This is a genomic window from Mycobacterium sp. KBS0706 (assembly GCF_005938675.2).
Classification (GTDB): domain Bacteria; phylum Pseudomonadota; class Alphaproteobacteria; order DSM-16000; family Inquilinaceae; genus Inquilinus.
On record NZ_VCCH02000011.1, the window covers coordinates 1 to 110,448 of the forward strand.

116 protein-coding genes, 1 tRNA gene and 1 riboswitch (1 of these 118 only partly in view) are annotated in these 110,448 nt (G+C 69.3%); of the genes, 50 read left to right on the plus strand and 67 right to left on the minus strand.

What is annotated here, in order from left to right; genetic code table 11:
* The first annotated feature begins 202 nt into the window (after nt 1-202).
* The 6 genes from FFK22_RS07900 to FFK22_RS07925 all read left to right on the plus strand — a co-directional run bounded on the left by FFK22_RS07900 (nt 203) and on the right by FFK22_RS07925 (nt 5,313).
* Nucleotides 203-691: a hypothetical protein gene (locus tag FFK22_RS07900; RefSeq protein ID WP_138887339.1), complete on the plus strand. Its 489-nt coding sequence runs from the start codon at nt 203-205 to the stop codon at nt 689-691.
* Nucleotides 692-804: 113 nt separating this feature from the next.
* Nucleotides 805-2,850 carry a DUF4139 domain-containing protein gene (locus FFK22_RS07905; RefSeq protein ID WP_138887338.1) on the plus strand — a complete coding sequence of 682 codons (2,046 nt, stop codon included), beginning with the start codon at nt 805-807 and terminating at the stop codon, nt 2,848-2,850.
* Between the two features lie 242 nt (nt 2,851-3,092).
* On the plus strand, nt 3,093-3,401 hold the full coding sequence (locus tag FFK22_RS07910) for a hypothetical protein (protein WP_138887337.1): 309 nt from the start codon (nt 3,093-3,095) through the stop codon (nt 3,399-3,401).
* Nucleotides 3,402-3,436: 35 nt separating this feature from the next.
* Nucleotides 3,437-4,153, plus strand: a complete 717-nt coding sequence (locus tag FFK22_RS07915; protein WP_138887336.1) for a YafY family protein — start codon at nt 3,437-3,439, stop codon at nt 4,151-4,153.
* A gap of 300 nt (nt 4,154-4,453) precedes the next feature.
* Nucleotides 4,454-5,029 carry a manganese efflux pump MntP family protein gene (locus FFK22_RS07920; protein ID WP_221938468.1) on the plus strand — a complete coding sequence of 192 codons (576 nt, stop codon included), beginning with the start codon at nt 4,454-4,456 and terminating at the stop codon, nt 5,027-5,029.
* Nucleotides 5,030-5,097: 68 nt separating this feature from the next.
* Nucleotides 5,098-5,313 (plus strand): hypothetical protein, encoded by a 216-nt coding sequence (locus FFK22_RS07925; protein WP_138887335.1) that lies wholly within the window; start codon nt 5,098-5,100, stop codon nt 5,311-5,313.
* A 53-nt stretch (nt 5,314-5,366) separates the two neighbouring features.
* Here FFK22_RS07925 and FFK22_RS07930 read toward each other — a convergent pair whose 3' ends face one another.
* The gene (locus FFK22_RS07930) at nt 5,367-5,597 is read right to left on the minus strand and encodes a hypothetical protein (protein ID WP_138887334.1); all 231 of its coding nucleotides are present in this window, start codon (nt 5,595-5,597) and stop codon (nt 5,367-5,369) included.
* 661 nt (nt 5,598-6,258) lie between these two features.
* Here FFK22_RS07930 and FFK22_RS07935 point away from each other — a divergent pair.
* Together FFK22_RS07935 and FFK22_RS07940 are read left to right on the plus strand one after the other, a co-directional pair.
* Nucleotides 6,259-7,557 (plus strand): AAA family ATPase, encoded by a 1,299-nt coding sequence (locus FFK22_RS07935; protein WP_138887333.1) that lies wholly within the window; start codon nt 6,259-6,261, stop codon nt 7,555-7,557.
* 20 nt (nt 7,558-7,577) lie between these two features.
* The gene (locus FFK22_RS07940; protein ID WP_221938469.1) at nt 7,578-8,321 is read left to right on the plus strand and encodes an HNH endonuclease; all 744 of its coding nucleotides are present in this window, start codon (nt 7,578-7,580) and stop codon (nt 8,319-8,321) included.
* 226 nt (nt 8,322-8,547) lie between these two features.
* Here FFK22_RS07940 and FFK22_RS07945 read toward each other — a convergent pair whose 3' ends face one another.
* Nucleotides 8,548-12,042: an indolepyruvate ferredoxin oxidoreductase family protein gene (locus FFK22_RS07945; RefSeq protein WP_138887331.1), complete on the minus strand. Its 3,495-nt coding sequence runs from the start codon at nt 12,040-12,042 to the stop codon at nt 8,548-8,550.
* A 279-nt stretch (nt 12,043-12,321) separates the two neighbouring features.
* On the opposite strand from FFK22_RS07945, the gene FFK22_RS07950 reads away from it, so the two are divergent.
* The 3 genes from FFK22_RS07950 to FFK22_RS07960 all read left to right on the plus strand — a co-directional run bounded on the left by FFK22_RS07950 (nt 12,322) and on the right by FFK22_RS07960 (nt 16,452).
* Complete coding sequence (locus FFK22_RS07950; RefSeq protein ID WP_138887330.1) at nt 12,322-13,674, plus strand: AarF/ABC1/UbiB kinase family protein; 1,353 nt, start codon at nt 12,322-12,324, stop codon at nt 13,672-13,674.
* Between the two features lie 103 nt (nt 13,675-13,777).
* Nucleotides 13,778-14,605, plus strand: a complete 828-nt coding sequence (locus tag FFK22_RS07955; RefSeq protein WP_186002365.1) for a universal stress protein — start codon at nt 13,778-13,780, stop codon at nt 14,603-14,605.
* 335 nt (nt 14,606-14,940) lie between these two features.
* Nucleotides 14,941-16,452, plus strand: a complete 1,512-nt coding sequence (locus tag FFK22_RS07960) for an aminoacyl--tRNA ligase-related protein (protein ID WP_138887328.1) — start codon at nt 14,941-14,943, stop codon at nt 16,450-16,452.
* Here the strand turns inward: FFK22_RS07960 and FFK22_RS07965 are convergent.
* Together FFK22_RS07965 and FFK22_RS07970 are read right to left on the minus strand one after the other, a co-directional pair.
* Nucleotides 16,446-17,663 carry an MFS transporter gene (locus tag FFK22_RS07965; protein ID WP_138887327.1) on the minus strand — a complete coding sequence of 406 codons (1,218 nt, stop codon included), beginning with the start codon at nt 17,661-17,663 and terminating at the stop codon, nt 16,446-16,448. The two genes, FFK22_RS07960 and FFK22_RS07965, sit on opposite strands and share 7 nt — an antisense overlap.
* Before the next feature lie 32 nt (nt 17,664-17,695).
* Complete coding sequence (locus FFK22_RS07970) at nt 17,696-18,649, minus strand: arginase family protein (protein WP_138887326.1); 954 nt, start codon at nt 18,647-18,649, stop codon at nt 17,696-17,698.
* A gap of 123 nt (nt 18,650-18,772) precedes the next feature.
* Between FFK22_RS07970 and FFK22_RS07975 the strand changes: the two genes are divergently transcribed.
* The 3 genes from FFK22_RS07975 (at nt 18,773) to FFK22_RS07985 (ending at nt 21,151) form a co-directional block, all read left to right on the plus strand.
* Nucleotides 18,773-19,357, plus strand: a complete 585-nt coding sequence (locus tag FFK22_RS07975; RefSeq protein WP_138887325.1) for a TetR/AcrR family transcriptional regulator — start codon at nt 18,773-18,775, stop codon at nt 19,355-19,357.
* Between the two features lie 106 nt (nt 19,358-19,463).
* Complete coding sequence (locus FFK22_RS07980) at nt 19,464-20,066, plus strand: DUF308 domain-containing protein (protein WP_138887324.1); 603 nt, start codon at nt 19,464-19,466, stop codon at nt 20,064-20,066.
* Nucleotides 20,067-20,161: 95 nt separating this feature from the next.
* Nucleotides 20,162-21,151: an aldo/keto reductase gene (locus FFK22_RS07985; RefSeq protein WP_138887323.1), complete on the plus strand. Its 990-nt coding sequence runs from the start codon at nt 20,162-20,164 to the stop codon at nt 21,149-21,151.
* Here FFK22_RS07985 and FFK22_RS07990 read toward each other — a convergent pair whose 3' ends face one another.
* Nucleotides 21,152-22,414 carry an NAD(P)/FAD-dependent oxidoreductase gene (locus FFK22_RS07990; RefSeq protein ID WP_138887322.1) on the minus strand — a complete coding sequence of 421 codons (1,263 nt, stop codon included), beginning with the start codon at nt 22,412-22,414 and terminating at the stop codon, nt 21,152-21,154.
* A 279-nt stretch (nt 22,415-22,693) separates the two neighbouring features.
* Here FFK22_RS07990 and FFK22_RS07995 point away from each other — a divergent pair, with 279 nt between their 5' ends.
* The gene (locus FFK22_RS07995; RefSeq protein WP_138887321.1) at nt 22,694-23,656 is read left to right on the plus strand and encodes a hypothetical protein; all 963 of its coding nucleotides are present in this window, start codon (nt 22,694-22,696) and stop codon (nt 23,654-23,656) included.
* 12 nt (nt 23,657-23,668) lie between these two features.
* Here FFK22_RS07995 and FFK22_RS08000 read toward each other — a convergent pair whose 3' ends face one another.
* A complete protein-coding gene (locus FFK22_RS08000) occupies nt 23,669-24,295 on the minus strand; it encodes an FMN-binding negative transcriptional regulator (RefSeq protein WP_138887320.1) in 627 nt (208 codons plus the stop codon).
* A gap of 336 nt (nt 24,296-24,631) precedes the next feature.
* On the opposite strand from FFK22_RS08000, the gene purB reads away from it, so the two are divergent.
* The 4 genes from purB (at nt 24,632) to FFK22_RS08020 (ending at nt 28,059) form a co-directional block, all read left to right on the plus strand.
* Entirely contained in the window at nt 24,632-25,921 is a 1,290-nt protein-coding gene (gene purB, locus FFK22_RS08005) for an adenylosuccinate lyase (RefSeq protein ID WP_138887319.1), read from the plus strand.
* Between the two features lie 142 nt (nt 25,922-26,063).
* Entirely contained in the window at nt 26,064-27,215 is a 1,152-nt protein-coding gene (locus tag FFK22_RS08010) for a PLP-dependent aspartate aminotransferase family protein (protein ID WP_138887318.1), read from the plus strand.
* Nucleotides 27,216-27,326: 111 nt separating this feature from the next.
* Entirely contained in the window at nt 27,327-27,608 is a 282-nt protein-coding gene (locus tag FFK22_RS08015; RefSeq protein ID WP_138887317.1) for a hypothetical protein, read from the plus strand.
* Nucleotides 27,609-27,717: 109 nt separating this feature from the next.
* Nucleotides 27,718-28,059 carry a hypothetical protein gene (locus tag FFK22_RS08020; protein WP_138887316.1) on the plus strand — a complete coding sequence of 114 codons (342 nt, stop codon included), beginning with the start codon at nt 27,718-27,720 and terminating at the stop codon, nt 28,057-28,059.
* Between the two features lie 6 nt (nt 28,060-28,065).
* Here FFK22_RS08020 and FFK22_RS08025 read toward each other — a convergent pair whose 3' ends face one another.
* The 4 genes from FFK22_RS08025 to FFK22_RS08040 form a co-directional block, all read right to left on the minus strand.
* Nucleotides 28,066-28,938, minus strand: a complete 873-nt coding sequence (locus FFK22_RS08025; protein WP_138887315.1) for a phosphotransferase family protein — start codon at nt 28,936-28,938, stop codon at nt 28,066-28,068.
* A 19-nt stretch (nt 28,939-28,957) separates the two neighbouring features.
* Nucleotides 28,958-29,926, minus strand: a complete 969-nt coding sequence (locus FFK22_RS08030; protein WP_138887314.1) for a DUF1186 domain-containing protein — start codon at nt 29,924-29,926, stop codon at nt 28,958-28,960.
* Nucleotides 29,923-30,987, minus strand: coding sequence for a dipeptidase (locus FFK22_RS08035; RefSeq protein WP_138887313.1), 1,065 nt, complete (start codon nt 30,985-30,987; stop codon nt 29,923-29,925). The genes FFK22_RS08030 and FFK22_RS08035 overlap by 4 nt, the downstream gene beginning before the upstream one ends.
* 81 nt (nt 30,988-31,068) lie before the next feature.
* A complete protein-coding gene (locus FFK22_RS08040) occupies nt 31,069-31,983 on the minus strand; it encodes a LysR family transcriptional regulator (protein ID WP_138887312.1) in 915 nt (304 codons plus the stop codon).
* 118 nt (nt 31,984-32,101) lie between these two features.
* On the opposite strand from FFK22_RS08040, the gene FFK22_RS08045 reads away from it, so the two are divergent.
* Both FFK22_RS08045 and FFK22_RS08050 read left to right on the plus strand, forming a co-directional pair.
* The gene (locus FFK22_RS08045) at nt 32,102-32,815 is read left to right on the plus strand and encodes an SDR family oxidoreductase (protein ID WP_221938470.1); all 714 of its coding nucleotides are present in this window, start codon (nt 32,102-32,104) and stop codon (nt 32,813-32,815) included.
* 40 nt (nt 32,816-32,855) lie between these two features.
* Complete coding sequence (locus FFK22_RS08050; RefSeq protein ID WP_138887310.1) at nt 32,856-33,650, plus strand: SDR family NAD(P)-dependent oxidoreductase; 795 nt, start codon at nt 32,856-32,858, stop codon at nt 33,648-33,650.
* Here the strand turns inward: FFK22_RS08050 and FFK22_RS08055 are convergent.
* Nucleotides 33,569-34,519 (minus strand): helix-turn-helix domain-containing protein, encoded by a 951-nt coding sequence (locus tag FFK22_RS08055; protein WP_138887309.1) that lies wholly within the window; start codon nt 34,517-34,519, stop codon nt 33,569-33,571. The genes FFK22_RS08050 and FFK22_RS08055 overlap by 82 nt on opposite strands.
* Nucleotides 34,520-34,621: 102 nt before the next feature.
* Between FFK22_RS08055 and pobA the strand changes: the two genes are divergently transcribed.
* Nucleotides 34,622-35,788 (plus strand): 4-hydroxybenzoate 3-monooxygenase, encoded by a 1,167-nt coding sequence (gene pobA, locus FFK22_RS08060; protein ID WP_138887308.1) that lies wholly within the window; start codon nt 34,622-34,624, stop codon nt 35,786-35,788.
* 660 nt (nt 35,789-36,448) lie between these two features.
* Here pobA and FFK22_RS08065 read toward each other — a convergent pair.
* A complete protein-coding gene (locus tag FFK22_RS08065; RefSeq protein ID WP_138887307.1) occupies nt 36,449-38,062 on the minus strand; it encodes a GMC family oxidoreductase in 1,614 nt (537 codons plus the stop codon).
* A gap of 11 nt (nt 38,063-38,073) precedes the next feature.
* The gene (locus tag FFK22_RS08070; RefSeq protein WP_138887306.1) at nt 38,074-39,291 is read right to left on the minus strand and encodes a mandelate racemase/muconate lactonizing enzyme family protein; all 1,218 of its coding nucleotides are present in this window, start codon (nt 39,289-39,291) and stop codon (nt 38,074-38,076) included.
* A 221-nt stretch (nt 39,292-39,512) separates the two neighbouring features.
* On the opposite strand from FFK22_RS08070, the gene FFK22_RS08075 reads away from it, so the two are divergent.
* From FFK22_RS08075 to FFK22_RS08100, 6 genes are read left to right on the plus strand one after another with little or no spacing between them, the layout of a single operon-like run.
* Nucleotides 39,513-40,670, plus strand: coding sequence for an extracellular solute-binding protein (locus tag FFK22_RS08075; RefSeq protein ID WP_138887305.1), 1,158 nt, complete (start codon nt 39,513-39,515; stop codon nt 40,668-40,670).
* On the plus strand, nt 40,667-41,548 hold the full coding sequence (locus tag FFK22_RS43790; protein WP_138887304.1) for an ABC transporter permease: 882 nt from the start codon (nt 40,667-40,669) through the stop codon (nt 41,546-41,548). Before FFK22_RS08075 ends, FFK22_RS43790 begins: the two co-directional genes overlap by 4 nt.
* Nucleotides 41,545-42,363, plus strand: a complete 819-nt coding sequence (locus FFK22_RS43795; protein WP_138887303.1) for an ABC transporter permease — start codon at nt 41,545-41,547, stop codon at nt 42,361-42,363. The genes FFK22_RS43790 and FFK22_RS43795 overlap by 4 nt, the downstream gene beginning before the upstream one ends.
* A 1-nt stretch (nt 42,364) precedes the next feature.
* Complete coding sequence (locus FFK22_RS08090) at nt 42,365-43,444, plus strand: ABC transporter ATP-binding protein (protein WP_138887302.1); 1,080 nt, start codon at nt 42,365-42,367, stop codon at nt 43,442-43,444.
* Nucleotides 43,437-44,276 carry a glycerophosphodiester phosphodiesterase family protein gene (locus FFK22_RS08095; protein ID WP_138887301.1) on the plus strand — a complete coding sequence of 280 codons (840 nt, stop codon included), beginning with the start codon at nt 43,437-43,439 and terminating at the stop codon, nt 44,274-44,276. Before FFK22_RS08090 ends, FFK22_RS08095 begins: the two co-directional genes overlap by 8 nt.
* Nucleotides 44,277-44,326: 50 nt before the next feature.
* Entirely contained in the window at nt 44,327-45,457 is a 1,131-nt protein-coding gene (locus FFK22_RS08100; protein ID WP_221938471.1) for a mechanosensitive ion channel family protein, read from the plus strand.
* Here the strand turns inward: FFK22_RS08100 and FFK22_RS08105 are convergent.
* Nucleotides 45,454-46,293, minus strand: coding sequence for an inositol monophosphatase family protein (locus FFK22_RS08105; RefSeq protein ID WP_138887300.1), 840 nt, complete (start codon nt 46,291-46,293; stop codon nt 45,454-45,456). The genes FFK22_RS08100 and FFK22_RS08105 overlap by 4 nt on opposite strands.
* A gap of 128 nt (nt 46,294-46,421) precedes the next feature.
* Here FFK22_RS08105 and nth point away from each other — a divergent pair, with 128 nt between their 5' ends.
* Complete coding sequence (gene nth / locus FFK22_RS08110) at nt 46,422-47,111, plus strand: endonuclease III (protein WP_138887299.1); 690 nt, start codon at nt 46,422-46,424, stop codon at nt 47,109-47,111.
* 4 nt (nt 47,112-47,115) lie between these two features.
* Here the strand turns inward: nth and msrA are convergent, their stop codons facing one another.
* The 3 genes from msrA to FFK22_RS08125 form a co-directional block, all read right to left on the minus strand.
* Complete coding sequence (gene msrA / locus FFK22_RS08115; RefSeq protein ID WP_138887298.1) at nt 47,116-47,727, minus strand: peptide-methionine (S)-S-oxide reductase MsrA; 612 nt, start codon at nt 47,725-47,727, stop codon at nt 47,116-47,118.
* An 83-nt stretch (nt 47,728-47,810) separates the two neighbouring features.
* A complete protein-coding gene (locus FFK22_RS08120) occupies nt 47,811-48,380 on the minus strand; it encodes a histidine phosphatase family protein (protein ID WP_138887297.1) in 570 nt (189 codons plus the stop codon).
* Between the two features lie 19 nt (nt 48,381-48,399).
* The gene (locus FFK22_RS08125; protein ID WP_138887296.1) at nt 48,400-49,269 is read right to left on the minus strand and encodes a M3 family oligoendopeptidase; all 870 of its coding nucleotides are present in this window, start codon (nt 49,267-49,269) and stop codon (nt 48,400-48,402) included.
* Between the two features lie 131 nt (nt 49,270-49,400).
* Nucleotides 49,401-49,546, plus strand: a riboswitch (cobalamin riboswitch).
* 31 nt (nt 49,547-49,577) lie between these two features.
* On the opposite strand from FFK22_RS08125, the gene FFK22_RS08130 reads away from it, so the two are divergent.
* Together FFK22_RS08130 and FFK22_RS08135 are read left to right on the plus strand one after the other, a co-directional pair.
* Nucleotides 49,578-49,796 (plus strand): CbtB-domain containing protein, encoded by a 219-nt coding sequence (locus FFK22_RS08130; protein WP_138887295.1) that lies wholly within the window; start codon nt 49,578-49,580, stop codon nt 49,794-49,796.
* An 11-nt stretch (nt 49,797-49,807) separates the two neighbouring features.
* Nucleotides 49,808-50,587 carry a CbtA family protein gene (locus FFK22_RS08135; RefSeq protein WP_138887294.1) on the plus strand — a complete coding sequence of 260 codons (780 nt, stop codon included), beginning with the start codon at nt 49,808-49,810 and terminating at the stop codon, nt 50,585-50,587.
* A 4-nt stretch (nt 50,588-50,591) separates the two neighbouring features.
* Here FFK22_RS08135 and gph read toward each other — a convergent pair whose 3' ends face one another.
* The 3 genes from gph to FFK22_RS08150 form a co-directional block, all read right to left on the minus strand.
* A complete protein-coding gene (gph, locus tag FFK22_RS08140; RefSeq protein ID WP_138887293.1) occupies nt 50,592-51,224 on the minus strand; it encodes a phosphoglycolate phosphatase in 633 nt (210 codons plus the stop codon).
* A gap of 33 nt (nt 51,225-51,257) precedes the next feature.
* Complete coding sequence (locus FFK22_RS08145; RefSeq protein ID WP_138887292.1) at nt 51,258-51,851, minus strand: DUF1287 domain-containing protein; 594 nt, start codon at nt 51,849-51,851, stop codon at nt 51,258-51,260.
* A gap of 69 nt (nt 51,852-51,920) precedes the next feature.
* On the minus strand, nt 51,921-52,133 hold the full coding sequence (locus FFK22_RS08150; protein WP_138887291.1) for a KTSC domain-containing protein: 213 nt from the start codon (nt 52,131-52,133) through the stop codon (nt 51,921-51,923).
* 162 nt (nt 52,134-52,295) lie between these two features.
* Between FFK22_RS08150 and FFK22_RS08155 the strand changes: the two genes are divergently transcribed.
* The gene (locus FFK22_RS08155; protein ID WP_138887290.1) at nt 52,296-54,098 is read left to right on the plus strand and encodes an IlvD/Edd family dehydratase; all 1,803 of its coding nucleotides are present in this window, start codon (nt 52,296-52,298) and stop codon (nt 54,096-54,098) included.
* A 132-nt stretch (nt 54,099-54,230) separates the two neighbouring features.
* Here the strand turns inward: FFK22_RS08155 and FFK22_RS08160 are convergent, their stop codons facing one another.
* From FFK22_RS08160 to FFK22_RS08180, 5 genes are all read right to left on the minus strand, one after another.
* Entirely contained in the window at nt 54,231-55,043 is an 813-nt protein-coding gene (locus FFK22_RS08160) for a purine-nucleoside phosphorylase (RefSeq protein ID WP_138887289.1), read from the minus strand.
* Between the two features lie 23 nt (nt 55,044-55,066).
* Entirely contained in the window at nt 55,067-55,975 is a 909-nt protein-coding gene (locus FFK22_RS08165; RefSeq protein WP_186002366.1) for an ABC transporter permease, read from the minus strand.
* A gap of 5 nt (nt 55,976-55,980) precedes the next feature.
* The gene (locus tag FFK22_RS08170) at nt 55,981-57,021 is read right to left on the minus strand and encodes an ABC transporter permease (protein WP_138887288.1); all 1,041 of its coding nucleotides are present in this window, start codon (nt 57,019-57,021) and stop codon (nt 55,981-55,983) included.
* Nucleotides 57,022-57,217: 196 nt separating this feature from the next.
* The gene (locus tag FFK22_RS08175; protein ID WP_306770083.1) at nt 57,218-58,729 is read right to left on the minus strand and encodes an ABC transporter ATP-binding protein; all 1,512 of its coding nucleotides are present in this window, start codon (nt 58,727-58,729) and stop codon (nt 57,218-57,220) included.
* Nucleotides 58,730-58,747: 18 nt separating this feature from the next.
* Complete coding sequence (locus FFK22_RS08180; protein WP_221938472.1) at nt 58,748-59,797, minus strand: BMP family ABC transporter substrate-binding protein; 1,050 nt, start codon at nt 59,795-59,797, stop codon at nt 58,748-58,750.
* A 357-nt stretch (nt 59,798-60,154) separates the two neighbouring features.
* Here FFK22_RS08180 and FFK22_RS08185 point away from each other — a divergent pair, with 357 nt between their 5' ends.
* Together FFK22_RS08185 and FFK22_RS08190 are read left to right on the plus strand one after the other, a co-directional pair.
* Entirely contained in the window at nt 60,155-61,918 is a 1,764-nt protein-coding gene (locus tag FFK22_RS08185) for a bifunctional diguanylate cyclase/phosphodiesterase (RefSeq protein WP_138887286.1), read from the plus strand.
* Nucleotides 61,919-62,077: 159 nt separating this feature from the next.
* A complete protein-coding gene (locus tag FFK22_RS08190; RefSeq protein ID WP_138887285.1) occupies nt 62,078-62,554 on the plus strand; it encodes a response regulator in 477 nt (158 codons plus the stop codon).
* Between the two features lie 21 nt (nt 62,555-62,575).
* Here FFK22_RS08190 and FFK22_RS08195 read toward each other — a convergent pair whose 3' ends face one another.
* From FFK22_RS08195 to FFK22_RS08220, 7 genes are all read right to left on the minus strand, one after another.
* The gene (locus FFK22_RS08195; RefSeq protein WP_138887284.1) at nt 62,576-63,052 is read right to left on the minus strand and encodes an SRPBCC family protein; all 477 of its coding nucleotides are present in this window, start codon (nt 63,050-63,052) and stop codon (nt 62,576-62,578) included.
* Nucleotides 63,049-63,396, minus strand: coding sequence for a helix-turn-helix transcriptional regulator (locus tag FFK22_RS42790; protein ID WP_186002367.1), 348 nt, complete (start codon nt 63,394-63,396; stop codon nt 63,049-63,051). The genes FFK22_RS08195 and FFK22_RS42790 overlap by 4 nt, the downstream gene beginning before the upstream one ends.
* Entirely contained in the window at nt 63,393-63,854 is a 462-nt protein-coding gene (locus tag FFK22_RS42795; protein ID WP_306770084.1) for a VOC family protein, read from the minus strand. Before FFK22_RS42795 ends, FFK22_RS42790 begins: the two co-directional genes overlap by 4 nt.
* A gap of 119 nt (nt 63,855-63,973) precedes the next feature.
* Nucleotides 63,974-64,471: a hypothetical protein gene (locus tag FFK22_RS08205; RefSeq protein ID WP_138887282.1), complete on the minus strand. Its 498-nt coding sequence runs from the start codon at nt 64,469-64,471 to the stop codon at nt 63,974-63,976.
* Between the two features lie 23 nt (nt 64,472-64,494).
* A complete protein-coding gene (locus FFK22_RS08210) occupies nt 64,495-65,508 on the minus strand; it encodes an ABC transporter substrate-binding protein (protein WP_138887281.1) in 1,014 nt (337 codons plus the stop codon).
* A gap of 10 nt (nt 65,509-65,518) precedes the next feature.
* Nucleotides 65,519-66,328, minus strand: a complete 810-nt coding sequence (locus FFK22_RS08215; protein ID WP_138887280.1) for an ABC transporter permease — start codon at nt 66,326-66,328, stop codon at nt 65,519-65,521.
* Complete coding sequence (locus tag FFK22_RS08220; protein ID WP_138887279.1) at nt 66,312-67,142, minus strand: ABC transporter ATP-binding protein; 831 nt, start codon at nt 67,140-67,142, stop codon at nt 66,312-66,314. Before FFK22_RS08220 ends, FFK22_RS08215 begins: the two co-directional genes overlap by 17 nt.
* 159 nt (nt 67,143-67,301) lie before the next feature.
* On the opposite strand from FFK22_RS08220, the gene FFK22_RS08225 reads away from it, so the two are divergent.
* Nucleotides 67,302-68,312, plus strand: coding sequence for a zinc-binding alcohol dehydrogenase family protein (locus FFK22_RS08225; protein ID WP_138887278.1), 1,011 nt, complete (start codon nt 67,302-67,304; stop codon nt 68,310-68,312).
* Here the strand turns inward: FFK22_RS08225 and FFK22_RS08230 are convergent.
* Both FFK22_RS08230 and FFK22_RS08235 read right to left on the minus strand, forming a co-directional pair.
* A complete protein-coding gene (locus FFK22_RS08230; RefSeq protein ID WP_138887277.1) occupies nt 68,309-68,611 on the minus strand; it encodes a hypothetical protein in 303 nt (100 codons plus the stop codon). The genes FFK22_RS08225 and FFK22_RS08230 overlap by 4 nt on opposite strands.
* Before the next feature lie 102 nt (nt 68,612-68,713).
* Complete coding sequence (locus FFK22_RS08235) at nt 68,714-69,091, minus strand: hypothetical protein (protein ID WP_138887276.1); 378 nt, start codon at nt 69,089-69,091, stop codon at nt 68,714-68,716.
* Between the two features lie 264 nt (nt 69,092-69,355).
* Here FFK22_RS08235 and FFK22_RS08240 point away from each other — a divergent pair, with 264 nt between their 5' ends.
* Nucleotides 69,356-70,372 carry a sugar-binding transcriptional regulator gene (locus FFK22_RS08240; RefSeq protein ID WP_186002369.1) on the plus strand — a complete coding sequence of 339 codons (1,017 nt, stop codon included), beginning with the start codon at nt 69,356-69,358 and terminating at the stop codon, nt 70,370-70,372.
* Between the two features lie 62 nt (nt 70,373-70,434).
* Nucleotides 70,435-71,487 (plus strand): aspartate carbamoyltransferase, encoded by a 1,053-nt coding sequence (gene pyrB, locus FFK22_RS08245; protein WP_138887274.1) that lies wholly within the window; start codon nt 70,435-70,437, stop codon nt 71,485-71,487.
* A 114-nt stretch (nt 71,488-71,601) separates the two neighbouring features.
* On the opposite strand, the gene FFK22_RS08250 is transcribed toward pyrB, so the two are convergent.
* The 6 genes from FFK22_RS08250 to FFK22_RS08275 all read right to left on the minus strand — a co-directional run bounded on the left by FFK22_RS08250 (nt 71,602) and on the right by FFK22_RS08275 (nt 77,119).
* The gene (locus tag FFK22_RS08250; protein WP_138887273.1) at nt 71,602-72,465 is read right to left on the minus strand and encodes a carbohydrate ABC transporter permease; all 864 of its coding nucleotides are present in this window, start codon (nt 72,463-72,465) and stop codon (nt 71,602-71,604) included.
* Nucleotides 72,466-72,482: 17 nt separating this feature from the next.
* Nucleotides 72,483-73,370 (minus strand): carbohydrate ABC transporter permease, encoded by an 888-nt coding sequence (locus FFK22_RS08255; protein ID WP_138887272.1) that lies wholly within the window; start codon nt 73,368-73,370, stop codon nt 72,483-72,485.
* A 5-nt stretch (nt 73,371-73,375) separates the two neighbouring features.
* Entirely contained in the window at nt 73,376-73,942 is a 567-nt protein-coding gene (locus tag FFK22_RS08260) for an SIS domain-containing protein (protein ID WP_138887271.1), read from the minus strand.
* 184 nt (nt 73,943-74,126) lie between these two features.
* Nucleotides 74,127-75,455, minus strand: a complete 1,329-nt coding sequence (locus tag FFK22_RS08265; protein ID WP_138887270.1) for an ABC transporter substrate-binding protein — start codon at nt 75,453-75,455, stop codon at nt 74,127-74,129.
* Nucleotides 75,456-75,650: 195 nt separating this feature from the next.
* Entirely contained in the window at nt 75,651-76,289 is a 639-nt protein-coding gene (bluB, locus tag FFK22_RS08270; RefSeq protein ID WP_138887269.1) for a 5,6-dimethylbenzimidazole synthase, read from the minus strand.
* Nucleotides 76,290-76,330: 41 nt separating this feature from the next.
* Nucleotides 76,331-77,119 (minus strand): YdcF family protein, encoded by a 789-nt coding sequence (locus FFK22_RS08275; protein ID WP_138887268.1) that lies wholly within the window; start codon nt 77,117-77,119, stop codon nt 76,331-76,333.
* A gap of 149 nt (nt 77,120-77,268) precedes the next feature.
* Here FFK22_RS08275 and FFK22_RS08280 point away from each other — a divergent pair, with 149 nt between their 5' ends.
* Entirely contained in the window at nt 77,269-78,642 is a 1,374-nt protein-coding gene (locus FFK22_RS08280) for a YcjX family protein (protein ID WP_138887267.1), read from the plus strand.
* Complete coding sequence (locus tag FFK22_RS08285; RefSeq protein ID WP_138887266.1) at nt 78,639-79,664, plus strand: TIGR01620 family protein; 1,026 nt, start codon at nt 78,639-78,641, stop codon at nt 79,662-79,664. Before FFK22_RS08280 ends, FFK22_RS08285 begins: the two co-directional genes overlap by 4 nt.
* A 28-nt stretch (nt 79,665-79,692) precedes the next feature.
* Here the strand turns inward: FFK22_RS08285 and FFK22_RS08290 are convergent, their stop codons facing one another.
* From FFK22_RS08290 to FFK22_RS08325, 9 genes are all read right to left on the minus strand, one after another.
* Nucleotides 79,693-80,136: a UPF0158 family protein gene (locus FFK22_RS08290; protein WP_138887265.1), complete on the minus strand. Its 444-nt coding sequence runs from the start codon at nt 80,134-80,136 to the stop codon at nt 79,693-79,695.
* Between the two features lie 133 nt (nt 80,137-80,269).
* Nucleotides 80,270-81,163: a metal ABC transporter solute-binding protein, Zn/Mn family gene (locus FFK22_RS08295; protein WP_138887264.1), complete on the minus strand. Its 894-nt coding sequence runs from the start codon at nt 81,161-81,163 to the stop codon at nt 80,270-80,272.
* Nucleotides 81,164-81,186: 23 nt separating this feature from the next.
* Nucleotides 81,187-82,062 carry a metal ABC transporter permease gene (locus tag FFK22_RS08300; protein ID WP_221938473.1) on the minus strand — a complete coding sequence of 292 codons (876 nt, stop codon included), beginning with the start codon at nt 82,060-82,062 and terminating at the stop codon, nt 81,187-81,189.
* Nucleotides 82,059-82,805, minus strand: coding sequence for a metal ABC transporter ATP-binding protein (locus FFK22_RS08305; protein ID WP_138887263.1), 747 nt, complete (start codon nt 82,803-82,805; stop codon nt 82,059-82,061). The genes FFK22_RS08300 and FFK22_RS08305 overlap by 4 nt, the downstream gene beginning before the upstream one ends.
* Entirely contained in the window at nt 82,802-82,966 is a 165-nt protein-coding gene (locus FFK22_RS42800) for a hypothetical protein (protein WP_186002370.1), read from the minus strand. The genes FFK22_RS08305 and FFK22_RS42800 overlap by 4 nt, the downstream gene beginning before the upstream one ends.
* Nucleotides 82,967-83,098: 132 nt before the next feature.
* Entirely contained in the window at nt 83,099-83,506 is a 408-nt protein-coding gene (locus FFK22_RS08310; protein WP_221938474.1) for a GFA family protein, read from the minus strand.
* Between the two features lie 35 nt (nt 83,507-83,541).
* The gene (locus FFK22_RS08315; RefSeq protein WP_138887262.1) at nt 83,542-83,838 is read right to left on the minus strand and encodes a hypothetical protein; all 297 of its coding nucleotides are present in this window, start codon (nt 83,836-83,838) and stop codon (nt 83,542-83,544) included.
* Nucleotides 83,835-84,863, minus strand: coding sequence for a WD40 repeat domain-containing protein (locus FFK22_RS08320; protein ID WP_138887261.1), 1,029 nt, complete (start codon nt 84,861-84,863; stop codon nt 83,835-83,837). Before FFK22_RS08320 ends, FFK22_RS08315 begins: the two co-directional genes overlap by 4 nt.
* Entirely contained in the window at nt 84,860-85,825 is a 966-nt protein-coding gene (locus FFK22_RS08325) for a GTP-binding protein (RefSeq protein ID WP_138887260.1), read from the minus strand. Before FFK22_RS08325 ends, FFK22_RS08320 begins: the two co-directional genes overlap by 4 nt.
* A 201-nt stretch (nt 85,826-86,026) precedes the next feature.
* Here FFK22_RS08325 and FFK22_RS08330 point away from each other — a divergent pair, with 201 nt between their 5' ends.
* Complete coding sequence (locus tag FFK22_RS08330) at nt 86,027-86,806, plus strand: MBL fold metallo-hydrolase (RefSeq protein WP_186002371.1); 780 nt, start codon at nt 86,027-86,029, stop codon at nt 86,804-86,806.
* Here the strand turns inward: FFK22_RS08330 and FFK22_RS08335 are convergent.
* Nucleotides 86,803-87,303, minus strand: a complete 501-nt coding sequence (locus FFK22_RS08335) for a Fur family transcriptional regulator (protein WP_138887258.1) — start codon at nt 87,301-87,303, stop codon at nt 86,803-86,805. The two genes, FFK22_RS08330 and FFK22_RS08335, sit on opposite strands and share 4 nt — an antisense overlap.
* Nucleotides 87,304-87,488: 185 nt before the next feature.
* Between FFK22_RS08335 and FFK22_RS08340 the strand changes: the two genes are divergently transcribed.
* Both FFK22_RS08340 and FFK22_RS08345 read left to right on the plus strand, forming a co-directional pair.
* Nucleotides 87,489-87,953: an Hsp20 family protein gene (locus FFK22_RS08340; protein ID WP_138887257.1), complete on the plus strand. Its 465-nt coding sequence runs from the start codon at nt 87,489-87,491 to the stop codon at nt 87,951-87,953.
* Nucleotides 87,954-87,975: 22 nt separating this feature from the next.
* Nucleotides 87,976-88,197, plus strand: a complete 222-nt coding sequence (locus FFK22_RS08345; RefSeq protein ID WP_138887345.1) for a DUF1150 family protein — start codon at nt 87,976-87,978, stop codon at nt 88,195-88,197.
* 53 nt (nt 88,198-88,250) lie between these two features.
* Here FFK22_RS08345 and FFK22_RS08350 read toward each other — a convergent pair whose 3' ends face one another.
* The 15 genes from FFK22_RS08350 to FFK22_RS08420 all read right to left on the minus strand — a co-directional run bounded on the left by FFK22_RS08350 (nt 88,251) and on the right by FFK22_RS08420 (nt 101,747).
* Nucleotides 88,251-89,078, minus strand: a complete 828-nt coding sequence (locus tag FFK22_RS08350) for a carbohydrate ABC transporter permease (RefSeq protein ID WP_138887256.1) — start codon at nt 89,076-89,078, stop codon at nt 88,251-88,253.
* A complete protein-coding gene (locus tag FFK22_RS08355; protein ID WP_138887255.1) occupies nt 89,075-89,980 on the minus strand; it encodes a carbohydrate ABC transporter permease in 906 nt (301 codons plus the stop codon). The genes FFK22_RS08350 and FFK22_RS08355 overlap by 4 nt, the downstream gene beginning before the upstream one ends.
* Nucleotides 89,981-90,215: 235 nt before the next feature.
* Nucleotides 90,216-91,499, minus strand: coding sequence for an ABC transporter substrate-binding protein (locus tag FFK22_RS08360; protein ID WP_138887254.1), 1,284 nt, complete (start codon nt 91,497-91,499; stop codon nt 90,216-90,218).
* Between the two features lie 70 nt (nt 91,500-91,569).
* Nucleotides 91,570-92,310 (minus strand): SIS domain-containing protein, encoded by a 741-nt coding sequence (locus FFK22_RS08365; RefSeq protein WP_138887253.1) that lies wholly within the window; start codon nt 92,308-92,310, stop codon nt 91,570-91,572.
* Nucleotides 92,307-93,062, minus strand: coding sequence for a GntR family transcriptional regulator (locus tag FFK22_RS08370; RefSeq protein ID WP_186002372.1), 756 nt, complete (start codon nt 93,060-93,062; stop codon nt 92,307-92,309). Before FFK22_RS08370 ends, FFK22_RS08365 begins: the two co-directional genes overlap by 4 nt.
* A gap of 59 nt (nt 93,063-93,121) precedes the next feature.
* A complete protein-coding gene (locus FFK22_RS08375) occupies nt 93,122-94,633 on the minus strand; it encodes an FGGY-family carbohydrate kinase (RefSeq protein ID WP_138887251.1) in 1,512 nt (503 codons plus the stop codon).
* Between the two features lie 57 nt (nt 94,634-94,690).
* Nucleotides 94,691-95,149, minus strand: coding sequence for a PTS IIA-like nitrogen regulatory protein PtsN (gene ptsN, locus FFK22_RS08380; RefSeq protein WP_034845261.1), 459 nt, complete (start codon nt 95,147-95,149; stop codon nt 94,691-94,693).
* 21 nt (nt 95,150-95,170) lie between these two features.
* Nucleotides 95,171-95,755: a ribosome hibernation-promoting factor, HPF/YfiA family gene (hpf, locus tag FFK22_RS08385; protein WP_138887250.1), complete on the minus strand. Its 585-nt coding sequence runs from the start codon at nt 95,753-95,755 to the stop codon at nt 95,171-95,173.
* Between the two features lie 147 nt (nt 95,756-95,902).
* The gene (rpoN, locus tag FFK22_RS08390; protein WP_138887249.1) at nt 95,903-97,438 is read right to left on the minus strand and encodes an RNA polymerase factor sigma-54; all 1,536 of its coding nucleotides are present in this window, start codon (nt 97,436-97,438) and stop codon (nt 95,903-95,905) included.
* Between the two features lie 14 nt (nt 97,439-97,452).
* Complete coding sequence (gene lptB, locus FFK22_RS08395; RefSeq protein ID WP_138887248.1) at nt 97,453-98,238, minus strand: LPS export ABC transporter ATP-binding protein; 786 nt, start codon at nt 98,236-98,238, stop codon at nt 97,453-97,455.
* A gap of 10 nt (nt 98,239-98,248) precedes the next feature.
* A complete protein-coding gene (locus tag FFK22_RS08400) occupies nt 98,249-99,115 on the minus strand; it encodes an LptA/OstA family protein (RefSeq protein WP_138887247.1) in 867 nt (288 codons plus the stop codon).
* Complete coding sequence (gene lptC / locus FFK22_RS08405) at nt 99,112-99,738, minus strand: LPS export ABC transporter periplasmic protein LptC (protein ID WP_138887246.1); 627 nt, start codon at nt 99,736-99,738, stop codon at nt 99,112-99,114. Before lptC ends, FFK22_RS08400 begins: the two co-directional genes overlap by 4 nt.
* 77 nt (nt 99,739-99,815) lie before the next feature.
* Nucleotides 99,816-100,775: an SIS domain-containing protein gene (locus FFK22_RS08410; RefSeq protein WP_138887245.1), complete on the minus strand. Its 960-nt coding sequence runs from the start codon at nt 100,773-100,775 to the stop codon at nt 99,816-99,818.
* A gap of 135 nt (nt 100,776-100,910) precedes the next feature.
* Entirely contained in the window at nt 100,911-101,525 is a 615-nt protein-coding gene (locus tag FFK22_RS08415) for a ribonuclease D (RefSeq protein ID WP_138887244.1), read from the minus strand.
* A gap of 135 nt (nt 101,526-101,660) precedes the next feature.
* Nucleotides 101,661-101,747 (minus strand) — tRNA-Leu (locus FFK22_RS08420).
* A gap of 198 nt (nt 101,748-101,945) precedes the next feature.
* Between FFK22_RS08420 and FFK22_RS08425 the strand changes: the two genes are divergently transcribed.
* Both FFK22_RS08425 and FFK22_RS08430 read left to right on the plus strand, forming a co-directional pair.
* Entirely contained in the window at nt 101,946-102,245 is a 300-nt protein-coding gene (locus FFK22_RS08425; RefSeq protein WP_138887243.1) for a YggT family protein, read from the plus strand.
* Nucleotides 102,246-102,255: 10 nt separating this feature from the next.
* Entirely contained in the window at nt 102,256-102,588 is a 333-nt protein-coding gene (locus FFK22_RS08430; protein WP_138887242.1) for a DUF167 family protein, read from the plus strand.
* Here the strand turns inward: FFK22_RS08430 and FFK22_RS08435 are convergent.
* A complete protein-coding gene (locus tag FFK22_RS08435; RefSeq protein ID WP_138887241.1) occupies nt 102,508-103,053 on the minus strand; it encodes a hypothetical protein in 546 nt (181 codons plus the stop codon). The two genes, FFK22_RS08430 and FFK22_RS08435, sit on opposite strands and share 81 nt — an antisense overlap.
* A gap of 268 nt (nt 103,054-103,321) precedes the next feature.
* Here FFK22_RS08435 and FFK22_RS08440 point away from each other — a divergent pair, with 268 nt between their 5' ends.
* The 6 genes from FFK22_RS08440 to FFK22_RS08465 all read left to right on the plus strand — a co-directional run bounded on the left by FFK22_RS08440 (nt 103,322) and on the right by FFK22_RS08465 (nt 109,155).
* A complete protein-coding gene (locus tag FFK22_RS08440; protein WP_138887240.1) occupies nt 103,322-104,380 on the plus strand; it encodes a sugar phosphate isomerase/epimerase in 1,059 nt (352 codons plus the stop codon).
* Between the two features lie 23 nt (nt 104,381-104,403).
* Complete coding sequence (locus FFK22_RS08445) at nt 104,404-105,588, plus strand: Gfo/Idh/MocA family protein (protein WP_138887239.1); 1,185 nt, start codon at nt 104,404-104,406, stop codon at nt 105,586-105,588.
* Between the two features lie 120 nt (nt 105,589-105,708).
* A complete protein-coding gene (locus FFK22_RS08450; RefSeq protein ID WP_138887238.1) occupies nt 105,709-105,918 on the plus strand; it encodes a molybdopterin-binding protein in 210 nt (69 codons plus the stop codon).
* A gap of 110 nt (nt 105,919-106,028) precedes the next feature.
* Nucleotides 106,029-107,222, plus strand: a complete 1,194-nt coding sequence (gene pgk / locus FFK22_RS08455) for a phosphoglycerate kinase (RefSeq protein ID WP_138887237.1) — start codon at nt 106,029-106,031, stop codon at nt 107,220-107,222.
* Nucleotides 107,223-107,344: 122 nt separating this feature from the next.
* Nucleotides 107,345-108,052 carry a 2-phosphosulfolactate phosphatase gene (locus FFK22_RS08460; protein ID WP_138887236.1) on the plus strand — a complete coding sequence of 236 codons (708 nt, stop codon included), beginning with the start codon at nt 107,345-107,347 and terminating at the stop codon, nt 108,050-108,052.
* Nucleotides 108,053-108,243: 191 nt separating this feature from the next.
* Nucleotides 108,244-109,155, plus strand: a complete 912-nt coding sequence (locus FFK22_RS08465; protein ID WP_138887235.1) for an MBL fold metallo-hydrolase — start codon at nt 108,244-108,246, stop codon at nt 109,153-109,155.
* A 364-nt stretch (nt 109,156-109,519) separates the two neighbouring features.
* On the opposite strand, the gene FFK22_RS08470 is transcribed toward FFK22_RS08465, so the two are convergent.
* Nucleotides 109,520-110,448 carry the 3' portion of a dienelactone hydrolase family protein gene (locus tag FFK22_RS08470; RefSeq protein WP_221938476.1) on the minus strand. It continues 238 nt past the right edge of the window, so 929 of the gene's 1,167 nt are visible here — the last part of the coding sequence; its start codon lies off the right edge, out of view; its stop codon occupies nt 109,520-109,522.

Genomic DNA, 110,448 nt, shown 5'->3' on the forward strand with positions numbered 1-110,448 from the left:
TCGTTCTCCCTTCGCGTTCCCGGCGATGGATCCGCAAGTTTTTCCCCGCGGCGACGCAACGTCCGACCATGCCTCAGGCCCCCGCCCGATGTCCACGATCCTTCCACCTGAAACAACGGAACCCGGACGGGGGCTCGCGCCTTGATTCCCACATCGCATCGCCGGGCGTCCGGCGCGGCCGACAACCTTCGAGGAACCGCCCTTGTCCAGCTTCCTGCGCACCCTCGCCCTGACCGCCGTCGCCGTCGGCGCCATCGCCTGCGTCCCGCAGGACGGCTCCTACGGCGACGGCCCCTACAATGACGGCTACTACAGCGACGGCGGCTACAACGACGGCGGCTACACCCGGATCGACGACCGCTACCGCCGCAACCGGAACGACAATGACCGCGCCAACAGCTGCCGCCGCGCCTATGACGGCGAGTGCGACGAGGGCCGGTACGGCGGCAGCAACCGCTGCGACGACGGCACCGACACCGCCGATTGCCGCGGCTATGCCAGCCGCGACCGCGACCACGGCCCGAACAGCTGCAGCCGCGCCTATAACGGCCAGTGCGACGAAGGCCGCTACGGCGGCAGCAACCGCTGCACCGACGGCACCGACACCGCCGACTGCACCGGCGGCGGCCGGCGCAGCAATCGCCGCAGCTATAACGACGACGACGACAACAACGGCTGGCCGTTCAACTGACGGTCCGGCCCCGGCGTGGCGGACTTTTTTCCGCCACGCTCGGCCCCACATGGCCGCGGCGTCGCCATGATCGCCCGGCAAGGTCGGGTCCTCGATCCTGAAGGGGGACCCGCATGACACCGATCCGCCTCGCCTTGCCGGTCGCCGCGGCCGTGGCGTTCCTGGCCCTGCCGGCCTTCGCCGCCGAGCCGCTGGCGCTGAAGCGCGTGCTGCTGTCGACCGGCGGCGTCGGCTATTTCGAATACGAGGCCAAGGTCACCGGCAACGAGACCCTGGACCTGGCCGTGCCGCTGGACCAGGTCGACGATGTGATGAAGAGCATCGTCGTCTATGACGACAAGGGCGGCATCGGCGAGATCAGCCTGCCCGGGCGCGAGCCGCTGGCCGCCGCCTTCCGCGAGATGCCGTTCGGGCCGGAGGCGCTGGCCTCCCCCGCCGACCTGCTGAACGCGCTGCGCGGCGCCGAGGTCCGGGTCGAGGGCGCCCGCGGCGTCGCCGGCCGCATCCTGTCGGTGGTGCCCGAGACCTCGAAGGATAAGGATGGCTTGGGGATCACCCGCCACCGGGTCAGCCTGATGACCACGGGCGGGGTGCGCCAGTTCTTGCTGGAGGAAGCGGACGGGCTGCAATTCGCCGACCCGGCGCTGCAGGCCAAGCTGGATGCGGCGCTGGCCGCGCTGGCCCGCGATTCGGCCAAGGACCGGCGCACTTTGGCGATCCGCGCCACCGGCGACGGCGAGCGCACGCTGCGCGTCGGCTATGTCGTCGCGGCGCCCTTGTGGAAGACCAGCTACCGCCTGACCCTGGCCGCCGACCCGAAGGCGGACAAGGCCGCCCTGCAGGGCTGGGCGGTGCTGGAGAATATGAGCGGCGCCGACTGGGACAAGGTCGACCTGACCGTCGTCTCCGGCAACCCGGTCACCTTCCGCCAGGCGTTGTACCAGAGCTACACCGTGGCGCGGCCGGAGGTGCCGGTCGAGGTGGCGGGCCGGGTGCTGCCGCCGGTCGACGAGCGGGCCCGCGATGCCGACGGGGACGCGCTGGGCCGTGCCGCCGCCGCGGGCTCGGTCGCCCCACCGGCACCGATGGCCCGGATGATGGCGGCGCCGGCCGCCGAAGCGGTGGTCGCCGACCAGATGGACGCGGCCCCGCAGCAATTCGCCAAGGTCACCGCGGCGGAATCGGGCGAGACCGCGACCCAGGTCACGTTCCACCTGCCGGAGCCGGTGACCGTCGCCGCCGGCCATTCGCTGCTGGTGCCGATCATCGACCGCGAGATCCCGGCCAGCCGGGTTGACCTGTATCTGCCGGAGACGGAGCCGAAGCACCCGCTGGCCGCGGTCGACCTGAAGAATGACGGCCAGACCGGCCTGCCGCCCGGTGTGCTGACCCTGTATGAGCGCGGCGCCGATGGTGCGGTCGCCTATGTCGGCGACGCCCGGCTGGGGGCGCTGCCGGCCGGCGAGACCCGGCTGGTCAGCTTCGCCGTCGACCAGAAGGTGACGGTCGAGCGCGAGGACAAGCGCGACGACACCCTGGCCCGCGCCCGCATCGTCGACGGCGTGCTGGAGCTGACCACCACCCAGCGCGCCAGCGTGACCTATGCCGTGACCGGCGCCGCCGGCGAGGACCGGACGGTGCTGCTGCAGACGCCGCGCTACGACGGCTGGACCCTGACCGAGCCGGCGGAAGGCAAGGTCGAGATCGTCGCCGGCCAATACCGCATCCGCCAGGTGGTGCCGGCCGGCAAGACCGAGAAAGTGACGGTGACGCAGGAGCAGCCGCTGTCGCAGAGCATCGATCTGGCCGACGACGCCGACGACCAGATCGCCGCCTGGGCCGAGGACCGCACCCTGCCGGCCAAGGTGCGCCAGGCGATGGCGGACCTCGCCGGCCAGCTCGCGGTGATCCGCGACCACGAGGCCGAGGCCGAGCGGCTGGAGCAGCGCCAGGCCGAGATCAGCCGCGAGCAGGCGCGGCTGCGCCAGAACATCGGCGCGGTGCCGAAGGACAGCGACCTGTTCCAGCGCTATCTCGGCAAGCTGAACGACAGCGAGAGCGAGCTGGAGCAGGTCGGCACCGACCTCGCCAAGGCCCGCAAGGCGACCGACGCGGCACGGGCAACATTCCGCCAGTCGGTGCGCAAGCTGAATATCTGACCGCGACGGCCGCCTGGCTTTCGCTTCCAACACCGTCATGGCGAGCCCCGAAGGGGCGTGGCCATCCAGGGGCCGGTGCGAGCCGCCCTGGATGGCCACGGCGCTGCGCGCCTCACCATGACCGTTTGGTGTTTCCGGTTACTGAAGGCCATCACCCCTCCTGACAGAATGCTGTCAGGAGGGGTGGCGTAATCTCCCATCATCGAAGGCCCCTCCCGGGCCTCGCGGATGGAGAGACGGCGATGGCCTTCGTCACCGAGGTGGTGCTGTTCCGGGCCCGGCCGGGCATCGCGGTCGAGACCGCGGTCGAGACCGTGGTCGAGGCGGCGGAGGGCAGCCGCGCGGCGCTGGCCGGGATGGACGGCTATATCGACCGCAGCTTCGGCGTCAGCGCCGACGGGCTGTTCGGCGACATCGTGCGCTGGCGCGACCTGGCCAGCGCCGAGGCGGCGGCCGCGGTGGCGCCGGGCCTGCCCGGCTTCGACCGCTTCATGCAGGTCATCGACGGGCCGAGCGTTCGGCTCTATCACTTCAGGAGCCGTTCCCTCTGACCCTCACGCCTGCCCGTTCGGCGGGCCTGCCGCCGATGCGCCGAGCCGACCGCCTGATCCAGATCCTGCTGTTCATGCGCGGCCGCACCCTGGTCACGGCGCAGCAGCTGTCCGAGGCGCTCGAGGTCTCGGAGCGCACGATCTATCGCGACATGGCGGACCTGCTGGCCAGCGGCACGCCGATCGACGGCGAGGCCGGGGTCGGCTACCGGCTGCGCCGCGGCTTCGAGCCGCCGCCGGTGCAGTTCACCGCCGAGGAGCTGCTGGCGCTGAGCCTGGGCGCCCGCATGGTCGCGGCCTGGACCGATCCGGCCCTGGCCCGCGCCGCCGGCAATGCCGCGCGCAAGATCTCCGGCGTGCTGCCCGAAGCCAGCGCCGCCTCGCTCGACGAGGCGCCGATCCATGCGCCGAGCCGCCGGCCCTATCCGCTGGAGCTGATGGAGCCGATCCGCCTGGCGATCGCCGGGCGGCGCAAGCTGCGGCTGCATTACAGCGCGCCGGAGGCGACCAGCGAGCGGATCGTGCATCCGCTCGGCCTGTTCTTCTGGGGCAACCGCTGGACCGCCACCGCCTGGTGCGAGCTGCGCCAGGATTTCCGCAGCTTCCGCCTCGACCGGATCGACACGCTGGAGACGCTGGAGGAGCGGTTCCAGCCAGTCAGCGGCCGCACCCTCGAGGACTACCTCAACCGCGAGCGCGAGTGGCGCGAGGCGGAGGAACTGAAGGAGGCGCGCCCCCGTTCCGTTCCCTAGAGGCCGCCGCCCGAGACCGGGCGTCGACGGCCGAACGAAACCGGAGGCGTCGCGTGCGCTACATCCTGCTCTGGCTGCTCGGGATTCCGATCCCGCTCCTGATCCTGATCTGGCTGTTCTTCCGCTGACCGGCGGCGCCTTCGGGCGCCTCCGAGCGCCCCCCGGCGACACAGGGTTCAGCCCCGGCTTCATTGTGCAGCGAAGCCGAAATATCCGTTACAGAACAAACACTTGCGCTGTTGACCCATCGTCTCCGCGCAGCTATCCGGGGCCCATCGACCGTCACCCGGATGCTTGCGCGTGCCCCTCGCCACCACCCTCGGCCTCGCCCTCAGCCTGTCCATGGACGCCTTCGCCGCCGCCATCGGCAAGGGCGCGTCCGCGCGCCATATCCCGGCCCGCGCCCAGGCGGTGGAGGCGATGCGCGTCGGCGTCGTGCTGGGCGGGTTCGAGCTGGTCATGCCGCTGCTCGGCTGGGCCCTGGGCATCGCCTTCGCAGAGGCGGTGGCGGCCATCGACCACTGGGTCGCCTTCATCCTGCTCGGGGCCGTCGGCGGCCGAATGGCCTGGCACGGGATGATGCCGGAGCGGGCCTCGGCGCCGGACCGGCGGTCGAGCCTCGGCGCGCTGGTCATGGCCGGCATCGCCACCAGCCTGGACGCCACCGCGGTCGGGGTCAGCCTCGCCTTCGTCCGGATCGACATCTGGACGGCCAGCCTGACCATCGGCGCGGTCACCTTCGCCATGTGCCTGCTGGGCTTCGGGCTCGGCCGCGGCGCCGGGGCGCGGCTCGGCCGGCTGGCCGAGGTGCTGGGCGGGCTCGGCCTGATCCTGGTCGGCGCCCGGATCCTGGTCGAGCATCTGGGTGGGGGTTGAGTCCCGTCACCATTGACGGTCCGGGACATCTTTCTGAATCATGAGGTCATGAAGACCATCACGGTGCCGTGGACGATGAAACTTACCGGCGCGCCTGCGTGAGGGCTGCCGAGCGCGGCAATTCCCTCGCCGCGCTCATCAGACAATTCCTGGACGAGCTCGCCCGGGAAGATGGTGATCGGGTACAGCTTAAGCGAGAAGAGGCCGCGCTGCGGGCGTCCATCCGGTCATTCCGGGCCTCGGACCGTATTTCGCGCGACGAGATCCGCGAGTGGGACACCTGACCTAACTTTCACTCGGCGGCAAGCAGGGCATGGATGTCCTCAGCCGAAAAGTGCTAGCCGACCCGGCGACCGATCTCCTCCGGGCTCATGGGCCCGTGGCCGACCATCGCGCGCACAATCACCCAGCGTGGCGGCGCTAGCACCTGTAGCGCAAGGTCTCGCGAGACGAAGTTGATCGAGCATCCCTGATGAGGCTCGCCTCGGAACGCGGCGGCGAGACGGGCCTTGGCCTCGTCGAGGGGCGCGACGCAGATGGTCACGGTGGTCTGGGCGTGGCTCTCCATGCGGCATGTCATTCGCTCGCATGATAGCGAACGGCAGGGACGTCGTCGCGTCGCTTGCCGGCGGGTGGGCCGGCCGCAGTCTCCTGACGGCCCTGGCGACCAGGTGCGCCTCGTCGGCGCCTCCCGCGATCAGCTTCCCCCGACTGCGCCCATTTCAGTCAGGTCGTGCGGGTCCAACAGATCGCCCGGCTGGAGCACCAGGGCCAGCAACTCGACCGGCAACGGGTCAGGCTGCGGCTTCTTCGACCGGCGCCTATGTGGTGCCCAAATTCCCCTGGCCTGGCGCTGAGATCGGCGCGGGGTCGCTCCGGCGTCAAAGCCAGCCCGGAATCGTTTCGGAATCGTAATGGCCCCCGGTCAAGTTACTGCGGCGACGAAAATGTAAGACCGCGCGCCGCCCCCGGCCGGCGATCGGGCCAAGTTCGAGACGCCCCCCGAGCCGCCGAGCCCTGGTCAGATTTACTCACTGGCACGTTGAAGAGCGTACACCACGCAGTTCAGGGAGGTAGAATGCCACCGTTGAGGAAGGCGAGCGCGATGCAATACGCCTGCGGAGGTTCTTGCCGACACTGCTATAGGCCAGCATACTGCGTCGGGAACTCGCGGTTGAGTCCCACCTTTGAATCTGCGATCTTAGACGCCTTGGCAGTAAGGTCGAAAAATGACCCCAACTTTTTCCAGTATAAAAATCAATAATTGGCGTCAATTCTCAAAAATTGACATCAATTTTCATGAAAAACTGACGATCATAACCGGAGTAAATGGATCTGGTAAGAGCACCATACTTCGCATTTTGTCCCAGCATTTCGGAATTGAGAATGTGGTGCTCGCCACTCCGGGAGGCGAAGGATCTGCGGGGCCTCTATTTCTGTCAGGACTATTTGGAAGGCCAGACGTAAATCAGAACAGTATGAAATGGGAAGAAGAGGAACGGGAGATCGAGGAAGAAAATCAGGAGGATGTGGAAGAAATTGGCAATATACTTTACAGTAATGGCCAGACATCCGCACTTGCCATAAGATTCGACGGTACGTTGTCATATCATGTTGATATCCCGTCCAGACAGAATATTCGTGGGTTATTTATAGGATCTCATTGGCCGCTTAGTCCATATAGAAGAATAAGCCACATTCCAACTGACTTCTCCAACATCGAACAACACAACGGAAAATATAAACAAGTACTTCAAACAAAGTATATTCATGGACAGTCAGATATTAGTACTATCTACGTAATAAAAGAGGCCATCATTGCTATGGCGATATTTGGGTCTGGCAATGAACATGTTCAACCAGATCCTATGATAGAAGCTCATTTCAAGGAATTTAAAGAGATATTGCGCAAGATTCTTCCAACGTCAATCGGATTTCAAGACATTAGCATCAGAATGCCGGACGTTGTGATCGTCACAAAGTCCGGAGACTTCATTGTCGATGCTGCCTCTGGAGGGTTGACGACTCTGATTGAGTTAGCTTGGCAGATGTTTGTCGCTTCTAGAGATGGAACTAACTTCGTAGTGATCGTTGATGAGCCAGAGAATCACCTGCATCCCGCAATGCAGAGAACCATTCTCACTTCGCTTTTAGATATTTTTCCTGAGGCCCAATTCATTGTCGCGACGCATAGTCCATTTATTGTATCGTCGGTAAAGAATTCTTCAGTGTATGTTCTTGACTACGAAGAAAAGATAGTCGACGGCAAACCCGCTCGTTACGTAAATTCTCTGCTTCTTAACAATTTTGCCAAAGGCGGAACTGCAAGCGAGATATTGCGTACAGTACTGGGCGTCCCGGTCACAATGCCATTGTGGGCCGAGAACGAGCTGGAGGTCATCACCCGCAACTTCGATGCGCGGCAGCTTGATGACGCTTTGATTGCCGAACTTCGAAGTCGACTACAGCACGCCGGCTTATCGGAGTTTTACCCAGAAGCCCTCAGCCGAATTGTGACCGCACGATGATAAAGTTATCAAAAGGAAGTATGCCAGAAGTCCTTAAAAAAAACGGCGAAAAGTGGACTCAAATAGTTTTAGACAGAATCGCAAACAACGAGAAACCGACACCTTCAGAAACCGGTCGTTATAAGCACACCGAGATAAAACGGGCTCTTATATCTGAAACCTGTGGTAAATGCGCTTATTGTGAGAGTAAGTTACTCCATATTCATCATGGTGACGTCGAGCATTTTGTTCCGAAGTCGTTAGATCCCGCAAGAACGTTCGATTGGAATAATCTGATTCTCGCTTGTGAAATTTGCAACCAATCTAAATCTGACATTGATCCGCATATTAATTTCATTATTAATCCATATATCACGGACCCGGGTGATCACTTAATATTTTCTGGTCCTCTGATATTTTCTAAGGGCACGCCGCAAGGGAAGTCGACGATCAGAATACTGAAACTTGATCGCGCACAACTGTACGAAGCGAGAAAGGATCGGGCCGAGAAAGTAACGAAGATCATGGAGAACCTTTTCGACAGCCGATTAACGTCGGTCGAACGAAAGGCGATATACAAGGATTTAATCGATGTGGAGGCGTCGAGATCGGAGCAATATTCAGCTATGATTCGTGAAATGATCCGCTCGATAGAGTGGAGGCTGCCGAGCGATATACGCTCTGACGAGAGCACCATCGTACCGCTGTCGCCAACGCAATCTGCGGTCCTGTCAGGTCAGGAAGAGATCAGCGCCAATGTGGTTGAAAAGCCGATTGCGCCGTGAGGAACAGGCTGCGAGCTGGCTGACTGAGCAGATTGCCTCTCCGGCATAGCGAGACCGTTTTAGAAAGTCCCCGGGGTCTTCCCGGAGGCTTGTGACGATATCGGCCGAAAGCAAAATGAGTCCCCCTCCCCTTGCGGGAGGGGGGACTAAAAAGGGAAAGGCGTTGGGTATTCTGAAAAGGTCTCGCTTGCGGAAGAGGCCGCGCGCTCCGTCCGCCTCGCCCGCCCTACTCCGCCGCCAGCTTCGGTGCGGCCGGGGTGCGCAGGGTGGCCAGCAGCGCGGCCTCGCGGGCCTTGGCTTTGTCCCGGTTCTCGTCCTTGATGTGGCCGTAGCCGCGGATCTGCTCCGGCACCCGGGCGATGGCGACGCAGATCGCGTGGGTGTCCGGCCCCAGCCGGGCCAGCAGCTCCTCCACCACCGCCTCGTAATCGGCGATCAGCTGCCGCTCGCCCTTGCGCTCGGCGGTCCGGCCGAACGGATCGAGGGCGGTGCCGCGCAGCCGCTTCATCCGCGCCAAGAGGCCGAAGGCCCGCAGCATCCAGGGGCCGAAGCTGCGCTTCTTGAGATGGCCGGTCTCCGGATCCTTCTCCGAGAAGGACGGCGGCGCCAGGTGGAACTGCAGCGTGTAGCCGCCTTCGAACTGCGCCTCGATCTGCTTCAGGAAGCTGCCGTCGGTGTACAGCCGGGCGACCTCGTACTCGTCCTTGTAGGCCAGAAGCTTGTAGTAGTTCCGGGCCACCGCCTCGGTCAGCTCCTCGCGGCCCAGCTTGGCTTCCGCGGCGCGCACCTTGCCGACCAGCGCGCTGAACCGCACGGCATAGGCGGCGTCCTGATAGGCGGTCAGCTGCTCGACCCGGCGGGCGATCACCTCGTCCAGGGTCCGCGACAGCCGGTGCCCTTCCTCCTGCGGCGGCGTCGCCAGCCGCTCGACCGCGGCGAGGTCGTGGGCGGCGCGGCGGCCCCACAGGAAGGCGGCCTTGTTCATGGCGACCGCGGTGCCGTTCAGCTCGATCGCCTTCTCCAGCGCCTCATGCGACACCGGCACCAGCCCCTTCTGCCAGGCATAGCCGAGCATGAACAGGTTGGTGGCGATGCTGTCGCCGAGCAGCGCCGTGGCCAGGCGGGTGGCGTCGACCGAATCCAGCAGCTTCGGGTCGCCGCCGTTCTTCGCCACCGCCTCCAGCATCGACGCGCCGGGGACGACGAAGTCCGGGTTGCGGGTGAAGGCGCCGGTGATCGTCTCGTGGCTGTTCACCACCTGCCGGGTCAGGCCGGGATGGATCTTCGACTGCGCCTCGCCCGAGGCGGCGACCACCAGGTCGCAGCCCAGCATCAGCCGGGCGCCGCCGGCGGCGATGCGCACGGCGTGGATCTCCTCCGGCGTCCGGGCGATGCGGACATGGCTGACCACGGCGCCGCCCTTCTGGGCAAGCCCGGCCTGGTCGAGCACCGAGACGCCCTTGCCCTCGAGATGCGAGGCCATGCCCAGGAGCGCGCCGATGGTGATGACGCCGGTGCCGCCGATGCCGGTGATCATGATGCCGTAGGGCTGGTCCAGCGACGGCAGCTCAGGCTCCGGCAGAACCGGGAACAGGTCAGCCTGCCCCTCCGCCGCCGGCTTCGGCTTGCGCAGCTTGCCGCCGAGCACCGAGACGAAGGACGGGCAGAAGCCGTTGACGCAGGAATAGTCCTTGTTGCAGCTCGACTGGTCGATCGCGCGCTTGCGGCCGAATTCGGTCTCCACCGGCACCACCGACAGGCAGTTCGAGACCTTCGAGCAGTCGCCGCAGCCTTCGCACACCGCCTCGTTGATGACCACCCGGCGGGCCGGGTCCTCCATCAGGCCGCGCTTGCGGCGGCGGCGCTTCTCGGCGGCGCAGGTCTGGTCGTAGATCATCACCGAGACGCCGGGCGTCTCGCGCAGCCGCCGCTGGACGTGGTCGAGCTCGTCGCGATGCTCGACCGGCACGCCCGCCGGCAGCAGCTTGCTCTGCGTCCCGCGCTCGCCATAGATCTCCGGCCGGTCGGTGACCACGACCAGGGTCTGGACGCCCTCGGCCCGCAGCTGGGCCGCGATCATCGGCACGGTGAGGGTGCCGTCCACCGGCTGGCCGCCGGTCATCGCCACGGCGTCGTTGAACAGGATCTTGTAGGTGGCGTTGACGCCCGCGGCGAGCGCCGCCCGGATGGCCAGGCTGCCGGAGTGGAAATAGGTGCCGTCGCCGAGATTGACGAAGACGTGCTTGGTGTCGGTGAACGGCGCCTGGCCGATCCAGGCCGCGCCCTCGCCGCCCATCTGGCTGAAGGTCTCGGCCTTCCGGTCGGGCATCCAGGTCGCCATGTAGTGGCAGCCGATGCCGGCCATGGCGCGGCTGCCCTCCGGCACCCGGGTCGAGGTGTTGTGCGGGCAGCCGGAGCAGAAAAACGGCACCCGGTCGACCGCGGCCTTGACGATCTTCTTCTGGCCCTCGCGCTCCTCCAGGTAGCGGACGCGCTCGGCCAGGCCGGGATGGTCCAGGTACTTCAGCAGGCGCTTGCCGATGGCGACCGCGATCTGCGCCGGGGTCAGCTCGCCGGTCGAGGGCAGGATCCAGTCGCGCTTCTCGTCGAACTTGCCGACGATCACCGGCCGCTTGTCGGCGTGCCAGTTGTACAGCTGCTCCTTCAGCTGGTTCTCGATCAGGGCGCGCTTCTCCTCGACCACGATCAGCTCGTCGAGGCCTTCGGCGAAGGCGCGCACGCCGGTCGGCTCCAGCGGCCACGGCATGCCGACCTTGTAGATGCAGATGCCGAGCTCCGCCGCCAGCGCCCGGTCGATGCCGAGGTCGTCCAGCGCCTGGCGGACATCGAGATAGGATTTGCCGGTGGTGACGATGCCGAAGCGGTGCCGGCCGCTGTCATAGACCAGGTGGTCGAGCCTGTTGGCGCGGGCGAAGGCGAGCGCGGCGTAGAGCTTGTCGCGCATCAGCCGCTCTTCCTGCACCAGCGGCGGGTCGGGCCAGCGGATGTTGAGGCCGCCGGGCGGCATGGCGAAGTCTTCCGGGAGCACGATCTGGACCCGGTCCGGATCGACATGCACCGAGGCCGAGCTGTCGACATTCTCGGCGATGGTCTTGAAGCCGACCCAGAGGCCGGAATAGCGGCTCATCGCCCAGCCATAGAGGCCGTAGTCCAGGATCTCCTGGACGTTGGTCGGGTTCAAGACCGGCATCATATGGGCGATGAAGGCGTGCTCGGACTGGTGCGGCACGGTCGAGGATTTGCAGGCATGGTCGTCGCCGGCCAGGGCCAGGACGCCGCCGAATTTCGAGGTGCCGGCGAAGTTGGCGTGCTTCAGCACGTCGCCGGTGCGGTCGACGCCGGGGCCCTTGCCGTACCAGATGCCGAACACGCCGTCATGCTTGGCGCCGGGCCACAGCCCGACCTGCTGGCTGCCCCAGACCGCGGTGGCGCCGAGATCCTCGTTCAGCCCGGGCTGGAACTCGATGTTCTGCTTCTGCAGGAACTTGCGCGCCGCCCACAGCGCCTGGTCGTAGCCGCCGAGCGGCGAGCCGCGATAGCCGGAGATGAAGCAGGCGGTGTTCAGCCCGGCGGCTTCGTCGCGCCGGCGCTGCATCAGGGGCAGGCGGACCAGCGCCTGGATGCCGGTGAGATAGATGCGGCCGGAGTCGAGGGTGTATTTGTCCTCGAGGCTCACGGAAGCAAGCGCCGTTGCCGTCATCGATGCCTCCCGAAAGGCCGCCGATCTGTCGCCGCGGCCACCCCTCAATAGGTAATCTTCTTTCGCCCCGGGGACAATCACGCCAGGGCTACGGGAGCAAGAAAGCAACGGGAAACCGACAGTATTGCTGTCCTTGATCCAAGATTTCCAGTTGTCTCGAAATCGCGACGGAAACGAACCTGGTCGGCCGGGCTGCGACACCGCCGGGGGTGACGGATCGACCTTGTGCCCCTAGATAGGTCTGGCGGCCGGGCCCGGCCGCGCGACCCCGGTTGGATCATGGCCGACGAAGAGAACAGTTTCGGCGGACGCCTGCGCCGCTATGCCCGAGTCTCCGGCGCCATGGGCGGCCTGGCCGCCCGGGTGGCGGGCGAGCGCTATCTCGGCCTCAAGGTCGACCGCGAGGCGCATGCCAATGAGCTGCGGGCGGCGCTTGGCGGGCTCAAGGGCCCGCTGATGAAGGTGGCGCAGATGCTGGCCACCATCCCCGAGGCGGTGCCGAAGGAATACGCGCAGGAGCTGCAGCAGCTGCAGGCCGACGCCCCGTCGATGGGCTGGCCGTTCGTCAAGCGCCGCATGGCGAGCGAGCTGGGGCCGGCCTGGCAGGGCAAGTTCCAGAGCTTCGAGCATGAGGCGGCCGCCGCGGCCTCGCTGGGACAGGTGCACCGGGCGGTCGGGCTCGACGGCAGGCGCCTCGCCTGCAAGCTGCAATATCCGGACATGCAATCGGCGGTCGAGGCCGACCTGAAGCAGCTGAAGCTGATCCTCGGCATCTTCGAGCGCTACGACAAGACCGTCTCCACCAAGCAGATCCACGCCGAGATCTCGGAGCGGCTGCGCGAGGAGCTGGACTATTCGCTCGAGGCCCGGCACTCGCAGCTCTATGCCGAGATGCTGGCGCAGGAGCCGAACGTCCATGTGCCGGAGGTGGTGCCGGAGCTGTCGACCAAGCGCCTCCTGACCACCACCTGGCAGGACGGCAAGAAGATCCTGACCTTCGTCGAGGGCAGCGAGGAGCAGCGGGCCCAGCTGGCGCTGAACATGTTCCGGGCCTGGTATGTGCCGCTGTACTTCTACGGCGTGATCCATGGCGACCCGCATCTCGGCAACTATTCGGTGCGGGAGGATGATTCGATCAATCTGATGGATTTCGGCTGCATCCGGCTGTTCCCGCCCAGCTTCGTCGGCGGGGTGATCGAGCTGTACCGGGCGCTGGAGACCAATGACCGCGACCGCGCGGTCGCCGCCTACAAGACCTGGGGCTTCAAGAACATGACCAATGAGCTGGCCGACGTGCTGAACGTTTGGGCCGGCTTCCTGTACGGCCCGATCCTGGAGAACAAGGTCCGGCTTATCGGCGAGGCCAAGAACGGCGTCTATGGCCGCGAGACCGCCGAGCAGGTGCACAAGGAGCTGCGCCGGGTCGGCGGCATCGAGGTGCCGCGCGAGTTCGTATTCATGGACCGGGCGGCGCTCGGCCTCGGCTCGGTCTTCATCCACCTCAAGGCCCGGGTGAACTGGCATACCCTGTTCAACGAGCTGATCGCCGATTTCGACCAGGACATCCTGGCCAAGCGCCAGGCCGCGATCCTGAAGACGCACGGCCTGACGCCGCCGGTGGCGGGCGCCTGACCCGGCGCCCAAGCGGGACGCAGCCATGCGGGGCACCGAAACGCTGGATCGGCGGTTTCCATGGGAGGACAATGCCCATGGATCCGAGAGCCCCGGAGGTTTCATGACCATCCAGCACCTGCTCGTTCCCCTCAGCGGCCATGCCGGCGATCGCGCCGCGCTCGATGCCGCACTGCGGGTCGCCAAGCGCTTCGACGCCTCGGTCGAGGTGCTGTCGCTCCGCCCCGACCCGCAGCGGGTCCTGGCCTATACCGGGGCCGAGATGGCGGTCGCCACCAGCATGCTGCTGGAGGGCGCGGAGAAGGCCTCGAACGAGGTCGCCGCCCGCAACCGCGCCGTGTTCGACGCCGCCGCGGCCGAGGCCGGCATCGGGCCGGAGGTCGAGTTCCGCGAGGAAACCGGCGGCGAGACGGCCGTGATCGGCCATCGCGGCACCGTCGCCGACCTGATCGTCACGCCCGGCCCGGGCCAGGACCCGAACGCCAGCCGGGCCGTGCTGGAGGCCGCTCTGTTCGAGACCGGCCGGGCGGTTCTGATCGTGCCCGGCCCGGTGGCGGAGGATTTCGCCGAGCGCATCCTGGTCGCCTGGGACGGCGGCAAGGAGGCGTCGCGCAGCGTCGCCGCCGGCCTGCCCTTCCTGGAGGCGGCGACGGCGGTCAGCGTCTACACCCGCGACGAGGGCGAGGACCGCTGCACCGCGGCCGAGCTGGTGCGCTATCTCAGCCGCCATGGCGCGCCGGCGAACCGGATCGCCGAGGACGATCCGAAGCAGGGGGTCGATGCCGCCATCCTGGCCGCGGCCCAGCGCAGCAATGCCGGGCTGATCGTGATGGGCGGCTACAGCCACAGCCGGTTCCGCGAGATGATCCTGGGCGGCGTCACCGAGCACATGCTGTTCCACGCCGACCGCCCGGTGCTGATGGCGCATTGATCGGGCCCGGACGCGGGGCTTCCCGCGTCCAGGCGCTTCCGCTAGTCTCGTGCTGCCGTCAGCGATGACGGCAGCCACGGACGAGGATTTCCGGTGACCATCGCCGGCACCCAGCACGACACCCTCACCACCGCCTGCGGCGGCGGATGGGTCGTGCCTGCCCTCGTTTCCACCATCGGGCGACCGTTCCCGGCGCGCTGACCGCGTCCGGACCGTCCAGCCAGGCTTCATCGCCTCACGCAAACGCTCCCGGGCCCGGTCCGCGCCGCGGTTCCGCGCGTCGTTGCGTCCGGACCGTCCGTCCTTGCTTTTCTCCCATGCCAGGAACACCTCCGATGACACAGACGAAGACCACCGCCGTCACCCCCACGCGCGCCGAGGACTATGCCGGCTGGTACCAGGCCGTCGTGCGGGCCGCGGATCTGGCCGAGCCCGCCCCCGTGCGCGGCTGCATGACGATCAAGCCCTGGGGCTACGGCATCTGGGAACGCATCCAGGCGATCCTCGACCGCCGCTTCAAGGAGACCGGCCACCGCAACTGCTACTTCCCGCTATTCATTCCCCTGCAGTACCTGCAGGCGGAGGCCGAGCATGTCGAAGGCTTCGCCGCCGAGGTGGCCATGGTCACGCATCACCGCCTGGCCAATGTCGATGGCCGGCTGCAGGTCGACGCGCCGCTGGAGGAGCCCCTGGTGGTCCGCCCCACCTCGGAGACGATCGTCGGCGAGGCGTTCTCGCGCTGGATCCAGTCGCATCGCGACCTGCCGGTGCTGATCAACCAATGGGCCAATGTGGTGCGCTGGGAGAAGCGGCCCCGCATCTTCCTGCGCACCTCCGAATTCCTCTGGCAGGAGGGGCACACCGCCCATGCCACCGAGGCCGAGGCGCTGGAGGAGACCGAGCGGATGCTCGGCATCTATCGCGAGGTGGCGGAGCAGGCGCTGGCGCTGCCGGTCATCGCCGGCCGCAAGACCAAGCGGGAGAAGTTCCCCGGCGCCGTCACAACCCTGTGCATCGAGGCGATGATGCAGGACGGCCGCGCCCTGCAATCCGGCACCTCGCACTTCCTGGGCCAGAATTTCGCCCGCGCCGCCGGCATCCGCTTCACCGATGCGGACGGCGTCGTCAGGCTGCCCTACACCACCTCCTGGGGCGCCTCGACCCGGCTGATCGGCGCGCTGATCATGACCCATGGCGACGATGACGGGCTGCGCCTGCCGCCCGCGGTGGCGCCCGATCAGGTCGCGATCCTGCCCGTGCTGCGCGGTACGCCGGAGGACACCGCCGTGCTGGCCCGCTGCGACGAGATCGCCGGACGGCTCCGGCGAGAATCCTGGAGGGGCGAGGCTGTGCGGGCCACGATCGACCGGCGCCCCGGCAGCGGCTCCGCCAAGCGCTGGGACTGGGTTCGCAAGGGTGTGCCCGTGATCGTCGAGCTCGGCGTCCGCGACCTCGCCGGCGACCGGGTCACGACCTGGCGCCGCGACCGGCTGCGACATGGCAAGGCCGAGACCGGGCTGGATGAGTTCGTCGCCGCCCTGCCCGGCCGGCTGTCGGAGATCCAGGCCGCCCTGGCCACCGAGGCCCGGGGCTGGCGCGACGCCCGGCTGCGCGACGCGGCGACGCTGGACGAGGCCCGCGCCCTGCTCGGCGACGGCGGCGCCGAGGGCTATCGCAGCGGGGCCGGTTTCGTCCGCCTGCCCTGGAGCGGATCGGAGATGGAGGAGGCCGCTTTGGCCGAGAGCGGCGTGACGATCCGCTGCCTGGTCGAGGCCGACCGCCCCGCCCCCTGCGCCGCGACCGGAGCGGAGACCACCGACCGCGCGATCCTGGCCCGGGCCTACTGAGCGGCGACGGCTGTCCGACGGGGCAGCAGCCACACGGCGCCGGCCAGGCCGATCACGGTCAGGCCGGCGCCGGCCAGGAAGGTGGCGCCGGACCCGATCCAGGTCCACAGCCCGCCGGCCAGGGCGCTGGCCAGCAGCAGAGCCAGTCCGCCGGCCAGGTTGAACAGGCCGAAGCCGGTGCCGCGCCGGTCGGCCGGCACGGTCTCGGCCACCAGCGCCGCCAGCAGCCCCTGGGTCATGCCCATATGCAGCCCCCACAGCGCGGTGCCGGCCAGCACCGCCCACAGCCCGCCATCCAGCGCCAGCACCAGGTCGGCCGCGACCAGCACGGCGAAGCCGAGCACCAGCAGCCGCTTCGGGTCGTGGCGGTCGGACAGCACCCCGACCGGATAGGCGGACAGGGCATAGGCGACGTTCATCACCACCAGCACCAGCGGCACCAGGGCCAGCGCCAGCCCGGCCTCCTGCGCCTTCAGCACCAGGAAGGCCTCGCTGAACCGCGCCAGGGTCAGCACCGCCGCCACCGCGACCACGCGCCAATAGGCGCCGCCCAGCCGCCGCAGCTCGTCGCGCCGGATCGGCGACCGCGCCGCCTTGGCCGGCCTGGCGGCGTCCGGCTCGTGCACGCCGCCCACCAGGATGGCAACGGAGATCGCGGCCGGGATCACCGCCAGCCAGAACACCAGCTGGATGTCGCCGCCGCTGGCCAGCATCAGGCCGATCGCCAGCAGCGGCCCGGCGAAGGCGCCGACGGTGTCGAGCGACTGGCGCAGCCCGAAGGCGGCGCCGCGGATTGCGGGCGGCGTCAGGTCGGCGACCAGCGCGTCGCGCGGCGCGCCGCGGATGCCCTTGCCGATGCGGTCGACGAAGCGCGCCGCCAGCACCAGCCCGGCGCTGCCGGCCAGCGGGAACAGCGGCTTCGACAGCGCGCCGAGGCCGTAGCCGATCACGGCCAGCAGCTTGCGCCGGCCGAACCAGTCGCTGAGCACGCCGGAGAACACCTTGACGATCGAGGCGGTGGCTTCGGCCACGCCCTCGATCAGCCCGATCACCGCGGCGCTGGCGCCGACCGTGGTCAGCAGGAACACCGGCAGCAGGGCGTGGATCATCTCCGACGAGACGTCCATGAACAGGCTGACGAAGCCCAGCATCCACACGCCGCGCGGGATCGCAGCGCGGACGTCCGGGCTGGCAGGAGTTTCGGCGGCCATCGGATGCTCCGTCGCGACAATCGGAGTCGGATCTAGGGCCGGCGGCGTGTCGCCGTCAACGGCGCCAGCCCCGCGGCCAGCATCTCGACGAGGCCACGCGCATAGGTGCCATCCGGGTCCAGGTCCGGGTCGTAGATGGTGACGTTGAGGCCGAGGCAGCGCGGCGAGGCCAGGAAGCCGCGCAGCAACTCCGCCAGCCCGGCGAAGTCCAGCCCGGGGCTGCCGGGGGAATCCACCGCCGGCATCACCGCCTGGTCGAGGATGTCGACGTCGAGATGCAGCCAGAACGGGATCTCTGGCGTCCGGTCCAGCACCGCGAAGCTGCGGCGCAGCGCCGCCCGCAGTCCGGCTTCCAGCAGTTCGAACATGTCGATCCGGGTGATCGCGGTGTCGGCGATGTCCTCCCAGCCCCAATCCGGATCCCGCCCCTCGCGCTCGCCGATCTGGATCGCCCGCTCGGCCCGCACCAGCGGGTCCGGCGCGCCGTCCCAGCGCAGCATCAGCGGGTCGCCCAGGCCGATCGCCAGCGCCAGGTCCATGCCGGCGGCCGAATGCAGCGGGAAATCCTCGTAATTGCCGGGATGGCGGAAATCGCTGTGGCCGTCGAGATGGACCAGCGCCAGATCGCTGTGCCGCCGGGCGCCGGCCAGGGCGCCGATCAGGATCGAGCAGTCGCCGCCGACCACCAGCGGGAACAGCCGCTCGCGCAGCGCCGCGTCGACCACATCGGCGACCTGTTCGTTGAAACGCCGGATCGCCGGGCCGTTGCGCAGCACGGTGCCGGGCTGCGGTTCGGTGCTGTAGCGCGGCCGGTCCAGGTCGACCGTGCGGTCGGGCCGCAGCCGGCTCTCCAGCCCCGCCTCGGTCAACGCCTGCGGCGCCCGCCAGGTACCCGGCTCATGCCCCGGCCGCAGCGGCCGGAGCCCGAGATTCGACGGCGCCCGGATCAGCGCCGTACCGGCGATGCCCGCGATCGGATATGCCATGGTCGTCCCCTCCCCCCAACGGGCCGCAGTATGACCCGGGATGCGAGGCCCGTCTCGGGCCTGTTACCCGCCAGCGACAAAGCATGACTTGACCAACTACCTACTAGAAGGTAGATTATTTATATGAGCAACCCTGCTTCCACCGCCGACGACATCCTGGCCTGCGCCCGATCCCTGATCGTCGCCGGGGGCTATAACGGCTTCAGCTATGCCGACATCGCTACCGTGGTCGGCATCCGCAAGCCGAGCATCCATCATCACTTCCCGAGCAAGGTCGATCTGGTCCGCACGCTGGTCTCCCGCTACCGCGAGGAGGCCGGGGTCGGGCTCACCCAGCTCGAAAGCCATGTCTCCGATCCGGCGGAACAGCTGCGGGCCTATCTGGGATTCTGGGAGAGATGCATCGCGGATGCGAGCCTGTCCTTCTGTGTCTGCGCCCTGCTGGCGAGCGAGCTTCCGATGCTACCGGAGGCGGTGGCGTTTGAGGTCAAGGCGCATTTCCGCTTCCTGTCGGCCTGGCTGACCTCGGTGCTCGGCCGCGGGGCGCAGCAGGGCCGTCTCCACCTCGCCAGCACGCCCCGCGTGGAGGCTGAGGCGTTCATGGCGACCGTCCATGGGGCGATGCTGTCTGCCCGGGCCTATGGCGACCCGACGATGTTTGCCGTCATCACGACCCCCCTGCTCGACCGGCTGTCCACCCGACGCTGATCCCTCCCCCGCGGGCGCCCGGCGGCGCGCCCGATGCCTTCGCTTGCATATCGAGACTACCGACTAGTCGGTAGATGCCTCGTTCACCTGATCGAAAGGACGTTCGATGACCGACCAACTCATGGATCCCGCCGGCGCCCAGGAGCGATGGCTGCGGTTCTACTACTTCGCCCGAGCGGCGTTTTCCGCCCTGTGGGTGGCAGCGGCATTCACGCTTGGACAGCAGATATCGTCGGTCGCAGCGGTCCTGCTGGTCGTCTATCCGGCCTGGGATGCCCTCGCGAACTATGCCGATGGGTCGCGAAGCGGCGGGTTGGGCCGGAACCGCACCCAAGCCATCAACGTCATCGTCAGCCTGGCGGCCGCTGTCACCGTCGTCCTGGCCCTGCAGACGAGCATGAACGCGGTGCTCGGGGTGTTCGGCGTCTGGGCGATACTCTCCGGATTGTTGCAGCTCGGCACCGCGGTTCGTCGGTGGACGGGGTATGGCGCGCAATGGGCGATGACCCTGAGCGGCGGCCAATCGGCGCTCGCAGGCGCATTCTTCATCGTGCAGGCGCGGATGCCGCCGCCGCCGTCGATCACCGCCATTGCCGGCTATGCTGCCGTGGGCGCACTCTACTTCCTGGCATCGGCGATATGGCTGTCGGTGGGCGAATGGCGCCGCAGGGCCGGTGGAACGTCTCGGTCTGCAGCGGGCCGGCTGTGAAGTTTCTTCCAAGGTGATGGGCCGGCGCGCCGGGTACCGCGCCGGCGTGGCCTCGCCATATCCGGCCCATCGCGACGACAGGAAAGGATCTTATCATGCGCCTGCCCCTCGACCACGCGCAGGGCTTCGGCGGCGCGCCGCTGGGCAACATGTTCCGCGCCATCCCCGAGGACGAGGCGATCGCCGCCGTCCGCGACGCCTGGGATGCCGACATCCGCTACTATGACACCGCCCCCTTCTACGGCGCCGGCCTCTCCGAGATCCGCATGGGCAAAGCGCTCAAGGACAAGCCGCGCGGCGATTTTGTGCTCAGCACCAAGGTCGGCCGGCTGATCCTGGACGAGATCGAGACCGGCACGCGCGACCAGGGCGAGAAGGGCGGGCTGTTCGAGGCCGGCCTGCCGAACAAGGTCGTCTACGATTATTCCGCCGACGGCACGCTGCGCTCGATCGAGGACAGCCTGAAGCGGATGGGCACCGACCGCATCGACCTGGTCTGGATCCACGACGTGGCCGAGGATTTCCACGGCGACCGCTGGCGCGAGGTGCTGGACCAGGCGCTGGACGGCGCCGGCCGGGCCCTGACCCGGCTGCGCGAGGAGGGCGTCATCAAGGGCTGGGGCCTGGGCGTCAACAAGGTCGAGCCCTGCGAGGTCGCGCTCGACCGCGCCGACCCCGACGGCTTCCTGCTGGCCGGTCGCTATACTCTGCTGGACCACCGCCAGGCGCTGGCCCGGCTGATGCCGCAGACGGAGAAGCGCGGCGCCGGCATCGTCGTCGGCGGGCCGTACAATTCCGGCATCCTGGCCGGCGGCGCGCATTACGAGTACCAGGCGGCGACGCCGGAGATCCAGGCCCGGGTCGACGGGCTGAAGGCGGTGGCGGCGGAGTTCGGCATCGACCTGCGCGCCGCGGCGCTGCAGTTCCCGCTGGCGCATCCGGCGGTGGCCGCGATCATCCCCGGCGCCAGCCGCCCCGGCCGCAGCGCCGAGAACCTGGGCCTGGCGGCGGCCCCCATCCCGGCTGCCTTCTGGCAGGCGCTGCGCGACCGCGACCTGATCGCACCGGAGGCGCCGACGCCCTGACTACTCCTCCTGGCCCCGGCCGGTGATCAGCCGGGCGCTGCGCTGGCCGGTGGTGTAGATCCACAGCCAGCTCAGCGCCACGGTCAGGCGGTTGCGCAGCCCGATCAGGAAGTAGATGTGGGCGAAGCCCCAGATCCACCACGCCAGCCAGCCGCGCAGCTTGATCCAGCCGAAATCGATTACCGCCGCCCGCTTGCCGATGGTGGCCAGGCTGCCGGCATGCTTGTAGCGGAACGGGCGCGCCTCCGGCTTGCCCTCCAGCCGGGCCCGGATGGTGTCGGCGACATGCTGGCCCTGCTGCTTGGCGGCCGGGGCGATGCCCGGCAGCGGCTGGCCGTTCCAGGCGTCGAGCCGGGCGGTGTCGCCGACCACGAAGATCTCGGGATGGCCCGGCAGGGTCAGGTCGGGCGCCACCATGACCCGGCCGGCGCGGTCCGCCTCGGCCCCCAGCCAGGCGGCGGCGGGCGAGGCCTGGACGCCGGCGGCCCAGATGATGGTCTTCGCCGGGATCCGCTCCGCCGTCAGCGCCACGCCATCGGCATCGCAGGCGGTCACGGCGTGGCCGGTCAGGATCTCCGCCCCCAGCCCCTCCAGCGCCTGCTTGGCGTAGGCGGACAGGTCCTCCGGGAAGGCCGGCAGCACCCGTGGCCCGGCCTCAACCAGCAGGATCCGCGCCTCCTTCGGGTTCAGCGCCCGGAAATCCCTCACCATGGTGTGGTGCGCCAACTCGGCGATGGTGCCGGCGATCTCCACCCCGGTCGGTCCGGCGCCGACGATGACGAAGGTCAGCAGCGCCCGCCGCACCGCCGGGTCGGTCTCGGTCTCCGCCCGCTCGAACGCCGTCAGGATGCGGCGGCGGATCGCTGTGGCGTCGTCGATGTCCTTCAGGCCGGGGGCGAAGGGCTCCCAGTCGTCATGGCCGAAATAGGCGTGCCGGGCGCCGGTCGCCACCAGCAGCGTGTCGTAGGGCACCGGCGCCTCGCCGCGCAGTTGCACCTGCCGGCCGGCCATGTCGACGCCTGTGACCTCGCCGAGGATGGTCCGCACCTCCGGCCGCCGCGCCACCAGATGGCGGATCGGCCAGGCGATCTCCGACGGCGCCAGCGAGGCGGTGGCGACCTGGTACAGGAGCGGCTGGAACAGATGGTGGTTGCGACGGTCGATCAGGGTGATGTCGACCGGCGCGCCCTTGAGGCGGAGCACCGCCTGCAGCCCGCCGAAGCCGGCGCCGATGACGACCACGCGGTGACGCGCTTCGGCCATGATGATCCCCTCGCCGTGAGACTTGCCCCACCGTCCGATATCGCGGTGCAGCATGCAAGGGCGGCGGCGTCGCGCCCGCAGTTGGCGCCGGTCGGCGATCTGGCGCTCCGCATCGACATGACTGCGGGGATCCGTTGACGAATGCCTGCAATCGGCTGCAGCCGTCTCAATTCTCACACGATGCTATTGGCGGAGCCGCCAAGCCAAATGGGTTTCCGATCCTGAGCATCAAAGGTACAATTCTCCGGCTTATCTGCGCAGGCTGGACGGAGATGCAGCATGTCTTTTCGGATCGACACCAGCGCATCTATCCAAGGTGGGCGAACGACGCCGGCTTCATGGGCACAGCGGCAAGCCTTCAACGACGCCATTTCGCAATCTCGGCGCATGGCCGGAGAAGCGGGCGGCACGGGCATGGTCGACGACCCCGGCAATGGCGGGGTCATTGAAAAAGGAAAGAGCTGGACCGACTGGATCGAGCGGTTGGTGCAGGACGCCGTGGCGAGGCTGGAGAAGCTGGAGCGCTACAAGGCCGAAGAGTCGAAGCGGTCTCCGACCGGGGCGAAGATCATCGCCGAAGCGGAGCGGCTGGGCGTGCCGATCCACGTGCTCAGCGATGAGGACTATGAGAGTCGTCATCCCGGCACGGGAGGCGTGACCGTCGACGGCGAGGTCTATATTCCCGAATCGGCGCTGAACACGGGTGGAAATCCGGTCCTCGAGCATGAATTGCTGCATGCCATTCTCGGCCGCAATCGTGAGATCTATGACAACGCGCGGCCACTCGACGAGCGCATCAAGCGAGCGCGCGATCTGTTCCAGGGAATGGGACTTGATGCCGATGACGGAGAGCGCTTTGCGCGCGCGATCGATGGCTGGCCGCCGGAACGGCACGTCGACGCGGATCACGTGCAGGCCTATGTCAGCGGTGTCGATATCGCACGCGAGAAGGCAGGCCTGCCCCCGCTGACGGACCCGCAGCGAGACGAGCTTTATGCGGGTGCGGCGGAGCGGGAGGCAGCGCTCGGCATCCAACGCGGGCCCCTTGCGGACTACGCCAAGACGGAGTCGCCCCTCCTGCGCATGATGGCTCTCGCCCGGGCCGAGGCGCAGTGGGCGGCGACGCCTCAGGGCCGTGCCCACCCACCGTCCGGCAATACGATGGAGGAGCGTGCCGCGAGCCTCACGGCCATTATCGACAAATATGCCAGTGAAGATCGGCTGCTGAAGTTCAAGTCCTAGCCGGCGCGGGCCTCAGCCCCGCTCGACCGGCACCAGCGCCGCGACCTCGCCCCGCCCGTCGGCGCCCAACCCCTCGACCACGCCGGCGCGGTCGGCGGCCGGCCGGTTCTGGCTCATCTTCCACTTGCCCTCCAGCCGCGCGATCGGCAGGGCGAAGCCAACGATGCCCTTCAACTGGCCGCGGACGAAATCGGCGGGTGCGTCGCTGACCGACCAGGGCGCGGCCCGGCCGCCCTCGTGCCGCAGGGTCAGGCGGGTGACGAGGTCGAGCAGCCGGTCGGCGTCGTCGAACATCTCCAGCGGCCCGCTGGCGTGGATGGCGACGTAGTTCCAGGTCGGCACAACCTTGCCGGTCTGGCGCTTGGTCTCGTACCAGGACGGGGTGATGTAGGCGTCCGGCCCCTGGAGGATCGCCAGCGCCTCCACCCCCGGCACGCCGCCGGCGGCATGCGGATTGGCCTTGGCGAGATGGCCATAGAGCGTGCCGTTCGGCCCGGCCTCCGGGTCCAGCAGCATTGGCACATGGCTGGCGACCAGGCCATCGGCGCCGAGGCTGACCAGCGTGGCCAGGCCGGCCTCGCGGATCGCGGCGTGCAGGATCTCGATCCGGTCTTCCCGGAAGGCGGGCGGGACATACATGGCAGGGGACCTGGACAGCAGGTGGATGCCGCACAGATGGCGATGAATCGGACTGGCCGCCAGGGCCAATCGGCCAAATCCAGGCAGTCCAATTCCGGCGAGGACGCACCAGGGGCATGCAGTTTCGGCAAGGCCGTGCGCTTCCGCCGAGCCGCCGCATGCTGCTATACCGCCCAGGAGCATCGGGACAGGTCTTCTTCAACTGTCATGCCCGGGCTTGACCCGGGCATCCAGAGGCTGTCGACATCTTCTGGATTGCCGGGTCAAGCCCGGCAATGACAAGGAAAGGGAGGTCCGTCCCCGACCGCCTTCCCCTGCCCCGCATGGACCACGCCGATGATCCCCCGCTACAGCCGCCCCGAGATGACCCGGATCTGGGAGCCGGAGAACAAGTACCGGATCTGGCTGGACATCGAGGTCGCGGCGCTGGAGGCGATGGCCCAGCTGGGCATCGTGCCGGAGACGGCGGTGAAGGCGGTGCGCGAGCGCGGCAATTTCAACGTCGAGCGCATCGACGAGATCGAGCGCGAGACCCGGCACGACGTCATCGCCTTCCTGACCAACCTGGCCGAGTATGTCGGGCCCGAGGCGCGCTTCGTGCACCAGGGCATGACCTCGTCCGACGTGCTGGACACCACCCTGTCGATCCAGCTGTCCCAGGCGATCGACCTGCTGATCGCCGATGTCGACGGCCTGCTGGGGGCGCTGCAGCGGCGGGCCGAGGAGCACCGGCACACCCTGACCGTCGGCCGCAGCCACGGCATCCATGCGGAGCCGACCACCTTCGGCCTGAAGCTGGCCGGCCACTGGGCCGCCTTCCGCCGCAACCGCGACCGGCTGGTGCAGGCCCGGCGCGAAATCGCCACCTGCGCCATCTCCGGCCCGGTCGGCACCTTCGCCTCGGTCGATCCCTTCGTCGAGCGCTACGTCGCCGACAAGCTGGGGCTGCAGGTCGAGCCGGTGTCGACCCAGGTGATCCCGCGCGACCGCCACGCCATGGTGTTCTCGGTGCTCGGCGTCGTCGCCTCCTCCATCGAGCACCTCGCCATCGAGATCCGGCACCTGCAGCGCACCGAGGTGCGCGAGGCGGAGGAGTTCTTCCACCCGGGCCAGAAGGGCTCGTCGGCGATGCCGCACAAGCGCAACCCGGTGCTGACCGAGAACCTGACCGGCCTGGCCCGGCTGGTGCGCGCCGCCGTCGTGCCGGCGATGGAGAATGTGGCGCTGTGGCATGAGCGCGACATCAGCCATTCCTCGGTCGAGCGGATGCAGGCGCCCGACGCCACCGTCACCCTGGACTTCGCCCTGTCGCGCCTGACCGGCGTGGTCGACAAGCTGCTGATCTATCCGGAGCGGATGAAGGCCAATCTGGAATCGCTCGGCGGCCTGGTGTTCTCGCAGCGCGTGCTGCTGGCCCTGACCCAGGCCGGAATCAGCCGCGAGACCGCCTACACCCTGGTCCAGCGCAACGCCATGAAGGTGTGGCACGAGGGCGGCAGCTTCCTCGACCGCCTCGCCGCCGACCCGGAGGTCACGATCCCGCGCGAGGAGCTGGCGCACGCCTTCAGCTACGATTTCTACACCAAGCACGTCGACGACATCTTCGCCCGCGTCTTCGCGGAATAGTACCAGCGAGTCAAGTCACTCACCGTCATGGCGAGCCCCGCAGGGGCGTGGCCATCCAGGGCCGGTGCGAGCGGCCCTGGATGGCCACGTCGCTTCGCTCCTCGCCATGACGATCGATAGAACAGCTGCCGGAGGCGGAACGATGGACAAGAGCAAGCTTTCGGCCGCCAGCATCGCGGCGCAGGCGCTGGGCTGGGTCGACCCGGTGACCAAGGCAGTCACCCCGGCGATCCACCCCTCCTCCACCTATATCCGCGACCCGGACAACCAGTACCGGTCCGGCCGGATCTACGCCCGGGACAACAACCCGAGCTTCGACCAGGCCGAGGCGGTGCTGGCGGCGCTGGAAGGCGCCGAGGGCGCTGCCGTCTTCGCCTCCGGCATGGCGGCGGCGACCGCGGTGTTCCTGGCGCTGGCGCCGGGCGATCATGTGCTGGCGCCGAAGGTGATGTACTGGTCGCTGCGCAACTGGCTGGTGACCGAGGCCACCCGCTGGGGACTGAAGGTCGAACTGGTCGACACCCACGACATCGACGCGGTCCGCGCCGCCCTGCGCCCGGGCGAGACCAAGCTGGTGTGGCTGGAGACCCCGGCCAACCCGATGTGGACCGTCACCGACATCGCCGCGGTGGCCGAAGCGGCGCATGCCGCAGGCGCCCGGGTGGCGGTCGATTCCACCGTGGCGACGCCGGTGCTGACCCGGCCGCTGGCGCTGGGCGCCGACCTGGTGATGCATTCGGCGACCAAGTACCTGAACGGCCATTCCGACGTCATCGCCGGGGCGCTGGCCACCGCACGCGACGACGAGACCTGGCAGCGGGTCAAGCGCATCCGCGCCCAGCACGGTGCGGTGCTCGGCCCGTTCGAGGCCTGGCTGCTGCTGCGCGGCATGCGCACCCTGGTGCCGCGGGTGCGCCAGGCCTCGGCCACGGCGCTGGCCATCGCCGAGCATTTCCGCGGCCACGAGCTGGTCTCGGCGGTGCTGTATCCCGGGCTGGAGGACGCGCCGGGCCATGCAGTCGCCGTCCGGCAGATGCAGGGCGGCTTCGGCGGCATGCTGTCGATGCGGGTCAAGGCCGGCGCGCAGGCGGCGATCGCCACGGCAGCCAAGGTCGAGCTGTGGAAACGCGCCACCTCGCTGGGCGGGGTCGAGAGCCTGATCGAGCACCGCGCCAGCGTCGAAGGGCCGACCAGCCGGGTGCCCGACGACCTGCTGCGCCTGTCCGCCGGCATCGAAGACCCTGCCGAGCTGATCGCCGATTTGGAGCAGGCGCTGCGGGCCGCGGTGGGCTGAGACGGCAGGGCTCCCTCTGTATTACCTCTCCCGCTGGCCAGGTTGTGACGGAACGCCGGAACAAATCGCTGCCCCATGTCTTTTGTGAAGACCATGCTGACGGCAGAGCGAATGACGAACGACGGCCATAGCCTCGCGCAGACGCTGCACTTCTGGCTCCGTATCCAGGGCCAGAACTGGGAGGACGGATTTCCGCCCAGCCCGGAGGAGACGTGTTGGATCTCGCTGGCAATGGTGGCGGCGCGGCAGGGTAGCCTGGGACGGACCCAGGAATGCATTCTGCACGCGATTCTGCAGGACCGTGCACCTCCCCTGGAGACCGGAGACTACAGTCTTGCCAGCTTCCGGCACGACCTCTCCGCCTTCCAGACGCGATATCTCGACAGCCACTAAAATCCCTGAAAAATCCGTAAGATAAATTAATTCGCACAGGCCCGCTTCGGAGTTGCCAAATATCCCGATCCAAGGGATCGTGGATGATTGATTTCCGGGGAGGCCCAGCATGGATCGGCCGACGCGCATCGTTCCACCGATCCGCTTCACCTCGACCGAGGGCGACGAGGCTTCGATTGCCGCTGCCGCCACGCTGGTCGAGCATCTCGACGCTCTCTACGACACGCTGCTCGACCCCAGGCGCCGGGAGGCGCATGTCGCCGGCACGCTGCGGACCAAGCATCTCGACACGATCGAGCGGCTGCTGTTCCGGGTGACCGACGAGATGGGCCGCGGCGCGCCGCAGCTCAGCGATGCGCTGCGGACCCAGGCGGCGCTGCTGATCGGCCAGTATCGGCCGATGGGCACGCCGGCGCGAGCCGGGCTGGGCGAGGACCGGCCGGCACTCTGACCCGACCTAGAAAGTCTCCGCCGTCGCGGCCCAGTCCGCAAAGCTGCGGACCATCGTCGGCTCATGCTCGGGATCGCCGGCGAGCTCGGCCAGCTCCCACAGGCGGTGCGTGCCGGTGAGGATCGCGATCCGGCGGCGGTCGAGCGTCAGGCCGGTCAGCGCCCCATACGCCGTCACGAGCCGGGCGGTGAGGTCGGGCGAGACGAAGCCGGAATAGACGAACTCCTGGTGCAGCGGCCCGATGCCCGAATCCGCGAAGTCGTAGATGCCGTTGAGCCGCTGCCGGCCATGGTCGAACGCCATGTTCCAGCCATGCCCGTCGAAGAAGCCGTAGATCGTCCCATGCGGATCGGGCGGCAGCCGGCCATAGGCCGCGAGCAGCCGCTCCGCCGTCCCGCGCAGCTCCGGTGTCAGCACCGGCAGCGCCTTGGCGCCGATCTCTTCCGCCGTCCCCCAATCCTCGACCGGCCCGGCGCCGGCAGCCGCCATCCGGCCGGGATCGAGCCGGTGCAGCTCGGCATGGAAGCCCGCCAGATCCTCGGCGAGTTGCCGGATGGCCGCCTCCGGCAACTCGGCATAGTGCGCCGTCAGCAGATGGTCGCCCGGGATCTTGGCGTGCCGGGAGAACAGCGGCGGCCCCTCCTCGAGCACCAGGTCGGGAACCGGCAGCGACACTGCGGGCCGGACCAGGCTCAGCAGCGCGGCCTCCTTGCGCAGCCGCCCTGCCGCCGCCTCATGGCGCGGGAACTTGAAGACCAGCCGGCCGTCGACCTCGACCGCCGTCGAATCCCAGCTCTCCGCCAGCAGCCGGAAGGCCGAGCCGACGAGGTCCGGGACGGCGCCGAGGATGGCGGCGCGATACCGGTCGATCTCCGTCATCAGGGGACGACAGGCCAGATCAAGCCGCATCCTTCCCCAGGCAGCACTTCTTGTACTTCTTGCCGCTACCGCAGGGGCAAGGGTCGTTGCGGCCGACATCCCGCGCCGGATTGATCGCGGGCTCACCGAATGCGATGGACGGCCATCCACGGGGAACTAGCGGATCGTCCAGGTCGCCGATCCCGTCGTCCGACTCCTCCCCTCTCGCCAGCTGCTCCCGGTATTCCTCCGAGAAGCCGTGCCAGGTCGAAAGGGTGCCGATCGCATCGACGAACGGGCCGATGTGGTTGGCGGTGAAGCGCACCATCCGATCGGGGTCGGCGAGCGTCTGGCGGAGATCGTCGCGGAAGTCGCCGACGTCCATGATGTGCAGGAAGAACTCGTCGACCAGCCGCTCCGCCTTGTCGGCGAGGTCCTGAAAGCCCAGGCTCGAGACCGCGTTCACCCAGCCGAGCCAGACCATGTTCTCGCCCGGCTGCGTCTGCTCGTGGAGATGCAGCAGATAGGCCCGCATCTCCTCGTCGGAGATCGCGCCCGCACGGCAGTGCCAGGCCAGGGCCTGGAACGCCGCCTCGCGCACGAACTCGTCGGCCGCGGCGTCCTCGATCACCGCCTTCAGGAGGGCGGCGTTGCCGTCGAAGGTGCTGATCAGGATCTGGGTGAGCGTCTCGGTGATCGCGTCTCCGACGATCAGCTCGACCGCCTCGCTGTCGCGGGACAGGCGGCAGAGAGCCGGAAAGGCGCGCGTCTCCTGCTTCTCCGCCAGCAGGTGGAAGATGAAGAAGAGCGCATCTTCCATGCCCTCGGACCAGACGCTGCCGCCGGCACAGCGCTCCAGCAGCTCGACGAAGCGGGGGCCGGCTTCGTCCCAATGCTGCAGCGCCCAGGTCATGGCGTCCACGGGCAGGACGCCGTCCGGTGCCCCTGCGAGTTCCCGGATCGCCTCGTCGACGGTCGTGATCGTCCGTTCTTCCGACATCGCCGTCATCCGCCCCAGCTCCGCTCCAGCACCCCGAACCAGTTCTCGGTGCCGAGCTTGCGCAGCAGCGCGTCGTCATAGCCATGGGCGCGCAGCGCCTCGAACAGCCGCGGCAGCCCGGCCACGTCCTTGATCGCCGCCGGCACCGTGGCGCCGTCATAGTCGGAGCCCATGCCGACCCCGTCCTCGCCCAGCCGCTCGATCAGGGCATCGACATGCCGCACCATGATCTCGAGATCGGTATCGGCGTTCATCGATCCGTCCGGGCGCAGGAAGGCGGTGGCGAAGTTGAGCCCCACCATGCCGCGGCTCTCGCGGATCGCGTCGAGCTGCCGGTCGGTCAGGTTGCGCGCATGCGGGCAGACCGAGTGGGCGTTGGAATGGGTCGCGACCAGTGGCGCCGTCGACAGCTCCGCCACGTCCCAGAAGCCCTTCTCGTTCAGATGCGACAGGTCGATCAGGATACGGCGCTCGTTGCACTCACGCACCAGCTCGCGCCCGGCATCGGTCAGGCCCGGCCCGGTGTCGGGCGTACTCGGGAAGGTGAAGGGCACGCCATGGCCGAAAGCGTTCGGCCGGCTCCAGACGATGCCGAGCGACCGCAGCCCGGCGGCGTAGAGCAGGTCGAGCATGCGGAAATCGGTATCGATCGCCTCGCAGCCCTCGACATGGAACACCGTGGCCAGCGAGTCGCGGGCGACGGCGGCACGGATCTCGGCGACGCTGCGGCAGACGCTGAGGCCCCCGGCGCGCTCCAGCCGCAGCAGGATCGAGGCCATGGCGATGGTCGAGGCCTGGGCGTCGGCCAGCCCCAGCTCCGCCGGCAGCGGCACGGTGTAGCTGCCGCCCTTCATCCGGTCGATCGGGCTGCCGGAGCCCTGCACCGGCGGCGGGAAGATTGCGAACATGCCGCCGACGAAGCCACCTTTTCGCGCCCGTGGGAGGTCGAGATGGCCGGTCGCGGTGCCCTCGACGAAAGCCGCCTCTGCCGAAGCGGCGTGGGATTTCAGGAGGCGCAGCAGAACGTCATTGTGCCCGTCGAAGACAGGGATCAGCGCAGGCTCGGTCATCAGAAGTCCATCATCTCGGGAGCGCGGCCGGTCGGCCGGATATCCGCGAGTTGAGCAGCCCCGGCGCACCCTGGCAAGGCATCACGGCCGGTCCAGGCGCCGGGCGGCAACGCGCAGCTCGGCACCGAGCACATCCAGGAAGGCTCGGGTCTTCGGAGCGAGATGCCGGGCCGAGGGAAACACCGCCTGGATCGGCGAGGCCGGCGACGCATGGTCGGCCAGCACCCGCACCAGCCGCCCGGCAGCCAGGTCCCCGGCCACGTACCAGATCGATTTCAGCACGATGCCGGCGCCGGCCAGTGCGGCCTCATGCGCCACCTCGCCGTCATTGCTCATGATCGTGCCGGACACGGCGACCTCGACCGGCGGCCCGCCCGGCGCGGCGAAGCTCCAGGCCGTCATCGGCGGGTCGCCATAGACGATGCAGGAGTGGCCGGCCAGATCCGCCGGCGTCTCCGGACGGCCGCGCCGGGCGAGATAGTCCGGTGCGGCGCAGGCCACCCGCCAGTTCGGCGCCAGGTCCCGCACCATCAGGGCGCTGTCGGGCAGCACCGCCTGGCGGATGGCGAGGTCGACGCCGTTCTGCACCAGGTCCAGCACGGCGTCGGTGGCGGTTACCTGCACCCGAACCTCCGGGCAGTCCGCCTGGAATCGGGCCAGGATCGGCGCGATCCAGCGGCGGGCAAAGGCGGCCGTGGTGGTCACCCGCAGCAGGCCGCGCGGCCGGCCGTCGCCGCCCACCGCCTCCTGCGCCGCCTCCAGCTCCGCCAGGATGCGCAGCGCCCGTTCGTGGAAGGCCGCGCCCTCCTCGGTCAGGCTGAGCCGCCGGGTGGTGCGCTGCACCAGCCGGACGCCGAGCGCCGCCTCCAGCCGGGCCAGCCGCTTCGACACCACGGCCAGCGACAGGCCGAGCTCCCGCGCCGCCGCCGACAGGCTGCCGGAGGCGGCGATGCGGGCGAAGACGGCAATGTCGGTCAGGTTCTCGATCGCGCCCATTCTCAACGATCCAGCAAGAGTGGCTTTCCAGCCCCGAGTATTATTTCCGGAGCGCAGAGGGTCCAGATCTTCGCGACAAGCGGCCAGAGGGGCCGGCGGATATCGAAGGAGAAGGATGATGGGTGATCTCGCAGGCCAGCGCGTGCTGGTGGTGGGCGGCAGCTCGGGGCTCGGCCTGGCCACGGCGCAGGCGGCGGCCGACCTGGGCGCGGCGGTGACCGTGGCCTCGCGGTCGCAGGAGAAGATCGACGCCGCCGTCGCCGCGATCGGCGCCGGGGCCGAGGGTCGGGCGCTCGACATCACCTCGGACGCCGCGGTCGAGGCCTTCTTCGCCGACGGGACGGTCTACGATCACGTCGTGGTCACGGCGGCGCAGACCAAGGTGGCGGCGGTGCGCGAGCTCCCGCTGGCCGACGCCTTCGCCTCGATGAACTCGAAGTTCTGGGGCGCCTACCGCATCGCCCGCGCCGCGCCGATCCGCGACGGCGGGTCGCTGACCCTGGTCACCGGCGTGCTGGCGATCCGGCCGCGCAAGGGCGCCGCGATCCAGGGCGCGATCAATGCCGGGATGGAGGCGCTGGCCCAGGGCCTGGCGCTGGAGCTGGCGCCGGTGCGGGTGAACACGGTCTCGCCGGGGCTGGTGGTGACGCCGCTGTACGACCGCATGGCCGCGGAGGCCCGCCAGGCGATGTACGACCGCGCCGCGGCCGCCCTGCCGGCGGGGCTGGTCGGCCAGCCCGAACACGTCGCCATCCAGATCCTCGCCTTCATCACCAACCCTTACGCCACCGGCAGCACTGCCTATATTCATGGCGGCAGCGCCCTCCTCTGACGGGCCCGCAGCCTTCTCCCCCGCACCCCGGAGCCAGCCCATGAAGATCGACCTGTCCGGCAAGACCGCCCTCGTCACCGGCTCCACCGCCGGTATCGGCTCCGCCATCGCCCAGGGGCTGGCCGGCACCGGCGCCGAGGTGATCGTGAACGGCCGCAAGCCCGCCGCGGTGGCCGAGGCGATCGAGCGGATCGGGCAGGCCGTGCCCGGCGCCGCGCTGCGCGCCGCCGTGGCCGACGTCTCGACCGCCGCGGGTTGCGCCGAGCTACTGGCAGCGGTGCCGGAGGTCGACATCCTGGTCAACAATGTCGGCATCTTCGAGATGAAGGAGTTCTTCGACATCCCGGACGAGGACTGGGCTCGGTTCTTCGAAGTCAATGTCATGTCCGGCGTGCGGCTGTCGCGCGCCTATCTGAAGGGCATGCTGGCGCGCGACTGGGGCCGGGTGGTGTTCATCTCCTCCGAATCCGGCCTGAACATCCCGGTCGAGATGGTGCATTACGGCTTCACCAAGACGGCGCAGATCTCGATCGCGCGCGGCCTGGCCAAGCTGACCCGCGGCACCGGCGTGACCGTCAACTCGGTGCTGCCCGGCCCGACCATGACCGAGGGGGTCAAGGAGTTCCTGCGCGAGATGGCCGCGGAGTCCGGCAAGTCGATCGACGAGACGGCGACCGAGTTCGTCCGCACCCACCGCCCGACCTCGATCCTAGGCCGCATGGCCACGACCGAGGAGGTCGCCAACATGGTGGTCTATGCCGTCTCGCCCCAGGCTGCGGCCACCAATGGCGCGGCGCTGCGGGTCGATGGCGGTGTGGTCGACGCGCTGACCTGATCCCGGCGGTCGCCGCCGCGGCGGAAGTCGCGCGGCGACCGGCCGGTCTGCTTGGCGAACAGCCGCGAGAAATAGGCCGGGTCGTTGAAGCCGAGAGCATAGGCCGCCTCGGCCACCGAGACATTGGTGTAGAGCAGCAGGCGCTTGGCCTCGAGCAACAGCCGGTCCTGGATCAGCCGGGCCGGCGGCGCGCCCGCCACCCGGCGGCAGGCGGCCCAGAGCTGCTTCGGGCTGACTGCCAGCGCTCGGGCGTAATCCTCGACCTCGTCATGGGCGCGGTAGTGCTGCTCGATCCGCTCGCGGAACCGGGCCACCAGCAGCGCCTGCGGGCCGGGGGCCGCGGTCTCCCCGCCCCCCGCCTGCGCCAGGCGCAGCACCTCGACCAGGATGCCGACCAGCAGCGCCTCCACCGCCGCGGCCCGGCCTGGTGCCAGCCAGGCCAGCTCGCGCGACAGCCGGCCCAGGCTGGCCAGGATGAAGCCCTGGTCGGCGACCGGGATCACGGCCGGGGCGGCGAAGAGCGGCCGGAACTCCGGCTCGCGCCGCACCAGCTCGCGCAGGGCGGCGTCGGACACGGTCAGGACGGAGCCGACCGTCTCCGGCTCGAAGTCGAAGCCATGCACCACCCCGGCCGGCATCAGCAGCAGACAGGGCGCCTGCAGCCGGATCGACTGGCCCTCGGCCCGGACCACGCCGCCGCCGCGGGTGAAGTGGAAGACATGGTTCAGGTTGGCATGGGCATGGGCCCGGATAGTCCAGCCGCTGGGTCGGCTGCGATCCTCCAATGCCTCCAAATGCAGGAACCGGTCGTCGACCGTCCGCGGCGCCTCGCCATAGAGGAAAAAATTCGGAATCGCGGGTGTTTGCATGGAGTCCTGCCTCCTGACCGCCCGAAGCGCGCGGGAAAAATTGTCCAAGTTTTCCGAAGCCGCGTCCATGGCTTTCCGCGCCGCTGCGCCTAGCCTAGGCCCATGCGCACCCAGATCGCGATCATCGGCGCCGGGCCGGCCGGGATGGTGCTGGCCCATCTGCTCCACCGCGCCGGCATCGAGGCCGTGGTGCTGGAGCGCCGCAGCCGCGACTATGTCGAAGGCCGGGTCCGCGCCGGGGTGCTGGAGCAGGGCACGGTCGACCTGCTGCACCGGCTGGGCCTGGGCGCCCGGCTGCGTCGCGAGGGGCTGCCCCATGCCGGCACCAACCTGGCGGTCGACGGCGAAATGTTCCGCATCGACATGCAGGCCCTGACCGGCTCCTGCATCACCGTCTACGGCCAGCAGGAGGTGATGCGCGACCTGTTCGACGGCGCCGAAGAGCGCGGTCTGTCGATCGTGTTCGACGCCGGGGACGTGGCCCTGCACGAGATCGACACCGATCGCCCTTCCGTCACCTGGCGGCAAAACGGCGTCGAGCAGCGCGTGGATTGCGACTTCATCGCCGGCTGCGACGGCTTCCACGGCGTCAGCCGCGGCTACATCCCGAAGGGTGTGCGGCGCGAGTTCGAGCGGGTCTATCCCTTCGGCTGGCTCGGCGTGCTGGCGGATGTGCCGCCGGCCCATCACGAGCTGATCTACGCCAATCACGAGCGCGGCTTCGCCTTGGCCAGCATGCGGTCGGCCCATCGCAGCCGCTACTACGTGCAATGCCCGCTGGACGACCGGATCGAGGACTGGCCGGACGACCGGTTCTGGGACGAGCTGTGCCTGCGCCTGGGCCCGCAGGCGGCAGTGGTGCGCGGCCCGTCCTTCGAGAAGAGCATCGCGCCGCTGCGCAGCTTCGTGTCCGAGCCGATGCGCCACGGCCGGCTGTTCCTGGCCGGTGACGCCGCCCATATCGTGCCGCCGACCGGGGCCAAGGGGCTGAACCTGGCGGTGTCCGACGTGATCATGCTGGCCGAGGCCTTCGAGGAGCATTACCGCGAGCGCTCGGCCGCCGGCATCGACGGCTATTCGGCCCGCGCGCTGGCCCGGGTGTGGAAGGCGGAGCGCTTCTCCTGGTGGTTCACCGGCCTGACCCACCGCTTCCCCGACACCGGCCCGCTGGAGCGCCGGCTGCAGCGGGCCGAGTTGGACTACATCCGCGGCTCCCGCACCGCCCAGACCGTGCTGGCCGAGAACTATGTCGGGCTGCCGATTGTGTGAAGGCGAGGCCGGCCGGCCCCAGGACCTGCTATGATCGCCTCATCGTGACGGGCAAGCATGATGACCGGGAGCGAGGCGACCACAGGCAACACAATCATGTGTCCCCGCTGCCGAAGCGTCGTGACCTGGCCGTCATCGCTCGGCGACGGCGACAAGGCGTCGATCGCGAAAACAACGCGGTCCAGCGCGCTTGAGGGCGCGAAGCGGCTGCATGACCAACTCGGCCTCGACCTCAGGGAAGCCAAGAGAGTGGCCTTGCACATCACTTCCGTTCTAGGCCACTGCCACCGCTGCAAGGCGCCGGTGTCCGGCGCCGTCTCCGTCTGCCCGAACTGCCGGTCGGCCAATCTGGACTGGTAGCCGCGCGGGGCTATTGCGACTTCGCTGGGTCGATTTGCGTTGCCTCTGCCGCTTACGAGAGCTTTTCGGAAACCCACACACCGTCATTGCGAGTTTAGCACCGGCCGGCGGCCGACCCGCCCTTGATGTAACGAGCCGCCTGAGCGGTCAGTTACTTGTTAGCGTAGCGAAGCAATCCATGGTGCAACTCATGCGGGACGATGGATTGCTTCGTCGGCTGCGCCTCCTCGCAATGACGGCGAGGGATGAGCGTTCTGAAAAGGTCTCGCCAGGCGGGAAAGGCAACAGAGCAGCCGCTCCCTACCCCGCATCCGTCAGGATCATCCCGGCACCCTTCTCGGCCACCATCATGGTCGGGGCGTTGATGTTGCCGGCGGTGATGTTGGGGAAGATCGAGGCGTCGACCACGCGCAGGCCCGGCACCCCGTGCACCCGCAGCCGGGCATCGACCACCGCGGTCGCCCGATCCGGCCCCATCGCGCAGCTGCCGCACAGATGGTAGATCGAGCCGCTATTGGCCCGGAACCAGTCCAGCAGGGCTTCATCGCTCTCGGCCCCGGCGGAGGGAGGCATCTCCTCGACCGTGATCGCGGCCAGGCTCGGCGCCGCCATGATCCGGCGGGCCAGACGGCTGCCCTGCAGCACCTCCGCGATGTCGCGGTCGGTGGACAGGTAGTTCGGCCGGATCTTCGCCGCCGCCGACGGGTCGGGCGAAGCGATGGCGATCTCGCCACGGCTGGTCGGCCGGCAGGAGTTGAAGGCCAGCAGGAATCCCGGATAGGGCTCCGGCTTCAGCCCGGCCTTCGGGCTGTCCGGGATGCGGTAGGACAGCGGGTTGAAATACATCTGGATGTTCGGCCGCGCCTCGCCCGGCGCGCCGCGGAAGAAGCCGCCCGCCTGGTTGACGCTCATGGCGAAGGGGCCCTTGCGGGTCAGCAGGTATTGCAGCCCCAGCCGGGCCTGGCCCCACGGGCTGCCGAAGCTGCCGTTCAGCGTCGGCACGCGCGAGCGGTAGTAGAAGCTGGCGCAGAGATGGTCCTGCAGGTTGCGGCCGACCGCCGGCAGGTGGTGCGCCACCGCCACCCCGGCCGCGGCCAGCTGGGCGCCGTCGCCGATGCCGGAGAGCTGCAGCAGCTTCGGCGTGTCGACCGCGCCGGCGGCCAGGATCACCTCGCGCTTCGCGGTGACGATGCGCGTCTCCGATCCCAGCCGGATCTCGACCCCGGTGGCGCGGCCGGTGGAGTCCAGCACCACCCGCAGGGCCTGGGCGTCGCGCTCGACCGTCAGGTTGCGGCGGCCTAGCGCCGGATGCAGGTATTCGACGCTCGACGACGACCGCCGCCCGTCGCGGGTGTTGACGTCATAGACTCCGGCGCCCTCGATCGACGCGCCGTTGAAGTCGCCGTTGGCCGGCAGCTGCAGTTCGCGGCAGGCGGCGAGATAGGCGTCGGTCACCGCATGGGTGCCATCGCGCATCGGCGTGACATGGATCGGCCCGTCCGCGCCATGCCAGTCCGAGGCGCCGCCGGCATGGCTCTCCAGCCGGCGGAACTGCGGCAGCACGTCGCCGTAGCCCCAGCCGGGGTTGCCGGCCGCCGCCCAGTCGTCGAAATCCGCCGCGGCGCCCCGCACGAACACCATGGCGTTGATCGAGCCGGAGCCGCCCTGCACCTTGCCGCGCGGGCAATAGATGCGCCGGCCGCCCAGCGCCGCCTCCGGCTCCGACCAGTACATCCAGTTGACCCGCGGGTTGTAGTAGCTGCGGGCGTAGCCGACCGGGATGCGGAACCAGAAGGAATCGTCGCGGCCGCCGGCCTCGAGCAGCAGCACGCTGTGCCGGCCGCTCTCGCTCAGCCGCGCCGCCAGGATGCAGCCGGCCGAGCCGGCGCCGACGATGACATAGTCGTGGGTCATGAAGGGCCCGTTCAGCCGCGAGCGGGGGCGAACTGCTTCACGTCGGCCGGCTCGGAGGCCATCTGCAGGTGCAGCCGGTCGCCGGTGTACGGCGAGTGCCTTGCCACCACGTCCAGGTTCAGCTCCACCCCCAGCCCCGGCTCGCGCGACGGGATCAGGTAGCCGTCGTCGAAGGCTAAGGGCTTCTTGAGGATCTCGCCGTGGAAGCCGCCGTAATCCAGGATCGATTCCTGGATCAGGAAGTTCGGCGAGGCGGCGCCGACCTGGATGCCGGCGGCGGCGACGACCGGGCCGCAATAGACATGCGGCGCCAACTGGGCGTAGTAGGCCTCGGCCATGCTGGCGATCTTCTTGGTCTCCAGGATGCCGCCGACCCGGCCGATATCGGGCTGCAGGATCGAGGCGGCGCCGAGCTCCAGCACCCGCTGGAACTCATATTTCGTGCACAGCCGCTCGCCGGTCGAGATCGGGATCGAGGTCGCGCGCGCCACCTCGGCCATCGCCGCCTCCTGCCCTGGCGGCACCGGCTCCTCGAACCACAGCGGATCGTACTTCTCCAGCCGCTTGGCCAGGCGGATGGCCGAGGACGGCACCATCTGGCCATGCGTGCCGAACAAGAGGTCGGCGCTGCTGCCCACCGCCTCGCGCACCTTGCGGCAGAAGGTCTCGCAGCGGTCGAGCACGCCGAGCGAGATCTGGTGCCCGGAATAGGCGGTGTAGGGCCCGGCCGGGTCGAACTTCACCCCGGTGAAGCCCATCGCCACCATCTCGGCCGCGCAATCCGCGGCCAGGTCGGGGTCGTTGAAGTCGAACTCGCCGGCGGCGTTCTTCGGGTAGAGATAGGTGTAGGCGCGCAGCTTCTCGTGAACGAGGCCGCCCAGCAGGTCGTAGACCGGACGGCCGGCCGCCTTGCCGATGATGTCCCAGCAGGCCATCTCCAGCCCCGAGACGATGCCCATCATCGTCGGATCCGGCCGCTGGGTGAAGCCGCTGGAATAGGCCGACCGCCAGAACCGTTCGATCCGGTGCGGATCGTGGCCCAGCAGGTGGCGCTCGAAGACATCCGCGATCAGCGGCACCATCGCCTGGGGGTGAAAGGCCGTCGAGTAGATCTCGCCGACGCCCTCGATGCCGTCATCCGTCTTCAGCTGCACGAAGATCCAGTACATGCCGCCGACATGCGGCGGCGGGACGGCGACGACATGGGTCTCAAGCGATGCGATCTTCATGCGGCAGCCTTTCGTTCGGGCCGGCGCAACGGCGCGCCGCGGCCCGAGCCATGATGGATCGCCGCATCCCGGCCCTCCAGGCCGGCGGCGACGGAAAATCCCGCGCAAACGACGCGGTTCCGGCGGCGAGTCACGAAGCGGTGGTCCGGCTGTCATCACCCTGTCATGCTTCGCCCCTAAAGGCAGCACCCGCACACCACATGCCGTCATCGGGGGGCAGGATGCTCAATCGCCGTCAGATCCTTTCGGCCGGCGTCGCCGCCGGTGCCGTCGCCCTGGTGCCGCAGCGCCAGGCCTATGCCGCGACGCGGATCGATGTCTACACCGCCAGCGATGCCAACATCTCGGACTGGTGGAGCAATGTCCTGAAGCCCGCCTTCGAGGCGGCGCATCCCGACTTCGAGGTCAATGTCGTGATCTCGCGCGGCGCCGGCAGCGGCGGCATCGTGGCGATCTCCGACCGGGCCTTCGCCGCGCTGAAGGCCGGGATCGACCCGCAGGTCGACTTCTTCGAGGAGAACGACCCGCTGCTGCCCAAGGGCGGCATCGACGCCGGGCTGTGGGTCGGCTTCGACGCCAAGTCCGTGCCCGGCAACGCCCGGCTGAATCCGTTGGCGATCGAGTCGCCCTATGGCCTGCCCTATCGCGGCTCCCAGGTCGTGCTGGCCTATGATTCGGAGAAGGTGGCCGAGGCCGAGGTGCCGAAGGACTGGGCAGGGCTGACCGCCTGGATCAAGTCCCATCCCGGCCAGTTCATCTATGGCCGGCCGGACAAGGGCGGGGCGGGCCGCAACTTCGTGGTCCGCGCCATCCACGAGGCCAACAACCGCGACCCGTCGCTGTTCACGGTCGCCAATTATTCGAACGCGGCGGCGGAGGAGCGGCTGCCCAAGGCCTGGGCCATCCTGAACGACCTCGCGCCGTCGCTGTACGAGAAGGGCGCCTATGCCGCCGGCAACACGCCGACGCTGCAGCTCTTGGCCAGCGGCGCGGTGTCGATGATCCCGGCCTGGTCGGACCAGGCGCTGCAGGGCCTGGCGCAGGGCGTGCTGCCGCCCTCGGTCAAGCTGTTCCAGCTACAGGACCTGGCGCTGTCCGGCAGCTTCGCCGACGCCACCGTGCCCAGCAACGGCGCGCACAAGGACGCCGCCCTGGCCCTGGCCGACTTCCTGCTGACCGACGCGATGCAGGTCTCGATCGTCAAAGAGCTCGGCGGCTTCCCCGGCGTCGACTGGGACAAGCTGCCGGCCGAGCTGAAGCAGCAGTTCGCCGCGGTAATCCCGAAGTCGATCCCGACCTATCCGCGCGGCGAATGGGAAGCGGCGATGAATGACGGCTGGTACCGCAACGTCGCCCCCAATATCGACCCGTCGAAGTGACCGATCGGTCCCTGCCGTCCCTGCGAACAATCATCATCCGGCGGCAGGCCCTGGGCCTGCTGCTGGTGGCGGCGCCGGTGCTGCTGGTGGTGGCGCTGGTGCTGGTGCCGGCGCTGTCGGCGGTCCTGGCCACGCTGCGGGTCGAGGTCGACGGCCGCAGCGTGGTCTCGCTGGCCAACTACGCCGACTTCTTCGCCGACCCGCAGAGCCGCCGCAACCTCGGCTTCACCCTGTGGACCACGGCGGTGGCGACGGCGCTGCTGCTGGCCCTGTGCCTGCCGCTGGCGCTGTACCTCCGCTTCGCCACCGGGCGGCTGCCGGCGGTGGTGCAGGGCATCGCCGTTTTCCCGCTGTTCGTGCCCGGCATCATCGTCGCCTATGCGCTGATCCGTTCGATCGGGCCGAACGGCCTGCTGGCCACGATCCTGGCGGCCTTCGGCATCGGCGGCTACGTCTCGCCCTATCTCGGCCCCTGGGGGCCGGTGATCGGGCTGGTGTGGGAGGGCGTGCCGCTGACCCTGCTGGTGCTGCTGTCCGGCCTGGCCCAGGTGCCGCTGCCGGCGATCGAGGCGGCGCGGGACGTCGGCGCCGGGCCGTTCCGCACCCTGGCCAGCATCATCCTGCCGCTGATCCGCAACTCGCTGCTGATCGCCTTCGCGCTGGAGTTCCTCAACATCTTCGGCGCCTTCACCCTGCCCTATCTGCTGGGCCCCGCCTCGCCGGAAATGATGGGCGTCTACATGCAGCGCACCTTCGGCGACGTGCGCGACCCGATCGCCGCCCAGACCCAGGCGGTGGTCACCTTTCTGATCTGCGCCGCGGTCGGCGTGCTGTATGTCCGCGCGATCTCGAAATCGCGCGCCCGGGGGGCACCGTGACCGCCGCCCGGAGCCTGTTCCGCCACCTGCCCGGCCCGCTGCTGGCGACGGTGCTGGGGGTGGCGATCATCGTGCCGATCGCCACCGTGTTCCTGTGGGCCTTCGCCGAGGCCTGGCGCTATCCGGCCCTGCTGCCGACACAATGGGGCCTGCGCTTCTGGGGCATGACCCTGGCCCGGGCCGATGTCTGGTCGGCGCTGCAGACCTCGCTGGCCCTGTCGGTGGTGGTCACCGCGGTGTCGGCCGCGATCTGCCTGCCCGCCGCCTATGCCTTTGCCCGGCTCGACTTCCCCGGCAAGCAACTGCTGCTGCTGTCCTTCCTGGCGACCCAGGCCTTCCCGAAATTCGGCCTCTATGTCGCCATCGCTGCGATCTTCCTGCAGCTCGGCCTGGTCGGCACCTTCGCCGGCGTCGCCATCATCCAGGTGCTGAACACGCTGCTGTTCATGATCTGGATTCCGGTCGCCGCCTTCCAGAATGTCGATCGGCGGCTGGAGGAGGCCGCGCGGGACGTCGGCGCCGGCCCGTTCCGCACCTTCTGGCACGTCACCCTGCCGCAGGCCGGCCCGGCCATCGCCGCCGCCCTGCTGCTGAGCTTCGTCGGCACCTTCTACGAGACCGAGGGCGCGTGGCTGATCGGCGCGCCGACGGTGCGGACCATGCCGATCCTGATGATCTCGCTGATCAACAACCAGCTGGTGATCCAGTACGGCGCGGTGCTGTCCGTGCTGCTCTGGGTGCCGTCCTTCGTCGCGCTGCTGTTCGCGCGCAATATCCTCAGCGCCCGCACCATCGCGCGCGGGCTGGGAGCCTAGCATGGCCACGCTCGCGCTCGACCGCCTGACCAAGCGCTTCGGCGAGACCGCCGCGGTCGACCGCGTGTCGCTGGCCATCGGCGATGGCGAGCTGGTGTGCCTGCTCGGCCCGTCCGGCTGCGGCAAGTCGACCGTGCTGCGCATGATCGGCGGCTTCGAGATGCCGAGCGGCGGCCGGGTCGCGATCGACGGCGCCGATATCGGCGCGCTGCCGCCGAACCGTCGCCCGACCGGCATGGTGTTCCAGAGCCACGCGCTGTGGCCGCACATGACCGTGGCCCGCAACATCGCCTTCGGCCTGGGGCTGCGGCCGCTGTCGCGCGGCGAGGTCGACCGCCGGGTCGACGGCGTGCTGGATCTCGTCGGCCTGTCCGGCTACGGCGACCGCTATCCCGGCCAGCTGTCGGGCGGCCAGCAGCAGCGCGTCGCCATCGCCCGCTGCGTCGTGCTGGAGCCGAAGATCCTGCTGATGGACGAGCCCTTCTCCGCCCTCGACGCCCATCTCCGGGTGCGGCTGCGCGAGGAGGTGCGGGCGATCCAGCGCCGCCTGGGCCTGACCACCGTCTTCGTCACCCACGACCAGGAGGAGGCGATGACGCTGGCCGACCGCATCGTGGTGATGAAGGACGGGCGGATCGAGCAGGTCGGCCGGCCCGGCGAGATCTATGCCCGGCCGGAGACCGAATTCGTCGCCGGCTTCATCGGCACCATGACCCTGGCCGAGGCCCGGGTCGAGGCCGGCCGGCTGCGCTGGCACGGCCTGGCGGTGCCCTGCGACCTGGCGGACGGCCCCGCCACCCTGGCGCTGCGGCCGGAGGATCTGGTCCCCGTCCCCGCCGGCACGCCAGGCGCCGTCTCCGGCCGGGTCGCCCGGTTGGTCAATCTCGGCGCCGTGCGCATGGCCGATTTGGACATCGGCGGCGCCACGCTCAAGCTGCAGCTCGGCCGGGCCGACGGCATCGCCGAGGGCGCCGCGGTGACGCTGCGCCCGACCCGCTGCGCCGTGTTCCGCGCCGGCGAGCCGGCCCGCCATCTGAGCCTGGCCGAACCAGCCCGCACGCAGGAGCAGGCGCATGCCTGACGGCATCGAGATCGTTTCCGGCGATCACCGTACCCGGCTGAAATGGCACCGGCTGCAGCGGCGGCCCGAGGACATCCCCTTCACCCCGGCCCGGCTGCGCGAGGGCATGGTGCTGGGGGCCTCGATGGAGGTGGATCTGCGCCGCCGCGCCGATGGCGGCTTCGCCTGCCTGCATGACGAGACGCTGGACCGCGAGACCACCGGCCATGGCCCGGTCGCGGCCGCCGGCGTCGGCGACCTGCGGGCCCTGCGGATGCGCGGCAACGACGGGACGCCGACCGAGGGGCGGCTGCTGCTGTTGGAGGATCTGGCCGAGCTGGCCGCAACTGGGGCCGATCCTGCGACCCTGGTCCAACTCGACCTCAAGGAGGCGGATGCGGCGCTGGACGAGCGCAGCGTCGACGCCTTCTGCGCCACACTGGCCCCGGTGGCCGGCCGCTTTATCCTGAGCGGCGGCGACTGGACCGCGGTGCGCCGCCTCGGCGCTGACGTGTTACGCCTCGGCTTCGATCCCTGCGACGACGACACCCTGAGCAAGCTGGTGACCTCGGCGGCTGCCGAGCGCTTCATCGCCGCGGCGCTGGAGCGCGCGCCTGAGGCGGCGATGATCTATCTGTCCTGGCCGATCGTGCTGCGGGCCGATGCGCTGGGGGTCGACCTGATCGCCGCCTGCCACGCCGCCGGCAAGTCGGTCGACGCCTGGACCCTGAACCCCGACCATCCGGGCGCCGCGGCCGCGCTGGCCCGGCTGGTGGCGCTGCGCGCCGACCAGATCACCACCGACGCACCCGGTGTGCTGGAGGCGATGTTCGGGGCGACAAGGAGACCCTAGCCCGGAACCCGTCGCGGCCCTTCGCATTGCCATGCAGAGGGGACACCAGCATGGGACTGCCGATGATCGATGCCGTCGAACGCTGGCTGGACTGGCTCCAGGCCCAGCTGCCCTGGATGCCGCCCTGGGCGATCAGCGCCGGCCTGCTGGCCCTGGCCGTGGTGGTCGCCAGGGCCGTGCACAAGATCCTGTTCCGCACCGCGACCGGCATCGTCGCTGGCAAGGACCTGTTCTGGCGCTCGCTGGTGTCGCGCACCCATGGGCCGACACGGCTGGCTGCCATGATCGTCGCGATCTCCGCCGTGGCGCCGCTGACCGACGCCCAGATCGCCATCGTCCGCCAGATCCTGCTGCTCGCCTTCATCGCCCTGCTCGGCTGGGTGGCGCTGACCGCGCTGCACATCTGGATGACCGTCTATCTGCGCCGCTTCACACTGGACGCCGAGGACAACCTGCTGGCGCGCAAGCACGTCACCCAGACCCGGATCCTGCGCCGGGTCGCGGCCACGCTGATCGTGATGGTCACCCTGTCCGCCGCGCTGATGACCTTCGAGGCGGTGCGGCAATACGGCATCAGCCTGCTGGCCTCGGCCGGCGCCGCCGGCCTGGTCATCGGCCTGGCGCTACAGCCGGTGCTGAAGAATGTCTTCGCCGGCATCCAGCTGGCGATGACCCAGCCGATCCGCATCGACGACGCCGTCCTGGTCGAGAATGAATGGGGCAATATCGAGGAGATCACCTCGACCTATGTCGTGGTCCGGCTGTGGGACTGGCGCCGGCTGGTGCTGCCGCTGAGCTACTTCATCGAGCAGCCGTTCCAGAACTGGACCCGCGAGGGCTCCGCCCTGATCGGCAGCGTCTTCCTCTATCTCGACCACACCGCGCCGGTGGCGGAGATGCGGCGCAAGCTGGACGAGACCGCCAAGGCCTCGCCGCTATGGGACGGCCAGGTCGCGGTGCTGCAGGTCACCGATTTCCGCGAGCAGGTGATGGAGGTCCGGATGCTGGTCAGCGCCCGCAACTCCGGCCGGGCCTTCGATCTGCGCTGCGAGGTGCGGGAGACGATGATCGCCTGGCTGCAGCAGGCGCATCCGCACGCCCTGCCCCGCTGGCGCGGCGAGGTGCAGGCCGCTGCTGAAGCCAAGGAGATCGTCCTCCGCCGGGTCGGCGGCCGCGGCTAGCTGTTGGTCAGGAGCCCGACCAGCCAGGGATGCAGCCCGGCATTGGCGCCGAGCACCGCGCCGGTCGCGGGGATCGGGCTGCCGTCGAAGCCGGTGGCCACACCGCCGGCCTCGCGCAGCACCAGCACCGCGGCGGCATAGTCGAGCGGCGACAGGCCGTCCTCGAAGAAAGCGTCGTGCCGGCCGGCGGCGACATAGCACAGGCTGAGCGCGGCGGAGCCGAGCCGGCGTACCCCAGCGGCGCGGTCGATCACCTTGCGCAAGGCCCGGTGATAGGCCTCGACATCGATGCTGCGCAGCTGCCCAGGGATCGGCAGGCTGGCCCCGACCAGCGCCTCCTCCGGCGCCACGCTGCGGTCGATCCGCAACCGGCGGCCGTTGAGGAAAGCACCATGGCCGCGTTCGGCGACGAAGGCCTCGCCCAGGCTGGGATCCAGCACCACGCCCGCCACCGTCTCGCCACCTTCGACCAGGGCGATGGCGATGCCGAAGAAGGGCAGGCCCCAGGCGAAGTTGGTGGTGCCATCGATCGGGTCGACCAGGAAGGTGCCGGGGCCTTCGCCACGGATCGCCGTCCCTTCCTCTCCCGTGATGGCATGGCCGGGAAAGGCCACGGACAGCGAAGCGGCCACCGCCGCCTCGGACTGGCGGTCGGCGGCGGTGACGAAGTCGCGCGCGCCCTTCTTCTCCAGCGCCGTGCCCTCCCAGCGCCCGGCATGGGCCCGGACGGCCCGGATCGCCTCGGCCCCAGCCAGAGCCGCCTCCAGCATCCGCCGGCTGCGGTCGGTCGGCGCCAGGGTGGCGATATCAGCCGGGGGCGCGGGAGGTCGAAGCATGGTCGGTCTCGATGAAGGGTCGGGATCCGCTTATCCCACGCTCATCGGAACCGGCCAAGGCATCGCTTCCCGATTGCAATGTTCTATATTTGTTCTTATAATAATTGAGCCATGGGCCGGTGACCTCGATGCAGCTTTCCCTCGCCCTCGACGACCGTCCGCTGTTGCCCCGAGTGCGAGACCGGCTGCTGGCCCGGCTCGGGCCGCGGCGCGACGGCCGGCGCCGCGACCCGGTCAGTCAGCTGGTGCGCAGCATGCTCGGCTCCAAGACCCGGGACGAGGTCGCGCGACGGGTCTTCACGGAGCTGCGGCGGCGCTATCCATCCTGGGATGGGCTGGCCGAAGCATCGCCCCGTGCGGTCCTGCGCATCATCTGGCCGGTGAACCTGGCCGAGCCGAAGGCCGAGCAGTTGCCCCAGGCCCTGCACATGATCGTCGCCTGCACCGGCCGCCTCGCCCTCGACCATCTGGCGAATCTGGACGAGGAGGCGGCGATGCAGTGGCTCCGCCGCCTGCCAGGAATCGGGTCGAAGACCGCCGCGGCGGTGCTGAACTTCAGCACCCTGCGCAAACGCGCCCTGGTGGTCGACACGCATCTGCTGCGGCTCGGCGGCCGGCTGGGGCTGCTGCCGCCCGATGCCGAGTGCGACACCGGCTACGAGCAGCTCATGCGCCAGTTGCCGGACGCGTGGGATGCCGACGACCTCAGCGAGCTCCACCGGCTGATGACGCTGCTGGGCCAGACCATCTGCACCGCCCACGCCCCGGCTTGCACCGCCTGCCCGCTGCGCGACCTGTGCCCGCGCTGCGGGGTGTGACGGGTCAGCCCGCCTTGGCCGCCGGCTTCAGCATGTCGCCATGCACCGCCTTCAGCTTCTCGACCTTGGGCGTCGAGACCGCGCGGATATAGGGTTGGTTCGGGTTCCGGGCGGCGTAGTCGTGGTGATAAGCCTCGGCCTCGTAGAAGGCCTCGAGCGGCACCACCTCGGTCACCACCGGCGAATCGAACAGCCGGTCACGCTCGATCTGGGCGATATAGGCCTCGGCCACCCGCTTCTGCTCGTCATCGGCGTAAAAGATCGCCGAGCGATACTGCCGGCCGACATCGTTGCCCTGGCGGTCCTTCTGCGTCGGGTCATGCGCGATCGAGAAGAACAGCTTCAGGATCTGGCCCAGGCTGATCTTGCCGGCGTCATACGCCACCTCGATCACCTCGGCATGGTCGGTGGTGCCGGTGCAGACGGTGCGGTAGTCGGCCGTCTCCTTCGTGCCGCCGGCATAGCCGGGCCGCACCGACAGCACGCCGTCGAGCTGGCTGTACACCGCCTCGGTGCACCAGAAGCAGCCGCCGCCCAGCACGATCGAGCGGCGGCCCTGCTCTTCGGCGTCCAGGTCGGGGGCAGGAAAGGTCCAGGGATCGATCTTCAGGGCCATGGGGTTTCTCCGGCGGCCGGGCGCGGCCGCGAGCGCGATGTGCTCCCCAAAGTGAGATCGCGTTCCCGGCGGGACAAGGGCCTTCAGCCGACGGGCAGGCTTGCGGCCCGCCAGGCCCAGCGCCGGCCGTCATGGCTCAGCTCCGTGAGGCTCAGCGGCGCGATGTCGATGCGCCAGAAGGACGAGGCCGGCGCCGCCAGGGCATGCAGGATCGCCGCCCGGATCACCGCAGCATGGGTGACGGCGATGCCGGGACCGCCATCGCCGGCCCGGGCGTCGAGCCAGGCCGCGGCCCGGCCGAGCAGCGCCGACAGCGACTCGCCGCCATGCGGGGCCGCGTCGAGGTCGGCCAGCCAGGCGATGACGCTTTCCGGCTCCTCGGCCTGGATCTCCTCCAGCCGGCGTCCCGCCCAGCGCCCGGAATCGATGTCGCGCAGCGCCGGCTCCTCTATGGCGTCGATACTGAGTGCCGCCGCCGTCTGCCGCGCCCGCAGTGCCGGGCTGGTCCAGGCCCGGCCGGCCCTCCGGATCATCGGCTGCAACGCCGCCACACGGACCAGGGCGCGCTCCTCCAGCGGCTCGTCGGCGGGAAACGCCCCGGACCGGGTGGCGGCGGTGGCGCCGTGGCAGATCAGGGTGAGGCGGGTCGGCATCACGGTCGATCCTGGCGGCCTAGATTCCAAGACTGATGTTCGGATTGATCTCCTGATTTATCTGCCTCGCAAGAACCATGAAATTGCATCCGCCAAATATCGTGTTGATCGCGTCATAGCGATCAGCGAGCGCGGGAAACGCCCGACGCAGCCTCGCCCGATCCGGAAGATTATCGGTTCTTGCCTTCATTTCTGTAAATGTTTGCTCAGCAGTATTAAAATTCCTTCTGATAGATTTAATAATTTTTTCATCATTCAAGATTTTCTTATTCTCCATTTTCATTTCATCAATAATATCTTCCACCATATCCGATATCACTGCATATCTTTCTCGCAATTTTTTAGACCTTTCTTCCAGATCGCTGATAATCGGCTCCACAAGCCCCTCGAAGAGGTTAAGCATCTCTATTTCTTGCGTCACAAAAGCTTGCTGGGGGCCTCGCCACGCCGATCGAGAGCTGATGCCGACATCCTCCTCCGAAAGCTTGCGCAACAGAGTGTTGGCATCAAACAGGGCGCTTTTCGCTGCCAACAGGGCTGAACAGGCCGCGTTGCCGTCACCACGGCCGGTCACGGCCTCAAGCAAGGCACGTTGCGTCTGGTATTCCTCCAACTTGACGGCCTGCAGTTCAACGATGACGGCGCTGGAAAGACTATCCAGGTCCAAATCAGATATGTCGAACGGCTCCCTCGATGGCGGCTCCTCGCGCCATGACTGAATCTTGTCGCTGACAAACTGAGAATAGACCTCCATCCTTTCGGCAGGATCCTGCATCTCCATCTCGTCGGAATCCAGCCCCGCTTCGGTCACGTCCCCCACTCCGGTTACGTCCTCCGCTCCGGTCACGTTGCGAAGCCAGGTCGAGAATTTCTTTGTGAGCTTGGCCATGCCGTTCCCTTCCTTGATAGCTGCCAGACCTGTCTAGGGCAGACTTCAGCTCGAGGGCATGACATTTTGTGATATGCCTATCATCTCGACACATGCCATTCCCGCCAGCCGGCAGCGGCTTCGATTGACAGAAAGCATGCCGCGACCCATGCTGCAGCCGGTTCGCCATGAATGCGGAAGCCGGTGGAACTCCGGCACGGTCGCGCCACTGTGACCGGGACGGCGTCGTCGACGCGGTTCCGGGAGTCAGACCCCGTCATGGCCCAGGGTGCATATCAGCGGGACGCGAATCCCAGGGGAGCGCTATCATGTCCGTCACCACCGCCACGGCCCGTCCCATCGCCATTCCCGTCGGCCCGATCCCGGTCGGCGAGGTGCTGCCCTGGGCGGTGTTCGCCGGGCTGCTCCTGCTGCTGGCGGTCTATTTCGTCGGCGCCGAGCAGGGCGCAACCGCCCTCTTCTCCGGCAGCGCGGTGCACGAATTCGTGCATGACGGCCGCCATCTGCTCGGCTTCCCCTGCCACTGAGGCCAGCCGCCATGGTTGGAAGCCTGTTGCTGCGCGGCATGCTGGTCGGCGTGCTGGCGGGCCTGCTTGCCTTCGGCTTCGCCCGGATCTTCGGCGAGCCCCAGGTGGACCGGGCCATCGCCCTCGAAGGGACGCTGGGCCATTCGCATGAACACGGCGACCATGCCGAGGCCGCCACGGCCCCGGCCGGCGGCGAGGCCGAGGAGCCGGAGCTGGTCAGCCGTGAGACCCAGGCCGGGCTCGGCCTGCTGACCGGCGCGGTCGTCTACGGCGCCGCCATCGGCGGGCTGTTCGCTCTCGTCTTCGCCTTCACCTATGGCCGGGTCGGCCGGCTCGACGCCCGCGCCACCGCGGCGCTGCTGGCGCTGGCCGCCTTCATTGCGCTGGTGGTGGTGCCCGGCCTGAAATACCCGGCCAACCCGCCCGCGGTCGGCAACCCGGACACGATCGGCGAGCGCACGACCCTGTTCTTCATCATGCTGGCGATCTCGATCGCGGCCCTGGTGCTGGCGGTCAACCTCGCGTTCGGCTTGGCCCGGCGCCATGGCGGCTGGACCGCCGGCCTGATCGCCGGCACCGTCTACATCGCGATCATCACCATCACGCAGGTCGCGCTGCCGGCGGTGAACGAGGTGCCGGAGGGTTTCCCGGCCGACCTGCTGTGGCAGTTCCGGATCGCCTCGCTGGGCATGCATGCGGTGCTGTGGACCACCATCGGCCTGACATTCGGTGTTTTGGCCGAACGGTCCTTCGCCCGCCGCACCGGCGGGCGCTTCGCGCTGTCGCGCTGACCCTCTACACCGGCAGCAGGTCGGCGAAGCGGCCCAGCCGCGCCGAATCCTCGACCGGCACGGCCGGGCCAGTGCCCCAGTCGACGATCCGGCAAGGCACCCCGGCCGCCCGGGCGCAGGCCAGGTCGATGCCGGTGTCGCCGACATAGACCGTCTCGCCCGACGCCACGCCCAGCAGGTCCAGAGTGTGCAGCAGCGGCCGCGGGTCGGGCTTCACATGCGGGGTGGTGTCGGCGCCGACCACCGCGGACAGATGCTCCAGCAGCCCGAGCTGGTCGAGCACCTGCTCGGCCAGCGCCTGCGGCTTGTTGGTGCAGACGCCGAGCCGGACCCCGGCCGCCCGCAGCGCCGGCAGCGCCGTCGCCGCGTCGGCATAGAGTCGGGAGTCCGCCACCGGCCGGGCGGCGTAGTAGTCGAGATAGATCCGGGTGTCGCGGTCGACATCCTCGGCCGGCAGGCCCAGGGAGCGGTGCAGCTTGACCACCAGCATCCGCGCCCCCTCGCCCACCAGGGTCTCGATGAACGCGACCTGCTGCGCCGGCGCGCCGCGGTCGGCCAGCATGCGGTTGACCGCATGGGCGATGTCCGGCGCGCTGTCCACCAGGGTGCCGTCGAGATCGAAGATGGCGGCCTTCATACCGGGTCTGCCTGCTGTGGGATCCGCGCCGGCCTAGCCGGTGATGAAGCGGTAGCGGCCCGTGAGCGGAAAGTCGAGCAGCCGATCCTCCAGCCGCGCCCCACCGCCGATGTTGTGAATCACCAGCGGCGCCCCGCCGGCGCCCATTCGGCCGGTCACGATCGCGATATGCGGCAGATTGCCCGGCAGCATCTGGGTGACAAGGTCACCCTCGGCGAACGCCGCCGGCGATTCGGCGGGCAGCGCCCGGCCGCGGCGGCGGAAGAAGGCCTGCAGATTCGGCACCCGGCGGTGGTCGATGTTGGGGTCGGGCCGCGACAGACCCCAGCTTCGAGGATAGCGCGAGAAATTCGCCCGCATGTCCTCATGCAGCAGGCGTTGCAGGTCGATGCCGAAGGCGTCGCGATATGCCCGGATGACCACATCGGTGCAGACGCCGCGATCGCGGGGCACGTCGCCGCCGGGATAGGCCAGGCGGGCATAGGCCGGGTCATAGGTCACCGTGACGCCGATCTGGGCCTCGGCCGCTGCCACCAGCTGCCGCGGCCAGTCCGGCGCTTCCGCCCGGGCGATGCGGCCGGCGATCGGCAGAAGCAATGCTGTGAAGAGAAAAAGGCGGCGCCGCATTGGAGTACCGGGAGCAGTGTCAGGCCGGCCATCGAACCAGGATCCGGTGGCCGGATTGCGGCGGCCGGTTCAGGCGATGCGGCGGAACGGATAGGCGTCGCGGATGCGGGCGTTGACGAACCGGTCCTTGGACGGCGCCCGCAGCAGTTGCCAGACGACACGGTCCGGAACCGGGGCGTAGCGATAGATGGCGCCGCCGGCATATTCGATGTCCAACGCCTTGGCCCGCGGATCGTAGCCGACGGACGACACGGCGTTGGACTCGATCGGGATGCGCGGCATGGGACAGCCTCCTCGCTTTCCGAATGGCTGAATGCACTGCCGCGTTCCGGCCTGCAAATCCGCCTCTATCCCGGCGGCCTCCTGCTGTCCTAATATCGTCGTACAATTCGCCTTTGGTGTGGGGCGCCGACGCAAAGCGCGGCGTTTGGAGGAAAGAAGACGATGGCCGGCCAAGACCGTTCGAGACCACTGCGGTCCCAGCAATGGTTCGACAACCCCGACGATCCGGGGATGACTGCCCTGTATATCGAGCGTTACCTGAACTTCGGGATCACGCGGGAGGAGCTCCAGTCCGGCAAGCCGATGATCGGCATCGCCCAGACCGGGTCGGACCTGTCGCCCTGCAACCGGCATCATATCGAGCTGGCGAAGCGGGTCAGCGCCGGCATCCGCGCCGCCGGCGGCGTGCCGTTCGAGTTCCCCTGCCACCCGATCCAGGAAACCGGCAAGCGCCCCTCGGCCACGCTGGACCGCAACCTGACCTATCTCTCGCTGGTCGAGGTGCTGTACGGCTATCCGCTGGACGGCGTCGTGCTGACCGTCGGCTGCGACAAGACCACCCCCGCGCTGCTGATGGCCGCCGCGACCGTCAACATCCCGGCCATCGCCCTGTCGGTCGGGCCGATGCTGAACGGCTGGCACAAGGGCGAACGGGTCGGGTCCGGCACCATCGTCTGGCGGTCGCGCGAGCGCCTGGCCACCGGCGAGATCAACTATGACGAGTTCATGGACATCGTCGCGGCCTCGGCCCCGTCGGTCGGCTACTGCAACACCATGGGCACGGCCTCGACCATGAACTCGCTGGCCGAGGCGCTGGGCATGCAGCTGCCGGGTTCGGCCGCCATCCCGGCCCCCTATCGCGAGCGCGGCCAGATCTCCTACGAGACCGGCAAGCGCATCGTCGAGATGGTGGAGCAGGACATCAAGCCGTCCGACATCATGACCCGCGAAGCGTTCGAGAACGCGATCGTGATCAACTCCGCCATCGGCGGGTCGACCAACGCGCCGATCCATCTGAACGCCATCGCCGGCCATCTCGGCGTGAAGCTGGACAATGACGATTGGGAAAAGGTCGGCCACGACATCCCGCTGCTGGTCAACCTGCAGCCGGCCGGCGAGTATCTCGGCGAGGACTACCATCAGGCGGGCGGCGTGCCGGCCGTGGTGGCGGAGCTGCTGAAGGCCGGACTGCTGCCGCATCCCGAGGCGCTCACGGTCAACGGCCGCGCCATCGGCGACAACTGCCGGGATGTCGAGAACCTGAACCCCGAGGTGATCCGCCCGGCCGACCGGCCGCTGAAGGCGAAGTCGGGCTTCCTCAACCTCAAGGGCAACCTGTTCGACAGCGCGATCATGAAGACCAGCGTGGTCTCGCCGGAATTCCGGGACCGCTATCTGTCGAACCCGCAGGACCCGGAGGCCTTCGTCGGCAAGGCCGTGGTCTTCGACGGGCCGGAGGACTACCACCACCGGATCGAGGATCCGGCGCTCGAGATCGACGAGTTCTCGATCCTGGTGATCCGCGGCACCGGCCCGATCGGCTATCCCGGCGCCGCCGAGGTGGTCAACATGCAGCCGCCGGCGCGGCTGATCCAGCGGGGCGTCCATGCCCTGCCCTGCATCGGCGACGGCCGGCAGTCCGGCACCTCGGGCTCGCCCTCGATCCTGAACGCCTCGCCCGAGGCGGCGGCCGGCGGCGGCCTCGCTCTGCTGCAGACCGGGGACAAGGTCCGGGTCGACCTGCGCCAGCGTACCGTGAACGTGCTGGTCTCCGATGAGGAGCTGGCGCGCCGGCGGACCGCACTGGAGGCCCAGGGCGGCTACAAGTACCCGGCCAGCCAGACCCCGTGGCAGGAGATCCAGCGCGGCATGACCGACCAGCTGGCCGGGGGCATGGCGCTCAAGCCGGCGCTGAAGTACCAGCGCGTCGCCCAGACCAAGGGCGTGCCGCGCAACAACCACTGACCGCGGACCGGGCCTCCATCGCCGTCATGGCGAGGAGGCGAAGCCGACGTGGCCATCCAGCGGCCCCAGCCCCTGGATGGCCACGCCCCTCCGGGGCTCGCCATGACGGGTGAGCGTGTCCCGCCCGCGGGTCTAAATGGTCCGCACCAGGTCGTGGAACAGCCCGCCCATCCGCTCCGCCGTGCCGCGCGCGACCTCGAGGATGTGCTCGTGGTCGAGATCGGCGCCCGGCAGGCCGGCGGCGAGGTTGGTGACCAGCGACAGGCCCAGCACCTCGGCGCCGAGATGGCGGGCGGCGATCGCCTCCAGCACCGTCGACATGCCGACCATGTCGCCGCCCCAGCGGCCGACCATCTGGATCTCCGCCGGCGTCTCGAACATCGGGCCGGGGAAGCCGACATAGACGCCTTCGGTCAGTGCCGGGTCCAGCGCCTGCGCCGCCTGCCGCAGCCGGGGCGAGTAGCAGCCGGTGAGGTCGACGAAGCGCGGCCCCAGCCGGTCCGGGTTCGGGCCGAACAGCGGCGACACGCCGGTGAAGTTGATGTGGTCGCGGATCAGCACCGGCTCGCCCGGCTTCATGCCCGGCCTGAGGCCGCCGCAGGCATTGGTCAGGACCACGATCCTGGTGCCCGCCAGCACCGCGCTGCGGATGCCATGCACCACCTTGGCCGGCGGGTGGCCCTCATAGAGATGCACCCGCCCGGCCATCACCAGGATCCGCCGGTCGCCGGCCTTGACGCTGCGGAACACGCCCTTGTGGCCGAGCACGGTGGTCGGCGGGAAGCCCGGGATCTCGGCGAAGGGCACCTCGGCGACGGTCTCGCCGATTCTGTCCACCGCCGGCCCCCAGCCCGAGCCGAGCACGATCGCGGCGTGATGGTCGGCGCCGAGCTTCTGCTTCAGGACCGCGGCGGCGGCTTCCGCCAGGGCATAGGGGTCTTCCATCGCGGCGTCTCCTCTTCGGGCGTTCAGGCCATGGCCCCGCGCCGGCGCCGCCCGCGGGCGATGACCAGCGCGACCAGGGTGATGACATAGGGTGCCATATCGGTGAGCTGGTTCGGCAGCCCCCGGCCCTGCAGCCGCAGGCCGGCGGCGTCGGCGAAGCCGAACAGCAGGCAGGCGAGTGCCACGCCGACCGGATGGCCGCGGCCCAGCATCACCGCCACCACCGCGATCCAGCCGCGCCCGGCGCTCATATCCTCCGCGAACAGGGTGACGCTGCCGAGCGACAGCTGCGCCCCCGCCAGGCCGCACAGGGCGCCGCCGGCCAGCGCCGCGGCGATGCGGGTGCGGGCGACATTGGCGCCCAGCGTCTCCGCCGCATCCGGCCGCTCGCCGACGCCGCGCAGCCGCAGGCCCCAGATGGTGCGGAACAGGAACACGGCGATCACCGCCACCAGGATCCAGGCCGCCCAGGTCAGCACGCTGTGGCTGCCGAAGACGCGGTTGAACCACGGCACCGCGGCGATCCGCGGCAGCACCACGCGCGGCAGGTCCTGCATGGTCGGGTCGGTGAAGGTGCCGGAGACGCCGAACAGGATGCGCAGCAGGAAGGCGGTCAGGCCGGAGGCCAGCAGGTTGAGGCCGATGCCGATGACGATCGGGTCGCCGCGGAACCAGGTCGAGCCGAAGGCCAGGATGGCCGAGAACGCCATGGTGCCGACCAGGGCGACGGCCACGCCGCCGGCGACGCTGCCGGTGACCCAGGTGCCGGCGATCGCGGCGAAGGCGCCGATCAGCATCTGGCCTTCCAGCGCGATGTTGAACACGCCGGCGCGGTCGCACAGCACCCCGGCCAGGGCGGCCAGCAGGATCGGCGTCACCGCCTGGATGGTCTGGGCGAACAGCACGGCGTTGAACAGCGACAGCCAGTCCATGCCGGTCACCGCCTCCGCAGGCCGGGGCGGCCCAGGCCGTGGCGCATGGCCAGCAGCAGGATGATCACCGCCTGCAGCACCAGGGTCAGCACCCGCGGCACCTCGGTCGCCCGCTCCATGCCGAAGCCGCCGGTCTGCAGCGCGGCGAAGAACAGCCCGGCGCAGACGGCGCCGACCGGCTCGCCCATCGCCAGCAGCGCCGCCATCAGCCCGGACCAGGTGTAGGCCGGCGACAGCAGCGCGTTGTCGGTGAAGCGGAACTGATCGCCCAGCACCAGCATGGCGCCGACGAGCCCGGCCACGGCGCCGCTGGCGAACAGCGTCCGCACGGTCTGGCGGCCGAGATCGACCCCGCCATAGGCGACGAAGCGCGGGTTCAGGCCGCGCAGCCGCAGCTCGTAGCCGGCGGTGCCGCGCCGGTCGACGAAGACCACGGCGGCGATCACCAGCAGCAGCAGCACGAGACCCCAGGTGATCGGCGTGTCCGGCACCAGCACCGGCAGCCGCGCCGCTTCCTCGACCCGGTAGGTTTCGGGCATGCCGGTTGCCGGGTCGCGCAGCGGGAACCGCGCCAGGTAGGAGGAGACGCCCTGGGCCGGGTAGCTGAGCAGCAGGGTCGAGATCAGCAGCGGCACGCCGAACCGCACCTCGCCCCAGGCGGCCAGGGCGGCATAGGCGCCGGAGACGGCCATCGCCGCCAGGATCGCGGCCGCCAGCCGGACCTCGCCGGGCGCCGGCAGGTACAGCGCCACCACCGCCGCCACCAGCCCGCCCAGCACCAGCTGGCCGTCGCCGCCGAGATTGACCATGCCGCCGCGCAGCGGGATGGCGGCGACCAGAGTCATCCCGACCAGCGGCACCGCCCGGGCGATCGTCTCCGCCAGGTTCGGCCCGACCAGGGCGCCGGCTAGGATCTCGCCATAGACCGCGACCGGGTCGTGCCCGGCGGCCAGGGTGATCAGCGCCCCGATGACAAGCCCGCCGAGGATCGCCCACAGCACGGAGGAGGTCGCGGCGCCGCGCAGGACGGTGGCGGCTGCGGTCATGGGGTGCCTCGAAGCAAGGAAGCCGACGCCGAGCGTCTCTCGCGTTGCCTCTCCCGCCTGGCGGGAGAGGCCGGGCTCGCGTCAGCGAGACCGGGTGAGGGCTGGTCCCGGCCTCGACAAAATCCCCTCACCCGGAGCCGCTTCGCGTCTCCGACCTCTCCCGCAAGCGGGAGAGGCAATACGACGAAGCCGCCCCTCACGCCGCGGCCCCGGTGACGCCGGCCATCAGCAGGCCGAGGCCGGTCTCGCTGGCGTCGGCGCCCGGCACCTCGGCGATCACCCGGCCCTCATACATCACCAGCACCCGGTCGGAGAGGGCTAGGATCTCGCCGAGCTCGGCCGAGACCAGCAGCACGGCGCGGCCCTTGTCGCGCTCGGCCACCAGCTGCGCATGGATGAACTCGATGGCGCCGACATCGACGCCGCGGGTCGGCTGTTCGGCGATCAGCACCGGCGCCTGATGGTCCAGCTCGCGCGCCACCACCACCTTCTGCAGGTTGCCGCCGGACAGGGTGCCGACGGCCGTTCCCTCGCCCGGGATCTTGATGCCGAAGCGGGCGATCAGGCCGCGCGCCCGGTCCCGCATCGCCGCGCGGTCGAGCACGCCGCGGCGCGACAGCGGCGGCCGGCGGTGGAAGCCCATCGACAGGGTGTCGGTGGCGCTGGCGCGCAGCGCCGTGCCGGTGTGCGCCCGGTCCTCCGGCACATAGGCGATGCCGGCGGCGCGGCGACCGGCGACTCCGGCGGCGGTGACGTCGCGGCCGTCGACCCGGATCGTGCCGGCATCGGCGACCCGGAGCCCGGCCACGATCTCGATCAGCTCGGTCTGGCCGTTGCCGGCGACCCCGGCGATGCCGACGATCTCGCCCGCCCGCACAGCGAAGGACACGCCGTCGACCGCCGGCTTCCCGGGCGCCGCCAGGGTCAGCCCCTCGATCTCGAGTAGCAGCCTCCCCGGCCGGGCCGGGGCCTTGTCGACCTTGAGCGTGACGTTGCGGCCGGTCATCGCCCGGATGATCGCCTGCGGGTCGGTCTGGGCCGTGACCATGCGGTCGGCCACGCCGCCGTCGCGCAGCACGGTGATGCGGTCGGTCACCGCCATCACCTCATGGATCTTGTGGGTGACGAACAGGATGGTGCGCCCATCTGCCGCCAGGCCGCGCATCACCTGGAACAGCCCATCGCGCTCGCCGGGGGTCAGCACAGCCGTCGGCTCGTCCAGGATCAGGATGCGGGCGTCGCGGTACAGCGCCTTCAGGATCTCGATCCGCTGCTTGACCCCGACCGGCAGGGCGCCGACCCGGGCGTCGGGGTCGATCGGCAGGCCGTGGCGCCGCGCCAGCTCGGCGACCTTGCGGCGGGCGGCGGCGCGGTCAATGAACGCGCCGCGCCGCGGCTCGGCCCGGTACACCACGTTCTCCCAGACCGTCAGGCTGTCGAACAGCTTGAAGGCCTGGTGCACCATGCCGAGGCCGGCGGCGATGGCGTCGATCGGCGAGCGGAACGGCCGGGGCCGGCCGTCGATCACGATCTCGCCCTCGTCGGGCTGGACCAGCCCGTAGAGGATGCCCATCAGGGTCGACTTGCCGGCCCCGTTCTCGCCCATCACCGCATGGATCTCGCCGGCCTCGACCGCCAGGTCGACCCGGTCATTGGCCAGCACGCCGGGGTAACGCTTGACGATGCCGCGCATCTCCAGGAACGCCACGGCACCGTCTCCCGGAACTTACTGGCCGGCCGTCAGCGGATCGGCCACCGTCACCGTGCCGGCGGCGATGGCGTCGCGCAGCTCCCGCACCTTGGTGATCACGTCGGGATGTTCGGCGATCAGGCATTTGGAACTGGCGACGTCGTCGCCGAGGCCGGTCAGGGTGATGCCGCCTTCCTTCACCCCATAGGAGGTCAGCGGCGCCTGGGTGCCGGCCAGGATGCCCTTCACCGCCTCGACGAGGGCGACGTCGACCTTCTTCTCGATGTTGTCCAGCACCACGCCCGGCGCCAGCGGGCACTGGTTGACGTCGACACCAAAGGTCAGGGTGCCCGGCGTCGCCTCGGCCGCCTTGAAGATGCCGCCATTGCCGCCGGAGGTGGCGGCCAGCACCCGGTCGGCGCCCTCGCTGATCAGCGACACCGCCTGCTGTTGCGCCCGCACCGGGTCGGAGAACGGATTGTCGCCGCCGACCCAGACAGTCGGGCTGACCACGATCTCGTCATTCACCGCCTTGGCGCCGGCGGCGAAGCCGTCGGTGAAGCGGTGCAGGAACGGGATGTCGAGCGCGCCGACCGCGCCGATCGTGCCGCTCTCCGAAGTCAGTGCCGCCTCGGCCCCGGCCAGATAGGCGCCTTCATGCTCGCGGAACACGGCGCAATAGACGTTGGGCATCGGCTTCTGGATGCACTGATCGACGATCAGGAACTTGATGTCCGGGAACTTCGCCGCTGCATCCGGCACGATGTCGCCGAACTCGAAGCCGATCACAATCACCACCGCCGCGCCCTCGCGCGCCGCCGCCTCAACATTCTGGCGCCGGGTGGCGGGGTCGGTGCTCTCATAGACCCTGGCCTCGCCGCCGATCGCGGCCGCCGCTTCCTCCGCCCCCTTCTTGCCGAGCTTCAGAAAGTCGTTCACCCCGAGCGGGTCGGGCGAGATGAAGACCAGCGTGCCGCCGGCCGCCTGGGCCGGCAGCGCGGTGCCGAGGACGACGGCAGCGGCAGCCGCCGCGATCGAGCCGATGAGTTGCCGCGGTCGTCCGTGGTTGCGCATGATCTTCCCCATGTCCCTCACGATGCCGGCCTGCCCGGAGCCGCCGGCGGCGGATTGCGGCGCCGGATGCCGAGGGTCCACCTTTGGCGGCTGCCACTCGATTCGTCAATGCGCAGCGGGTGGTCCGCGACTCGGCGCCATTTGGCTGGACAGAGTAGGGAGGTTGCGATTTACTAAAATCGTATATATTGCATTTGCCTTCCGCCTCCGGCCTGATTCCGGCTCAAAGCGGCGGAAGGCCGGAATCCCAGCCGGGCCATCTGTCCGATCGGGAGACGCGGTCGTCATGAGCGGCAGATTTTCGATCATCCCGCCGCTTTCCCACGTGGTGCCGACCGCCTTGCCTGCGGGGATGACCGGCCTGGCTCGATGAACGATTCCTCCTCTCCTTCCCTGGTCGCGCTGGAACGCGACGCCCTGCAGGCCCTGGTCGATGGCGATTCGATCGAGACCATCCTGCGGGACGTGGCCGGCAGGATGGTCCGTCTGTGCGCACCGGCCGGCGTTGCCTTTCTGCGGCTCGACGAAAGCGGTGCAAGTCTCTCCCTCCTGGCGCAAAGCGGGCTGCAGGATCCGATGCCGGACGCGCTGGGGACGATCCGCGTCGGCCCCGCCGGCCCGCCGCCGGGGGTCGCCGTTTTCACCAACGCGCCGGCCGCCGGCCTCCTCGACGAGTCCATGAGTGTGATCGCCGAGCCGCTGACCGACGACGACGGGCGGATCGCCGGCGCGCTGGTGCTCGCCGGCCTGTCGCCTCCGGACGGGATGCCGGACGCGCTGCGGCAGACCGTCGGCCGGCTGTTCGCCATGGCGCTGCGACGCGACCGGCGCGACCGCGAGGTGCAGGACCTGATCTATCGCGACCCGCTGACCGGCCTGCCCAACCGCCGCTGCTTCGACGAGCGGCTGGCCGAGACCTTCGCCCGCGGGGTCGATGCCGCATCTCCGGTCTCGGTCCTGTTCATGGACCTGGACGAATTCAAGAAGGTCAACGATACCCTCGGCCACGAATTCGGCGACCTGCTGCTGGCCATCGTCGGCAGCCGGCTGCGCCGGGCCCTGTCGACCGACGCCTTCGTCGCCCGGCTGGGCGGCGACGAATTCGGCGCCATCGTCACCGCGGATGCCGGCGCGGCAACGGCCGCCGCCGGGCGGATCACCAAGGCGCTGAAAGAGCCGGCGATGCTGCGCGGCTACCGGCTGCCGATCTATTGCAGCATCGGCATCGCCACCTGTCCCGATCATGAATCCGACCCGGCCCTGCTGAAGCGCCTGGCCGACATGGCGATGTATTACGCCAAGCAATCCGCCACCGGCATTGCCTCGGCCGCCACGCCGGAGGTGCGCCGCGCGATGTCGATCTCGGCGGTGGAGTTCGACATCCCGGCGGCGCTTCAGTCAGGCCAGATCGGCCTGGTGTTCCAGCCGCGGGTCAACCTCGTCAGCGGCCGGGTGACCGGGTTCGAGGCGCTGGCCCGCTGGAACCACCCCACCCTCGGCGTGCTGTCGCCGAGCCATTTCATCCCCTGGGTCGAACGCCGGCCCGACCTGGCGTTGAGATACACCGAGTGGCTGCTGCACTCGCTGGCCGACACGCTGATCCAACTGCCGCACAACGCGCTGGTGCCGATCTCGATCAACATCCCGGTCGCGGTGATGCAGTCCGACGCCGTGTTCACTGCCATGCTCGGCCGCATGACCGAGGCCGGGCTGCCGCTGAGCCTGCTGCAGATCGAGATCGTCGAGCGGGCCCTGACCCGCATGCCGGCCGAGGTCGAGGCGGTGGTTGAGCGCATGGTCGGGCTCGGCATCACCTTCGAGCTCGACGATTTCGGCAGCGGCGAGGCCAATCTGGCGGCGCTGTCGCGGCTACCCTTCTCGGCCATCAAGATCGCCGGCGAGATCGTGCAGACCGTGGCCACCGATCCCCGCTGCGAAAGGCTGATCGACGGCGTCGCCCGCTTCGCCGAGACGTTCGGCGTCTCGCTCTGCGCCGAGTATGTCGAGAGCCAGGCGCAATGCGACATCCTGCGGCGGCTCGGCGTCGAGCAGGGCCAGGGCTTCCTGTTCGGCCAGGCCGTGCCCGCCGGCGACCTCGTCGCCGCGGTGCGCGCCGTCCACCGGGGCGCATAGCGCCGGAGATGGATCGATGGTAACGTTCACACCAGCCACCGTGGGACCAGTTGTCAGCAGATTGATTGTCTGCAATTGGTCCCTGGCAAGGAGGGGCCGCTCCCCGGCACGATCAGGGACGCCGGCCTCGGAAAGCGGAGCAGCAGCAGGAAATGCGTCATGTCGGAAGCCGCCGGCCTCACCCTTGCGGAAGGCGTCGCTCATGATCCGGCGGGCCTCGCAGCCGTGAGGAAACGGGCCACCGCGATGAAGATCCTGCTCGTCGATGACGACGAGCTGTTCCTGGAATTCGCCGCAGCCATGCTGCGGGCCAGCGGCGCCGTCGTGGAGACTTGTGCCAGCGCCACCGAGGCCATGGCCGCGCTGCATCTCGACGACGATAAGCCGGCACAGGACTTCGACGCCGTGCTGATCGACATCGTCATGCCGGAGGTTTCGGGCACCGAGCTGTGCTCGCTGATCCGCGGCCACGGCGGCTACGGCGACCTGCCGGTGATCATGATCAGCGCCACCCGCGACATGAGCCTGATCGACCAGGCGTTGACCGCCGGCGGCTCCTCCTACATCCAGAAGCCGATCCAGGCCGCGACCTTCGCCGAGGAGATCCGGCAGAAAATCGCGGCGGCGCAGGGCTGACCAGAGAGTCGGGGATCGCCCCTACTCGTCGAGCCGGGCTGCCGTTCGATAGGTCCCGAGAAGGGCCTGCCACCATTCGCCGTGCCGCTGCAGGAACACCGGGTCGGGGAAGCGGTGCCGGGCGACATGCTCCTGGGGCACGCTGTCCCAGCCGCGATGTTCGACGGTAACGCGGGTCCCATCACCGACCGGCTCGAACCGGACCTCGACCTCGGTGGCCTGATCGGGCGCGAAGCTGGCTTGCCGCCAGGAGAAGGCCAGGCGGCTGCCCGGCTCCCACACCGAGATCCGGCCGATCTCGAAGATGCGTCCGTCCGGATAGGTCTCGGTGAACCGGCCGCCGAGCCCGGGCTCGAACCCCAGCGTTCCGGGCGCACCGGGGCTGAACTGGAACAGCGGGTTCGGCCGCCACCATTCGCCGATACCCCGGACGAAGGCGGTGAAGGCCCGCTCCGGCGCCGCCGGGACACGCAGCGAGACAAGGATGCGCGAGGTCATTCGGATTGCTCCAGATGTGCCTTGAACGCGGCGAGCTGATCGACCCACAGCCGCTCGGTCTCGGCCAGCCAGGCTTTCAGATCGGCCATCGGTTCCGGCCTCAGGCTGTAGATGCGGACACGGGCATCGAAGTCCGGATGCGCCTCCTCGACCAGCCCGCCCGCCTTCAGCGTGCGCAGGTGCCGGCTGAGCGCCGGGGGGTTCAGCCCCAGCGCCTCCGCCAGTTCCCCCGCCCGCCGCGGCCGCTCGCGCAGCAGCTCGACCACCCGCCGGCGATGCGGATCGGCAAGCGCCGCCAGGGTCTGGTCGAGGACCGTCCGGCCGAGAGCGGCGGCCGGCCTCACATCCAGCCTTCGATCTTCAGCCCGGATGCCTGCTCCGCCTCTTCGCGCGACACGCTGCGGACGGTCTGGCCGAAGACCCAGACATGGCCTTCCGGGTCGGTCGCGCGGTAGGTGCGGTCGCCATAGAACTGGTCGGACGGGCCCTGCAGGACCACCGCCCCGGCCGCCTTCGCCCGGGCGCAATGCTCGTCGATGCCATGATCGATGTGGACGTGGATCGACTGAGTGTTCTTGCCGCCGACCGAGGCCGGGCTGGCGACGGTGTCCGTCCATTCGGACCCGACATAGATCAGGCCGTCGCCGACCCGCATCTCGGAATGGGCGATGTTGCCGGCCTGGTCGGTGATGACCATGCTGCGCTCGAAGCCGAAGGCCTGCTCCAGCCAGTCGAGTGCGGCCTTGGGGTCCTTGTAGAAGATGCTCGGCGTCAGCGCCGGGCGCGAAATGGAGTCAGCCACGCTCATCTCCTTCACTCTATAGGAAACATTTAACTACAGAGAGAAATATCGAGTCAAGCGACCGTTGCCACAGTGCCCGCAGCGGTCAGCGGCGGCTCGCGTTCCGACCGGACCGCGAGCTAGCGGCCGATCACCTTGTGCGACACCGTCTCCACGATCTTCTCGGCATTGCGTCGGGCGGTATCCGCATCGTCGGCAACGGACCGGATCGTCAAGAGATCGCCATCGCGCAGAATGATGGCGGTAGAGCCGATCATGGGCCCCATGGACCAATTGGTAATCCAGCCGACCGCAGGGGAAACGCTCAACCCGGTCAAGCTGCAGGCCGGGTCCTTGGCCTGGCAGAGCCGTTCCAGGTCGAGCGTCGACGTCTGGCCCGAGCGCACGCGCTGCTCCGTGCCGTCGGTCTGGCGGCCGATCTTGATGTCGATCATCGGCTCGCCCTTGCAGTCGGCACAGAACAGCGTGATGCGCCCGGGCTCGGCCTTGTGGGTGAAGCCGGCCCCGAGCGCGGCGCTCGCGTCGTCCGCCACGGTCGAAAGGTCGTGAACGGCGAAGCCCTCCGCATGAGCTTCCGTCGCGACCAGCACCGCTATGCTCAGGACCAGAAAACGCATCGGCGGGCTCCGCTCCGATAGAGCTACTTGATCGCCTGCGCCTTCTCGGCAAAGCGCGGGTCCCAGGTCTTGGTCAGGTCGATCGCCGCATCCTTCAGCTCCGGGCTGAAGCGGTGCAGGATATCGAGCGCGGTCTGCATGCCCTCCGGCTTGATCAGCCCGTCGCGGGAATACATCGGCAGCGAGGCCTTCACCGCCGCGACATAGAGGTCGCGGTCGCCCAGCAGGTATTCCTCCGGCACCACCGCGGCCACATCCTCCGGCGTCGCCGTGGCCAGCCAGCGCAGCGACTTCATGAAGGCGTTGACCAGCGCCTGCGCCGTCTCCGGATTGTCCTCGATGAAGTCCTCCTTGGCGTAGAGCACCGCGGCCGGCACCGGGCCGCCGAACACCGCCTTCACCCCCTCCTCCGTCCGGGTGTCGACCAGGACGGTGGCGGCGCCGCTGGACTGCAGCTTGGAGATCACCGGGTCGAGATTGGCCATGGCGTCGATCTCGCCATGCTGCATCGCCGCCACCGCGCTGGGGCCGCCGCCGACCGAGACGAAGGACACGTCGTCCGGCGTCAGCCCTTCCTTGGCCAGCAGCGCATTGACGAAGAAGTTGGTCGAGGAGCCGGGGGCGGTGACGCCGATCTTGCGGCCCTTGAGGTCGGCCACCGACTTGATCTCCCCGGCGAGCGACTGCCGCACCACCAGCACGATGCCGGGGAAGCGGCCGAGCTCGACCATCGCCCGGATGTCCTGGCCCTTGGCCTGCATCAGGATGGTGTGCTCATAGGCGCCGGTGGTGACGTCGGTCGACCCGCCCATCATCGCCTGCAGGCTCTTGGCGCCGCCGGCGAAGTCGCTGATCTCGACCTCCAGCCCCTCCTCCTGGAAGAAGCCCTTCTTCTCGGCCACGGTCAGCGGCAGGTAGTACAAGAGCGGCTTGCCGCCGACGCCGATATTGACATGCGTCTTCTCCGGCGCCGCCATGGCCGGCACAGCGAGCGCCAGGCCGAGAACGAGGGCCATCCCGCGCAGCAGGGTCTTCATCCGTTTCCTCCTATCCTTGGGCCGAGGCTGCGGCCGCGCTGTCGGGCCGCCACACCAGGAGCCGCCGCTCGATCACCGAGACGAAAGCATCGATCGCCACCACGAAGGCCGACAGCACCAGCATGCCGGAGAACACCCCGACCACGTCGAACACGCCCTCGGCCTGGGCGATGCGGTAGCCGAGCCCGGCGGTGGCGCCGAGATATTCGCCGACCACGGCGCCGACCAGGGCGAAGCCAACCGAGGTGTGCAGGCTGGAGAACACCCAGGACAGCGCCGAGGGCATGTAGACATGGCGCAGCAGCTGTCGATCGTTCATGCCCAGCATACGGGCGTTGGCCAGCACGGTCGGGCTGACCTCGCGCACGCCCTGGTAGACGTTGAAGAAGACGATGAAGAACACCAGCGTGACGCCCAGCGCCACCTTCGACCAGATGCCGAGGCCGAACCACAGAGCGAAGATCGGTGCCAGCACCACCCGCGGCAGCGCGTTGGCGGCCTTGATGTAAGGGTCGAACACCGCCGCCGCCATGGCCCGCCGGGCGAACCAGAAGCCGAGTGCCGTGCCGCCGAGCGAGCCGATGGCGAAGGCCAGCACTGTCTCCAGCAGGGTGACGCCGAGATGGCGCCAGATCACGCCCGAGGCGAAGTCCTTCCAGGTCCGCTCGATCACGCCGAGCGGCGTGGCGAAGAAGAACGGGTCGAGGATCTTCGTCGCTGTCAGCACGTGCCAGGCCAGGAGGCAGATCACCGCGACCGCGATCTGCCAGAACAGGATGCGGCCCCGGCCTGCGGAACGCCCCTCAGACGACATCGCCATAGGCCTTCATCACCTCGTCCTTCAGCGCCGCCCAGATCGCCCGGTGCAGCGCCACGAATTCGGGGTCGTGCCGGGATTCGGCCAGCTCGCGCGGCCGGGGCAGCCCGACCCGGTGGTCGGCGATGATCCGCGCCTGCGGCCCGGCGGACAGCACCACCACCCGGTCGGCCAGGGCGATCGCCTCCTCCAAATCGTGGGTCACGAACAGCACGGCCTTGCGCTCGGCCGACCACAGCGACAGCAGCAGGTCGCCCATCACGATCCGGGTCTGGGCGTCGAGCGGGCCGAAGGGCTCGTCCATCAGCAGCAGCTTCGGCTCCAGGATCAGCATCTGGGCCAGGGCGACGCGCTTCTTCTGGCCGCCGGACAGCTGGTGCGGATAGCGGTCGCCCATCGAGGCGAGGCCGACCCGCGTCAGCCAGGCCTGCGCCCGGTCCCGCGCCTCCGCCATCGCCACGCCGCGCACCGAGAGGCCGACGGCGACATTGTCGCGCGCGGTCTTCCACGGCATCAGGGAGTCGGCCTGGAACAGGTAGCCGGCGTCGCGGTTCAGCCCCTGCAGGGAGCGGCCGAACACGGTGCAGCCGCCGGACGCCGCCGGCACCAGCCCGGCGGCGACGTTCAACAGGGTCGACTTGCCGCAGCCGGTCGGGCCGACAATGGCGGTGAACTCGCCGTCGGCCACCACTAGGTCGGTCTCGCCCAGCGCGACGTAGCGCCCGCCGCCCTTCAGCGGGTAGGCGACCGAAATCCCGGAAAACGCGATGGCCGGCGGGGCATCTCCGCTGCGCGCCGCCTCGGCGACTCTCTGCACTCCTGGCTTCCCTCGGATGATCGGCCCTGGGCGGCCTCTTGGGACTCGGGCGGCAGTCTGTCCCAGATCCGGCTCGGCTTTCCAGTCAAACGCGCTCGACAATCGCGATATGTCCGATCAATTTGGGACCATCCGCCGCGAAGCCGATACGGACCGACGATGAAAGCGATCCTCTGCGAGAAGCCCGAGACCCTGCGCCTGATCGACCGGCCGGAGCCGCAGCGCCGCCCGGGCGAGGTGCTGGTGCGGATCCGCCGGGTCGGCATCTGCGGCACCGACTATCACATCTACAAGGGCAACCAACCCTATTTCGAGTATCCGCGGGTCATCGGGCACGAACTCGGCGCCGAGGTGGTCGAGGCCGATGCCGGCAGCGCCTTCCGCCCGGGCCAGGTCGTCGCCATCCAGCCCTATCTGCATTGCGGCAGCTGCGGCGCCTGCCGGCGCGGCCGCACCAATTGCTGCAAAAGCCTGTCGGTGCTGGGCGTGCATCGCGACGGCGGCCTGTGCGAATTCCTGTCGGTGCCGGAGCAGAACGTCGTGCCGGCCGAGGGCTTGAGCCTGGACCAGGCGGCGATGGTCGAGTTCCTGGCGATCGGCGCCCATGGCATCCGCCGGGGCGCGCCGGGCGCCGGCGACCGGGTGCTGGTGGTCGGCGCCGGGCCGATCGGCATCGCCGCGACCATCTTCGCCAAGCTGCGCGGTGCCCATGTCAGCGTGCTGGACCTGAATCCGGGCCGCCTCGCCTTCAGCCGCGACGTGCTGCGGGCCGATGCGGTGTTCGAGGGCGGCGGCGACATCGACCACCGGCTGAAGCAGGCGACCGACGGCGATTTCTTCGACCTCGTGGTCGACGCCACCGGCAGCCCGGCGGCGATGCGCAAGGGCTTCTCCTACGTCGCCCATGCCGGCGCCTATGTGCTGCTGGGCATCGTCCTCGGCGAGATCGGCTTCTCCGACCCCGAATTCCACAAGCGCGAGACCACGCTCCTGGCCAGCCGCAACGCCACGCGCGAGGATTTCGAGCATGTGCTGGCATCGATGCGGGCCGGGCATGTGCCGACCGCGGCGCTGGCCAGCCATCGCGGCGGCCTGGCCGAGGTGCCGAATCTGGTGCCGGGCTGGAGCCGTCCGGAGGCCGGGGTGATCAAGGCTCTGGTCGAGGTCTAACCAAACAGCGCCATCGGCATCCGGTCGGACGCCGCGGCCGACGGCACGGAGACCACCACCCGCTTTTCCTCCATGGCGATGACGTGGCCGAGCCCGCGGCGGATCTCCTCCACCTCGCGGCCGGTCAGCGGGGTGACCGGCATGGGACCGGTGAACACCGCCGCCCGGCGATCGGCCGGCAGCTCGAGATAGTTCAGCGCGGAAATGGCGCCTTCGGGAATGTCGCGGCGCAGGAAGTCATACCCACGGCGCAGGAAGTGGACTTCCCAATGGTCGAGGGCGACGTCGAGCTTCTGCAAATACCGCTCCGCCAATGGAGCCAAAAAGAGATCATAATAACTGGATATTTCCCCACACATGCGACCACCCCTGGCTGATCCGGCTCACCCCCGGCAGCGCCATCATTGACGGCCATCGTGAATTGTTCGTGAACTCTGATGCGGGGAAGCGACGTCGTAGCGATCGGCCGGGTGGAACGGCCGGGTGCGCAGGTCGAGCCGCCGCTTCAGCCGCTTGATCTCCTCCTGCAGCCGGGCGTTCTCGCTGCGCAGCTGCCGCATCCGTGAATCCGCCGCGGCGAGCCGGTCGGTGAACGGATCCATCCATTGCGACCGGACCGGACGCGACACCCGGGCCGGCGCCAGCAGGTCCCACCAGCTCCAGCCGCCGCCGCGCACCAGCTTGTCTGCCGCCAGGGCCGCGGCCGCCCGCTCCCCGTCATGGTCGGAACCGAGCATCCCCAGGATCCGGATCAGCCGCGTCAGATCGCCTTTGAGCATCCGCCTGCCCCCTTGCTGCCGCACGCCCCCTGAGATGGCGGACGCGCCTGCGGCGGCAAGCCCGTGCCTCCGCCGGACTGGCCTGCCGCTTCTCGGCTGGTCGGCCGTGGCCGGATTTGGTATGGTTCGATCATCGCAAAGGCCGCGGGCCGCACCGGGACACCGGCGCGGCCCGTTCCGTTTGCGCGGCCGGTGCGGGACCGCTTGCAGCGGACCGGTCCTGCCCGCACCATGGCGACCGGGAAACGCCGGACGGGACACCGAATGAGCGAGACGCGCCGCCGCCTGGAGACCGCGAAAGCCCGTCCGCGGGTGCCGAAGACGGATTCGGCCGAGATCCCGGTCGACCCCGAGCAGCAGCAGCAGATCCGCATCGCCTGGGCCTATTTCGTCGAGGGCCTGACCCAGGCCGAGATCGCCGAGCGGCTTGGGCTGACCCGCCTCCGGGTCAATCGGATCCTGCAGATCTGCCGCGAGGCGGGGGTGATCCAGATCCGTATCCAATCCCCCCTCGCCTCCTGCGTGGCGCTGGAGCGGGCGCTGATCCGCCGCTACGGGCTGCGCGACGCCGTGGTGGTGCCGACGCCGCGCGACGAGGACAAGATCCGCGCCGCCATCGGCGTCGCCCTCGGCGGCTATGTCGACAACGCCGTGCATGACGGCATGCTGGTCGGCATCGGCTGGGGCCTGACCCTGCGGCTGGGGCTGCAGTCGATCCGGCGGCGGCGGATGACCGACCTGTCGGTGGTGTCGCTGATCGGCAGCATGACGCGCGGCTCGGGCGAGAACACCTTCGAGATCGTCTCTCGCTTCGCCGACCTGCATGACGCCGACCGTTTCTACCTCGCCGCCCCGGTCTATGCCGATGACGAGGCCCAGCGCGACGGCCTGCTGGCCCGCGGCGTGCTGCGCGAGATCTATGACAAGGCGAAATCGGCCGACATGGCGCTGATCAGCGTCGGCAATGTCTCGGACCACAATCTGATGCTGGCGCTCGGCGTCGTCGACCGCGAGGTCGCGGCGCTGCGCGCGGCTGGCGCCGTCGGCGACGTGCTGGGCAACTGGCTGGACGCCGAGGGCCGGCCGGTCGACCACCCGCTGAACCAGCGCATGGTGGCGCTGTCGCTCGACGACCTGGCCCGGATCCCGACCGTGGTCCTGGCCTCGGGCGGCAGCTACAAGTTCGAGATCATCCGCGCCGCTCTGCGCCGCCGCTGCATCAACGTCCTGATCACCGATGAGAAGCTGGCGGAACGGCTTGCGGAAGACCGCGAAGGCTGAGATGACTCGGCTCCGCATCGGCGCCGAGCGCGCCGCCTCTCTCCGGATCGCGGGCTGACACCATGGATTTCCAAGGCAGGCACTTCCTCTCGACGCGCGAGCTGACCCTCGACTCGCTCGCCGCGGTGTTCCGCGTCGCCGACCTGCTGGCCCCGGTGGCCCAAGGCCGCGCCACCACGCGGGTGCTGGAGGGAGCGGTGCTGGGCAGCCTGTTCTTCGAGGCCTCGACCCGCACCCGGCTCAGCTTCGAGGCCGCCTTCCAGCGCCTCGGCGGCGCCGTGGTCAACACCACCGGCTTCACCTTCTCCTCGATCGCCAAGGGCGAGTCGATCTACGACACCGCCCGAGTGGTCGCCGGCTATGTCGACGCGGTGGTGATGCGCCATCCGGAGGAGCGGGCGATCCACGAATTCGCCGCCGCGACGCACATCCCGGTGATCAACGGCGGCAACGGCGCCGGCGAGCATCCGACCCAGGCGCTGCTGGACATCTACACCATCGAGAAGGAGTTCGCGCGCATCGGCCGGCCGGTCGACGGTGCCCGCATCGCCCTGGTCGGCGACCTGAAATACGGCCGCACCGTGCATTCGCTGATCCACATCCTGTCGCTCTACCAGGGCCTCACCCTGAGCCTGGTCTCGCCCGAGCCGCTGCGCATGCCGGCGGAGCTGGTGGAGCATGCCCGCAGCCGCGGCCACACGGTCGAGGAGCATGACGAGGTGACGCGCGGCGTGTCCAAGGCCGACCTGATCTATGCCACGCGGGTGCAGAAGGAGCGTTTCGCCGAGGGCGAGTTGTCGGCCGACTTCGCCCCCGACTTCCAGATCAGCCTCGGCATGCTCAACGCCCATGGCACGCCGCACACGGTGGTGATGCACCCGCTGCCGCGCGACAGCCGACCGGGCGCCAACGACCTGGCGCAGGACCTGAACACCGATCCGCGGCTGGCGATCTTCCGCCAGACCGACAACGGCGTGCCGGTGCGCATGGCGCTGTTCGCCCTGACCCTCGGCGTGGCCGACGGCATCGAGAAGACCTTCCAGCCGGCCCGCTGGTGGCGCCCGGAACGGATCGGCCCGGACGACGCCGAGTTCTACAGGCCGGGGAAGAACTGAACGCTTCTCCGTTCCAATTCTGACGTCATCCCGCGAAAGCGGGGATCTCTTCGCGACCCGATCGGATAGAGATTCCAGCTTTCGCGGGGAATGACGACAAGGTGAGTACCTTCCCTACTTCACCGCCCCCATGGTCAGGCCGCGCACCAGCTGGCGCGACACGATCAGAGCGAAGACGATCACCGGCAGCACGATCAGCGTGCCGGTGGCCATGATCTGGCCCCAGGGCAGGTCGTAGCCGCTCATGAAGCTGGTCGCCGCCACCGGCGCGGTGCGGCTGGCGCTGCGCGTCAGGACAAGGGCGTAGAGCAGCTCGTTCCAGGAGAAGATGAAGGAGAAGATCGCCGAGACGGCGACGCCCGGCGCCGCCAGCGGCAGGGCGATGCGCCAGAACACGGTGAAGCGCGAGGCGCCGTCGATTCGCGCCGCATCGTCCAGGTCGCGCGGGATGCCGCGGAACTGGTCGGCGCAGATCCACACCACGATCGGCAGGTTGAAGGTCAGGTACAAGAGGATCAGCACCAGATGGGTGTCGATCAGGTTCAGGTTGCGGGCCAACAGGAAGATCGGCAGGGCCAGCACGATCGGGCTGACCATGCGGTTGGTGATGAACCAGAACCACAGGTCGGACTTGCCGCGGAACTCGAACCGCGCCAGGGCATAGGCGGCCGGGGTGCCCAGCAGGATCGCCAGCGCCGTGGTCGAGACCGCGACGATGATCGAGTTCAGCAGGCTGGGGCCGACATCCTTCGGGCCCAGCACCATGCGGTAGTGGTCCAGCGTCGGCTCGAACAGCCAGACCGGCGGGGAGGCCAGCGCCACCGCCTGGTCCTTCAGGCTGGTCGTCACCATCCAGTAGAACGGGAAGACGCAGACCAGCGCGATCGCGATCAGCGCGATCGCATGCCAGGGCGAGACCCGGACGCGGGCCTTGGCCGGCCGCGCATCCGCCCGCGCCGCTGCCGTCGAGGCGACCATCACTCGACCTCCTGCCATCATTCCACTTCCTGGTACACGAGACGGATATACATCCGCGACAGCACGATGGTGAGGACCAGCAGCAGGATCGCCTGGGCCGAGGCGACGCCCTGGTCGAAGACCCGGAAGCCGATGCGCTGGATGGTGATCGAGATCAGCTCGGTCGCAGCACCCGGCCCGCCGCGGGTCAGGGTGAAGATCATGTCGAACAGCTTCAGCGTGTCGGCCGTGCGCAGAATCAGGATGGCGGTGATGCCAGGCAGCAGGAAGGGCAGCTGGACATGGCGCAGGATGTGGCGGAACCGCCGCGTCTCCAGCCGCGCCGCCTCCTCGATCTCCGGCGGCACCATGGTCAGCCCGGCCAGCAGCACCAGGGCGCAGAACGGCGTCCACTGCCAGATGTCCATCAGCGCGATCGAGACGAAGGCGAAGGTCGGGTCGCCCAGCCATTCGACCGGGCCGATCCCGACCAGGCCGAGGAACCAGTTCACCACGCCGAAGTCGCGGTTGAAGATCAGCCGGCCGATCAGCCCGACCACGGCATAGGTGGTGGCCATCGGGATCACCAGGCTGAGCCGTGCCAGCGTCTTGAGCAGCGGCAGCCCCGGCTTGTGCAGCAGCAACGCCACGGCGAGGCCCAGCAGCAGTTCCGCCGGCAGCACGATGGCCAGGAACACCAGCGTGCGGCCCAACGCATCCCAGAAGGTCGGGTCGGTCAGCACCGACAGGTAGTTGCCGAGACCGACGAAGGGCGTTCCCTCGCGCGGGATCTTCGGCAGGATCACCTGGTGCAGCGAGTTCCACAGCGCGTACAGCGTCGGGAAGATGCCGATCGCGAACAGGGCGATCACGGCCGGGGCGAGGAACCAGACCGGGGTCCAGCGGCTGTCGAGACGGTGCGCCATAAAGTCTACTCGAGATTGGTGTGCCGCGCCCGCATCGCCTCGGGCGCGACGCCGAGCCGGTCGCGCAGCCGGAGCACGACCAGCTCGAACAGCAGGAACTGCGCCCCCTCGTACAGGCTGCCCATCGGCAGCACGGAGGCGACGGTGGGACCGGTGTCATTGGCCATGGTCTGGGCCGGCAGCACGAAGACGGTGTCGGCCAGGCTTGCGGCGCTGCCCTCGGGCTGGGCGGTGAACAGCAGGGTGCGCGCCCCGGCGTCGCGGGCGATGCGCATCAGCCCGTCGATGGTGGCGAAGCCGCCCGGCCCGGCGCTGACCACCAGCAGGTCGCCCGGCCCGACCGGTGGCGCCGACATGTCGCCGACGACATGGGCGTCCAGGCCGAGATGATACAGGCGCATGGCCAGCGCCCGCATCATCAGCCCCTCGCGGCCGACGCCGTGGCAGATCACCCGGCCGGCGCCGGCCAGGGCGTCGAGCACCGGATCAATCGCGCCGGGGGCGAGCCGGCCGAAGACGCCGCGGATCTCGTCCAGTGCCCCTTCCGCCAGGGCGCCCAGGCTGTCGGGCATGGAATGGTCTCCGAAATCGACGAACGGATGGGCCAGTGCCCACCCCCTCACCCTCCCACGGCTTCGCCGCGGGTCCCTCCCTCTCCCCAAGGGAGAGGGAATTTTCACCTCTCCCTCGGGGAGAGGTCGAAATCGCGACGCGATTCCGGGTGAGGGGGTGGCCCCGGCCTCTCAGGCTGAGAGCCTACTGCAGCTTCTCTTTCTTGCCGTCATAGTAGCCGGCCTTCTGCAGCACCGCCTCCATGCGCTCGCCGATCTTCTGGGCGCCGGATTCGGTGGTCTCCTCGCCCAGCATGATCTTGGTGCCGAACTCGGCGACGATCTCGGAGATCGCCGGCCATTCCGGGAAGCGCGGGCGGAAGGACGGCACGCCGCCCTGCCAGGACGCCACCGTCGGCTCGACGAAGGCGTATTTCGCCTTGATCGCCGCGTCGTCATAGACCGCGGTGCGGCCGGAGACGCCGCCGGCCTCGACATAGGGCTTGGCCATCGCCTCGGAGGTCACCCACTGGATGAACAGCCAGGACGCCTTCTGCTCCGCCTCGCTGGCCTGCGACGCGACGCCGAGCGAGAAGCCGCCCAGCGCCGGCTTCAGCCCCGCCTCGCCCTTCGGCTCGGTGGCGACGCCCAAGCAGTCACCCAGCTTCGACGTCGCCGGGTCGACCAGGGTCGAATAGAAGGACGACCATTCGGTGATCATCGCCACCTGCCCCTGGGCCAGCGCGTTGACCGATTCCGCATGGTCGTAGTCGACGATGCCCGGCGGCATGATCTTCATCAGATCCTGCCGGAACTTCAGCCCCTTCTGCGACTCCGCGGAGGTGAGATTGGACTTGAAGTCGGCGTTCAGCAGCGACCCGCCAAAGGGCCACAGCACACGCATGAAGCTGTCGGCCGACTGGGTCTCGCCGCGGCGCGACTGCAGGGCGTAGGCGTATTTGCCGTCATGGGTGAGCTTCGGCCCGTAAGTGTTGAGCAGCTCGTCCCAGGTTGCCGGCGGCTTGTCGAAGCCGGCATCCTTGAGCATGCATTTGTTGTAGAATAGCAAGCCCGAGTAGTTGTCGAAGGGCAGGCCGTACAGCTCCTTGTTCCAGGTGCCGAAGCTTTCCAGCAGGATCGGGAAGAAGCCCTTCAGGTTCAACGCCGGGTCGGCCAGGGCCGGGTCGTCGGTGAACTTCTTCAGCGGCACCAGCCAGCCGCTGTCGGCGTACTCGCCGATCCAGACGACGTCGGTCAGGACCACGTCGATCTCGCCGCCGGCCGTGAAATCAAGGACTTCGCGCTCGCGGCTGTTTTCATAGGGCAGGATCTCGTATTCGACCTTGATCCCGGTCTCCTGCTCGAACTGCGGCAGGAGCTGGATGGCGGCGCGATAGCCCGGCCGGTCGAGGAAGATCGCCTTGATCGTCGTGCCCTTGTAGGGCTCCGCCGCCTCCTTCAGGCTCCAGGCCATGGCCTGGCCGGCGGTCAGCAGCGCAGCGATCGTGGCACCGGAACACAGAAGCTTCTTCATTGGGTTCGCCTCCCTTTCTGATCGGTCATGCCCGGCCGCTGCCGGGGGTTTTCCCGCCCGTTCGGATGAACGATGCTCCTCATCGCGCGGTCGCGCCATTCCGCCTGACGGCGAAGGCCTCGGCGGACGTGATAAACATTTGTATCTTGGTCGATACAATCGTCCAGCACGCGCGCGCGAGTCAAGCCGGGCCTGTCAGCGCCGCAGCACCGTACGGCAGGCGCCGAGCCGGGACTGCCAACCCTCGCGCTCCAGTTCCGGCACCGGCTCCTCCGATTCCGGGAAGCCAAGGCAAAGATAGCCGATCAGATGCCAGTCCGGCGGCACGTCGAGCAGCGCCGCCACCGCCTGCGGCTCCAGGATCGACACCCAGCCCAGCCCGACACCTTCGATCCGGGCGGCCAACCACAGCGTGTGGATGGCGGTGACCGCGGAATGGTCCAGCGTCTCCGGCATGGTCTGCCGTCCCAGCCCGTGTCCCTGCCCGGTCGACCGGTCGCAAAACACGGCGAGCTGCACCGGCGCCTCCTGCAGCCCGGCGAGCTTCAGCCGCCGATAATGGGCCGCGCGGTCGCCGTCATAGCCTGAGGCGGCGGTGTCGTTGCAGCGGCCGAACACGGCCCGCACCGCGGCGCGCCGCACCTCGTCCTCGACCAGGACGAAGCGCCAGGGCTGGCTGTTGCCGACCGAAGGGGCCAGGCAGGCGAGGTCGAGCAGCCGGTCGATCAGCCCGGTCGGCAGCGGGTCGCGGCGGAAGCGGCGCACGTCGCGGCGCCAGCGCAGCAGCGCGGCGAAGCGGTCGCGGAACTCGGGCGGGAAGTCGGGGCTGGCCACAGGGTCCTCCGGGCGGCGGCGCCCCAGCTATAGCCGCCCGATCAGGGCCCGGGAAACAGCGTGTCGATGCGACCCGTTGCCCAGTAGGCGAGCAGGCCGACCCATTCGTGCTGGGCGATGGTCAGAACAGCCATCTGCTCGACCAGATTGGACCTGGGCAACAGCTCCGGCGGCCGGCCAAAATAGTCGACCGGCCAGGGCACCACCTTCCAGCCGGCCTTGGCGAACAGGCCCATCGACCGCGGCATGTGAAAGGCGCTGGTGACCAGCACCCAGTGCTGCCCGGCTTGCGGCTGCACCAGTTGCTTCAGCAGCAGGACATTTTCGTCGGTGTTGCGGGCCTGCCCTTCCAGGATCATCCGCTGTTCCGGCAGCCCGGCCATCATCATGGCGTCGCGGAAGATGTCCGATTGCGGCGGAATGCCGTTCCATGGATCGCCAAGCCCGCCGGAGAACACGACCGGTGCGTCGGGGAAGCGGCGGGCCAGATCGAGGGCGGCGAACAGCCGTTCGGCACCGTTGTTCAGCGAGGGCTCGCCGCGCAGGCCCGACATCAGGTTCTCCTCGGCCCCGCCGAGAACGATGATCCCGTCCAGCGTCGCCGGCAGCCGGTCCGGCTTCTGGAAGCGGTTCTCCAGCGGCAGCATCAGCAGATCGCCGATCGGCAGCACGCAGGCCGCGACGAAAGCCAGGGTCACGGCGATCACCAGGCGCCGGGCCAGACGCCGCCAGCGGAACAGGAACCCAGCCGTGGCCGCCAATAGCGCCAGCAGCACGAGACCGAGCGGCTGGATGAAGAACCAGATCAGTTTCGACAGGAAATAGAACACGGCCCACCCACCCGGCGCCCCATCCGAGGAATGGCCGATTGCAGCCGAAGATGCAACCTGTCGGGCCATGCGCGGGTTGACGCCGAGGCGCCGCGTCCGCACATGGGCTAGGCTGTCCGTCCCAGGCCACCGGAGTCCGCCGCCCGTTCATGGAGCTGTTCCCCACCGACTTCCTCGATCGGGCCGGCGAGCTGTTCGACCGCCGCATCCGCCTCGGCGTCACCGGGTTGAGCCGGGCGGGCAAATCGGTGTTCATCGCCGCGCTGGTGCATGGGTTAACCGATCCGCGGCGCTTCGGGCTGCTGGACGCCGTCGCCGAGGACCGGCTGCGCGCCGCGGTGCTGCGGCCGCAGCCGCATCTCGAGCTGCCGCGCTTCCCCTATGAGGAGGCGGTGGGCCGGCTGACGGGATCCGGCGGGTATCCGGACTGGCCGGCCGGCACCCGCAACGTCGCCGAGTTGCGCCTGTCGCTGCGCTTCGCCCCGAAAAGCGGGCTGCGCAGCCTGCTGGGCGACCAGGTGCTGCATCTCGACATCTTCGACTATCCCGGCGAATGGCTGATCGACCTGCCGCTCTTGGAGCGTGACTATGCCGGCTGGGCGGAGGAGGCGTTGGCCCTGGCCACCACCGGGGTGCGAGCGCCGCTGTCCAAGGTGTGGCGCGACGCCATCGCCGAGCTCGACCCCGCCGGGCCGGCGAAGGAAACCGACGCGATCGCGGCAGCGCGGCTCTACACCGAATATCTGCGCGGATGCCGCACCCATGCGATCCCGCTGAGCCGGCTGCAGCCCGGCCGCTTCCTGCTGCCGGGCGACCTGGAGGGATCCCCCGCCCTCACCTTCTGCCCGCTGCCGCGGCCGCGCGAGACGGCGCGCGGGTCGCTGTGGCGGCTGATGGAGGAGCGGTTCGAGGCCTATAAGGCCAAGGTCATCCGCCCGTTCTTCAACGACCATTTCAGCCGGCTGGACCGGCAGATCGTGCTGGTCGACCTCTTGGCCCATCTCGCCGCCGGGCCGGAGAGTCTCGAGGATCTGGGCCGGGCCATGGATGACATCCTGACCTGCTTCAAGACCGGCGGCATCAACTGGCTGTGGCCGTTCGAATCGCGGATCCGCCGCGTGCTGTTCGCCGCCACCAAGGCCGACCACCTGCCGCGCGAGGGGCATGAGCCGCTGGTCGGGCTGATGGACGAGTTGCTGCAGCAGAGCGTCCGCCGCACCGCCTTCCAGGGCGCCACGGCCCGATCGATGGCGATCGCCTCGCTGCGCGCCACCCGCGAGGTCGACGTCAAGCACGAGGGCGAGACCCTGCGCTGCGTCGCCGGGGTGATCGAGCCGGGCGGCAAGCCGGTCGCGGCCTATCCCGGCGCGCTGCCGCGCAGCCTGCGCGAGGCCCGCGGCGGCGGCCGCTTCGGCGCCCAGCGCTTCCTGCCGCCGGCCGAGCTCGGCGCCGACGGCCAGCCCTGGCCGCATATCCGCCTGGATGGGGCGCTGCAGTTCCTGATCGGGGAGGACCTGGCATGAGTCGGCCGCCCTTGATCCTCGACCAGCCGCCGGAGCCGGAGCGCGACCGGGGCCGGGCGCCCGCCGTGTTCGCGCTCGACCAGGCCGATTCGGTGCCGGTGGAGGATGCGCCGGTCCCGGCCGCGCCCGACTCGGTCGATCCCGGCCTGCGCCGTCGCCGCAGCCCGGGCAGCGTGGCGCTGCGCCTCGCCTTCGGCGCTTTGGTCGGCCTCGTCGGGCTGGGCATCGGCCTGTGGGTCGAACGGCTGGTCACCGATCTCTTGAGCCAAGGCGGCCTGCTGCAGGCGGTGACGCTGGCGCTGCTGGCGGTCGCCGGGGCCGGGATCCTGGTCTGGGCAGGGTGGGAGCTGCTGGCGCTGCGCCGGCTCGGCCGGGTCGAGGAGATCCGCAGCCTGGGCCGGGCGGCGGCCGGCGGCGACGCCGCCGCGGCCGACGCCGTGATCGCCCGCTTCCGCCGGCTGCACAGCGACGGCCCCGCGGCCGACGGCCTGGCACGGCTGGAGCGTGAGCGCGACGAGCTGCGCGACCCGGCGGAGCTGATCGCCCTGTTGGAGCTGCACGCCCAGCGCCCGATCGACGCCGCTTGCCGCGCCGCCATCGCCGCCACGGCGCGGCGCACGGCGCTGATCACCACGGTGACGCCCTTCGCCATCGTCGACATGGTGGCGTCCGGCGCCTTGAACCTGCGGATGATCCGGCGCATCGCCGAGATCCAGGGCTTCCGCCCCGGGCTGTTCGCGACGCTGTCGCTGATCCGGCGGGTGGCGACGACGCTGCTGATCGCCGGGGGCATCGAGGCCGCCAACGACTATCTCGGCGACTTCCTTGGCGCCGGCCTGTTGCGCGCCTTCGGCCGCCGCGCCGGCGAGGGCGCGATCAACGGCATCCTCAGCGTCCGCATCGGCGTCGCCACGATGAAGGTGTGCCGCCCCCTGCCCTATCTGCGCGACACCCCGCCCGGCACGATGAGCCTGGCCAAGGCGATCTTCGGGGCCGAGGCGGCGCCGAAGGGAAAGGATTGACACCAAGTTTCAGAAGCCGGCCGGGCTGTCATCCGATCAGCTGAATGCCGTTGTCTTCGCACCAAGCTCGAAGGGCCTCCTCGGTGGCACGCTCTTCATAGTTGTACCACCGCTGGAGCGCGCCTCGCGCTTCCAGCAATCGTTTGAAGCCCGAATACGCGCCCTTCCGCCGGAAGAGATCTCTGACAGCGTCATAGTCTCCGGGAAGCTCTTGCTCGGTGAAGCGCAGCGCCAGCCTTCGGCCGAGATCGAGCTCGGCCTTGTGCGGCACGGCGATGTAGCGGTCTGAGGTTTCGACGTCCTCCGGAACCTCGTCTTCCTCCATCACATCGCCATCGACGGTTCGCAGGTAGACTTTCCCGGTATCGAGCGAGATGTAAGCCTCCGCTCCGAGCAGTTCGCCGAGGCTGACAAAGTCAAACGCGTCGCGCACTTCTGCGCGATCCACCTTGACCACCGACGTCTGTGCCATCGGATCCCCTCCTCGCCCCTTCATGGTCCTGGCCCGGCCCGGCCGCATCATGAATACGGAAGGTGGACGGACTCCGGGAAAGCCTGCAGGTCGGGTTCGTAATATGGGCCCGACCTGCGGTTTCGTCAGGTCCTCAGTTCTGCTTCATCCCGGCGACCAGAAGCGAAATGTTATACTGAAACATTTTCGCGTAAGTCGAAGCCGGCCCGTCCGCGGTCGAGAGCGCCTCGGCATAGAGCTCGCCGCCCATCTCGGCGCCGGAGGCCTTGGCCACCTGCTGCACCAGGCGCGGGTCGGTGGCGTTCTCGATGAACACCGCCTTGATGTGCTCCTGCTTGATCTGGTCGATCAGCTTGGCGATGTCACCGGCCGAAGCCTCGCTCTCGGTCGAGAAGCCGACCGGGGCGCGGAATTCGATGCCGTAGGCGGCGCCGAGATAGCCGAAGGCGTCATGGCTGGTGATGACCTTGCGCTTGTCGGCCGGAATGGTCACCACCTCGCGCCGGGCCCAGGCGTCCAGCTCCTTCAGCTCGGCCTCGTACTTCACGCCGTTGGCCTGGTAGGTCGCGGCATGGGCCGGGTCAGCGGCCGCCAGCGCCTTGGCGATGTTGACGGCATAGATTGCGCCGTTCGCCGCGCTGTTCCAGGCATGGGGATCGGTGATCTCCTGCCCGTCCTCGTCCATCTTCCGGGTCGGCACGCCCGCGGTGGCGACGACGATCGTGGCCTTGGTGCCGGAGGCGGCGACCAGCCGGTCCATCCAGCCTTCGAGCTCCAGCCCGTTGACGACGACGAGGCCGGCCTTGGTCACCGCCTGGGCGTCCTGCGGCGTCGGCTCGTAGACATGGGCGTCGCCATTGGGGCCGACCAGGCTGCGGACCTCGACAGTGTCGCCGCCGACCTGCTTCGCGATGTCGGCGAGGACGGTGATGCTGGCGACGACCTGCAGCTTCTCCGCCGCCGCCGCGGGCAGCGACAGGACAGCAAGGGACAGGCCGATCAGGCCGGCACGGAACGGTATCCTCATGTGATAACTCCGGTTGCGGGAGTTCAGTGCGCGAAATGCGCGGTGGGCAGGTATCGGGCCCGCAGGCTGTCATGCGTCCCGAAGATCAGCGACAGCAGGTAGAAGACGCCGGCCGTCAGCACGATGCTGGGGCCGGAGGGCAGGCTGCCGTGATAGGAGACCAGGAGGCCGGAATAGCCGGACAGGAGCGCGAGGCCGGCCGCCCAGGCGAAGAGCGACCACAGCGACCGGCTCCAGAACTTTGCCGCCGCCGCCGGCAGCATCATGAGGCCGACCACCATGAGGGTGCCGAGCGCCTGGAAGCCGCCGACCAGATTCAACACCACCAGCATCAGGAAGGCGAAGTGCACCATCGCCCCGACGCCGCCGACCATGCGCAGATAGCCGGGGTCGAAGCATTCCACCACCAGCGGCCGGTACAGGAGCGCCAGGGCGATCAGCGTCACCGTGGCGATGCCGGCCATCAGCAGCAGCGCCGCGTCGTCGACCGCGAGGATGGTGCCGAACAGCACATGCATCAGGTCGACATTGCTGCCGCGGGTCGAGACGATCAGCACGCCCGCCGCCAGGGCGATCAGGTAGAAGGCGGCGAAGGACGCGTCCTCGCGCAGCGCCGTGACCCGGGTGACGGCGCCGGCCAAAAGGGCCACGGCCAGGCCGGCGATCAGGCCCCCGAGGCCCATCGACCACAGCGACAGGCCCGACACCAGGAAGCCGACCGCGGCGCCGGGCAGCACCGCATGCGACATGGCATCGCCGACCAGGCTCATCCGCCGCAGCACCAGCAGCACGCCGACCGGGCCGCAGCCCAGCGACAGCGCCAGGCACGCCACCAGCGCCCGCTGCATGAAGGCATAGTCGAGGAAGGGCGTGACCAGGAAATCCCACACCGCCGTCACGCCGCGCTCCGCCGGCAGGCTTCGCCGCCGTCGGCCCAGGCCTCGGCCATGGCGCGGGCGCGCAGCAGGTTCTCGGCGCACAGCACGTCGCCGGTCGGGCCCCAGCCGATTGGGTCGCGGGCCAGCAGCAGCGTGTCCGGGCATACCTCGCGCACCTGGTCGAGGTCGTGCAGCACGGTGATGACGGTGCGGCCCTCGCCATGCCAGCGCCGGACCACGTCGACCAGGTCGCGCGTGGTCTTGGCGTCGAGCGCGGTGAAGGGCTCGTCCAGCATGATCACCCGGCCGTCCTGCAGCAGCAGCCGGGCGAACAGCACGCGCTGGAACTGGCCTGCGGACAGGCTCCCGATCGGCCGCGCCTCGAAGCCGCCGAGGCCGACCGCCTCCAGCGCCTCCTCGGCTCGGTGGCGCAGGTCCTTCGAGACGCCGCCGAAGATGCCGGTCCGGGCCCAGCCGCCGAGCAGCACGGTGTCGGCGACCGAGATCGGGAAGCTGCGGTCGATCTCCGCCTGCTGCGGCAGATAGGCGATGTCGCGCCGGCGCAGTCCGCTGAGATCTACATGGCCGGACAGCGGCGGCAGCAGGCCGGCGATGGTCTTCAGCAGGGTCGATTTGCCGGCGCCGTTCGGGCCGACGATGGCGGTCAGCGTGCCCGGCTCGAAGCTGCCGTCGACATGATGCACCGCCGGGTGCCGTTCATAGCCGGCGGTCAGGTTGGCGAGGCGGATGCGCCCGACGCTCATGGCGCGGCTCCGAACCAGCCCATGGCCCAGGCCACGGCCAGCCACAGCACCGCGATCAGCGCGAAGGCGACGAGCAGGCGAGCCCCGACCGGCGCGGCCAGGGCCGACGGTCCGATCTCCCCGGCCCGGCGGGCGGCATGGTGGTGATGCGACACGGTCATGGATCAGCCGATGGCGTGAGAAGGTCCGGCACCATAGCGCCCGGCGGGCGCGGCACCATTGACGTTAATGTATAACATCTTTGCAAGATCGGAAAGCGCCGGCCGGGTGGATATCGACCAAGGGAGGAGTGATCAGTCGGCCGGCTTGCCCGGTAGATCGGCGAGGTGATGGATCCAGGGCAAGGCCGAGCGGCACCACATCTGGAGCTTCGGCACCAGCCGGTCGCGCTGGCGGATGCTGCCCCAGCGGATGCCCCAGATTTCGCCATCGGCGCCTTCGCCGGTGACGAAGAGCGGCGAGCCGCATTCCGGGCAGAAGGACTGCAGCCGCCGGCGGCCGCTGTCGCCGACCTTCACATAGACCTTCGGCTCATGGGCGGTCAGCCGGATACGGTCGCGCGCAGCCATCACCGTGACCCGGAAGGGCGAGCCGGTCAGCGCCTGGCAATCGGTGCAGTGGCAGATCCCCAACCGCTCCGGGTCGATCTCCGCCTCATAGGCGACATGGCCGCAATGGCATTGGCCGTCGATCTGCATCATGGCGCGCCTCACATGAAACCCGGCGCCACCCTAGCCTATCGCCGGCCCGGCCGCAGCCGGCGCAGCACCAGAAGCTTCAGGGCCGGCGGGATATGGCCCGGCGACGGCCATTCCACCGTCAGGCCGAGGGCGGCGCATTCCGCCGCGATCTGGCGCCCGTTCTCGTAGCGGATCTGGCCGAGCCGCGGCAACGCGTCGGCGCGGCGGTGGTCGAAGGGCCGGCCGGATTGGGCCTCGCGGAAGCCATGGTGGAAATCGGGATGGGCCAGCACCCGCCGCGCCTCGGGCCAGTGCCGAGCCCGGCGGGTGGCGACGTCGGACGGATCCGTCACGGCTGCAGGTCGACCAGCGTCGCCCGGCCGCCGGCATCGCCCGCCGCCAGCCAGCGCCCGTCGGGCGAGAAGGCCAGCGCCTCGACCGCGGCGCCGTTCGGGCGCAGCACCGGGACATAGCCGCTGCCGTCGAGCGGCATCAGCGCGACGAAGCCGTCCTTGGCGCCGGCGGCCGCGACCGGCAGCTGCGGATGGGCCGCGACCCGGGTGATCGGCACGCCCCGCGCCCAGCCGCTTTCGCTAGCGGTGCCGCCCATCGGGCCGTCGCGGCCGGTGAAGCGCCAGGACACCACGCCTTCCGAGCCGGAGGTCAGCAGCACCTTGCCGCCATCGGCCCAGGCCAGCGACCGCGGCTTGGCCGGATAGCCCGGCATCTGCATATGCACGCCGTCCGACAGGCGCCACGCGTGCAGCGCCTTCTCCTGCATCGCCGAGACCACGAAGCGCGACCGCGGATGCCAGAGCACCGCCAGATGCGCGCCTTGCCAGCCATACAGCTTCGCCGCCCAGGCGCGCTTGCGCGGCGACCAGACGGTGACGCCGCCGTAATGCGCCGCGGCGATGCGCCGGCCGCGCGGGTCGAAGGCGGCGCCATCCAGCCCCGCCGGCCCTTGCAGCCGCGTCACCGGCGCGCCGTCCACATCGAACACCAGCACCTCGCTGCCGGCGACGGCGAGACGCCGCCCGATGGCGGGCGCGGCGTCGACGGCGCTGATCCAGCGACCCTGTGCGGCGGCGATCTCGGCCGCGGTCCCGTCCGGCCCGACATGCAATAGCCGACCGTCATCGCCGCCGGTGAGGAAGCCGTCGCCGACATCCGGCGCCAGCGCGAGGACGGCGCCGCGATGCGCCGGCACGGCGACTGTCTCGGACGTGTCGGGCGACGCCAACCGGACGGTGCCATCGCCCAGGCCGAAAGCGAGATGCCCGGCCGCGTCGAAGGCCGCCCCGACCACCGGCGCCGGCCAGGCCCAGACCGTGCCCCTCTCCTCGGCCAGGGCACGCGGCGGCAGCAGCAGGCTCATGCGGCGACGCAGCCCTCGAAGCCGGCGCGCAGCACGGCGACGTCGAGGTTGCGGCCGATCAGCACCAGCCGGCTGTCGCGCGACTGGCCGGGCCGCCAGGCCGGAGCGAAATCGCCCTCCTGCAGCATGTGCACGCCCTGGAACACGAAGGGCCGGTCCTCGCCGGCGAAGGCGAGGATGCCCTTGCTGCGCAGGATGTCGGCGCCGCGGATCGCCAGCAGCATGCCGATCCAGTCGACGAAGCGGCGACCGTCCAGCGGCCGGTCGATCCGGAACGAGACGCTGCCGACGCCCTGGTCATGCTCGTGATGATGGTGGCCATGGCCGTCGAGCAGGTCGGGCTCGAGCGCCAGCAGCCGGTCGAGATCGAAGGCGCCGTCCAGCACTGTGCCGAGATCGGCGTCGCAGCGCCGGGTCCGCAGCAGCCGCGCCACCGGGTTGATGGCGCGCAGCCGCGCCTCCACGGTCGCCAGCCCGGCCTCGTCGGCCAGGTCGGTCTTGTTGACCAGGATGGTGTCGGCGAAGGCCACCTGCTCCTCCGCCTCGTCGCTGTCGGCCAGCCGCGCCTCGATGTTGCGGGCGTCGACCACGGTGACGATCGAGTCGAGGGCGGTACGCTCGCGCACCTCGTCATCGACCAGGAAGGTCTGCGCCACCGGCGCCGGGTCGGCCAGGCCCGTGGTCTCGACCAGGATGCGGTCGAAGCTGCCGGCCCGCTTCATCAGCCCGCCGATGATCCGGATCAGGTCGCCGCGCACCGAGCAGCACAGGCAGCCATTGTTCAGCGCGAACACCTCCTCGTCGACGCCGACCACCAGGTCGCCGTCGATGCCGATCTCGCCGAACTCGTTGACGACCACGGCATAGCGGCGGCCGTGTGCCTCGGCGAGGATGCGGTTCAAGAGCGTGGTCTTGCCGGCGCCGAGAGTGCCGGTCAGCAGGGTCACGGGGATGCGGGACATGGCGCGCCTCGGGTTTCGGGATTTAACTGTTATTATATAACATAATAACGAGACGCAAGCCTGTCGCCCACGGGCTTATAGGATGGTATGCACGGACTCGCTTCCGGCCCGGCGCCGGCGTCACGCCCCAGAATCGCCCAGATTCTCCGCGAGGGACGATGCCGGGCGGCCGATCTGCCGTCCCGTCATTCGAGGACCGACATGCCCGTTCCCGCCCCGTCCCGCCGCGCCTTCCTGCAGGGCTGCGCCGCCGGCCTGTCCCTGGCCCTGATTCGGCCGGCCCTGGCCCAGGATTCGGAGGCGCCGCCGCCGCTCGGCTTCCGCGAGCTGGCCGACGGCGTCTGGCTGCACACCAGCTGGAAGAAGGTTGAGCAGGGCTGGGTCGCATCCAATGGCCTGGCCGTGATCGGGCCCGAGGAGGTGCTGCTGATCGACGCCGCCTGGATGCCGGCACAGACGGTGGCGCTGCTGGAGCGGGTGGCCGAGGCCGCGCCGAACCGGCCGGTCAACCTGGTGGTGTCGCATGCGCATGACGACCGGTTGTCCGGGCTGGCGGCGGTGCATGCCCGCGGCGGCTGGTCGCTGGCCCGTGACGAGACGGCCAAGGAGGCTGCCGGCGCAGCCTCGATCCAGCGCAGTTGGAGCGGCGAGTCGACCACCATCACCGGCGGCGGCCGTACGATCGAGCTGTTCTATCCCGGCCCGGCGCACACTCGCGACAACACCGTCGCCTTCCTGCCGGACAGCGCGGTGCTGTTCGGCTGCATGATCCGGGCGGCCGAACAGGCCAATCTCATCTCCGGTCCCGACTCCGACATCTGCCGCTGGCCGCAATCGGTCGAGGCGGTGATCGCCCGCTACGGAAAGGCGGCGAAGATCGTGGTGCCGGATCAGGGCGAGCCCGGCGATGCCGGTTTGCTGTCCCACACCCACCAGCTGGCCAAGGCCGAGGCGGCGAAGAGCTGCAGCCCTGCGGGCTAGCCCGCGGCTTGTGCCGCCCCAGCGGCGCAGTCGCGGCAGCGGCCGAGGATCTCTATGGTGCGGCTGTCGGCGACGAAGCCGATCCGCCCGGTCCAGGCATCGATCAGCCCGTCGACCGCGGCATCGGTGATCTCCTCCACCCGGCCGCAGTCGCGGCAGATGGCGAATTGCGCCGGATGGGTGTGGTGGTGGTCCGGTCCGCCGCACACCACATAGGCGTTGAGCGATTCGATCCGGTGCACCAGGCCACGGTCGAGCAGCCCCTTCAACGCCCGGTACACCACCGGCGGGGCGGTGATGCCGTCATCCTTCATCTCGCGCAGGATGTCGTAGGCGCTGGCCGGCTCGGCGCTGGCTCGCACCAGGTCGAGCACGCGCTGCTGCCAGTGCGACAAGCCGGCGCGGGGCGGCCGGCCGCGCCGGGCCGAACCCGTCGCCGTCTTCGGTGCCGCCTTGCCCTTCGGCGCCGCCGGCGCGCCTTCCAGCTTCTGTCTCATGGGTCGAGTGATAGCATGCGGCTTCCCCCGAGCGCCACGCCCTGCCCGATCTTGAAACCGACCGGTCACCCCCCATTTCCTGTTTAACGAGTGGGGATGCCGCGTGGTCCCTGCTCCGCAGGCGCCGGACAACCGGGCCGCCCGAGCCGGGGGTTCCGGCAAGCTCGCTCTCAGGAGGAGTGACCATGACGCGGGTGTCGCTGTTCAACAGCCCGCTCCTGCTCGGCTTCGAGCAGTTCGAGCGGACGCTCGACCGGATCGGCAGGACGCCGAGCGACGGGTATCCGCCCTATAACATCGAGCAGCTCGGCGAGGACCAGCTGCGCATCACCCTGGCGGTCGCCGGCTTCACCGACGCCGACCTGACGGTGCAGATCGAGGACAACCAGCTGGTGGTCCGCGGCAAGCAGACCGACGACAAGGACCGCATGTTCCTGCATCGCGGCATCGCCGCCCGCCAGTTCCAGCGCGCCTTCGTGCTGGCCGAGGGCATCGAGGTGACCGGGGCTTCGCTCGACAACGGACTCCTCAACATCGATCTCCGCCGGCCGGTACCCGAGGCCAAGGTCCGGACCATCGCCATCAATCGTTCTGCGGCGAAACCCAACGGCAAGACTGCGATCGACGTCTCGACCGACGTCGAAGGGTGAACCGAAACTCGTGGTGACCATCATGAATACCAACGCCATTCCCGCCTTCACCCAGATGTCGCCGACCGATTTCGCGGCGATCGGCCTGAACCAGATCGCCTTCGTCAAGCCGACCGTGGTCGAGGGCGAGGCCGCCTTCGCCGTGCACGGCGCCGACGGCACCCCGCTGGCCGTGGTCAAGGACCGCGACCTGGCCTTCGCCGTGGTCCGGCAGAACGACATGGAACCGGTCAGCGCCCACTGACCCGAGGCTCCTGACGAGTGAGTGCGAAAGCCCCGCCCTTGGCGGGGCTTTTTCTATTTCACGGCGCCCGCTGTCAGCCCGGCGATGAACCAGCGGCCGACGATGCCGAACAGCAGCACCACCGGCACCGTCGCCAGTGTCGCCCCGGCCAGCAGCAGGCCCCAGTCGATCTGGTACTGGCCGATGATGCCGGCGAAGCCGACCGGCAAGGTGCGGTTGGCGTCCGACAGGATCAGCACCGAGGCGAACAGGTATTCGGTCCAGCTGGCGATGAAAGCGAAGATGGCGACGCTGGCGATGCCGGGCGCCGCCAGCGGCACCATGATCCTGAGCAGGATCGCCAGCCGCGAGGCGCCGTCGATCAGCGCCGCCTCCTCCAGCTCCGCCGGGATCGAGGCGAAGAAGCTGCGCATCATCCAGATGGCGAAGGGCGAGGCGAAGGTGACGTTGACGATCACCAGCGCCGCCGGCGTGTCGATCAGCCCGGCCTGCGACATCATCCCGTACAGCGGGATCAGGATCAGGATGCCGGGGAAGGCATAGGCCACCAGCACCGCCCGGAACAGCAGGTCGCGCCCGGGGAAGCGCAGCCGGTAGAAGCCGTAGGCGGCCAGCACCGACAGCACCACGGTGATCGCGGTCGAGCCGAGCCCGACCACCAGGCTGTTGCCGAGATAGCGCGGATAGTCCGAGGCGCCGAGCAGCTTGTCGAAATGCCGCAGGGTGAAGCTCTGCGGCACCAGCGTCGGCACCCGGGCGATGATCTCCTGCGGCGCCTTGACCGAACCGGTGGCGACGAACCAGAAGGGCAGCAGCACCACGATGGCGAGGCCCAGCAGCCCGCCGCCGATCGCCAGGCGCTGGCCCAGGCCGCGCCTCATGCCTCGCCCTTCGGCGCCAGCGCCCAGGTCAGAAGGACGGCCAGCGACATCAGGGCCAGGCTGACCAGCACCGACATCGCCGCCGCCTGGCCCAGCCGGTATGATTTGAACGCGGTCTCGTAGATCAGCACCGGCAGGGTCTGGGTGGCGCCGGACGGTCCACCCGCCGTGGTCAGCCAGATGATGTCGAAGACGTTGAAGGACAGCAGCGTGCCGACCACGCCGAGCACCAGCAGGGTCGGCTGCAGCAGCGGCCAGGTGATGCGGCGGAAGCGCTGCCACGGACCGGCGCCGTCGATCGCCGCGGCCTCGTACAGGTCGGCCGGGATCCGCTGCAGCCCCGCCAGCAGCATCACCGCGACGAAGGGGAACCAGCGCCAGGAGTTGATCACCACCAGCGACGCCATGGCGCTGCCCGGCCCGGCGAAAAAGCCGACCGGTCGATCGGTCAATCCGAGCGACACCAGGAGATAGTTCACCACCCCGCCGGAGGTGCCGAGCAGCCAGCGCCAGATGATGACCACGACGATGGTCGGCACGATCCAGGACAGGATCACCCAGACCCGCACCAGCCGCACGCCGCGGAAGCGCTGGTTCAGCAGCAGGGCGGTGCCCAGCGCCAACAGGGTCTGCAGCACGGCGTTGCCGGCGACCCAGACCAGGCTGCGCCCCAGCGCCGCCCATAGCCGGAACATCTCCAGCACGTCGGCATAGTTGCCGAGCCCGACGAAGCCGCCATCGGAGCCGATGATGCGGATGTCGCGCAGGCTGATCGCCACGGACGCGCCGAGCGGATACAGGATGGTCGCGGCCAGCCACACCAGCACCGGCGCCACCATCAGCATCCCGGCGGTCGCCTCGGACCGGGCACGCGACCGGCGCCGGCGCGGGACGACGCTCATCCTTTGCTCGCTCTTTCGAGTCCCCCCTCCCCTCGCGGGAGGGGGCTAGGGGGAGGGGGTTCTCTCGGCACGCCCCGGCTTGGATGGCGGCATCCTGCCCGAGCGGCGAATTCAGCCTTCTGCGCATTCGCGCGCGGACGCGCGCAGACCCCTCCCCCTGCCCCCCTCCCGCAAGGGGAGGGGGGACTTTGAGTGGAGCTGGGCATGAACGGAAGGCCGCCCCGCACTCCCTCCCCTACTTCACCGCCTCCTGCATCCGCGCCTGCCCGGCCTTGACCGCGGCCGCGGCAGACATCTCGTCGACCACCACCTTCTGCAGCGTCTCGGCCAGGATGTTCTGGGCCGAGATCGCGGCGATGCTGGGGAAGGTGTGGCCGCCGGTGAAGCCGAACAGCGCGCCGTTGCGGCTGTTGGCGATCATCGCCTCGATCTGCGGCTTGTACTTCACCACCAGCGGGTCGCTCCACAGGCTCTTGGCCTTGGCGCCGTCGGCGGTGACCGGCAGGAACAGCCCCGGCTCCATGTTCAGGAAGCGGCCATAGGTCTCGGGCTCCAGCAGCCAGGAAATGAAGGTCTCGGCCGCCTTCCGCTTGGCCTCGTCCTTGGCCAGGATCATCACCGCGTTGGAATAGGCGATGGTGCCGGACTCCTTGCGGTCATCGGCATGCGGGATCGGCGCCACGCCGAGATCCTGGGCGTCGCCCTCGGCCTGGCTGTCATAGGTGCTGATCACGGTGAACTGCAGGATCATGCCGCAGCCGCCGCTGGCGAAGCAGGCCTCGGCCTCGCCCCAGGTCCAGCTCGGCGCGTCGGCGGCGGAGAACTGGTACAGGTCCTTGTAGAAGTCGTAGGCCTTGACCGTCTGCGGGTTGTCGAAGCGCAGCGTGCCGTTCGGGTTGTAGATGTCGGCGGCGCCGGCATTGACCATCAGGTCGTAGACGGTCTGGTCGGTGTAGAGTTGCTTGTTGGCCGGCAGGCCGATGCCGTAGCGGCCGTCCGCGGTCAGCTTCTCCGCCGCCGCCTTCCACGCGCTCCAGGTCTTTGGCGGCGTCAGCCCGGCCTCGGCGAACACGCTCTTCCGGTACCACAGCGACATCGCCATGTTGTACAGCGGCACCGCCCAGACGCCGCCGTCATAGCTATAGGCCGCCAGGGCGCTGGGCACGAAATGATGCTCGGCATCGAGCTGCTTGACGAAGCCGTCGACTGGCTGCAGCGCGCCCAGGTCCTTCAGGATCGGGGTGAAATCCGGGATCGCGAACAGCATGTCCGGCGCGTTGCCGGCGGCGATCGCGGCCGGCGCCTTGGCATAGATCTCGCCCCAGCTCTGCGGCTCCTGCTTCACCGCGATGTCCGGATGGCTCTTGTTGAAGGCGTCGATCAGCTCCTGCACCCGCGCCACACGCTGCGGCGGCTGCTCCATGTGCCACAGCACCAGTTGCACGGGCTCCGCCTGGGCGGCAGCGCCCCAGAGCAGCGCAGCCGCAGCCACGCCCGACACGATCCATCTCGTCGCCATTGCCCTCTCCCCTGCTTGTCCTGCGGCCCGGAATGCGGCGCGTCGTTGGCCGAGCGTCCGCCGGGGCCGTCTACAGATGCGGATTGCGCGTCCGGTAGCGTTCCACCAGGGCGGCGTTGCGCTCCTTCGCCCCCGGCATGTTCGAGCTGATATAGGCTGGCGCCACCTCGCCCGACCGGGCCAGGCGCGCCACCGTCTCGGTCAGCACCGCGTTCCAGATCGCGGCGCCCAGCACGGTCGAAATCGGGCCGACGATCAGCCCTTCCGCCGCCGTCACCGAGGCGTCGCCGGGCGGCCCCTGGTTGTCGATGGCGATGTCGGCGGTCCCGGCCAGGGTCGGCCGGCCGGCGGCCGCGGCCTGGGAATAGGCGATCGAGGTCACCGCCACCACCGTGGCGCCCTTCGCGCGGCCGTGGCGCGCGGCCTCGACCGGCACGGCGTTGACGCCGCTGTTGGAGAACACGAACAGCGTATCGGCCGGCCCGATCGGATAGCGGCCGAGCAGTGGCGCGGCCAGGCCGGGCATCCGTTCCAGCGCGCCGGAGACCACCGCGCCCTCATGCAGCATCACCGAGGACGCCAGGATCGGCACCACGCAGGCCAGGCCGCCCGCGCGGAAATGCCCCTCCTCCGCCATCAGATGCGAATGGCCGGTGCCGAAGATGTAGATCAGCCCGTCGCGCCGGATCGTCTCGACGCAGGCGGCCGCCGCGGCGCCGATCGCCTCGCTTTGGGTCGCAGTCAGGTCGGCGATGCGGTCGGCGATGCCGGCGAGATAGGCGGCGGCGCCGGAAAGAGCGGTCGAGGTCATGAGTCTGTGGTGTCCGGTGGAGAGAGCCGCGCCCGCATCTTGTAGCGGTCGCCGCGATAGGCGGAGCGGACGAATTCGATGACGTGGCCGTCGGCATCGGCGGTGCGCCGGGTGAAGACCAGCACCGGCGCGCTGCGCGGGATGTCCAGCGCCCCGGCGGTCACGGCGTCGGGCAAATCGGCCTCGACCGTCTGCTCCGCCTGCCAGGGCACCAGGCCATAGTCGTGGCGCATCACCTCGTACAGCGACGCGGTGCGGAAATCGTTGCGGTCGAGGATGCCGGGCACCAGCGCCGCGTTCAGCCAAGTGACCTCGAACGCCATCGGCACGGCGTCGGCCAGGCGGACGCGCTCGAGCAGCACCAGGGGCGCGCCCTCGGCCACGCCCAGCGCCTCGCGCGCCTCGCCGATCGCAGGGATCACGGCCTGGCGCAGGATCACGCTAGCGGCGCGGCGGCCCAGCCGGGCCATGTCCTCGCTGAAGCCGGTCAGGCGCTGCAGCCTCTGGTCCACCTTCGGCCGGGCGACGAAGCAGCCGCGGCCGATCCGGCTCTCGATCAGCCCGGCATCGGTCAGGCTCTTGAAGGCCTGGCGCACGGTCATCCGGCTGATGCCCAGCTGGTCGGCCAGGTCGCGCTCCGACGGCAGCCGGTCGCCGACGGCGAATCCGCCGGCGCGGATCCGGTCGGCCAGATCCTCGGCGATCTGCTGGTAGATCGGCTTGTCCGTCGGGGTCGGCTGTAGGTCGGTCATTGGCGGGCCCTGGTGGTCTAGACCACAATCCGGCATGATGAAGGTCGATCCGGACCTCGTCAAGAAAGGTCGGACATACGGGCAGGCATGCGCAGCAGCGCGTCGCGATGCCCGCCGTAGCGCCGCCAGGCGGCCTCATAGACCTCCCGCAGCGCCGGATCGGGGCAATGCGTGCGCCGGACCTTGCGGACCCGGCGCGACGCGTCGCCGATCGAGGGATACCATCCGATGCCGGTCCCGGCCAACAGGGCGGCGCCGCAGGCCCCGTATTCGCCACCGTCGGGGATCTCGACCGGCAGGCCCAGCACGTCGGCGATCATCTGCGACCAGAACCGGCTGCGCCCGCCGCCGCCGGACAGCAGCACGCTGTGCGGCCGCTCCGCCATCGCCGCGAAGCAGTCGCGGATGGCGTAGGCCAGCCCTTCATAGACGGCGCGCACCAGCTCGGGCCGCCCATGCCCCGGGGCCAGCCCGGCGAACTGGGCCCGGGCTGCGGCCGAGACCGCCGGGGCGATGATCCCGACCTCGCTGAGATAGGGCAGGTAGACGGCACCGCCGGCGCCCGGCGCGGCGGCCTCGGCCAGCGCCTCCAGCGCGGCATAGGGGTCGGGGTTCCGGGCTAGGTCCGGGCACAGGCTGCGCAGGCACCAGTCGAGGTTGCTGGTGCCGGCGACATTCACCATGGAGCGCATCCACAGCCGGCCCGGCAGGCTGAACAGCAGGCCGAGATCCGGCGGGTCGAAGGAGGGCGCGTCGAGCACCACGCCGTTCAGGCAAGTGGTGCCGAGCACGGTGCAGGCCGATCCGGCGGCGAGCCCGCCCGAGCCGATGACGCTGGCGGCGACGTCGCCGGCGCCGGTCACGACCGGCGTGCCGGCGTGCAATCCTGTCTCCGCCGCTGCGGCCGAGGTCACCATCCCGGCGATCGCCTCGGACGGCAGCACCAGTGGCAGCAGGTGTCGGTGCGGACCGAGGCCGAACAGTTCCAGCATCGCCTCGCTGCGGCCCTGGGCCCGGCCGTCCCCCGGCGCCACCGACGCCTCGGTCGGGTCGGCGGCACGCTGGCCGGTCAGGCGGAAGCGCAGATAGTCCTTGCAACCGAACACGCAGTCGGCCCGGGCCATGATCTCGGGCTCGTGGTCCAAGAGCCAGCGCAGCACCGGCAGGGTGCAGCCCTGCTGCATGACCGAGCCGGACGAGGCGAAGATGCGGGACAGGAACGCCGGATCGCCGGTCTGCATCGCCTCGATCCAGGGCTGGCTGCGGCCGTCGTCCCACAGGATGCCGGGGCGCAGCGGCCTGCCGTCGGCGTCGATCACCCAGGCCCCGATCATTGCCCCGGTGACGCCGATGGCCGCGACGGACGCTCCGTCCACCCCGGCCTCGGCCAGGACCTGGCGGATCACCGCCGTCGTGGCGGCCCAGGCCGTCTCGGGGTCGCTCTCCGACCAGGCAGGGTGCGGATGCGAGACCGTGGTGCGGCGGGACGCAGCGGCGCGCTGCCGGCCGTCGCGCCCGAACAGCGCGGCCTTGATGACCGAGGTGCCGGCGTCGAGGCCGAGCAGAAACATGACGGAACCGCTGGCGAGGGCCGATCCGTTCCGGCTAGCGGAGCGGAGGGCCGGCGGTCAAGCGGCGTTCACTGACTCGCTCTGCGACAGCAGGGCGAAGATCGCGTCGGCGGTCTGGCAGCCGCGCAGCTTCTCGCACAGGCTCTCGTCGCGCAGCATGCGGCTGATCCGGGCCAGCGCCTTCAGATGGTCCGCCCCCGCCCCTTCCGGCGCCAGAAGCAGGAACACCAAGTCGACCGGCTGCTCGTCGACCGCGTCGAAGTCGATCGGCCGCTCCAGCCGGGCGAAGGCGCCGAACACGCCCTGCAGATGCGGCAACTTGCCGTGCGGGATGGCGATGCCGCGGCCGACGCCGGTCGACCCAAGCCGCTCGCGCTCCAGCAGCACGTCGAAGATGAAGCGCTCGTGCTGGCCGGTCAGTTCGGCGGCACGGCGGGCCAGCTCCTGCAGCGCCTGCTTCTTGCTGGCAGCCTTCAGATTGGCGAGAATCGCCTCGGGGCGAAGGAAATCGATCATGACAAATCGGATGCGCCGCCCTCAGGCGGCGGCATCCTCGGTCCCTTTCGGATCGACCCAGCCGATGTTCCCGTCGGGGCGGCGGAACACCATGTTGAGCCGGCCATGGGCCTGGTTGCGGAACATGAGCGCCGGCAGGTCGCCGAGGTCGAGGCGCATCACCGCCTGCAGCACCGTCAGGCTCTCGATCGTGGTCGAGACGTCGGCGATCACGATCGGCTGGTTCGGCTCCTCGCCGTTCAGCAGCTCCTCGGATTCGGCCTCGAGGATATAGGCCTGCGCCGGCAGGGCCGGCTGGGCCTCGCCGTTGTGGTGGTGGTCGCGCAGCCGGCGCTTGTAACGGCGCAGGCGCTTGGCCAGCTTGTCGGCCGCAGCATCGAAGGCGTGATACGGGCTCTCGGCCTCCGCATTGCTCTGGAGGAGGATGTTGCGGCCGACATGGACCGACAGGTCGCTCCGGATCAGATGCGCATTGCGGGAAAAGACGACATTCGCCTCGATCGCGTTGTTGAAGTACTTCGCGGTCGTGCTGGTGAGGGCATCGCTGACATGGGTGCGCAAAGCGTCACCGACGTCGATCTGCTTGCCTCGAACGGTCAGTTGCATGGCTGTCGCTTCACTGCTGCACGATGGAAAACGGGCGCCCAAAAAAGAACGGGGCGGCCTTGGGGGCCGCCTTCGGGCGGCGACCATAGGGATGGGGCGCCTTCGTGTCAATGAAGGGGGCCCGGTCCCGGGCTGCGGGGGGAGCGCTCATCGGCTCAGACCCTTCTCACGCCGTCGTTGGACGGAGGATGGTATCCGCATGCCCTCACGGTACTTGGCGACGGTCCGCCGTGCAATGTCGATCCCCTCCCCGCGCAGGATTTCGACGATCCGGTCGTCCGACAGGATGGCGTCCGCCGGCTCGGCGTCGATCATCGCGCGGATGCGGTGGCGGACCGCCTCGGCCGAGTGCGCGTCGGCGCCGCCCGCCCCTTGGATCGCCTGGGTGAAGAAGTATTTCAGCTCGAACACGCCGCGCGGAGTGGCGATCACCTTGTTGGTGGTCACCCGGCTGATCGTGCTCTCGTGCATGTCCACCGTCTCGGCCACGTCCTTCAGCGTCAGCGGCTTCAGGTGCTGCACACCGCGGACAAAGAAGGCGTCCTGCCGGCGCACGATCTCGGACGCTACCTTGAGGATGGTGTTGGCGCGCTGGTCGAGGGCGCGGACCAGCCAGTTGGCGTCGGCCAGGCAGGTGCCGACATAGTCGCGGTCGACCTTGCTGCGGGCGCCGCGGCTGATCTCGGCATGATAGCGGCGGTTGATCAGCACGCGCGGCAGAGTGTCGGCGTTCAGCTCGACCACCCAGCCGACCTCCGGCTCCGCCCGCATCAGGATATCCGGGATCAGGGTCTGGGCGATCTCATGGTCGAAAGCGGCGCCGGGCTTGGGATCGAGGGCGCGGATCTCGGCGATCATCTCGGCCAGGTCCTCGGCATCGACGCCGCACAGCCGCATCACCGCGGCCAAGTCGCGCCGAGCCAGGAGGTCGAGATGATCGAGCAGGGTGCGCATCGCCGGGTCCAGACGGTTGCGCTCGGCCAGCTGGATGCCCAGGCATTCGGCCAGGCTGCGGGCGAAGATGCCGGGCGGGTCCAGCCGCTGGCAGCGGCGCAGCACCGCCTCGACCCGCTCGGGCGGGCAGCCCAGGCCGGCCGCCACCTCCTCGACCGTGGCGCCGAGATAGCCGGTCTCTTCCAGGAGGTCGACCAGCCGGGCCGCGATCAGCCGGTCGGCCGGGCCGAGGAATTCGATCGCGATCTGGCTCAGCAGATGGTCGCGCAGGCTCGGCCGCTCCGCCAGCGTCTCCTCGAGACCGGGCAGGTCGTCGGCGAAATCCGTCCGGCCGCGCCCGGCGCCAGCGAATTGCGCCTCGCCGCCATAATCGTCGTTGCGGTCGGTCGAACTGGACCCGGTGAACAGGTTGCTCCAGTCGGTGTCCAGCGGCGCGTCCGCCGACACCATGGCCGGCGGCTCCGGCGCGGTCAGGGCAACGTCCGACGCCACCGCCCCCGCTGATCCGGGACCAGGGGGCTCAGTGTCGTTCCGGTCGCCGGTCGCGTCGCCGTCATCGCCGCGCTCGCCCTCCTCCCGTTCCAGGAGCGGGTTGCGCTCGAGCTCCGTCTCAACGAAGGCGGAGAGCTCGATGTTGGACAGCTGCAGCAGCTTGATCGACTGCTGCAGCTGCGGCGTCATGACCAGCGCCTGGCTCTGCCGGAGCCCGAGGCGTTGCGAGATGGCCATGGTTGCCCGGTGGTCTACAGGCTGAAGCGTTCGCCCAGATACACGCGCCGCACCTCCTCATTGCCGACGATGTCGGATGGTTCGCCTTCCATCAGAACACGGCCGTCGTGGAGGATATAGGCCCGATCGACGATATCGAGGGTTTCGCGCACATTGTGGTCGGTGATCAGGACGCCGATGCCCCGGTCGCGCAGATGCGCCACCAGGTCGCGGATGTCGCCGACCGCGATCGGGTCGATGCCGGCCAGCGGCTCGTCCAGCAGCATGAAATGCGGATGGCTGGCCAGCGCCCGGGCGATCTCGACGCGCCGGCGCTCGCCGCCCGACAGCGCCAGCGCCGGGGTGCGGCGCAGATGGCTGATCGAGAACTCGGCCAGCAGGTCTTCGAGCACCGCCTCGCGGGTCGAGCGGTCGGGCTCGGAGATCTCCAGCACGGCGCGGATGTTCTGCTCGACCGTCAGGCCGCGGAAGATCGACGCCTCCTGCGGCAGATAGCCGATGCCGAGCCGGGCGCGGCGGTACATCGGCAGGTCGGTCAGCTCCTGCCCGTCCAGGAGGATCGTGCCGTAATCCGGCTGGATCAGGCCGGTGATCATGTAGAAGCAGGTGGTCTTGCCGGCGCCGTTCGGGCCCAGCAGCCCGACCGCCTCGCCGCGCTGCACCTGCAGGCTGACGCCGCGCAGCACCGGGCGCTTCTTGTACTGCTTGCCGAGATTGCGGGCGACGAGTCCGTCATTCCTGGCGACGAGGCGCGGCGCGCCCGTGGTCTCGGGCGGAGCTTGGTTGATCGGCTTGGTCATCGCCCGCCCCTTACGGCTTCGGCGCCGGCTGGGCCGGTGCGGCGGGCTGCCCGGGCAGGCCCGGCTGGCCCTGGTTCTTCTCGTCCGGCACCAGCAGGGCCCGGGCGCGGCCGCCCTGGCCCGGCCGGGTCAGCAGCTTGCTGACGCCGCTGGCCATGTCGACCTCGGCATAGTCGCCGTTCAGCTGGTTGCCGCCGCGGGTCATGCGGACATCGTCGGTGATGGTCGCGAACTGACTCTTGACGTCGTAGCGGCCGGTCCGGCCGGTGACCACGTCGGTCGGCGTGGTCAGCTTGACGTTGCCGTCGGCGTCGACCACCGACAGCTCCTTCTCGCCCTTCTCGTTCGGGGCGAAATGGCCGGTCAGCGTGTCGGCACGCACTGATTTCTGCTCCTTGGCGCGGGTCGCCGTGGCGTTGCCGCGGGCGATCGCCACATCCTCGGCCTGGCGGTACACCATGCTGTCGGTGGCGGTGATCACGTCGTCCTTGCTGACGAATTTCAGATTGCCGCCGGTCAGGGTGAAGGTCTGGGCGTCGAGCTCGTAGACGCCCTTGCCGCCGGTAGCGCTGGTGTCCTCGCCGCGGGTGATCAGCACGTTGCCTTCGGCCGTGGCCCGGAAGATCTCAGTGCTCTTGTCCGGCAGCTCGCGGTAATAGGCGGTCAGCACATCGGCCTTCACCGTCAGCTCGCCGCGCTTGTACACGGCGTTGCCGCGGGCGATGTAGGTCTTCTCGTTCTGGTGCCACTCCAGCGCGTCGTCGGCTTGGATCTCGGACGGCTCGCCCTTGCCGCCGCCGAGCTGCAGCTGCTGTTGCGCCAGGGCCGGCATGGCCACGGCACTGAGCAGGACTGCGAGGATCAGCGGACGGATCATTGCGGCGTTCCTTCGAAAGCCTTGTCGGCGCCGGGCTTGAGAAACAGCTTGGTCGGGCCGGTGAAGATAATGACGTCGCCCTGCTGCTCGACCTTGAAGCCCCCGGCCGACAGCGTACCGAAAGGCCCCTCCGCCGTCACGGGCGTGCTGCTGCGCGCGCCCTTGTCGGCCAGGCTGATATCCGCGGCGTCGGTGACCATGGTAGTGCCGTCGCTGCGGCGCAGGGTGACATTGCCGCTGAGATGCACCGATTTGCTGCTGCGGTCCAGCTTGCCGGACTGGGCATCGAGATTCAGCACCAGGCCGCTGGGCAGCTTCATCTCCCCCTTGGGCCGGTTCAGGTCGAAGATCTGGTCCTGCACCTGCTTCGCCAGCATCGCCCAGACGGTGTAGGGCCGCGCCGCCTCGTCAACACCGCTGTAGCGGGGATTCTGGATCTCGCCCGCGACCGCGGCCGGACGCTCGGTGGGGTTGGAGATGTCGACCTGGGTGTGGTGCAGCTCCGGCCACGCCACGACCAGGGCGACGATCACCAGGCCGGCGGCCGGCAGCGCGTATTTCAGCAGGCCGACCATGCGGCTGTAGGACCGGCTGAGGCTACCGCCGCGGCCGGACGCGACCAAGCGCGCGCGCCGGCCCGCGGCGCTCGCACTGCGCTGCGCTCTGTCCGGGCCCGGCGTCTGCGGCGCGGCCACCGGGCTCAACTCAGCCCTGCCCGCAGGCAGTCATGCACCCTGAGGATGCCCACCGGCCGGCCCTCCAATGTGACGAAGAGGTTGGTCACCTTATAGCGGTTCATCAGCCCGAGCGCCTCCGCCGCCAGCGCCGTCGGGCGGATGGTGCGCGGCCCCGGGGTCATCACCTGTCCGGCGGCCTGGCCCAGCAGGCAGGCACTCATGTGCCGTCGCAGGTCGCCGTCGGTGATCACGCCGACCAGCCGACGGTCGGCATCGATCACGCCGACGCAGCCGAAGCCGACCCGGCTCATCTCGATGATCGCCTCGTCCATCCGCATCTGCGGGTTCACCAGCGGCAGCTCGGCCTCGGCATGCATCAGGTCCTGCACGCGGATCAGCTTGGTGCCGAGCGAGCCGCCGGGGTGGAACACCCGGAAATCGTCGGAGGAGAAGCCGCGGCGATGCATCAGCGCCACCGCCAGGGCGTCGCCCAGCGCCATCATCATGGTGGTCGAGGTGGTCGGCGCCAGCCCGGTCGGGCAGGCCTCCTCCGCCGCCGGCAGCAGCAGCACCGTGTCGCACTGGTCCGCGAGATTCGACGGCGACCGGCTGGTCATGCCGATCAGCGGGATGGCGAAGCGGCGGGTATAGGCGATCACATCCGCCAGCTCGGCGGTGTTGCCGGAGTTGGACAGCGCCAGCACCACGTCCTGGTGGTGGATCATGCCGAGATCGCCATGGCTGGCCTCGGCCGGATGGACGAACAACGCGGCGGTGCCGGTCGACGCCAGGGTCGCCGCGATCTTGCGCGCCACGTGGCCGCTCTTGCCGATGCCGCTGACCACGACCCGGCCCGCGGCGCCGAGGATCGTGTCGATGGCGCGGTCGAAGCTGGCGTCGAGCGATTCGGCGAGCCGATCGAGCGCGTCGCGCTCCACCAGCAGCGCCTTGCGGCCGGCCTCGATCCCTGCGGTTGCCACCATGCCTTCTCCCAAATGGTCCACGCGGCGGCTGCTATAGCCGGTCCGGCGGGCGCGAACCACGATCGATACCGGATCGGCGCCAGAGGTTCCTGCCCGTACCGCCACAAGACGGCACGAATGTGACCCCATATCGGACTAGTGGGCGAAGATATCCAGGTCCGACCAGCCGCCGAGGTCGAGCGCGGCCCGCGTCGGCAGGAAGTCGTAGCAGGCCTGCGCCAGCGCCTCGCGCCCTTCGCGCCGCAGCATCTCGTCGAGCTTCGCTTTCAGCGCGTGCAGATACAGGACGTCGCTGGCGGCGTAGCGCAGTTGCTCGGGCGTCAATTGGTCGCTGCCCCAATCCGAGCTCTGCTGCTGCTTCGACAGCTCGACGCCGAGCAGGTCGCGGCACAGATCCTTCAGCCCGTGCCGGTCGGTGAAGGTGCGCACCAGCCGCGAGGCGATCTTGGTGCAGTAGACCGGCGCGGTGACGACGCCGAGATAGGCCTGCAGCGCGGCGATGTCGAAGCGGGCGAAGTGGAACAGCTTCAGCCGCGCCGGGTCGGCCAGCAGCGCCTTCACATTCGGGGCGTCATAGGCGCCCTTGCGGAGCTGGACGAGATGGACGGTGCCGTCGCCGGCGCTGAGCTGGACCAGGCACAGCCGGTCGCGCACCGGGTTCAGGCCCATGGTCTCGGTGTCGATCGCGATCACGTCGCCGAGATCAAGGCCGTCGGGCAGGTCCCCGTCATGCAGAATCGGTTCGGACACCGGTCGCCACCTTCTATCGTCGGCCGCGGCCCTCGGCCTTTCCGAAGCTGGGCGTCGGCCCCAAAAAGGAAAGACCCGCTTTGAACAAGCGGGTCATTACCACTGCATCGCATCGTCGGGCCCATCAAAGAGAGATGGTGCCCAGGAGAAGACTCGAACTTCCACGACCTTTCGGCCACAGGTACCTGAAACCTGCGCGTCTACCAATTCCGCCACCTGGGCGATGCGGCGGGCCGTGATGTAGGATGCCGTCCCACCCCCTGTCAACAGGGGAATTCGCGCTTTGTGAAACTTTGACGGTTTCCGCGACCGGCCCGCCCGCCGGGCCGCGTCGCATCGCTTGTTCCCCAGCGGCGGCCTCGGTACGGTACGGGCGGATTCGGCGACCGGGCCGGCACGGACCACCCTTGGAACAGGCGCATGATCGTCATCGACCCTATCTTCCGCATCATCGACATCGCGCTGCAGATGTATGTCTATGTGGTGATCGCCGCCGCCATCCTGAGCTGGCTGGTCGCCTTCAACGTCGTCAACACGCGCAACCAGGTGGTCTACCAGATCGGCAACGCCCTCTATCGGCTGACCGAGCCGGCGCTGCGGCCGATTCGCCGGATCCTGCCGAATCTCGGCGGCATCGACATCTCGCCGGTGGTGCTGCTGCTGCTGATCTATTTCGTGCAGATGGTGCTGCGGAACATCTACATCGAACTCGTGACCTGATCAGGCCGGCATGGCCGGCCCGCTTTTCGTCGCCGGGCCGCGCGGCGTGCGGGTCATGATCCGGCTGACGCCAAAAGCCGGGCGCAACGCGGTGACCGGCCGCGCCGTCGACGCCGATGGCGCCCCGCTGCTGAAAGCCGCAGTGACGGCAGTGCCGGAGCGTGGCGCCGCCAACGACGCGCTGATCGCGCTGCTGGCCAGGACTTGGCGCCTGCCGAAATCGGCGCTCGCCATCATCGGCGGCGCCACCGACCGCACCAAGCTAATTGAAATTGCCGGGGACGCTGCCCTGGCCGCCCGGCTTGAGGCCTGGGCTGACGCTCTGACGGCGACCGGTAGCTGATCGGCCGGATGCGTACTGGGCAGCGACCCGGCAGTGATGCACCGCCCCGTCGTCGAGATTGCCCCGCTCCCCGACCCAGCGGACATTGCAGTTCATCACATCCGGCGCAGCGGCGAGCGGCGAGGAGAAGATGGTGACGCAGCTGTCGCCGATCTCGCTGCGGCTGAGCCGGCCGGTGCAGACCGTGCCGTCCTCGAACCGCCAATTGCCCTCCCGCTGCAGGACCGGGCGGCCGTTGCCATCGAACGAACTCAGCGTGTATTTGCCGTTGCGGCGATACTCGAACAGGCGGTCCGGCCCACCCATCACGCCCTGCACCAGGAACGGCTTGCCCAGCACATAGCGGTCGAATTCCGCCCGGGTCATCCGGACATATTGCGGGTTGGTGTCGAGCGCCGAGGGCGGCGTGCAGGCGGTGAACCCGAGGACGATCGCCAGACCGGCGAACAACGCGATCAAACGCATCTTGGCCTCCATTCGCGTCCCGCCTCTCCCGAGCGGTGCGGCAATTATCTTACGCTGTGTCCCGCTTCGGCAGCAATATTTCATGAATAGTCCAGCATTCATCGGACAATAAATTGACAAGCCCGCCGCGGATCGGGACCATAGGCACCAAAGACGCTCATTCTGTAATCGATTGCATTGCGCGTTGCCCGGACCGGTTGCTAGGCTCGCGCATCGAACAAATCATCGCCCAGGGAGGGGGTGCCTGCTGCGCCCCAGGAGGAGAACCATGAAAGAGATCAAGGGTCCAGCCATCTTCCTCGCCCAGTTCGCCGGCGACGCCCCGCCCTTCAACAGTCTGGATGCGATCGCCGGCTGGGCCGCGGGCCTCGGCTACAAGGGCGTGCAGATCCCGTCCTGGGACGGAAGGCTGTTCGACCTGAAGCGCGCGGCCGAGAGCCAGGACTATTGCGACGAGGTGCTGGGCACGCTCGCGAAGCACGGCCTGGCCCTGAGCGAGCTGTCGACCCATCTGCAGGGCCAGCTGGTCGCCGTGCATCCGGCCTATGACGAGGCCTTCGACGGCTTCGCGGCGCCGGAGGTGCGCGGCAATCCGAAGGCGCGGCAGGAATGGGCGGCGCAGCAGCTGCGCTACGCAGCCCAGGCTTCGAAACGCCTCGGCCTCAAGGCCCATGCCACCTTCTCCGGCGCGCTGGCCTGGCCCTATGTCTATCCCTGGCCGCAGCGCCCGGCCGGGCTGATCGAGACCGCGTTCGACGAGCTGGCGCGGCGCTGGACGCCGATCCTGAACGCCTTCGACGAGGCCGGAATCGATCTCTGCTACGAACTCCATCCCGGTGAGGACCTGTTCGACGGCACCACCTTCGAGATGTTCCTCGATCGGGTCGGCAACCACGCTCGCTGCAACATCCTGTACGACCCGAGCCATTTCGTGCTGCAGCAGCTCGACTATCTCGGCTTCATTGACCGCTACCACGAGCGGATCCGCGCCTTCCATGTGAAGGACGCCGAGTTCAACCCGACCGCCAGCCAGGGCGTCTATTCCGGCTTCGCCTCCTGGGCCGACCGGGCCGGCCGCTTCCGCTCGCTCGGCGACGGCCAAGCCGATTTCGGCGGCATCTTCTCGAAGCTGACGCAATACGGCTTCGACGGCTGGGCGGTGCTGGAGTGGGAATGCTGCATCAAGCATCCCGAGCAGGGCGCGGCCGAGGGCGCGCCGTTCATCGCGGCGCATCTGATCCGCACCACCGAGCGCGCCTTCGACGATTTCGCCTCCGGCGGCACCGACGAGGCGGCCAATCGCCGCCTGCTCGGCATCGACCGGTAAGCGTCAGGACAGGGAGGACAAGCATGGTTTCCGGAACCGCGGAACGGGCGCCCAGCCGGCGCCTGCGCCTGGGCATGATCGGCGGCGGCCGCGACGCCTTCATCGGCGCGGTGCACCGCCTGGCGGCGCGGATGGACGACCGCTGGGACTTCGTCGCCGGCGCGCTGTCGAGCGACCCGCAGAAGGCGCTGGCCTCGGCCGCCGACCTGCGGCTCGACCCCGCCCGCGCCTATCCCAGCTGGCAGGCGATGCTAGAGGGCGAGGCCAAGCTGCGCGACGGTGGCGGCGCGGCGATCGACGCCGTCGCCATCGTCACCCCGAACCACGTCCATCACGGGCCGGCCAAGGCCTTCCTCGAGGCCGGCTTCCACGTCATCTGCGACAAGCCGATGACCACCACCGTGGCCGATGCCGAGGATCTGGTCGCGGCGGTCAAGAAGAGCGGCCAGGTCTTCGCCCTGACCCACAACTACACCGGCTATCCGATGATCCGGCAGGCCCGGGCGATGGTGGCCGAGGGCGTGCTCGGCAAGATCCGGCTGGTCGAGGCGGAGTACGCCCAGGACTGGCTGGCGACCAAGGCCGAGGACACCGGCAGCAAGCAGGCCGAATGGCGGGTCGACCCGGCCCGCAGCGGCCCGGCCGGCTGCGTCGGCGACATCGGCACCCACGCCTACAACCTGGCCAGCTTCGTCACCGGCGAGGCGGCCGAATCGCTGGCCGCGGACCTGCAGAGCTTCGTCCCCGGCCGGCGGCTGGACGACAACGCCCATATCCTGCTGCGCTACGCCAACGGCGCCCGCGGCATGATCTGGGCCAGCCAGGTCGCCAGCGGCAACGAGAACGGGCTGCGCCTGCGCGTCTATGGCGAGAAGGCCGGCCTCGAATGGGCGCAGGAGAACCCGAACTACCTGACCTTCATGCCGCTGGGCGAGCCGCATCGCCGCCTGACCCGCGGCGGCCCCGGCACCGGCCCGGCCGCGGCGCATGCCACCCGGGTGCCGCCCGGCCATCCCGAGGGCTATCTGGAGTGCTTCGCCCAGATCTACAGCGACGCGGCGGAGCAGATCCTGGCCCGGCTGGAGACGCGCGACCCGCAGCCGGACGCCCTCTTGGTGCCGACCGTGCAGGATGGCCTGGCCGGCGTCCGCTTCATCGCCGCCTGCGTCGCCTCGTCCCAGAACGACGCGGCCTGGACGAAGATCTGAGACGGCCCGGCGGAGACGTGTAGGTTGGGTTCGCCGGAAGGCGAACCCAACCTCCCGCCATCGGCGCTGACGATGTTGGGTTCGCGTCCGCGAACCCAACCTACGTTGCCGGAGACAATCATGAAGATCAGCGCCCGCAACCAGCTCAAGGGCACCATCGTCGAGGTCACCAAGGGCCAGACCACCGCGCATGTCCGCCTCGACATCGGCGGCGGCGTCATCGTCACCTCCTCGATCACCAACGAGTCGGTCGATGCGCTCGGCCTCAAGCCCGGCCAGGCCGCCTATGCGGTGATCAAGGCCTCCGACGTCATGGTCGCGGTCGACTGATATCCGGCCCCGCCGCGCGCAGCCGTTTCGGCCCTTCGGCCCGGTTGCGTCGCGGCGGCCGCTGTGGTTCGGTGCCGACGATCTTGCCCCCTGACGAGAGAGCCGAGCCGATGAGCGCCTTCAAGACCCTCGACGACGTGGATGTGCGCGGCAAGACCGTGCTGGTGCGCGGCGATCTGAACGTGCCGGTCGAGGACGGCCATGTCAGCGACACCACCCGGCTGGACCGGCTGGCCCCGACCATCGACGAGATCGCCGACAAGGGCGGCCGCGTGGTGCTGCTCTCCCATTTCGGCCGGCCCAAGGGCGTGACCCCGGAATTCAGCCTGAAGACCATCGTGCTGCCGGCGCTGGAAGAGGTGCTGGAGCGGCCGGTCGCCTTCGCCGAGGATTGCGTCGGGCCCAAGGCCGAAGCGGCGGTCAAGGCGCTGAAGGACGGGCAGATCCTGCTCCTGGAGAATGTCCGCTTTCATCCGGAGGAGGAGAAGAACGACCCGGCCTTCGCCAAGGCTCTCGCCGCGCTCGGCGACCTCTATGTCAACGATGCCTTCTCCGCCGCGCACCGCGCCCATGCCTCGACCGAGGGCATCGCCCACCACCTGCCGGCCATCGCCGGCCGGCTGATGCAGGCCGAGCTGGAGGCGCTGTCGGCGGCGCTGGAGGCGCCGAAGCGGCCGGTGCTGGCGATCGTCGGCGGCGCCAAGATCTCGACCAAGCTGGACCTGCTGGGCAACCTCGTCGCCAAGGTCGACCGGCTGGTCCTCGGCGGCGGCATGGCCAACACCTTCCTGGCCGCCCAGGGAGTGGATGTCGGCAAGAGCCTGTGCGAGCACGACATGGCCGATGCCGTGCACGCCATCCTCGGCAAGGCCGAGGCCGCCGGCTGCGAGATCGTGCTGCCGGTCGACGGCGTGGTCGCCCGTGAATTCAAGGCCGATGCGCCGCATCAGGCCGTCGACAATTCGGCCATCCCGGCCGATGCCATGCTGCTGGATATCGGCCCGAAATCCGTGGCCAATCTGAAGGCATTGCTGGCCGAGACCAAAACCGTGGTCTGGAACGGTCCGCTCGGTGTCTTCGAAAAGCGCCCCTTCGATGCCGGCACCGTCGCGGTGGCCCGTGCTGCCGCCGACCTGACCAAGGCCGGCAAGCTGCTGACCGTGGCCGGCGGCGGCGACACCGTTGCCGCCCTGGCCCATGCCGGGGTCGAGAACCGCTTCTCCTACATCTCCACCGCCGGCGGCGCCTTCCTGGAATGGCTGGAGGGCAAGGACCTGCCGGGCGTCGCCGCGCTGAAGCGCTGACGGGACGCTCGCTTTCGCTCTCCTTGCCGTCATTCCCGCGAAAGCGGGAATCTCTGTCCGGCCCAAGCGTCGCGAGATCCCTGCTTCCGCGGGGATGACGGGTTGGAGGACGAAAGAAAAGGATGGCACGGGCCTTATCCGAATGGGGCATGGCGGGCGTCGAGACCCTGCGGGACCGGGTCGCGGTGCTGGTCGTCGTCGATGTGCTGTCCTTCTCGACCGCCGTCGACGTGGCTGTGTCGCGGGGCGCCGCGGTCCTCCCCTTCCCCCATGGCGACGACTCTGCCGCCCGGCTGGCGGCGGAGCGCGCGGGCGCGGTGCTGGCGCGGCCGCGGCGGGCCGCCGGCGGTCCGTTCAGCCTGTCGCCGGCGAGCCTGCTGGCGATCCCGGCGGGGACCCGGCTGATGCTGCCCTCGCCCAACGGCTCGCTTCTGTCCCTGGCCGGTGGCGGCACGCCGGTGCTGGCCGGCTGCTTCAGGAACGCCGCCGCCGTGGCCCGGGCCGCGCGGGGCTTGGCACGGGACGGCTCGGTCGGCGTCGTTCCCGCCGGCGAGCGCTGGCCGGATGGCGGCCTGCGGCCCGCGATCGAGGATCTGCTGGGCGCCGGCGCGATCATCGATGCGCTGACGCTGACCTGCTCGCCCGAGGCGCAGCTCGCCCGCGACGCCTGGCGGTCGGCCGGCGCGGACCTGCCCCGCCTGGTCCGCGCCTCGGTGTCGGGCCGCGAGCTGATCGATCGCGGCTTTCCCCACGACGTCGACCTCGCCTTGGAGCAGGAGGGCAGCGCGTCCGCGCCCCTGCTGGTCGACGGCGCGTACCAGGCCGTCTGAAGGTCCCTGTTGGCGACCCGATCGGCGAGCCGGGTCATGACGAGCTCGTCGGCACTTCGACGCCTCGCACCCTGAATGACAGGACCTATCCCCCGGTATGGCTCGTCCTCTCCCTCGACCCAATCGACCGGAAACACGCCTCGCCGTAGCGTCGTCGATGTCATGTGCAACGCGGTCAGCAGGAGAGAGACATGAGCCCGGACAGCATCTTGCGCCCCGGTCGACCGGGGTCCGACGAGCTAGTTCCGTCGCGCTATGCGCTGCGGGTCGGCGAGATCGACGTCATGGTGGTCAGCGACGGGATAATTTCGATATCAGCTGAGGCGATGGCGACCAACGCCGACCCGGCCGTCCGGTCGGCCTGGCTGCACGAGAGGTTGCAGCCGGAGGTGATGGATTGGGCGCTGAACGAGGTCGTCGTTCGGAGCGGCGGCCGGACCATCCTCATCGATTCCGGGCTCGGGATGGAGGCCCCGAACTTCCCGGGAACCGGGCGGTGGTCCTCGCGGCTGGAGGCCGCCGGCATCGATCTGGCGTCCGTGACCGACGTGGTGCTCACCCATATGCACTTCGACCATGTCGGCGGGCTGCTCGTCGACGGGGTGAAGGATCAACTGCGTCCGGACCTTCGGATCCACGTGTCGGCCGCCGAGGCCGAGTTCTGGGAGGCGCCCGATTTCTCCCGCACCGCCATGCCGGGGCCGCTGAAGGACATGATCCGGTCCGCCGCCAAGCGGTTCCTGGCCCAGTACGGCAGCAGGCTGCAGACATTCGAGACGGATTACGAGGTGGCGCCGGGTGTGGTCGCCACTCGCACGGGCGGCCACACCCCCGGGCACAGCATGGTCCGCCTGGCGTCCGGCGGCGACCGCCTGACATTCGTCGGCGACGCCGTGCTTCCGCACGGGTTCGACCATCTCGAGTGGCACAACGGCTTCGAGCACGACCCCGAGGAGGCGGTCCGCGTCCGGGTCCGTCTTCTGCGAGAACTGGCGGCGAGCGGCGAACCGCTCCTCGGCACCCACCTGCCGTTCCCGTCCGTCTGCCGGGTGGCGGTCGTCGGCAACGGCTATCGTTGGGTGCCGGCCCTCTGGGGTCACTGACCGCTTATCGGGTCAGGGCCGAACCTGACGACAATTGGTCCGCCGAGCAGCATGGCGCCGGCCGGCCCTTGTCGAAACCCTCGAGACCGGACAGCAGCTAGCCGCCTCGGTGCATTGCTTCAGCGTCATTGCGGAGGCGAAGCCGACGAAGCAATCCAGGGCGGCCCGCACTGGCTCCTGGATTGCTTCGCTGCGCTCTTGAAGAAGTTAAAGCTCTCTTTCCGCTCCAGAGCCGCGCAGCGGCGTGAGATGCTCACGATGACGGTAAGGGCTTGAGCGTCTGAGGCCAGAAATGTTTGCCTCTCTCGTTTACGGGAGTGGCAACGCAAAGGCCGGATCGACAGATCCTCCCGGACTCAATACTCTACTCCGCCCGGCCGAACTGCCGGTCGAGCCAGTCGAAGGCCTCCGCCTGCTCCTCGGCTTGGAAGATATGGGCGTTCGGCCAGACCTTGGCGGAGAACCGGCCCGGCGCCCCGGCATCAGCCCAGACCCTTTCCATCTTGGCGAAGGCTTGGCGCACCGAGGCCACCGGGAACAACGGGTCGGTCTCGCCGGCGTAGAACAGCATCGGCTTCGGCGCCGCGATCGCGGCCGCGTCCGGATAGTCGAACCAGCGGAACATGCCGGGATGCAGCATGTTGAAGGCCGACTGGCCCTTGAGCTGGTTGTTGCCGGGCACCATCAGCCCGTCCAGCGTCGCCATCCAGTTGACCGCGACGCCGGCCGTGACCGCGTCGGTGAGCGCCGCCACCTGCCAGGCGCGGAAGGCGCCCATCGAGAAGCCGATCGCCGCGACCCGACTCCTGTCGACCTCGGGCAGCGAGGCCAGCCAGCGCGCCGCCCGCACATCCTCCACCGCGATGGTGCCGGCCAGCGAGGAGCCGAGGTTGAACAGGTTGGCGGCCAGCGCCTGCTGCGTCTCCGGGCCGTTGTTCTGGCGGTCGCCCCAGCCCAGCGCGTCGGTCGCCAACACGACATAGCCGCGGCGGGCCAGATCGTCGCCGATGAAGCGGCCGGAATAGTACTTGTCGACCCAGGCCTGGGCCGAGGCCAGCCGCGCGTCGTCGTCCCAGGGCCGGACCATCTTCTCCTTGCCGATGTCGAACTTGCCGCCGTGGTCATGCAGCATCAGCGCCGCCGGGAACGGCCCCGGGCCCTTCGGCACCAGCAGCAGCGCGGCGATGCGGCTGTTGCCGGTGATCGACAGGTCGATCTTCCGCGCCACGTAGGTGCCGCGGTCCTGCTCCTCGACAGTCTGGGCGTCGAAGGGCGTCGCATCGTCCGGCTGGA

Coding starts and splice junctions, on each gene's coding strand:
- FFK22_RS08040 (WP_138887312.1), bottom strand. CDS start 31,983: ATGGGCGCGATCGAGAACCTGACCGACATTGCCGTCTTCGCCCGCATC.
- FFK22_RS08440 (WP_138887240.1), top strand. CDS start 103,322: ATGAAAGAGATCAAGGGTCCAGCCATCTTCCTCGCCCAGTTCGCCGGC.
- FFK22_RS08430 (WP_138887242.1), top strand. CDS start 102,256: ATGGCCGGCCCGCTTTTCGTCGCCGGGCCGCGCGGCGTGCGGGTCATG.
- FFK22_RS08185 (WP_138887286.1), top strand. CDS start 60,155: ATGAACGATTCCTCCTCTCCTTCCCTGGTCGCGCTGGAACGCGACGCC.
- FFK22_RS08070 (WP_138887306.1), bottom strand. CDS start 39,291: ATGAAGATCGCATCGCTTGAGACCCATGTCGTCGCCGTCCCGCCGCCG.
- FFK22_RS08125 (WP_138887296.1), bottom strand. CDS start 49,269: ATGGCCAAGCTCACAAAGAAATTCTCGACCTGGCTTCGCAACGTGACC.
- FFK22_RS07945 (WP_138887331.1), bottom strand. CDS start 12,042: ATGACGGCAACGGCGCTTGCTTCCGTGAGCCTCGAGGACAAATACACC.
- gph (WP_138887293.1), bottom strand. CDS start 51,224: ATGAAGGCCGCCATCTTCGATCTCGACGGCACCCTGGTGGACAGCGCG.
- FFK22_RS08445 (WP_138887239.1), top strand. CDS start 104,404: ATGGTTTCCGGAACCGCGGAACGGGCGCCCAGCCGGCGCCTGCGCCTG.
- FFK22_RS07960 (WP_138887328.1), top strand. CDS start 14,941: ATGACACAGACGAAGACCACCGCCGTCACCCCCACGCGCGCCGAGGAC.
- lptB (WP_138887248.1), bottom strand. CDS start 98,238: ATGACCAAGCCGATCAACCAAGCTCCGCCCGAGACCACGGGCGCGCCG.
- FFK22_RS08170 (WP_138887288.1), bottom strand. CDS start 57,021: ATGACCGCAGCCGCCACCGTCCTGCGCGGCGCCGCGACCTCCTCCGTG.
- FFK22_RS08095 (WP_138887301.1), top strand. CDS start 43,437: ATGCCTGACGGCATCGAGATCGTTTCCGGCGATCACCGTACCCGGCTG.
- FFK22_RS08195 (WP_138887284.1), bottom strand. CDS start 63,052: ATGACCTCGCGCATCCTTGTCTCGCTGCGTGTCCCGGCGGCGCCGGAG.
- FFK22_RS07990 (WP_138887322.1), bottom strand. CDS start 22,414: ATGGCCGAAGCGCGTCACCGCGTGGTCGTCATCGGCGCCGGCTTCGGC.
- rpoN (WP_138887249.1), bottom strand. CDS start 97,438: ATGGCCATCTCGCAACGCCTCGGGCTCCGGCAGAGCCAGGCGCTGGTC.
- FFK22_RS08205 (WP_138887282.1), bottom strand. CDS start 64,471: ATGCGTTTTCTGGTCCTGAGCATAGCGGTGCTGGTCGCGACGGAAGCT.
- FFK22_RS07995 (WP_138887321.1), top strand. CDS start 22,694: ATGTCTTTTCGGATCGACACCAGCGCATCTATCCAAGGTGGGCGAACG.
- FFK22_RS07940 (WP_221938469.1), top strand. CDS start 7,578: ATGCCAGAAGTCCTTAAAAAAAACGGCGAAAAGTGGACTCAAATAGTT.
- msrA (WP_138887298.1), bottom strand. CDS start 47,727: ATGGCCCTGAAGATCGATCCCTGGACCTTTCCTGCCCCCGACCTGGAC.
- FFK22_RS08215 (WP_138887280.1), bottom strand. CDS start 66,328: ATGGCGATGTCGTCTGAGGGGCGTTCCGCAGGCCGGGGCCGCATCCTG.
- FFK22_RS08360 (WP_138887254.1), bottom strand. CDS start 91,499: ATGGCGACGAGATGGATCGTGTCGGGCGTGGCTGCGGCTGCGCTGCTC.
- FFK22_RS08135 (WP_138887294.1), top strand. CDS start 49,808: ATGGTTGGAAGCCTGTTGCTGCGCGGCATGCTGGTCGGCGTGCTGGCG.
- FFK22_RS08465 (WP_138887235.1), top strand. CDS start 108,244: ATGAGCCCGGACAGCATCTTGCGCCCCGGTCGACCGGGGTCCGACGAG.
- FFK22_RS08105 (WP_138887300.1), bottom strand. CDS start 46,293: ATGCTTCGACCTCCCGCGCCCCCGGCTGATATCGCCACCCTGGCGCCG.
- FFK22_RS08235 (WP_138887276.1), bottom strand. CDS start 69,091: ATGCTCAAAGGCGATCTGACGCGGCTGATCCGGATCCTGGGGATGCTC.
- FFK22_RS07965 (WP_138887327.1), bottom strand. CDS start 17,663: ATGGCCGCCGAAACTCCTGCCAGCCCGGACGTCCGCGCTGCGATCCCG.
- FFK22_RS08260 (WP_138887271.1), bottom strand. CDS start 73,942: ATGCCCGACAGCCTGGGCGCCCTGGCGGAAGGGGCACTGGACGAGATC.
- FFK22_RS08045 (WP_221938470.1), top strand. CDS start 32,102: ATGGGTGATCTCGCAGGCCAGCGCGTGCTGGTGGTGGGCGGCAGCTCG.
- ptsN (WP_034845261.1), bottom strand. CDS start 95,149: ATGATCGATTTCCTTCGCCCCGAGGCGATTCTCGCCAATCTGAAGGCT.
- FFK22_RS08375 (WP_138887251.1), bottom strand. CDS start 94,633: ATGTTTCTGCTCGGCCTCGACGCCGGCACCTCGGTCATCAAGGCCGCG.
- FFK22_RS08460 (WP_138887236.1), top strand. CDS start 107,345: ATGGCACGGGCCTTATCCGAATGGGGCATGGCGGGCGTCGAGACCCTG.
- FFK22_RS07985 (WP_138887323.1), top strand. CDS start 20,162: ATGCGCCTGCCCCTCGACCACGCGCAGGGCTTCGGCGGCGCGCCGCTG.
- FFK22_RS08325 (WP_138887260.1), bottom strand. CDS start 85,825: ATGTCCCGCATCCCCGTGACCCTGCTGACCGGCACTCTCGGCGCCGGC.
- nth (WP_138887299.1), top strand. CDS start 46,422: ATGCAGCTTTCCCTCGCCCTCGACGACCGTCCGCTGTTGCCCCGAGTG.
- FFK22_RS08250 (WP_138887273.1), bottom strand. CDS start 72,465: ATGGTCGCCTCGACGGCAGCGGCGCGGGCGGATGCGCGGCCGGCCAAG.
- FFK22_RS08255 (WP_138887272.1), bottom strand. CDS start 73,370: ATGGCGCACCGTCTCGACAGCCGCTGGACCCCGGTCTGGTTCCTCGCC.
- FFK22_RS07950 (WP_138887330.1), top strand. CDS start 12,322: ATGGCCGACGAAGAGAACAGTTTCGGCGGACGCCTGCGCCGCTATGCC.
- FFK22_RS08150 (WP_138887291.1), bottom strand. CDS start 52,133: ATGCCGCGCATCCCGATCGAGTCCAACGCCGTGTCGTCCGTCGGCTAC.
- FFK22_RS08425 (WP_138887243.1), top strand. CDS start 101,946: ATGATCGTCATCGACCCTATCTTCCGCATCATCGACATCGCGCTGCAG.
- FFK22_RS07915 (WP_138887336.1), top strand. CDS start 3,437: ATGCGCCGAGCCGACCGCCTGATCCAGATCCTGCTGTTCATGCGCGGC.
- FFK22_RS08190 (WP_138887285.1), top strand. CDS start 62,078: ATGTCGGAAGCCGCCGGCCTCACCCTTGCGGAAGGCGTCGCTCATGAT.
- FFK22_RS08320 (WP_138887261.1), bottom strand. CDS start 84,863: ATGAGCCTGCTGCTGCCGCCGCGTGCCCTGGCCGAGGAGAGGGGCACG.
- FFK22_RS08310 (WP_221938474.1), bottom strand. CDS start 83,506: ATGATGCAGATCGACGGCCAATGCCATTGCGGCCATGTCGCCTATGAG.
- FFK22_RS08160 (WP_138887289.1), bottom strand. CDS start 55,043: ATGGAAGACCCCTATGCCCTGGCGGAAGCCGCCGCCGCGGTCCTGAAG.
- FFK22_RS08295 (WP_138887264.1), bottom strand. CDS start 81,163: ATGAGGATACCGTTCCGTGCCGGCCTGATCGGCCTGTCCCTTGCTGTC.
- FFK22_RS08155 (WP_138887290.1), top strand. CDS start 52,296: ATGGCCGGCCAAGACCGTTCGAGACCACTGCGGTCCCAGCAATGGTTC.
- FFK22_RS08180 (WP_221938472.1), bottom strand. CDS start 59,797: ATGGGGAAGATCATGCGCAACCACGGACGACCGCGGCAACTCATCGGC.
- FFK22_RS08285 (WP_138887266.1), top strand. CDS start 78,639: ATGAGTCGGCCGCCCTTGATCCTCGACCAGCCGCCGGAGCCGGAGCGC.
- FFK22_RS08035 (WP_138887313.1), bottom strand. CDS start 30,987: ATGACCGAGCCTGCGCTGATCCCTGTCTTCGACGGGCACAATGACGTT.
- FFK22_RS07980 (WP_138887324.1), top strand. CDS start 19,464: ATGACCGACCAACTCATGGATCCCGCCGGCGCCCAGGAGCGATGGCTG.
- FFK22_RS08410 (WP_138887245.1), bottom strand. CDS start 100,775: ATGGTGGCAACCGCAGGGATCGAGGCCGGCCGCAAGGCGCTGCTGGTG.
- FFK22_RS08065 (WP_138887307.1), bottom strand. CDS start 38,062: ATGACCCACGACTATGTCATCGTCGGCGCCGGCTCGGCCGGCTGCATC.
- pobA (WP_138887308.1), top strand. CDS start 34,622: ATGCGCACCCAGATCGCGATCATCGGCGCCGGGCCGGCCGGGATGGTG.
- FFK22_RS08050 (WP_138887310.1), top strand. CDS start 32,856: ATGAAGATCGACCTGTCCGGCAAGACCGCCCTCGTCACCGGCTCCACC.
- FFK22_RS07930 (WP_138887334.1), bottom strand. CDS start 5,597: ATGGAGAGCCACGCCCAGACCACCGTGACCATCTGCGTCGCGCCCCTC.
- FFK22_RS08370 (WP_186002372.1), bottom strand. CDS start 93,062: ATGACCGACCTACAGCCGACCCCGACGGACAAGCCGATCTACCAGCAG.
- FFK22_RS08345 (WP_138887345.1), top strand. CDS start 87,976: ATGAATACCAACGCCATTCCCGCCTTCACCCAGATGTCGCCGACCGAT.
- FFK22_RS07955 (WP_186002365.1), top strand. CDS start 13,778: ATGACCATCCAGCACCTGCTCGTTCCCCTCAGCGGCCATGCCGGCGAT.
- FFK22_RS07905 (WP_138887338.1), top strand. CDS start 805: ATGACACCGATCCGCCTCGCCTTGCCGGTCGCCGCGGCCGTGGCGTTC.
- FFK22_RS08355 (WP_138887255.1), bottom strand. CDS start 89,980: ATGAGCGTCGTCCCGCGCCGGCGCCGGTCGCGTGCCCGGTCCGAGGCG.
- FFK22_RS08130 (WP_138887295.1), top strand. CDS start 49,578: ATGTCCGTCACCACCGCCACGGCCCGTCCCATCGCCATTCCCGTCGGC.
- FFK22_RS08000 (WP_138887320.1), bottom strand. CDS start 24,295: ATGTATGTCCCGCCCGCCTTCCGGGAAGACCGGATCGAGATCCTGCAC.
- FFK22_RS07910 (WP_138887337.1), top strand. CDS start 3,093: ATGGCCTTCGTCACCGAGGTGGTGCTGTTCCGGGCCCGGCCGGGCATC.
- pgk (WP_138887237.1), top strand. CDS start 106,029: ATGAGCGCCTTCAAGACCCTCGACGACGTGGATGTGCGCGGCAAGACC.
- FFK22_RS08075 (WP_138887305.1), top strand. CDS start 39,513: ATGCTCAATCGCCGTCAGATCCTTTCGGCCGGCGTCGCCGCCGGTGCC.
- FFK22_RS07970 (WP_138887326.1), bottom strand. CDS start 18,649: ATGGCATATCCGATCGCGGGCATCGCCGGTACGGCGCTGATCCGGGCG.
- FFK22_RS08340 (WP_138887257.1), top strand. CDS start 87,489: ATGACGCGGGTGTCGCTGTTCAACAGCCCGCTCCTGCTCGGCTTCGAG.
- FFK22_RS08350 (WP_138887256.1), bottom strand. CDS start 89,078: ATGAGGCGCGGCCTGGGCCAGCGCCTGGCGATCGGCGGCGGGCTGCTG.
- FFK22_RS08090 (WP_138887302.1), top strand. CDS start 42,365: ATGGCCACGCTCGCGCTCGACCGCCTGACCAAGCGCTTCGGCGAGACC.
- FFK22_RS08400 (WP_138887247.1), bottom strand. CDS start 99,115: ATGATCCGTCCGCTGATCCTCGCAGTCCTGCTCAGTGCCGTGGCCATG.
- FFK22_RS08145 (WP_138887292.1), bottom strand. CDS start 51,851: ATGCGGCGCCGCCTTTTTCTCTTCACAGCATTGCTTCTGCCGATCGCC.
- FFK22_RS08450 (WP_138887238.1), top strand. CDS start 105,709: ATGAAGATCAGCGCCCGCAACCAGCTCAAGGGCACCATCGTCGAGGTC.
- FFK22_RS08335 (WP_138887258.1), bottom strand. CDS start 87,303: ATGAGACAGAAGCTGGAAGGCGCGCCGGCGGCGCCGAAGGGCAAGGCG.
- FFK22_RS08015 (WP_138887317.1), top strand. CDS start 27,327: ATGACGAACGACGGCCATAGCCTCGCGCAGACGCTGCACTTCTGGCTC.
- FFK22_RS08435 (WP_138887241.1), bottom strand. CDS start 103,053: ATGCGTTTGATCGCGTTGTTCGCCGGTCTGGCGATCGTCCTCGGGTTC.
- FFK22_RS07935 (WP_138887333.1), top strand. CDS start 6,259: ATGACCCCAACTTTTTCCAGTATAAAAATCAATAATTGGCGTCAATTC.
- FFK22_RS08365 (WP_138887253.1), bottom strand. CDS start 92,310: ATGACCTCGACCGCTCTTTCCGGCGCCGCCGCCTATCTCGCCGGCATC.
- FFK22_RS08305 (WP_138887263.1), bottom strand. CDS start 82,805: ATGAGCGTCGGGCGCATCCGCCTCGCCAACCTGACCGCCGGCTATGAA.
- FFK22_RS42800 (WP_186002370.1), bottom strand. CDS start 82,966: ATGACCGTGTCGCATCACCACCATGCCGCCCGCCGGGCCGGGGAGATC.
- FFK22_RS08290 (WP_138887265.1), bottom strand. CDS start 80,136: ATGGCACAGACGTCGGTGGTCAAGGTGGATCGCGCAGAAGTGCGCGAC.
- FFK22_RS08100 (WP_221938471.1), top strand. CDS start 44,327: ATGGGACTGCCGATGATCGATGCCGTCGAACGCTGGCTGGACTGGCTC.
- purB (WP_138887319.1), top strand. CDS start 24,632: ATGATCCCCCGCTACAGCCGCCCCGAGATGACCCGGATCTGGGAGCCG.
- pyrB (WP_138887274.1), top strand. CDS start 70,435: ATGGATTTCCAAGGCAGGCACTTCCTCTCGACGCGCGAGCTGACCCTC.
- hpf (WP_138887250.1), bottom strand. CDS start 95,755: ATGCAACTGACCGTTCGAGGCAAGCAGATCGACGTCGGTGACGCTTTG.
- FFK22_RS07975 (WP_138887325.1), top strand. CDS start 18,773: ATGAGCAACCCTGCTTCCACCGCCGACGACATCCTGGCCTGCGCCCGA.
- FFK22_RS08280 (WP_138887267.1), top strand. CDS start 77,269: ATGGAGCTGTTCCCCACCGACTTCCTCGATCGGGCCGGCGAGCTGTTC.
- FFK22_RS08225 (WP_138887278.1), top strand. CDS start 67,302: ATGAAAGCGATCCTCTGCGAGAAGCCCGAGACCCTGCGCCTGATCGAC.
- FFK22_RS08210 (WP_138887281.1), bottom strand. CDS start 65,508: ATGAAGACCCTGCTGCGCGGGATGGCCCTCGTTCTCGGCCTGGCGCTC.
- FFK22_RS08265 (WP_138887270.1), bottom strand. CDS start 75,455: ATGAAGAAGCTTCTGTGTTCCGGTGCCACGATCGCTGCGCTGCTGACC.
- FFK22_RS08240 (WP_186002369.1), top strand. CDS start 69,356: ATGAGCGAGACGCGCCGCCGCCTGGAGACCGCGAAAGCCCGTCCGCGG.
- FFK22_RS08055 (WP_138887309.1), bottom strand. CDS start 34,519: ATGCAAACACCCGCGATTCCGAATTTTTTCCTCTATGGCGAGGCGCCG.
- FFK22_RS08120 (WP_138887297.1), bottom strand. CDS start 48,380: ATGCCGACCCGCCTCACCCTGATCTGCCACGGCGCCACCGCCGCCACC.
- FFK22_RS08025 (WP_138887315.1), bottom strand. CDS start 28,938: ATGACGGAGATCGACCGGTATCGCGCCGCCATCCTCGGCGCCGTCCCG.
- FFK22_RS08165 (WP_186002366.1), bottom strand. CDS start 55,975: ATGGACTGGCTGTCGCTGTTCAACGCCGTGCTGTTCGCCCAGACCATC.
- FFK22_RS08010 (WP_138887318.1), top strand. CDS start 26,064: ATGGACAAGAGCAAGCTTTCGGCCGCCAGCATCGCGGCGCAGGCGCTG.
- FFK22_RS08020 (WP_138887316.1), top strand. CDS start 27,718: ATGGATCGGCCGACGCGCATCGTTCCACCGATCCGCTTCACCTCGACC.
- FFK22_RS08030 (WP_138887314.1), bottom strand. CDS start 29,926: ATGACGGCGATGTCGGAAGAACGGACGATCACGACCGTCGACGAGGCG.
- FFK22_RS08330 (WP_186002371.1), top strand. CDS start 86,027: ATGCCCGTTCCCGCCCCGTCCCGCCGCGCCTTCCTGCAGGGCTGCGCC.